Here is a 112,350-nt window from a genome sequence, read left to right on the forward strand (position 1 = left end):
GGTCGAGAAGTTGAAGACCGAAGCCAAGGTTCTGTGAGGGAGTTTCCAAAGTGACCATTCTTGTAATTGCAGAACACGACAACGCATCTGTCAAAACGGCGACGTTGAACACCATCGCGGCTGCCCAGAAGATCGGCGGCGATATCCATGTGCTGATCGCGGGTTCGAACGCGCAAGCAGCAGCCGATGAGGCCGCGAAGATTGCGGGCGTAGCGAAGGTATTGCTTGCCGATGCACCGCAACTCGCCGATGGCCTGGCCGAGGTTATCGACACCACGGTGGTTCAGATCGCGAAGAACTACTCGCATATCCTGGCTCCGGCGACCCCATACGGCAAGAATATTGCCCCGCGTATTGCCGCTCACCTGGATGTGGCGCAGATCAGCGACATCACCGCAGTGGACAGCCCCGATACGTTCGAGCGTCCGATCTACGCGGGCAATGCCATCGCCACGGTTCAATCGAGCGATGCGATCAAGGTCATCACGGTTCGCACCACGGGTTTCGATCCGGTTGCGGCAGAAGGCGGCAGTGCGTCGGTGGAGAAGATCGAAGCCTCGGCGGATACGGGTATCTCGAAGTTCGTGAGCCGCGAGCTGACGAAGCTGGACCGGCCGGAACTGACGTCGGCGCAGATCATCGTGTCGGGCGGACGGGGCTTGGGCAGCGGCGAGAACTACACGAAAGTGCTCGAACCGCTGGCCGACAAGCTCGGTGCGGCGCTGGGCGCCTCGCGCGCAGCCGTGGATGCCGGGTTCGTTCCCAATGACTATCAGGTCGGTCAGACCGGCAAGATCGTGGCGCCTAACCTGTATGTTGCCGTCGGTATCTCGGGTGCAATCCAGCATCTGGCCGGGATGAAGGATTCGAAAGTGATCGTCGCGATCAACAAGGACGCCGAAGCGCCAATCTTTGGCGTAGCGGACTATGGCCTCGTGGGTGATCTGTTCACGGTGGTGCCGGAACTCGTGAAAGAACTTGGCTGATCGTTCCTGAAGCCATCGGCTGGAAAGAAAGCAAGACCGCAAAAAGGGGCGACATACGTGCGCCCCTTTTCACATCTGTTGGGGGAGACAAGACATGAGCTATAGAGCGCCCGTCAAGGACATGCTGTTCGTGATGAAGGAACTAGCCGACATAGAAAGCATCGCAGCGCTGCCAGGTTTGGAGGAAGCCAGTCTCGACACCGCGCAGGCCGTGCTTGAAGAGGCCGCGCGCTTTAACAACGAAGTGGTTGCACCGTTGAACGTCGAAGGCGACAAGAACCCAAGCTTCTGGAAGAACGGCGAGGTCACGACTACGCCCGGTTTTAAAGAGGCTTTCCGTCAGTTCGGCGAGGGCGGCTGGCAAGGCGTGCTGCATCCGGTCGAGTATGAAGGCCAGGGCTTGCCCAAGCTGATCGCGACTCCCTGCATCGAGATGCTGAACGCGGCGAACCTGTCGTTCGCGTTGTGTCCGTTGCTCACCGATGGCGCTATCGAAGCCTTGCTGACTGCGGGGACCGAGGAGCAGAAGCAACTCTACGTGCCCAAGCTGATTTCAGGCGAATGGACCGGCACGATGAACCTCACCGAGCCGCAAGCCGGTTCGGATCTCGCGCTGGTCCGCACCCGCGCCGAGCCGCAGGGCGACGGCACGTTCAAGCTCTTCGGCACGAAGATTTTCATTACCTATGGCGAGCACGATATGGCGAAGAACATCGTCCATCTCGTGCTGGCTCGTACGCCCAATGCGCCCGACGGCGTGAAGGGCATCTCCTTGTTCCTGGTGCCGAAATTCATCACCGATGAAAACGGCATGCTTGGCGCTCGCAACGACGTGCATTGCGTATCGATTGAGCACAAGCTCGGGATCAAGGCGAGTCCGACCGCCGTGCTGCAATTCGGCGATCACGGTGGCGCCGTCGGCCAGTTGATCGGCGAGGAAAACCGCGGGCTGGAGTACATGTTCATCATGATGAACGCAGCGCGTTTTGCGGTCGGGATGCAGGGCGTGGCGGTGTCGGAGCGGGCGTATCAGAAGGCCGTCGCGTTCGCGAAGGATCGTGTGCAAAGCCGGCCTGTCGATGGCTCCGCCAAACAGCCGGTGTCGATCATTCATCACCCCGACGTGCGGCGCATGCTCTCGACCATGCGCGCATTGACCGAAGCGTCACGCGCGTTGGCTTATGTGGCGGCGGCGCATTGTGATTTTGCACATCATCATCCCGATGAGGCCACCCGGGCCCGCCATCAGACGATCTACGAGTTCCTCGTGCCGATCGTGAAGGGCTGGAGCACGGAGCTTTCCATCGATGTCGCGAGCCTCGGCGTGCAGGTTCATGGCGGCATGGGATTCATCGAAGAAACGGGCGCGGCGCAGTATTACCGCGATGCGCGCATTCTCACCATCTACGAAGGCACGACAGCGATCCAGGCTAACGACCTGATTGGACGCAAGACCGTGCGTGACGGCGGTGCGACGGCGCAGGCGATTTTTGCACAGGTGGATCAGACCATCGCGCAGCTAGCCGGGCGTGACGGACACGCGTTCAAGTCGATGCAGCGGCATTTGAGCGCGGGAAACCTGGCGTTGGCACGGGTGGTCGAGTTCGTGGTGGCCAAGGTGAAAAGCGATCCGAACGCGGTCTTCGCCGGTAGCGTGCCGTATCTGAAGCTGGCCGGCATTGTGTTGGGCGGATGGCAAATGGCGCGCGCGCTGCTGGTGGCGTCGGACAAGCGTGGCGAGGACGAGGCGTTTTATGGCGCCAAGATCGCGACGGCCCAGTTTTTCGCGGAGCATATTTTGTCGCAAGCGCCGGGGATCGAAGCGTCCATCGTCAGCGGCAACGGGCAGGAAGGGTATCTCGCGCTGAGCGAGGAGCAGTTCTGATTTGATAAGCGCGGCGGTGTCCGTGGCATGAAAAAGGCCGTCCCGGGCTTTCGTCCGGTGCGGCCGAGTGGGCTTCATCAAAAAATCGTGTGCGTAAATGCAAAAACCCGCTGGCTTTCGCGATGCGGATCTACTTACTTCGAGAAACCTTGAATGCTTTTTGGCGTGAGTTCGCCAAGGCGGCCAGACATGGGCCGCGACTTTTCTCTGCTCCCATTGTCGGTGCCACTAAAGAAAATACCCCAAAGGTCGGATCGATATCCAACTTTTGGGGTGCAGTTTGTCTGCTTCTCGCCGGGGCGGCATTTCTTTCAGGCGTCCGCTTTTGACTACACCTGAAAATCCAACTCAAGCACGTGCATACGACGGCCGCGTGCTCGTATGCGTTTCGCCCAGATACCGGTGTACCGACAAATCGTCGGACTGGATCGCCGGCTGTTTGCCCGACATCAGGTCGGCCAGCATCTGGCCCGATCCGCACGACATGGTCCAACCCAGCGTGCCGTGGCCCGTGTTAAGGAACAGGTTCGGCACCGGCGTGCGGCCAACGATAGGCGTGCCGTCCGGTGTCATGGGGCGCAAGCCGGTCCAGAACGATGCCTTCGCGGTGTCTCCGCCACCAGGGAACAGGTCGTTCACGCACATTTCCAGCGTTTCGCGACGCGCCGGGCTCAGCGATTTGTCGAAGCCTACGATCTCCGCCATCCCGCCAACACGAATCCGGTCGTCGAAACGGGTGATCGCGATCTTGTACGTTTCGTCGAGCACGGTGGAAACCGGCGCGGCGCTTTCGTTCACGATGGGTGCCGTGATCGAATAACCCTTAAGCGGGTACACGGGGATATCCACAAGACCGCCGAGCAATTTCGTGGAATATGAACCCAGCGCGACAACGTATGAATCGCCGCGGACCAATTCACCCCCGCATTGCACGCCGGCTATCCGGCCAGCGCTCATCGCGAGCGCATCGATTGGCGTGTTGTAGCGGAACTTCACGCCGAGCTGTTCGGCCATTGCCGCGAGGCGGGTGGTGAATTTCTGGCAATCGCCGGTTTCGTCGTTCGGGAGGCGCAAACCGCCGGTCAGCTTGTGAGACACGGCGGCAAGCGCCGGTTCCGCACTGTGCAACTCGGCCGGCGTGAGCAATTCGAACGGCACGTTCGCGTCGCGCAATACGGCGATGTCCTTCGCGGCGCCATCGAGTTGCTGCTGGGTCCGGAAGACCTGCAGCGTGCCACCGGTGCGGCCTTCGTAGTTAATGCCCGTGTCCGCGCGCAGCGCCTGCAGGCAATCGCGGCTGTATTCGGCCAGGCGGACCATGCGGCCCTTGTTGACCGAATAACGCGCCTGCGTGCAGTTCTGCAGCATCTGCCACATCCACTTCAATTGAAACGACGTTCCGTCCAGACGGATGGCGAGCGGCGCGTGTTTCTCGAACATCCATTTGATGGCCTTGAGCGGAACGCCAGGCGCAGCCCACGGCGACGCGTAACCGGGCGAGATCTGTCCCGCGTTTGCGAAACTTGTCTCCAGCGCCGGTCCTGCCTCACGATCGATCACGGTCACTTCGTGCCCCGCCCGTGCCAGATAGTAGGCGCTCGCAACGCCGACAACACCGCTTCCCAGAATTACGACTCGCATGTCTTGCTCCGTGCAAAGTGACATTCCGCCGGTCATTCGCTTCGTTTTCGACTGAAGCCATGTGAGTAGCGGGTTACATAGTGGTATCGACTATAGTATTGATACGTAGGCAGTTTTTGTTATTGTATTTATTCATGTTTTAGTGGAAAACAATGAGAACACAACGAAATTCAGTACGAGAACTCGATAAGATCGATCACCGTATCCTGAAGATCCTTCAACAGGACGGCCGTATCGCGATGAAAGACCTGGCCGAGCAGGTCGGGCTCTCGGTGACGCCCTGCATTGAGCGCGTCAAACGCATGGAGCGCGACCAGGTGATCGAGGGGTACTACGCGCGGGTGAATCCGCATCAATTGGGAGCGTCGCTGCTGGTGTTTGTCGAGATCACCCTCGATCACAAAAGCGGCAATATGTTCGAGCAGTTCAGGCGCGAAGTGCAGCGAATTCCGGAGGTTCTCGAATGTCATCTCGTTTCCGGCGATTTCGACTACCTGATCAAGGCCCGTATTGGCCAAATGGCCGACTACCGCAAGCTGCTCGGCGACATCCTGCTGCAACTGCCGGGCGCGGTGCAGTCGAAAAGCTATGTGGTGATGGAGGAAATCAAGGAAACGCTGACCATCGCCGTCGATGCCTGAAATGAGCTTGCGGTCGAGGTAATTTACTGTATATTTATACAGTGATTTGCTGACTTTACTGCTGCCTTCATTCCCTGCCATGGCTTCTCGCGACCACGAATATCCTGTTGCTCCACCCGCCCCGCTCAAGGGCCGAGGAGCGGTCACGAACATGCAGGGGCGCTACGAGAAGGACGAACGCGAGCGTGTGGACGACGGCTGGACGCACATCAGTGAGGAGGGGGAAGCGGATGAGGCGCCGGCGTTGCGCACGCAGGTGTTCGAGGAGCGTGCGAAGAGCATCCTGACGCGCAATTCGTCACCGGATATCCCGTTCGGGGTATCGCTTAACCCGTACCGTGGCTGCGAGCATGGTTGTATCTATTGCTTCGCGCGGCCAACGCATAGTTACTTGGGGTTATCGCCGGGACTGGATTTCGAAAGCCGGATCTACGCCAAGATCAATGCTGGCGAATTGCTTGAGCGTGAGTTGGACAAACCGTCGTATCAGCCGGAGCCAATCGCGCTGGGCGTGATTACGGACGCGTACCAGCCAGTCGAGCGAAATCTGCGTATCACGCGGCGGGTGATCGAGATCCTGAGCGAACGCGGGCATCCGTTCGCGGCAATCACGAAGTCGTCGCTGATCGAGCGGGATATCGACCTGCTCGCACCCATGGCGCAGAAGGGCCAGGTCATGGCTGCCATCACCATCACCACGCTGGATGCGGATATCGCCCGCACGCTTGAACCGCGCGCCGCCACGCCTTCAAGAAGGCTGCGCACTATCCGGGCGCTGACCGAGGCGGGTATCCCGGTCGGCGTCAGCGTCGCACCCATGATTCCGTTCGTCACGGAGCCGGACATGGAGCGAGTGCTGGAAGCATGCGCGCAAGCGGGCGCAACGAGTGCGAGTTATATCGTTCTGCGCTTGCCGTGGGAGGTGGCGCCGCTGTTCAAGGGCTGGCTCGCGGCACATTTCCCTGATCGTGCGGAGCGTGTGATGCGCCGCGTGCGCGATATGCGCGGTGGCAAGGACTACGACTCGGACTTCTCGAAGCGGATGAAAGGCGAAGGTTTATGGGCCGACATGCTCAAGCAGCGCTTTCATCAGGCAACGAAGCGGCTTGGCCTGAATCAACGGCAGCGCGGAATTCTGGATATGTCTGAATTTCGGCACGTCGAGCGGCCGAAGAGTAGAAGTCCGCGCGCAGTCGTGGACGGTGCGCAGATGAAGTTGTTTTGAAGTTACGGCGGCCTCGACTCCCGGGCAGAGTCGCGGCCGCCTTGACAACGTTATTGCGACAACTCTTTAGCCGCTTGAACCTGACCTTCGAAGTAAGTCTGGAAGGTGACTGCAAGGCCTGCCATCAGCAGGAACGCACCAAAGAGCAAAGCAAAGATCACGACGAAAATGACCGCCCAGCCGGATTCACTATGTTGGCCGGTTTGCGGATTGAACTGAGCGTCCCACTTTTCGTCGGGGCGCAAGCCATAGACGATCGCCGACAAGAACGCTGCCAGCAACGAAATGGCGCCCGGCACGACCATGATCCAGCCGAGCATTGACGCTCGATCGGTTGCAGCAAGCAGCATGTAACCGGCCACGCCCAGCAGGATGCCAACAATGTGCGCCCAGCCGAATTTGTCGCGCAAACCATACAGATAGAAGCGATGCGCGCCAATGCTGCCGAAAAAGAAGGCAAGCGCGGCGGTGAGCGTTTTCGAGCGGAAACGCCCGTTTGACGTCGGGTTCGATGGGGGCATTGCAGCGGACGGCGGGTTGTTCATCGGGAAACGAAAAGGAAAGTGCAGTGAGCGGTGGGGGTGGATTGGCGCAAAAGGCAATACTTTCGCGCCGACGCGGCATTCTACGCCCGCGGAAGTCGGGCGCTCACGCGGCTAATCGGCTCAGTATTCGGTGTGACTCCGGTGTGAATCGGTGACGGCAAAGTCGCGGATGGACGCATCTAATCCGGTGGGTTGCTCCGGGGTAGTCGTCGCCAACGAGAAGCGAGTCGTGTTCCGCGATCGCGAACCATCGCCAGAGAGCGCTTTGGCGGTGAGAGTCATGAGGGAGTCCAGGTCTGTCGCCCCAAAATGACAGATTGTGCCGCTTCGCGAAGTCTTGAAAAACCCGCTGCACGCCGCGTCAGGGCGAGCGATGGCCGGTCGAATCGCTCGCCGCAGGCCCGGTTCCATCTTGATTAATCGACGCAAGTGTTTGTTAAGGCTCCGTTTTGCCGCTATAATCGCGTGTTTTGGTAGTTCCGAACCCCGGTTTTCAAGGATTTCAGCATGGTTATCATCCGCTTGGCTCGTGGCGGCTCCAAGAAGCGCCCGTTTTACAATATCGTCGCAACTGATTCGCGTAGCCGCCGTGATGGCCGCTTCATCGAACGCGTGGGTTTCTACAATCCGGTCGCGACCAAAGGCGAATCGCTGCGTATCGCCCAGGACCGCCTGACGTACTGGCAAGACAACGGCGCGCAGTTGTCGCCGACGGTTGCACGTCTGGTCAAGCAATCGCAACAAGCTCAGCCGGCTGCTTAAGTGCGGTTGCTGCAGTCGATCATCGTTCGGGTACTGGTGATCCGATCGAATATCGCTGCCGAGGTTCGCGGGAGATTGGCTCATGTCGACGCGTGATTCTGCTTCAGACTCAGGTTTGACAGCCGCACGTGGCGAAAAGCCTGAGCAGAACGAAGCCACGTTTGGCGCGTTTGTCCGTAAGCCGGCAGCGCGTCGCGTGGCTATCGACGCTTCAGATAGCGCAGGATCGATCGAGTCCGTAGAAAGTTTGCCTGACGACGCCATTGAAGTGGGTGCGATCGTCGACGCTTACGGACTGAAGGGCTGGGTCAAGATTGCGCCGCACGCGCATGCGGGTCATGGCGGCGACGCAATGCTCGCGGCAAAGCGGTGGTGGCTGGTCAAGGGAAACGAGCGCAGGGCGGTTCGGTGCCTGCAGTCGAAAGTGCATAGCGACACGGTCGTCGCGCACTTTGCCGGTTGTGATGACCGCGACACGGCATATGCGTTGCGCGGTCACAGCATCCATGTGTTGCGCAGCGACTTCCCGAAGCTGACTGGCGATGACGAATTCTATTGGGTCGATCTGATCGGCCTCGAGGTCGTGAATGACGCGGACGTGGCTTTGGGCCAGGTCGCGGGCATGATCGACAACGGCGCGCATTCCATCATGCGCGTGGAATTTCCGACAACTGCCAAGGACGGTTCGCCCGCCACTGGCGAGCGGCTGATTCCGTTTGTCGGTGTATATGTCAAAACAGTGGATCAGGCGGCGCGCAGGATTGTCGTCGACTGGGATGCTGACTATTGATTCATGGATCACTGCAAGGAGAGAGCGATGCAGTTTGACGTCGTGACGCTCTTTCCCGAGATGTTTCGCGCGCTGACCGATTGGGGTATTACCAGCCGGGCAGTGAAGCAGGAACGGTTTGGTCTGCGCACGTGGAATCCTCGCGATTTCACCACGGACAATTACCGGACTATCGATGATCGCCCGTACGGCGGTGGCCCCGGCATGGTCATGCTGGCGCGGCCGCTGGAAGATGCGATTTCGGCCGCGAAAGCGGCGCAGTCGGAGCAGGGCATCAGCGGATCGCGTGTGGTGATGATGTCGCCGCAGGGCAAGACGCTGAATCATGAGCGGGTGATGCAGTTTGCTCAGGAACCCGGTCTCGTGGTGCTGTGCGGCCGTTATGAAGCCATCGACCAACGGTTGATCGATCGTGTGGTCGACGAAGAAGTGAGCCTCGGCGACTTTGTGTTGTCGGGCGGCGAATTGCCCGCCATGGCGCTCATGGACGCAGTGGTGCGCCAGTTGCCCGGCGTGCTGAACGACTCGCAGTCGGCTGTGCAGGACAGTTTCGTCGATGTGCTGCTCGATTGCCCGCACTACACCCGCCCAGAAGAATACGGCGGTGTGCGGGTTCCGGATGTGCTGCTGGGCGGCCATCATAAGGAAATCGAGGCGTGGCGCCGGCGTGAAGCGCTCAAGAATACGCAGGAAAAGCGGCCCGATCTGATCGAAAAGGCGCGCAGGAATAAAATGTTGAGCCGTGCCGACGAGGCATGGCTTGCAAGTCTCGCCAAGGAACGATCGAAAGCGCAGTAGGCTTTGGAAGGCAACTACAAGGCGAGACGAAAGGGCGGTGCCAGGCTTGTGAGTTCAAGCGGGCGCCAGATGTGAACCCATCCTCTACCGGGGCCACTAATATGGCAAACAACTCCGGCAAGATGGCTCCAGGAGTCAGTAATGAATCTGATTGAACAACTTGAGAAAGAAGAAATCGCGCGCGCACTCGGCGAGAAGTCGATTCCCGAATTCGCCCCCGGCGATACGGTGATCGTCAGCGTCAACGTGGTCGAAGGTACGCGCAAGCGTGTCCAGGCTTACGAAGGCGTCGTGATCTCCAAGCGCAACCGTGGTTTGAACTCGAATTTCATCGTCCGCAAGATTTCGTCGGGCGAAGGCGTCGAGCGTACGTTCCAGACCTACTCGCCGCTGCTCGCGAGCATTGTCGTGAAGCGTCGTGGTGACGTGCGTCGTGCGAAGCTGTACTACCTGCGCGATCGTTCGGGCAAGTCGGCTCGGATCAAGGAAAAGCTCGTGTCGAAAGACCGCGCTGCTGCCAAGGCGTAATAAACTACGCCGAAGCTGCACCTTGCTGCATTGGAAAAAAGCACCTTCACAGGTGCTTTTTTCTTTGGTGTGGTCAAATCGTGTTTGGCGCTTCACTCGAGCCCTATTCGCGGTTTTTAACCACGGCCTTTTTTAGAAGCAGAACCACCCAAGAACTAAAGTCCCTCGTGTCTCAACCCAAGCTGTCGACTCCCCGGATCCTCGTGCCTGAGATCTTGCCGATCGAATCGACCGGCTCAGATCTGCCGCCTGTGCGCGGCGAGGTCCTGACGCCGGCCGGACTGCGCGCGAGGTTCAAGCAGACGCTCGACTGGACGCCGGACGCGCGCGACGACAGGATCAAGGCGCTGGGCGGCGATCCAAGGGTGGCATCGGTGCTGATCGCCCTGGTGTTGCGGGAGACGGGCCTGACCGTGTTGCTCACGCAGCGCGCGGATCATCTTTCGAATCATGCGGGGCAGATCAGCTTTCCGGGCGGACGCCGCGAGCCGGAAGACCAGGACGCTACCGCAACTGCGCTTCGTGAAGCGCAAGAGGAAGTCGCCTTGGAGGCGAAGCATGTGGAAGTACTGGGTGAGCTGCCTGACTATCTGACGGGCACGGGTTTCCGTGTGACGCCGGTCGTGGCGCTGGTACACCCCCCGTTCGAACTCCATGCCGATACCCTCGAAGTTGCCGATATCTTCGAAGTCCCGCTCGCGTTTCTCATGAACCCGGCCAATCACCAGGTCCGCGTGTTTCGTTGGGAAGGAGGCGAGCGTCGTTTTTTTGCGATGCCTTTTTCACCTGCCGAGAATGTGGCTCCCTATTTCATCTGGGGCGCAACGGCGGGTATGTTACGCAATTTCTATCGTTTCCTCGCGGCTTGACGCCTAATGTGCCAGGACCCGGCTAGTCGTGCAGCCGATGTGTCCCTCTGGTGCGGACGGCGCTGTGCTATCTTTACAAGAAATTCGTAAAACTCGAATGTCTCGGCGCATCGCATGACTTTTTTCTCCGTATTGCTGGCTCTCATCATTGAGCAGTTGCGCGCGCTCTCGCCGCAGAATCCCATTTCGGCGTTGCTTCAGTACCATGCGGAATCCGCGGCTCATGGCTTCGATGCCGGCAAGCAGCGGCACGGCGTGCTCGCCTGGCTAGTGGTCGTAGTGCCATGGACGTTAGCCGTCGGGCTCATCTATTACGTGCTGTATCGGATCAACTTCGCGCTGGCGTTCCTGTGGAACGTCGTGATCGTGTATTTCACGTTGGGCTTCCGGCAGTTCAGCCACTATTTCACCGATATCCATCTCGCGCTGAACAACGATGACGTGCCGCGGGCTCGCGAGATCCTCAACGAGTGGACCGGCATTGATACGCTGGACATGCCTGTCAGCGAGATTGTCCGGCACACCTTGGTTCATGCGGTCGTGGCCTCGCATCGGCACGTGTTCGGCGTGTTCTTCTGGTTCTTGATACCGATCGGACCGGCCGGCGCGGTGTTTTATCGCATTGCCGAGTATCTGGCGAGGTCGTGGGTCCAGCCCACCGATGAACGCACACCGGCGTTTTCCACCTTCGCGCAGCGGGCGTTCTTTTTCATCGACTGGGTGCCGGCGCGGCTGACTTCGCTGGGCTTCGCCATTGTCGGGAATTTCGAGGACGCTATTTATGCGTGGCGTAATCACGCCCGGCAATGGCCCGATGCCAACGAAGGGGTCTTGCTCGCGGCCGGGAGCGGGGCGCTGGGGGCTCGGTTGGCGGGACCGTTAGCGGAGCCGCTGAGCGTCGAGGCTTTGGCGGTTGGCGATGCCAGTCCGCTGCCCGTTGGCGATGACTGCACGCCCAGGACGCTTCAGTCCGCCGTGGGCCTCGTCTGGCGTGCCGTGATTCTCTGGATGCTGTTGTTGCTCATGCTGAGCATTGCGGTGTGGCTGGCCTGAACGCATTGCTGTCGGGTCTCAAACGAATCCTGCAGTCCTACTCGTCGTTCAACGGATCTCTCTCGGTTCCACATTGCCAGCACACGGTGAACTGCGCTTCCAGCGCTTCACCGCATTGCTGGCAGCGCCATCCCCGTGCATTGGTGGTCGGGCCGTTTCTTGCGCGGTCCAGGATCCCTGCCGCCAAGGCTTCGTCGCGGTCATCCAGGATCCATATCTCGGGTGCGCATTGTTCCGCCGGAATCTCTCCCATCGCGCCGCTCAAATAGCGGTTGTGCAGCTCGCACGCGATCCCCGCCGTCACCAGCACATTCACCCAGTGATGCGCCGTAATCAGATTCGGAGCCCGCGTCAGTTTCTTCATTCCGTCGCAATCTGTTGTAGATGCTGCTGCCCGTGCTTAGCGAGTCATGGAGATCATCGAACAATCTGGCTGGCTTCATGTACCAGTTGCGCATACAACTGGTGGCGCGCCGGCCTGATCTTGCCTTCGGCCATGGCTTCGAGGATCGCGCAGCCCGGTTCATGCAGATGCCGGCAGTTGTAGAAGCGGCACTTGCCGAGGAATGGCCGGAAGTCCGCGAACGAACGCTCCAGTTGTCCCTCGGATAAGTGATGCAACCCAAACTCCTGGAACCCCGGTGAATCGATCAGTGATCCTCCTCCGGGCAGCGGATAGAGCCGCGTGAACGTGGTCGTGTGCCGGCCACTGTTCAATGCCTTGGATATCTCCCGCGTCGCGACTTCGGCGTTCGGCACGAGGATGTTCACCAGCGTCGATTTACCCATGCCCGATTGCCCAAGCAACAAGGTGGCGCGGTCGGCCAATCGCGCATCGAGTTCTTCATGCACGCGTTCGGGTGCCGCCTTCGCCGATAACTCCACCACGGTGTACCCAAGCTCCCGATACAGCGCCAGCCGCTTGCGGGCGACCGCGAGCGGCCCTTCCATATCGATCTTGTTGAGCACGATCAATGGCTCGAGACCATGTGCCTCGGCGGCAATCAGCGCGCGTCCGAGCAAGTCCTCGCTGAAATGCGGCTCCGTGCCGAGCACGATCATCAACTGGTCGAGATTGGCGGCGAAGAGTTTCGACTTGAACTGGTCCGACCGATAAAGCAGGTTGCGCCGCTCGCCAATCTCGACGATCACCCCTTGATCCGCCGATGACTGCTCGTAGCTCACCCGGTCGCCGACCGCTATCTCGCTGCGTTTTCCACGCGGGAAGCATTGGAGCATCGCACTGCCGTCGGCGGGAGCGACCAGATAATGCCGCCCGTGTGCGGCAATGACCTTTCCTTCGATGCGCGCGTTCGTCGCTTTCTTCGCGTCGCGCGGCCTCATGCGGCGTACTGCATCAAGCGCTCGATGCGCTGCGATGCAGGCGGATGCGATGCATAAAACGCGGAGTAGAGCGGATCGGGCGTGAGGGTGGACGCATTGTCCTCGTAGAGCTTCACGAGCGCGTTGACGAGGTCGCGCGGATCGGTCTGGCTTGCGGCGAACGCATCGGCTTCGAATTCATGCTTGCGCGAACTCAGGCTGCCCAGCGGCGTCACGAAGAACATGAAGACCGGCAATGCCAGCATGAACAGCACGAGCGCCAGGCCGTTGTTGTTGCCCAGCAGCGAAGGCCGCACGCCCAGCCCTTCGTAGAACCATACGCATTGCGTCAGCCAGCCGAGCAGCGCCAGCATCACGAGGCTGAGCACGAACGTGACGATCAGGCGCTTGATCACGTGGCGCCGCTTGAAGTGGCCGAGCTCGTGTGCGAGCACCGCTTCAATCTCATTGCCGGAAAGCCGGGCGAGCAGGGTATCGAAGAAAACGATTCGCTTTGCTGCGCCGAAACCCGTGAAATACGCGTTGCCGTGCGCTGAACGGCGGCTGCCGTCCATGACGAACAAACCCTTCGCGGCGAACCCTGTACGCGACATCAGGTTCTCGATACGCGCCCGCAATGCTTCATCTTTCAGCGGCTCGAACTTGTTGAACAGCGGCGCGATAAACGTGGGGTACAGGATCAGCACGAGCATCTGGAAGGCGACCAGCAGCACCCACGCCCACAGCCACCACAACGCGCCGGCCTGGTTCATCAGCCACAGGGTTACGAACAGAACCGGCAAGCCGATTGCCGCGCCCAGCACGATGCCTTTCACCAGATCGAGGAAAAAGAGTTTTTTCGTCATCCGGTTGAAGCCGAATTTCTCTTCGATCACAAAGTGCCGGATGTAGTCGAACGGCAGGTCCACCACGCCGGTGATCGTCACCACGATGGCAACCAAGGCCATTTGCCCCACATAACCGCGGCCGAGCCAGCCGGAGACGGCGAGCTCGATCTGCTGGATGCCGCCAAGCAGCGTCAGCGCGACCAGCAGCGCTGCGCTGATCACGACCTCGACCATGGTCAGGCGGGTGCGCTCGACCGTGTAATCGGCGGCGCGCTGGTGAGCGGCTAGCGGAATGGTCTGCAGGAACTGCACCGGCACATCCTTGCGATGCGCGGCGACGTGCCGGATCTGGCGCGACGCCAGCCACAGCTTGGTGCCGACCATGCCGATCAGCGCTACGACGAACACGACCGAGAAGGCGAGATTGAAATTGGACATCAGCGGGAATCCGATTGAATTATGCGAGAATTATAGGTTCTTGGCCGTCGCTGCGCGCGGTCTGTGTTGGTTATCCAAAACCGCGCCTGGCAAGGCGTCAAACCCCTCTCAGGTTGCCCTCATATGGCCGATCCCGTGCTCGATTCCGCTCCTTCCCCAAGCTCCACCGACCTCGTGCGCAGCGACATGAACCTCGTGTGGCTCGACATGGAGATGACGGGTCTCGAACCCGATACCGACCGCATTATCGAAATTGCGGTGGTGGTGACGAATTCGACGCTCGACAAACTGGTGGAAGGGCCGGTTCTGGCGATTCACCAGGACGAAACGGCGCTGGGCAAGATGGATGAGTGGAACCGCAACACACACGGACGCTCGGGACTGACAGAGCGCGTGCGGGCGTCGACGGTGGATGAGGCGGAAGCCACGCGGCAAATCCGCGAATTCCTGGGCCAGTATGTTCCGCCAGGCAAGTCGCCCATGTGCGGCAATTCCATCTGTCAGGACCGGCGTTTCATGGCCCGGTGGATGCCCGAACTGGAAACGTTTTTCCACTATCGCAACCTCGACGTCAGCACGCTCAAGGAATTGTGCCGTCGCTGGCAGCCGGCCATCTACAAGGGTTTTCAGAAGCGCGCGATGCACACGGCGCTCGCCGATATCCACGAATCCATCGACGAACTCAAGTACTACCGCGAGCATTTCCTGATCCCGCCGGCAGCGGGTAATGCGGCGCCGGACACCCCGGCCAAGTCGGTTTAAGCGCGTAGCCGGTCAGGGTTTTGGCGGCCGGATCGCGTTTTTCGGCCTGAACGCGGCTACCACCTCGGACCGCGTTTCGATGTACGGACCGCCGATCAGGTCAATGCAATAAGGCACCGCGGCAAAAATGCCCGGCACGCGGGATTTGCCGTCCGCGTCGCGTAGTCCTTCCAGCGTTTCGCGGATCGATTTCGGCTGTCCGGGTAAATTCACGATCAGCGCCGCGTGATCCGGCGTCTCCCGAATCACAGCCACCTGCCGCGACAAAATGGCTGTTGGCACGAAATTCAGGCTGATCTGGCGCATCTGTTCACCGAAACCGGGCATGGGCTTCGTGGCGATGGCGAGCGTGGCTTCGGGGGTCACGTCGCGGCGCGATGGACCCGTGCCGCCTGTGGTCAGGATCAGGTCGCAGCCGGTTTCATCCACGAGTTCGATCAGCGTGGCCGAGATGGTTGCCGCGTCGTCCTGGATCAGCCGGGTTTCCGCGCGCCAGGGCGAAGTCAGCGCGCCGCTGAGCCACTCCTGCAGCGACGGAATGCCCTTGTCCTCGTACACGCCCTGCGAAGCCCGGTCGCTGATCGACACCAGGCCGATCACCAATTCGTCGGGATGATTACGGTTTGTAGCCATCGTCGTCGTCTCGTTCCGGGAATTCGACACCGTCTTCTTCGGCTTCGTCCAGACTCTCGCCTTCCTCGTCTTCCACGCCCGCCGCGGTCTTGATCCATTGGAACAGCTCGCGGAAATAGCGCGGCGGTTTGGCCTGTTCGCGCTCCTTGCGGGCGTTGCGGATCAGCGTGCGGCCTTCCTGCGGGTCGACACCCGGATGCTGGCGGATGAACTCGGTGAGGGCGGCGTCGTCGGCGAGGAGCTTTTCGCGGGTGCGTTCGATCCAGTGCAGCTTGGCCGTTTCCGCCCGGTTCACGCCGCGATACGTATCCAGCGCGGTACGCAGCGCCGCCGTTTCCTCGTCGGTCAGCGAGCGCATGACACGCCCGACATACTGCAGTTGCCGGCGTTTGCCTTCGTGGTCGGTAATGCGGCGGGCGTCGCGGACGGCGTCGTCGAGCTTTTCCGGCATGGGCATGCGCTTGAGCGCGTCTTTTGGCAGTTCGATCAGCGTGACGCCCAGTACTTGCAGCGCGAGCATGTCTCGCTTGAGCTGGGATTTGCTGGGGCGGTCGTAGCCGTGCTCGCTGCCGTCCTGTTCGGAGGCTTCGGCCGGGTTTATCGGTTGCGTGCGGGTTTTACGGTTCATCCCGGTATTGTAACTTGGCAGCGGGTGGCAGTTTCAGCGGCGGTTTCAGCATGAGTGGCCGGCATGCAGCGATGCGCGGAACATCCCCATCGAAACCAAACCCCCGCTGGACTTGCTATGATCGTGCGATGGTCGGAAATCGGTCACACAGCCGCACTCAAGCGCACAGCGGACGGCGAACCCGCCCCGTCAGCACGACCGGAAACGTGAACACGCTCGACACATCGAGCACCCACAGGCAGACATAAAATGGCAGCAGACATGGACGTCAGGCAACGCTTTTTCCCGCACACCCAGGACGAGCTGAAGGAAATCGCGTCCGACATCCTGCGGCACGCAAAGGAACTCGGCGCGACGGACTCCGCCACCGAGATCTCCGAAGGCGATGGCCTCTCGGTCAGCGTGCGGCGCGGCGAAGTCGAAACCATCGAGCACAATCGCGACAAGATGGTCGGCGTGACGGTGTTTATCGGCAAGAAGCGCGGTAATGCCAGCACCTCGGACTTCACGCGCGCAGCGCTGAAAGACACGGTCGCCGCAGCGTACAACATCGCGCGTTTCACGGCCGAAGACAGCGCCGCAGGCCTTGCCGAGGAAGAACTGCTGGAAAAAGCGCCGCAAGATCTCGATCTCTATCACCCATGGGATATCGACGCTGAAGAAGCCGCCGATCTCGCCCGCCGTGCGGAAGACGCGGCCTTCGCCGTCGATAAACGCGTCCAGAACTCCGAAGGCGCGAGCGTCTCGGCGCAGCACTCGCAGTTCGTGCTGGCCACGTCGCGCGGGTTCATGGGCGGTTATCCGTTCTCGCGCCATTACGTGGCGTGTGCGCCTATCGCGGGTTCCGGCCGCGACATGCAGCGCGACGACTGGTACACATCGAAGCGCAACGCCGCCGATCTCGCCGAGCCGGAAGCAATCGGCCGGTACGCGGCGCATCGCGCGCTCGCGCGCATGGGCGCACGCGGGCTGGACACACGCAAATGCCGCGTGATGTTTGAAGCGCCGCTGGCAGCCGGCATCCTGGGCGCATTCGTGCAGGCGGTCAGCGGCGGTGCGCTGTATAGAAAGACCACGTTCCTCGTCGACAGCCTCGGCAAACCGGTGTTCGCACCGCACATCCAGGTGCTGGAGGACCCCCACGTGAAGGGCGGCATGGGCAGCGCGCCTTTCGACGAAGAGGGGGTGCGCACGCAACGCCGCAACGTTGTGGAAGACGGCGTGGTGCAGGGCTATTTCCTGTCGACGTATTCGGCTCGCAAGCTCGGCATGAAGACGACGGGCAATGCCGGCGGTTCGCATAACCTGTCGCTGCGCAGCTCGCTAACAAAACCGGGCGACGACTTCGAGGAAATGCTCAGGAAGCTGGGCACGGGCCTGCTGCTGACGGAATTGATGGGGCAGGGCGTGAACTACGTGACGGGCGACTATTCGCGTGGCGCATCCGGTTTCTGGGTGGAGAACGGCAAGATTCAGTATCCGGTTGAAGAGATCACGGTTGCCAGCACGCTGCAGGAGATGTTCCGGCACATCGAGGCCATCGGCGCGGATACGGTCGTGCGCGGCAACAAGGAAATTGGCTCTGTGCTGATCGAGAAAATGACGATCGCGGGGCAGTAAGCGAGTTTGCGCAAGAGAAAAGCCCGGAACGGTGTTGACCGTTCCGGGCTTTTTCAATGGAAAACCGCGATGAGCGATCGACTAAGCTGACAGCCCATCGAGCGCACGGAATCCGAAGCTAAGCCGTGCGCCGCTCATACACCACAAACGAATAGTCGAAATCGTTTGGCGCCGCCGCGTGATGCGTCTCCCGTGAGACCTCCTTCCAGACGGCTGTATCGGGTGCATCAATGGAGATATCGCCGGGAAAATCGGCGTCGATCTCGGTCAGGATCAGCTTGTGCGCCAGCGGCCATCCTTCGCGAAACAACTGCGCGCCACCGATCAGGAATACTTCGCCGGCGTTGTCGCGCGCGGCAAGTTCCAGCGCATCGGCAAGCCGCGTCACCGTATCGCAACCGTCGAAGCGTCGCCCGGCGTCGCGCGAGACCACTATATTGCGCCGTCCCGGCAACACCCGTCCGATGGACTCGTGCGTCTTGCGACCCATCACGATAGGCGCGCCCATTGTCGTGCGTTTGAAGAACGCGAGGTCTTCAGGCAAGCGCCAGGGTAATTCGTTGTTGCGCCCGATCACGCCGTTACGCGCGCGGGCGACGATCAGGGTCAGCGTCGTCATGGTGTGGATGTCCGTGTCCGGCTTCGAGATAAATCAAGCCGCCGATTCTACCCGACGCCCGCTGCCCGACCCTCGCCGCGTACGTGCCCGCGCTTTCTCATCCCGCGTCCGCGCCGCTTACCATCGCCGCGCCGCGCAACCCATGCGCGACCATCAGCCTGTACAGCGTCACCCGCGAAATCCCCAATTCCGCCGCCGCCTCGCTGAGCTTGTGCCGGTGCCGCAGCAACGACAGTTCGATCGCGCGCTTCTCGGCGGCGTCGCGGGCAGCCGCCAGCGTGGTCGACTCGATGCCGGTGCAGTGGCCGAGCCCGAGGTCGTCCGCGGTGATCAGCTTGTTCTCCGCCATCACGATCGCGCGCCGCACACGGTTGATCATCTCGCGCACGTTGCCGGTCCAGGCGTAGCTGTACATGGCTTCTATCGCCGACGGTGCAAAGCCGATGATCTTGCGCCTGCCGTCGCTCCTGAACTTGTGCAGCACGTGCAGCGCGAGAATTTCGATGTCCTTGCCGCGCGCCCGCAGCGGCGGTTCGTCCACACGCAGCACGCACAGCCGATGAAACAGATCGGTACGAAACCGGCCATCGGCCATGGCGGCTTCCAGATCGATGTGGGTCGCGGAAATGATGCGCACATCGACGGCAACGGGGTCGTGGCCGCCCAGCCGGTCGATCTTGCGTTCCTGCAGGAAACGCAGCAAATGCACCTGGCTGTCGAGCGGCAGGTCGCCGATTTCATCGAGGAACAGGGTGCCGCCATCGGCTTCCTCCACCCGGCCGATCTTGCGCTGGTTCGCGCCCGTGAACGCGCCGCGCTCATAGCCGAACAGCTCCGACTGAATCAGGTGATTGCCGATCGCGCCGCAATTGATCGCAACGAACGGGCCTTTGCGGCGCGGCGAGCGCTCGTGGATAGCCACGGCCGTCAATTCCTTGCCGGTCCCGGATTCGCCGGTGATGAACACGTTGGCGTCGGTGTTCGCGACCTTGCGGATGGTGCGAAAGAGCTGCTGCATGGCCTCGCAGGTGCCGACCATCTGCTCGTCACCGAATACGGTCGGGGTATCGGCCAGGTCGATGTCGCCGAGGCTCACCATGCCGTAAGCGTGATCGACAAGGTAAGCGATGGTCGCGTTCGCGAATGAGCCCTTCACGAAGTCGAAGCAGAAGTGTCGGATCAAGTGGCAGACGACCGGGTCCGCGAGGTGGTTGTCGTCGGTGAGGGCGATCCAGCCGGCGCGCTGATGACGCAGCGCGGGCTCGAGCGCGGCCAGTTCGCGCGCAGAAAAGCTGGCCATGTCAACAATACCGGCGAGCGGTGTATCGGTTTTCAGCACGCTGGCCTGGGTGGCGAGCGTACCCGCCGATACCTTCCAGCCGGCGCTCTTCAAATATGAGACCAGGGTCTCGTTCGGCGCCTGGGTGAGGTAGAGCAGATTACGCACAGCAGGCACCGCAGGGGGCGTCGGGATAATTGGAGGACTCGGGAGAACCGGCGCGATGGAGACACCCGTGGGCAAGATCCCCATGGGCGCCATTGAGGCCAGCGTGTTTTGACCCGATACAGGCGCGGAGACGGGGGCGGATTCGAGCACGAGCGACCTCCTTTTGCAACGTGCGCAAACGGTGTCCTCGCGGGCACGCGGGTGCGATGCGCTGTCGATCCTATACGGCCGTCGAGCGGGACGCTGCGTAAAACCCGTAGACGCGTTCCTCGCGTGATTGCGCGGCATGCTCGCGTGCCGCGTAGTGACGCGGTCTCGATACTCGCTGAGCAATACGGTCAGTGTCCTACTGTCCGGCGTGTCGTTCAAATCCTGTTATTTCGGTTGTTGCGTAGCTGCATCGAGTATCTTGCGATCGTTCTCAAGACGACCTCTTTTGCAATAACTTGCAAATCTCCTGTTCCTGTTCCTGTTACTGCGCCCGCTGCGTGCCCGTGCTCGCAACGTCGCCCGGTGAGGAGCGCGTGGCGCTATCGGCGGGGACGGGCGCCGGCACCGGCGGCGCGATCTCATCCCAAAGTGTGACACTGGCCGCGTGCGTGGGGAGGGGCGAGGTTTCCCTCGTCGCCGTCACTTTTTCGACCGAAGCGCCGCCCTGGACTGCAAGCGGCGCCGAGGCAATGGGTTGAATCGATGCCGGTGATCCTCGCTCCATTACAGGATCAACAATAATGCTCCCGTTCGGTGCCGCTTCGCCAGCGTCGGAGCTGCCAATATTTCTTTCCCTGAAAATGGCTGGCGGATTTGTCCGGGTAGCAAATGTTTCATATCCGGACACTACGGGCCGGGACGTGGGCTGGATCAGCCGGTCTTCGTTTGCGCTATTTTGTGCGCAAACGTTGGCGGCTGAGCTGCCCAGTACAAACCACGCGGCACTAATGACAGCAACCTTAATGCTTGCTGCAGTATTTTCCCGAATCACGACACGGCCGGTACTTTCCATGGCGGTCTCCCTGATTGTTTGTCATTTAGCGAAACATATGCCATGGCACGCATTGCGTTGCTGCTATTGGGCGCGCGGCAAGCTAACTGAAAAACTGAATCAGAAAGAAGAAAAAATTGTTTCATTGCTGAAACGATAGGCGGTTAACGGCCATTTTTATCAGAAATTGCGTAAATGTTATTGTCTTATTTAAACTATTTGCAAACTGCTTATTAAAACGCGGCTTCGTTGTTGAAACGCACAGTGGCCATGCTTCAGGAGGGGTTCGAGGACATTGTTGCGGATATTTGTTTTCGAAGTATTCGCTTTATAGTAGTCTCTCAAAAACAGCATCTGAAACAAAACAGGTTCGCATAGAACCGCGCGACAGTACTCGTCGCTTCCGGGGTTTCACCGTTTGCAGTTTCCCGAATGACCGTTCGCTTGGGGCACGCGAGTCTTCGACGTCTGCAGCGTGGTTGAGGGCAATAACCGGCGCGACCTTTTCAACGACCGTTGACGAAAGGATCAGAACAATGGAAGTCGCTCGGCGGCAACTAATCTACGTGACTCGTGACCCGAGCGCCCCTTTGTGCGCTCGGTTCGAGGAGAGGGGCTGGCACATAGAGGTGGTATCGAACGCGAAGGACGCCCGTCGGTGGCTTCGCAATGATCTGGCAACGGGTGGCTTGCTGGATCTGTCGAGCAGCTTTGAAGCACACGAACTCGCGGCGCTCGAAGCGTCGCTTACGCTGACCAATGTTGGCTGGGTCGCTGCAACCGTCACGGGCCAGCTCGAAGACGCAGCCGTGCGCCGGCTGATTCGCGACTACTGTTTCGACTACGTCACCTTACCCACATCGAATGATCGTGTTGTAGATGCAGTCGGCCATGCGTATGGAATGGTGGCGCTGCACGAGAACGCATCGAACGATGCGCGCGATGGCCGCGCCGAAGGCGAGATGGTCGGTTCGTGCGACGCCATGCTCGCGTTGTTCCGCTCCATCCGCAAGGTCGCCATGACCGACGCACCTGTGTTTATCTCGGGTGAATCGGGCACGGGTAAAGAACTCACCGCGGTCGCCATTCACGAGCGTTCGGCGCGGCGTGACCAGCCGTTCGTCGCTATCAATTGCGGTGCGATTCCCGCGCACCTGTTGCAATCGGAACTGTTCGGTTATGAGCGCGGTGCGTTTACCGGCGCGAATCAACGCAAGATCGGCCGGGTGGAGGCAGCTAACGGCGGCACCCTGTTCCTCGATGAAATCGGCGACCTGCCGCTCGAAAGCCAGGCAAGCCTGCTGCGTTTCCTGCAGGAACGCAAGGTTGAGAGGCTTGGCGGACACGGGTCAACGCCGGTGGACGTGCGCATCATTTCGGCCACCCACGTGGATATGCAGACGGCCATGATCGAAGGGCGGTTCCGTGCCGACCTGTATCACCGTCTGTGCGTGCTGCAAATCGATGAACCGCCGCTGCGGGCACGTGGCAAAGACATCGAATTGCTCGCCAAGCACATGCTCGACCGCTTCAAGAAAGACGCTAGCCGGCGTCTGCGCGGTTTCGCGCCCGATGCGATTGCCGCTATCCACAACTATGGCTGGCCGGGCAATGTGCGCGAGCTGATCAATCGGGTGCGCCGCGCTATCGTGATGTCGGAAGGGCGGCAGATCAGTGCGCGTGACCTGGAACTCGGCGAGTATGTCGAGGTTGCTCCTGTGTCGCTCGCGCAGGCGCGGGAGGCTGCTGAACGGCAGGCTATCGAACTCGCTTTGCTGCGCCATCGCGGACGGCTGGGCGACGCCGCGCAGGAACTCGGCATTTCGCGGGTCACGCTGTACCGCCTGCTGAGCGCGCACGGCATGCGCCACATTGAGGTCGATGCACCGACGGAGCACGTGACGCGCGGCTAAACCAGCCGTGCGCCGTGTTGTCGTGCTCGAGCGTGCATCCTCCGGAGAGCGGAGGTTGCCGCGCGCCTGATTCTCCGTGCCCGGCGTTCGTCAGAACGGCCGCGGATCGTACGCACGTATTCTGCTTAAAACTGCCTCCCGACACTCGCCCGCCTGCGCTTGGTAAAATCCGGGTTTGGTTTTTATCGGCGACGGCGGGTTTCGCTTGGTCAGCGCGGTCTACACGGCAACAGCACCGGCCGCTGCGGGCGCAGGAAATGACTGGCCCGAGCGCCGGTGAATCTTCTGCCAAAATAGCGATACGCCACCTCCTTACGAACGACCCTTCCCATGATCCAGTACCAAGAACTGCTCAAAGACATTCTCGAACGCGGCGCCCGCAAGATGGACCGGACTGGCACGGGGACCATCAGCACGTTTGGCCGTCAATTGCGTTTCGATCTGACAGAGGGTTTTCCGATCGTGACGACCAAGCGCATCCACATGAAGAGTGTGGTGTATGAGCTGCTGTGGTTCCTGAACGGCGATACAAACATCAAGTACCTGAACGACAACGGCGTGACCATCTGGGACGAATGGGCCGATGAAAACGGCAACCTTGGCCCGGTGTACGGACATCAATGGCGCTTCTGGCCAAAGAACGACGGCACGACGGTCGATCAGGTGAGCGCGCTCGTGCATCAGATCAAGACGCGGCCTAACTCACGGCGGTTGATGCTGACTGCCTTGAACGTTGCCGATTTCCCGGACGAGTCCATGTCGCCGGCCGACAATGCGCGTGCCGGCAAGATGGCGCTTGCGCCGTGCCATTGCCTCGCGCAGTTCTATGTGAACGAAGGCAAACTGAGCTGCCTGCTGTATTGCCGCAGTCAGGATGTGTTCCTGGGCACACCGTTCAATATTGCGAGTTACGCGTTGTTCACGCACATGCTCGCTCAGCAATGCGATCTGGAGGTGGGGGAGTTAGTCTGGACCGGCGGAGATTGCCATATTTACCTGAACCATCTTGAGCAAGTGGACCTGCAATTGAGCCGTGAGCCCCACCCCTTGCCTAAGCTTAAGTTGGCGAGAAAACCCGAGTCCATCTTTGATTACCAATACGATGATTTCGTGATCGAAGGGTATCAATACCATCCGGGCATCAAGGCGCCGATCGCGGTATAGGCGCGTTGACTTCCGTTTATTGGATCGGGGCTTGTATCGGAGTGCCGATCATTTAATCTCGTGGCCTTTGCAAGCCGCGAGGTCACTCGCTGGCGAGAACGGTTTCAAAGTGACGCTGCCCGGACGGGGTCACGCGCAGGATCCGGCGTTTGGACGTGGTCTCTATCCATCCGTGCTCCGTGCAGGCATCAAGAAATGCCGCGCCCAGCGCGCCCCCAAGATGTGGCCGACGTTCGCTCCAGTCGATGCACGTACATGCAAAGCGCCGGCGCCGCGCTTTCTGCGCCTTAAGATCGATGCCGAGGCGCGCGAATTCATCGAGTCCTCTTGATGTTGCGTCCAGCGTGGCAGGACCGGGCCGTTGTGTTTGCGACGGTGCACCCGGTATGACTTCCAGCCACTTCGATGTCAACATGCGATCGAACAGCCGTACCGCAAGTTCTCCCGCCAGATGGTCGTAGCAGGTCCGGGCGTAACGCATCTCGAGCGGTACGGCAGAAGCGCGCCGAGGCGCTTCCTGGTGTGCCTCGGCCTGCTCCCTCAGCGGAGCGCTGGCTTGTGCGAGATTTGCGAGCGCTTCGATCGCCATCGCGATATCGGCTGTTGCGATGCGGTAATACCGATGCCGTCCGCTGACCTCGAGCTTGAGCAACCCGCTTTCTACAAGCCGGGCGAAATGCCCGCTCGCCGCCGACGGCGAGATACCCGCGATCATGGTGAGTTCGCCGGCGGGCCGGGCGGTGCCGTCCATCAGGGACCACAGCATGGCGGCGCGGCCGGGGTCGGCGAGCAGCGCGCCGATGCGCGACAGGCCGGGAAACGGGCGGGCGTCGTCGTGGTTGAGCGTCATGCATGCCTCCTTGGTCGACTCTTCCTGGTTGACTCTACTTTAGCCGGTTGGTGCACGCGATGTTTCATTGAAACGTGAAGTATCTGCGCAGCGCGGACCTGCGTAATGCGAGTGCGGGAAGCCGCGCGCTAGAATGGTGATTCGCGTAAAAAGATAGTCGTATCAAGGATTCTCATGTTGAAACTCATGGTGTTGACCCTGCTTGTGGCGGTGTGTGCGGGTTGCGCGGGAGCGTCGGGGCCATCGTCGTCTGCCGGGTCGAGCGGCATCACGATGTACGGCGTGATCGATGAAGGCGTGTCCGTGCGCAAGTAGGCCTGCGGGCGGCTTTTGTGCCTTTTTGTGCTCGTATAATTCGGCAACTCTAATCGCGGGGTTCGCCCCACTTCGTCATGACAACTTCAGCCGCACCGAGCGCCGCACCGGCTCCCCAATCCCTCAATACCGCTGGCGCCGTCAAGCCGGAGCGCTCCGAAACCACCTTCCGTTTTCTCGCCGAGCCGACTTCCGTCAATTTCGGTGGCAAGGTCCATGGCGGGGCATTGATGAAGTGGATCGACGAAACCGCGTATGCGTGCGCGGCCGTGTGGTCCGGCCGGTATTGCGTGACCGTGAGCGTCGGCAACATCCGCTTTCGGCGGCCGATCATGGTGGGTTATCTGGTGGAATTACGCGCGCGCGTGGTGGCGACAGGGCGCACGAGTATGCACTTGCATATATCGGTGCATGCGGGCGATCCGAAAAGCGGAGAGTTGCAGCAGACGACGGATTGCCTGATGGTGTTTGTCGCCGTCGATGAACAGGGGAAACCGGTGCCGGTGCCGTCGTTCGAGCCCGTGACGGATGAGCAGAAGCGGCTCGCGAAATACGCGATCGATGTAAAGGACGCGCTTGACGCTATTGTCGAATTGAAGCCGGAAGAAGTGGCGGCAGGAAAGGTTTAAGCAAGACAACCGGTGCAATGGGGGCCGAATGAGTCTCTTGCACCGGTGAGTGGCAAAGTTAGAACGATTTAGCCGCACGCCCAGAGACCTGCCGATGTTGTTTCTGCCGTACGCGCAGTTCGTTTAAAAAACAAAACAAACAAATCAGATGTTTCTCATTCGTGAATAAGTGCGTTGTTGGCATAGTGCGCGCGTCGCACAGAGGCCGTCCGGTTGACCGAACCAGAACGCACAAACATGAATTGGGGAAACAACATGAGTTGGACCGCTGGTTATAACAATTCGGTCGCCTACACAACGGGCTTTTATCAGGAACAGAGTCCGACCTACCTGAACGCCTGCCTCGTCATGCAACGGGTAGCGCCGCCATCGATTGAAAAATTCACTTACTGCGAGCTGGGTTTCGGCCAGGGCCTGACCTCGCTGATTCTTGCCGCAACGCATCCTCAAGGCGATTTCTACGCCTGCGATTTCAATCCGGTGCACGTGCTGGCTGCGGCGTCCATACGCGACGAAGCGAAGCTGTCAAACCTCACCTTGCCGGAAAACAGCTTCGGCGAGTTGGCGCAAGGCAAGGTCGAGCTGCCCATGTTCGACTACATCACGATGCACGGCATCATCTCGTGGATATCGGATGAAACTCGAGCGCAGATCGTGCAGTTCCTCAAACGTTACCTGAAGCCGGGCGGCGTGGTCCAGGTGAGCTACAACGCCATGCCCGGTCTCGCGCAGGTGCTGCCGCTGCGGCGGAGCAGGCGTGGCTACGCTTGATCTATTGATGATGGCGGCCCTGCAAGAGAAGACGGACCGGACGAAGGCGCTGAGCAAGAACATGGATGAGCTGACAGCGCGCGTCACGCGCTCGCTCGCTGCAACGGGTCTGCAACTGCGGGTGGGCGGAGTCGAAGTGGCGCCGGGCGACATGGCAAAGCGCGTGGGTCATCTGTTTGAGGACTCGGGCAAAAAGCTCATTGCGCATTCCATCGAACTCGGTTTCTGGACCCCGCAGAAAACGGCCTCGCAATAAACGGTTGCAGCGGTTGACGGTTTTTTCGCCTCATCAACCGCTGCGCTCACACAACCGGGCTTACTTCTTCCCGACCATGTCCTCGGGCTTCACCCACTCGTCGAATTCGGCTTCGGTCACAAACCCAAGCGCCAGCGCGGACGCCTTCAGCGTCGTGCCTTCCTTGTGGGCTTTCTTCGCGATCTTCGCGGCCTTGTCGTAGCCGATATGCGGATTGAGCGCCGTCACGAGCATCAGCGACTCATTCAGCAAACTGTCGATACGTGACTCGTTCGCCTCGATCCCGACCGCGCAGTTATCGTTGAAACTCTGCGCGCCGTCGGCCAGCAGACGAACCGATTGCAGCACGTTGTGCGCGATCATCGGGCGGAACACATTGAGCTCGAAATTGCCGCTCGCCCCACCAATATTCACGGCCACGTCATTGCCGAAGACCTGGCAGCAGAGCATGGTGACGGCTTCGGACTGAGTCGGGTTGACCTTGCCCGGCATGATCGAGCTGCCCGGTTCGTTCTCGGGGATCGACAACTCTCCCAGCCCGCAACGCGGTCCGCTCGAGAGCCAGCGGATGTCGTTGGCGATCTTCATCAAGCTCGCCGCGATGGTCTTCAGCGCGCCATGCGCGAACACGAGCGCGTCGGCGGCGGCCATGACTTCGAATTTGTTCGGCGCGGTTTCGAACGGCAAGCCGGTGAGCTTGCCGATCACGCCCGCGACCTTCACCGCGAACTCGGGATGCGCGTTCAACCCCGTGCCAACCGCCGTGCCCCCCAACGCCAGCTGATAGAGATGCGGCAAGGTCGATTCAACGTGCCGGATGCCCTGGTCCAGTTGCGCGACATAACCCGAAAACTCTTGTCCGAGTGTAAGCGGCGTTGCGTCCTGCAAATGCGTGCGGCCGATTTTCACGATGGAATCGAACGCCTTCGATTTTTTATCCAGCGTATCGCGCAAGGTCTTGAGCGACGGCACGAGATGTTTTGTGATCGCGACTGCTGCGGCAATGTGCATCGCGGTCGGAAACACGTCGTTCGACGATTGCCCGCGATTCACGTCGTCGTTCGGATGCACCTTGCGCTCTTCCCCGCGCACGCCGCCCATCAACTCGCTTGCCCGGTTCGCAATCACCTCGTTGAGGTTCATGTTGGTCTGCGTGCCGGAACCCGTTTGCCATACGGCGAGCGGAAATTCATCAGGATGTTTGCCCGCTAGGATCTCGTCGGCGGCAGCGATGATCGCCTGCGCTTTATCGGCGGCGAGCACCTTCAGTTCAGCATTCACTTCCGCCGATGCCCGCTTCACGATCGCGAGCGCATCGATCAGTTCCGGCGATTGTTTCTCGCTCGAAATCTTGAAGTTCTGCAAGGAACGCTGCGTCTGCGCACCCCAGAGTTTTGCGTTCGGCACGGCGATTTCGCCGAAAGTGTCCTTCTCGAGTCTTACGTCGTCCGTCATGGCTTCATGCTCCTTCGGCTTGCTTCAGTTTCAGGGTTGAATCGGGGTTTGCTATGGACCGCGCAATCGCAATCTGAGTCCGGCTTGCCTGCACGTTCAAAAGGTCGAAATATCGATCATTCAAAGCTGCGAGTCGACGGGCAGCAGCATGAACAAACCCGTCAGCACATTGCGGTAAAGGCCCGCTTGCGGGTCGAAGTTGTAGGTACGCACCTGGCCGTCGTCATCGGTGGTCCAGATGAGCGGCGACATCGGCGAGCCGGTGTTCTTCAACCCCGCGAGCACCGCGGGCGAAGCGAGTTCCACCCGATACGCCCTCGTCGGCGCCGTGCCGGCATCGAACAATCGTGCTGCTTCGCCGGCGATCTGCTTGTTGTAGATCACCAGCGCGAGTTCCGTGTTGAGCGACGCCGAGCGCGGGTCCAGGTTCATCGACCCAATCACGAGGATACTGCGATCGATCATATAAGCCTTGGCATGCAGGCTTACGCGCGATTGCGAGCCAAACAGCCCGGTGCGCGGCCGGCCCTCGCCCTCGGCCTGCACGGGTTTGAACTCATATAACTCTACGCCGGCTTTGAGCATAGGCACGCGATACGGCGCGTAACCGGCCTGCACCGCGACGGCGTCGGTGGCCGCCAGCGAATTGGTCAGAACTTTTACCTTCACGCCGCGCCCCGTGATGGCGGCGAGCGCCTTCACACCCTCGTCGTGCGGTACGAAATAGGGCGAAATGATCAGGACTTCGCTGCTCGCCTGATTCGCCAGCTCGATCAGGCGCTGCATGGGCGGGCTTTTGTAGTCCTTGTCGGGATGCTCGATCTTCACTGGCGAATCGGCAACGAACTCCGTGCGCGTCCAGGTCAGGCCCAGGCCGTCCTGCGCTATCTGCTGCGCAATCGGCGTGGCGTTGAGCGGCTTCGCGTTCAGGGGATCAGCCTGATCCTTCCAGTGCTGGCGCAGGTCGTTGCGGGTCTTGTCGAGATCGGCGGGATCGAATTTTTGCTTGTTCAGCGCGCGCAGCGGATACGCGATCGAGCTGTTCCAGTAGTCGTCGAAACTCGCCGATATCTCTTGCGTCACCGGGCCCGCCACGAATACGTCGAGATCGCGGAACTGCAGGGTCGCGCTCGCGCTGAAGTATTCATCGCCGAGGTTACGGCCGCCCACGATCGCGATCTGGTTGTCCGCGATCATCGCCTTGTTGTGCATCCGGCGCGTGAAATGATCGACCTTCGTGAACAGGTTGCGCGTGCGTTCGCCGAAACTCCGGGTCGCACTGCCGAACGGATTGAACACGCGGATATCGATGTTGTCATGCGAATTCAGTGCGGCCATGATCTGGTCGATGTCCTTGAAATTCAGGTCATCGACGAGCATGCGCACCTTGACCCCGCGATCCGCCGCGTAAAGCGCCGCGCCGAGCAGCAGCCTGCCCGTGTTGTCCTCGTTCGCGATGTAGTACTGCATGTCGAGCGTCTTGGTCGCCGCGCGGGCGAGCGCGATGCGGGCCTGCAGCGCCTCGGTGCCGGTGGGAAGCAGGCGCACGCCGGACTCGTCCGGATGCACGGCTTCCTTCGGCAGGAGGGCGGTGCGCAAGGGGGTGTTCGCGTCGGCGGCGAGCGCATGGGTGACGGGGTGGTCGAACGCGCTGGCGGGCGGGCGCGTGGCGCAGGCGGAGAGTGCCAGCGCCGTGAGCGCGGCGGCGGCGAGCGCCAGGCCGCGGGATAGCAGTGGCGTGCGCCGGGCACGCGACAGGGTCATCGGGTGAGGTGAAACCTGTCCGGCTCGCGTGCGCTCTGTGCGCCTGCCGGGGTGCGGGCCTTGTGCGGCTTGGGATATGGATGACTGCGATACCTGCCTGCTGCTTTCCGACACGTCCATTCCTCTTGTTTGCACGAGCGATTTTTCTGAACTGCTTGCAGCTGTTGCGCACGCGGTGGCCACGTGCAGCGCCGGATCTCGCGCGAGCACAGCAAGGATCATGCGCCGTTATTTTAGGGGAAATCGGCTACGGGCACGGCGGACGGGGCGATTTGCGAAAAAGTGGGGCGGGAGGCGGGGTGGTTGCCCGGGTCTTTTCCTGGCGCCGGTATCGCGCCGTTCAATGCCCGGTTTGCCGCCGCGAGGCAGCGCGTGATTGGCCATGCTGGCCGCGCGCAGACGAAAAAAAGCCCGCTTCGAGGAAGCGGGCCTAATACCCCTGTTACTGGATGAATCTCAAGGAGACGGTTTGATCATATCTTCGTGCCGCTCCGGTTCCAACCAACAATGCCTGCTTAACTTATGCGGCGGCAACTGAAGTAATCGTAACTACCGTAGCCGCTGCTTCAAGCCGTATGCCGGGGCGCCTGTCCGGATTCACCCGGTTTAGGCGCGCCGTGCGTGACCAAACGGCGGCTCATGCGATCGAAGCGAAGGGTCATCAGCATCGCGACGCTCGCGAGTCCCGCAGCCAGGCCCCACCACAAACCTTTCGTGCCGCCGTTGAAGTGAAACGCGAGCATGTAGCCGGTTGGAAAGCCGATGCCCCAGTAACCGAACGCTGCCGCGAGCATGGGCACGCGCGTGTCCTTCAGCCCGCGCAGCACGCCCGACGCGACCGTCTGCATGCCGTCGACGATCTGGAACACGGCCGCCACGCCGAGCAGCGACGCAGCCAGTGCAACGGTCTGGGCGTTCTTCGGATCGTTGAGATGGAGATACAGTCCGACGATCGCGTGTGGCGCCAGCACCAGCACGCAACCTGACAGCGCCATGAACGCCACGCCCAGCGCGATCGCCACGAACCCGGCGTGGCGTGCCGCCAGCGGCTGTCCTGCGCCAATCCAGTAGCCCACGCGCACGTTTGCCGCCTGGCCAATGGCCAGCGGCACCATGAACGCCACCGAGGCCACGTTCAGTGCGATCTGGTGCGCGGCAAGCTGCGCTTCGCCGAGCGTGCCGACGGTCATGCCGGTGGCCAGGAACAGCGTGGATTCCACACCATAGGTGATCGCGACCGGCCAGCCGATACCGAACAATTCGCCCATGAGCGGCAGGCGTGGCCGCGCTGCAACGACAAAATGCCGGTAACGGGGCCGCAAATGCAGGAACGCGATGAGCACCAGCGCCGTTAGCCAGACGGTGATCGTGGTCGCGACCGCCGAGCCGTGAAAACCGAGCTCAGGCAGGCCATAGGCGCCGTGGATCAGGCCGTAGTTGAGAAATGCGTTCACGAACACGCCGCCAATCGATACCCACAGCAGCCGCTTCGCCGCGCCAATGGCCGGAAGGAACGCGCGCATCATGCCGATCCCGATCAGGCTGCCCGGCGCACCCCAACGCAGGATCGCGCAGTATTCGCCCACGTTCCTGGCGAGCATGGCGGGTTCGTGGAACGTGAGCAGGATCGGTTCGGCGAAGCTCAGCAGCGTGAAGGCGGGGATCGCGAGCAGCAGCGAGAGCACCAGCCCGGTCCAGTAGATGTTCGGCACGAGATGGTCGTTGTTCGCGCCGCGCGCGTGCGACACCGATACGCTCACCGACGTCAGCACGCCTTGCAGCAGCACCACGACCACGAAGAACAGGTTCGCGCCCAGGCCGCCGGCCGCGAGGGAGTCGGGGCCGAGCGAGCCGAGCAGGATGGTGTCGGTGACGCCCATCGCCATTTGCGACAGTTGCGAGATGGCGAGGGGCGCGGCGAGCCTGGCGGTATCGACGGCATGACGGGAAAGGCTTGGCGGCGCGTTCGCGCGGATCATTCTGGATGGCATGACGGATTATCTGGATGCTTTGCTGCACGGCAAAAACCGTGCAAAAACGGCAACGGGCGATGCAGCAAACCGTTACCGGTCCTGCATCGCCCGTTCGTTCCGGCCGCACTTCAGCTGTCTGGCGTGAAGCTCCGCTTTGAATTTCGGCTTTGAATGTCAGCGATGAAACCCGGCTTCGAATTTCAGCTTGGAATCCCGGTTTTGAAACGCGCGAGCTTGAAAAGCTGGCTTCAACCGTCAACAAGCTGAAAGCGGCGAAAGGGAACGAAAGCCGTCTAGCTTATTGCTTGATTGCATTTATGTCGATCACGACGCGGTATTTAACGTTATCCGGATCTGGCTTGCGCCGATCATTTCGGCTTGTGCACCTTGATCGTGGTGTCTTCGATGACCACCGTCCGGCCCGCGCGGATCTTGCAGGTCTTGCGCAACTCGATCTTGCCGTCGACCTTCACTTCGCCCTCGGCGACGCGTGCTTTTGCCGAGCCGCCGCTATCGGCCAGGCCCATCAGCTTGAGCAGGTTGTGCAGTTCGACGTAGTCGCCCGTGAGCGTGAATTCGAGTCGCGGCATATGAGCGGTCTTCGCAGGGTTGGGGCGGAAAGGGCGCCCATGATAAACCAGCCGGGCATGCAAAGTGCGTCTACAGCTCGGACTCCCGGATATCCGCGTGTGCGGCTGTTTGCAATATGTCAGGAAATGAAACCGTCGGTAACAATGACGTGTTTCGGCGAACTCCAGCGCCTGGCATCGGGTCAGTCTTGGTGACCGGCGCATTTTTACGCGGTTTTCTACGCGTTCATGCCGGTCACCAGAAGTGTAGACGGGTATTTGCGGCGTGCTGTGCTCAAGAGCGGTGTTTCAGGACACAACACACATCGCTTGGCGTCGCGGTCGGTTTCGATGGTTGCCATCGTCGCAATCGGCCTCCCGGAATAAAAACTGCCAGAGAGGAAATGAACATGTCGCAAGTCAAGAAAATGCTGTTGGGTACCGCTTTTGTCGCCATGGGTTTGTCTGCATCCGCGTTCGCGCAGACTGCGCAGCCAGCCGGCGCCGACGCGACCGGCCAGATGTCCGCACCGGCCGCGCAAACCGCACCGGCGCCGCAGAATATCGTGGCTCCCGCACCGACCGATCCGCTGGTCGTGAAGCGCAATGCCAACGCGCAGGCCAGTGCTGAATACAAGGCGTCGAAGAAGGCCTCGAAGCAGGAGTTGAAGGCGACCAGCAAGGAAGCGAAGGCGCAATACAAGGAGCAGGTGCGCAACGCAAAGATCAACAAGAAGGCCGACAACCAGACCGCCAACGACGAACTGAAGTCCGCCGAGCCGGATGGTCCGAAGGACACAGGCCTGCAGCACTAAGTCTCAGGCTCCCAGGTTCGATGACGCTTGGATGAATAAAAGGCGGCCGCCTGTACGCGGCCGCTGGTAAGGAGGATTTAATGACTACGACCACGAAACGCCTGCTTGCAGCGTTGCTCGCGGGCACGTTCGCGACGGCCGCGACCGTTTCGGTTGCGCAGACGCAGACCACAGCCGAACCCACTCACGCTGAAAAGAAAGCGGCGAAGAAGCAGGCTGAAGCGGACAAGGATGCGAATGTCGCGCAGGCCAAGGCCGACAAGAAGAAGACGGAATCGCAGTCGAAGGCAAATGAAGCCGCCGCCGACGCAAACCTGAAAAACGCGAAGAAAGCGGACTGATTCGCGGCAAATACGGCTGCAGGAAAAACCGATGGTCCGGCGCGCGCAAGCGCGCCGGACCATTTATTTTATGGGGCCAAAAGCCTGCTGCATCAGTTGCTTGCGTGGAAGAGTTGTATGGATATACAGTGTGCGTCACCCGATTTTAAAGCCCACGCGCCGTGCTCACGCTCAACTCCGCCACCGACGACGATCTCGCGCCCAAGCCGGCGCCGGAAGACATCGCGTCGTACCTGACCAAACTGAACGACGCGCAGCGTGAGGCGGTCGAGTACGGCACTCAAGCGTCGAACGCGAGCGACCCGGCCGGTGCGTTGCTGGTGATCGCCGGGGCGGGATCGGGCAAGACCAATACGCTGGCGCATCGCGTGGCGCATTTGCTGGTGAAGGGCGCGGATCCGCACAGGATCCTGTTGCTCACGTTTTCGCGGCGCGCAGCCAGCGAGATGACCCGGCGGGTGACGCGTATCGCCGTGAACGCCTTAGGTAAGCGCAGCGTGATCGCGCAAGGGCTCACGTGGTCAGGGACGTTCCATAGCGTAGGCGCACGCTTGTTGCGCGATTACGCGGATCTCGTGGGGTTATCGCCGTCGTTCACGATCAACGACCGCGAGGATTCCGCCGATCTCATGAACCTCGTGCGCCACGAGCTGGGGTTATCGGCGAAGGAAAAGCGTTTTCCGGCCAAGTCCACGTGCTTTGCCATCTATTCGCGCGTGGTCAACACCGGCGTGTCGCTTGCCACCGTGCTCGACCAGGCGTTTCCGTGGTGCCGCGAATGGGAAGACGACCTGCGCCGGCTGTTCGCGGCGTACGTCAATGCGAAGCAGCAGCAAAGCGTGCTCGACTATGACGACTTGCTGCTCTACTGGTCGCATCTTGCCGCCGAGCCGTCCATTGCCGCGGATCTGTCGAGCCGGTTCGACCACGTGCTTGTGGATGAATACCAGGACACGAACAAGTTGCAGGCGTCCATCCTGCTTTCGATGAAACCCGATGGCCGCGGCCTGACGGTAGTCGGCGACGACGCCCAGTCCATCTATTCGTTTCGCGGCGCGACGATGCGCAATATCCTCGATTTTCCGAGCCACTTCAATCCGCCCGCGAAATGCGTGACGCTCGAGCGCAATTACCGCTCGACGCAGCCTATTCTGGCGGCATCGAATGCGGTGATCGGTCTTGCCGCCGAGCGTTATACGAAGAACTTGTGGACCGACAAGGCATCGGCGCAACGGCCGCGCTTGGTCTCGGTTGCAGACGAAGCCGAGCAGGCGCGTTATATCGTCGAGCAGGTGCTGGAGGCGCGGGAAGGCGGCATGACGCTCAAGCAGCAGGCGGTGCTGTTTCGCGCCGCGCACCATAGTGCTGCGCTCGAAATCGAACTCACGCGGCGCAACATTCCATTCGTGAAGTTCGGCGGGCTGAAATTTCTCGACTCCGTTCATGTCAAGGACGTGCTGGCGGTATTGCGCTGGGGCGAGAATCCGCGTGATCGCGTGGCTGGTTTTCGTGTCATGCAGTTGCTGCCGGGCGTTGGGCCGGCAATCGCCGGGCGGGTGCTCGATCAGGTGGCGGAGCGCGGCGGCACGCCGGCCGCATTGGCGACCGGGTTGGCTGCATTCGCCGCGCCGTTGCGCGCGAGCGAAGACTGGCCGGCGCTGGTCGCGCTGATGTCGACAGTGTGTTCACGCGAAAGCGGCTGGCCTGCTGAATTCGAGATGATCCGGCGCTGGTATGAACCGCATCTGGAGCGTAATCACGAAGACGCGTCCATCCGCCATGGCGATGTGCTGCAGATGGAAAGCATTGCATCCACGTATCCCACGCGCGAGCGTTTTCTCACCGAGCTGACGCTCGATCCGCCTGATGCCACCAGCGACGAATCGGGTGTGCCGCTTATCGACGAGGATTATCTGATTCTCTCGACCATCCATTCGGCCAAGGGCCAGGAGTGGAAGAACGTGTTCGTGATGAATGGCGTGGATGGCTGTATTCCGTCGGATATGGGCACGGGCAGCGACGCGGAAATTGATGAAGAGCGGCGGCTCTTGTATGTCGCCATGACACGTGCCAAAGAGGACTTGCACATTGTCACGCCGCAGCGTTTTTACGTGCACAACCAGACGCATATGGGTGACCGGCACGTCTGGGCGGCGCGCACGCGTTTCATTCCGGCACACCTGATGCCGCAGTTCGAAGCGTGTGCGTGGCCGGCGGTGCCTGAGCCCGCCGCGCCGACGGCGGCGGGGCTGGCCGCGGCGGCGAAGGCAAGAGTCGATATCGCAGCGCGGCTCAAGAAGATGTGGGAGTGAAGGGTATTGCTTTTGAGCTCCGTACGACTTCAGTACGGGCTCAATTCAACGTTCCGCGCGCGAAGGTTTGGGCGGTTTGCGCTCCGGCGTAAAGATCGCACGCAGCCAGTTGCCGAAACGGGTAAATCCGTCGTACGGCTCTTCAATAAAAATCTCCGGCTTGAGCATGCGAAGTTGCTCGAGCACCTGCTGCGCTTCCTGCTTCGAAATCGAACCATGAAACATGCCGAGGCGCAGCAGACAGCGCAATTCACCTAGCTTCTCACGCGACGTCGATCCCACGCTGTGTTCAGTCGCGATCTTGGTTTCGTACACGCGTTGACGTAGTGAATCGGCGAGACGCCATGCGGGCGTCTGCATTTTCATCTCCAGTTCCTGGATGTCCGATGCTGCCGCCTTGATCTGGGACGCGAGCGTTTCGATCTGCTCCGGGTCGCCGTTTGCTTCGGTCACGATCGCGGTGGCCCATGCGCGCGAGGCCTTGATGAGATCTTCCGGTTTCCAGTCCGAACGCACCGCGAAGCCGAAGCCGTGTTCCGCGGCTTGACGCATCATCATTTCGACGACGTCCGGAAACTCCTTGTCGAGTGCACGTTTCGCCCATGCGTACTGGCCGTTTTGCAGCATTCGCTGGACGGCCTGTTCGGTGAGCGGCGTGGGGTTGTCGAGGAGTTTTGCCCGCAGGAAATCCTCGAATGTAGGCGTGACGAATTGCGGGTCGAACTTGAGCGACAGACGAATCAACGTCTCGAAGTCACGGCGTAGCGCCGCTATCGTCTCTTCTTTGAATGAAAGGGTGATCTGACCCATGATGGTTCCCGGTTCCCGATCCCGCTCGCCGGTTTGAACCGGCGCGGGAAGACAGTCGGCGTCGCCATGAGGGCGACGGCCGTTCGTCTGTATATCGGCGCAGGCAGGGTAAACTTTAGGTCAGCTTTCAATTATTCAGACGAAGGCCGGCCAACCGGCACTTTCGTCTTATTTGACCGGAATGGTCGTGCCCGCGGGCATGGGCACGGCTGTCACGCTGTTCTTCGCGCTGCCGGTGGTAATCCGGTCGCTGTATGTCAGGTAGACCAGCGTATTGCGCTTGGCGTCGACAATACGCACCACGTGCAACGTCTTGAAGATAAACGACATACGTTCCGAGAACACATCGGATTTCTGCTTGAGCGGTGCATCGATCTTGATCGGCGCGACCTGCCGGCAAGCGATGGATGCCTCTGACGGGTCTTCGGCTATTCCGAGCGTTCCTTTAACTCCGCCGGTGCGTGCACGAGAGACGTAACACGTGACGCCCGTGACCGCCGGGTCATCGTACGCTTCGACTGTGACACGATCCGAGCCGGTAAAACGGAAATTCGTGTTGACGCTGGCTATCTCCTCGGCATGCAGGGCGGGCGCAGCAAGCAACGCAACGAACGACGTCAGGGACGTCAAGGCGAAGACAGCGCGTTTCATCGGAATCCTTCGGGGAATGAGGAATTGAAAAAGGCGTCGTATTGTAACGACGCCTTCGTTCCATCCACATGAAACCGTGTGCGGCGCGCTTTCGCCGTCCGCGCCTGTTGATAGGCTCAATAACGTGCTCAGTGAAAGATCAGATACAGGATCACCAACACGATCACCGGCACACCGAGCAACCAACCGAGTAGATAAGGCATTGTCTTCCTCCATTCGATATCTGATTTGATGAATCCAGTATCGATGAGAGGCCGGGCCGCCGATACCCGCGCGCGTCCTATTCGATTGTAGGCGGGTTCCTATCGGCGCCGTGGCGGGCGGCACCTTTTTACCTCACGCGCATGGCGTAGCGCGTGATTTGCCGATATCGCTCGTTCGGGCGCAACACCACATCTTCCGCGTCTTCCATGTTGATCTGGTTTGGAAAGCCGCCCGCTTCGAGGCAGAGCGCGCCGTGCTTGTGATAGGTCACGCCGCGTTTGCCCGGCACGCCTTCCAGGTTGTTGCTGGTGTAGAACACCAGCCCGCGCTCGGTGGTCGAGACAATCAGTTCGCGTCCGCTGCCCGGATGATAAACAGCCGCGACACGCCGCATTTCCGGCAGTTCAGTGACCGGCGCTGCGGTGCTCAACACATAACAATGGTCGATACCGCCGCCCGCCAGCGTCACTTGCTCGTTATCGCGGGTGTCCAGTCGCGGTCCGAGAAGCGCGGCCGTACGGAAGTCGAACGGCGTATTGACGACGTCTTCCAGCGTGGTCGGGATCGTGTATTGATCGATGGCAAAAAAATGATCGGCGGCGAGTTCGATCTCGTGATCGTGAATAGTCGTCGAATCTACGCCCGACAAATTGAAGTACGCGTGGTTCGTGAGATTGAGCGGCGTGGGCGCGTCCGTGAAGGCATCGTAGGTGATCGTCAGTTCGCCGGCGGCGCTGAACGTGTACGTCACCTGGACGGTGAGTGCGCCGGGAAAACCGCTATCGCCGGCGGGCGATTCCAGCGTGAAAACCAACGCGTCCCCGGTATGCCGCGCTTGCCACAGCTGGTAGCTGAAACCGTGGAAACCGCCGTGCAGCGAGTTCGGCGGTTGATTGGCTTCCAGCGTGTACTCGACGCCGTCCAGTGAAAAGCGCGCGCCCGCAATGCGGTTCGCCCAGCGTCCGACAATCGCGCCCATGTAGGCGGGGCCGGTGGTATACGCGGCAGGGGAGTCGTGGCCGAGCAGGATATCCGCGAGATGGCCGTCGCGATCCGGCGCGAACCATGAGACGAGGGCCGCGCCCAGATTCGTCACCGATACCCGCAAGCCGTTGTCGTGGCTGAGCGTGTGAAGATCGACGGGCGTACCGTCAGCAAGATCGCCCCAGTGGGCGCTGGAAATATTCATGGCGTGGTCTCCGGACTCTGGTTTTTTGCAGGGTGACGGGATGCTTCCGGCTTGGGCAGGCGGTCGCGATAAAGCTTGCTCACGTAGTCCAGATGCGCACCTGCGGCCTCGCGGGCGCGTGCTGGATTGCGGGCGAGAATGGCATCGAAGATCGCTTGATGTTGTGCGAGCAAGTTCGCTTCGACCTGATCGTCGTAATCGACCAGCCGATGCGACGTCAGCATCGATTCGCGCACGAGTTCCTGCAGGCCGTGCATCACGTGGGCGAGAGCGAGGTTGTGGGTGGCGTCGGCAATGGCGAGATGAAACGCCGCGTCGTGTTCCGCTATGCGGGTGCGTTTTGGCTCGGCGGCGGCAGTTTTCAACGCATGGAATGCTTCGGTGATGCGGGCCAGATCGGTTGCGGTTGCACGTTCAGCCGCGTAGGCCGTTGCGAGGGACTCGAGGCCGTGGCGAAGTTCGAGGACGTCGGCGCTGGCTGTGGGGTGCTCGCTCAGCAACGCGGCGAGCGGCGCGGATACGAGCGGGGCGGTGACATCCGACACGACGAAACCGCTGCGCGCGGCAGCCTGGATAAATCCATCCGATTCCAGCCGGATTAGCGCTTCACGCAGCGATGGGCGCGAGACGTTGAGCTGTTCCGCCAGGTCGCGTTCGGCGGGGAGCCGCTGCCCGGGGAGCAACGCGCCGCTCGTGATCAGCGCCCGGATCTGGTCGGAGACGACATCGGCGATGCGTGTTCGGGTGTAGGAATGGACGGGCTTAAATGGCATGGAGAGATCGTTCGCGCTCGGGTTCGGCAGTTTGACATGAAACGCCGCAAACTTTAAAGTCTTGGTCAGACCAAGCTTACCAAGTGGCAAACTGTTTGTCTTTCAGGCTCCTCAACAGGCTCCCCACCGCCCTATCCAATGAAAGTCGCCCTGTTCGTTCCCTGTTTCATCGACGCGTTCTATCCCGAAGTTGGCATCGCGACACTCGAATTGCTCGAGCGCCTTGGCGTGGAAGTGGATTACCCCGAGGAACAAACCTGCTGCGGCCAGCCGATGGCGAACAGCGGCGCGCAAAAAGAAGCCGCCGGCGCCGAGCGCGTGTTCGCCCGTAATTTCGCCGATTACGACTACGTGGTCGGTCCATCGGCAAGTTGTATCCATCATGTGCGCGAGCATCTGACGGCCATCGAGCAGACCCCATCGGTTCGCAAGGTCCGAACGAGCGCCTATGAACTGGTCGAATTTCTCCACGATGTCCTCAAAGTGCGCGAATTCCCGTGGGCCGAATTCCCGCATCGCGTTGGGTTGCACAATAGCTGCAGCGCCATCCGGCATCTGAAGGAAGTGTCTGCATCGGAGATCAATGGGGCGCCGTTTTCCAAACCCCGTGCCTTGCTCGAAGGCGTCAAGGGCATCGAATTCGTCACACCTGCACGCCCCGACGAATGCTGCGGCTTCGGCGGCACGTTTTCAGTGACCGAAGAAGCGGTATCGGTGAGGATGGGGCAGGACAAGGTCCGCGATCATCTCGGCGCGGGCGCGCAATATATCGTCTCAGGCGATATGTCGTGCCTGATGCATCAGCAGGGCTGCGCAGAACGTCTGAAACTCGATGCCCGTTTTATCCACATTGCCCAGATCCTGAACGGAGCACGCGCATGAGCGACGTCGCGAAGGGGAAAAGCAAGCGGCTCGATCACGCGAAGGCGGCAGGCGTGTTTATCGCGAAGGAAGATCACCTCGCTTTCCACGACAAACGCCTCTGGGACCTGCGCAGCAAGCGCGACGCGCAGGCGCACGGCATGCCCGAATGGGAGACGCTGCGCGAGCTGGCGTCGGGGATCAAGGAGCACACGCTTTCGAATCTCGCGGATTACCTCGATCAGTTCATCACCCAGGCCGAGTCGCACGGCGTGATCGTGCATTACGCGTCGACGGCCGAAGAGCACAACGAGATCGTCTACAAGCTGATGTCCGAGCGCGGCCTGACCACGCTCGTCAAAAGCAAATCCATGCTCACCGATGAATGCAAGATGCGCGAGTACATCGAGCCGCGCGGCATCACGGTGATGGAAACGGATCTCGGCGAACGCATCCAGCAACTCGATAACCAGGATCCGAGCCACATGGTCGTGCCCGCCGTGCATAAACTGCGCGCGGATGTGGCCGAGTTGTTCGGCCGCACGATCGGCACCGATCCGCAAAACAGCGACATCCACTATCTCGCCGAAAGCCAGCGCATGAACACGCGCCCGTATTTCGTGCGCGAAAAAACTGCCGGCATGACGGGCTGCAACTTCGCGGTCGCGGAGACGGGAACGGTCGTGGTGTGCACGAACGAGGGCAACGCGGATCTGTCCGCGAATGTGCCGCCGCTGCACATTGCATCGATTGGGATCGAGAAGCTGATTCCCAGGATTTCCGATCTCGGTGTGTTCATCCGCATGCTGTCGCGCAGTGCGCTCGGCTCACCGATCACGCAATACACGTCGCATTTCCGCGCGCCGCGACCCGGCTCGGAAATGCACTACATCCTCGTCGATCACGGTCGTTCCGAACGCCTCGCGATGGAGGACTTCTGGTACTCGCTCAAATGCATCCGCTGCGGCGCGTGCATGAATACGTGCCCGGTGTATCGGCGCAGCGGGGGGTTGTCGTATGGCTTTACTTACTCCGGGCCGATCGGCGCAATCATCAATCCCACTTACGATATGAAGCGTTTCAGCAGCCTGCCGTTTGCATCGACGCTTAATGGCAGTTGCACGAATGTCTGCCCGACGAAGGTCAATATCCACGAGCAGATCTACAAGTGGCGCGAAGTGATTGCGGCGAATCATGAAGTGCCGTTCGTGAAGCAGGAAGTGCTGAAGATGGCTGGGCGCCTGCTTGCCAGTCCGACGCTGTATCGAGGCACGGTTGCGTCGCTCGGCGGCGCGCTCAAGCGGCTGCCGAACTTCGTGCTCTACAACCCCCTGAACATCTGGGGACGGCAGCGCGACCTGCCTGAAACGCCCGCGGAAACCTTTCACGAGTGGTACAGGAAAAATCGCAAGGCGGCCAACAAATGACGACGACCACGCGTGAAGGTTTTCTCGCGAAGATCCGCGCCGCGCAACCGGCTGGACGGCCGCGTCCCGACGTGCCGCTCTTCGATACCCCGCCCGGTGAGCGCCTCGAACGCTTTCGCACCGCCTTGGCCGCGATGGGAGGGACAATCGTCGAAGGTGAATCGCTCGATACGGTGCGGGCGCTGCTCAGCGAGCGTTTCGGCCCGGGTGCGATAGTCGCGTCGGCCGTGCCGGGTATAGAGGGGAACCGTGCGCTTGCCGCCGATATGTCGCCAGCGCTGCTTCAGGATGTCGATGCAGGCGTGGTGCGCGCGCGCTTTGGCGTGGCGGAAACCGGATCGGTCTGGTTCAGCGAGGACGAATACATCGTCAATTCGATCGGCTATCTGGTGCAGCATCTGGTCGTGCTGCTCGACCCCGCGCAAATTGTGGATGGACTGCAGGATGTGTATCGACGCGATGACTTCAAGGCCGCGCGTTATGCCGTGCTGGTGACGGGGCCATCGGCGACGGCGGATATTGAAGGGGTGCTGATTCGCGGCGCGCAAGGTGTGCGGTCGCTGACGGTGGTGTTGCTGGCGGCTTAGGTCAAGCGGGTTTTTATGTTTAGTGCCAAGTGCAAGAAAGCCGTTCCAGCTCGCGTTGGAACGGCTTTTTACCTAGTGCGGGACTTACTGAGCGCCGAGCTTCTTGATCAGCACATCGAGTTGCGCCATTTCGTCTTCGGTCAGATCGGTCAGCGGTGCGCGCACAGGACCGGCGCTGCGGCCAATCAGCTTCGCACCCGCCTTCACGATACTCACCGCATAACCCGCTCGGCGGTTGCGAATAGCCAGGTACGGCATGAAGAACTCGTCGAGCAGACGGCCAGTGGTCGCGTGATCCTGCGATGCCACCGCACGATAAAACTCCATCGCGGTCTTCGGAATGAAGTTGAACACCGCCGACGAATACACCGGCACGCCCAGCGCCTTGTACGCTTCGGCATAAACCTCGGCTGTCGGCAAACCGCCGAGGTACGAAAACCGGTCGCCCAGACGGCGACGGATCGTCACCATGTTTTCAATCTCGCCCACGCCGTCCTTGAAACCGATCAGGTTCGGGCAGGTATCGGCTAGCCGTTCAAGCATGTCGGCGTTGAGCTTCGAATTGGCGCGGTTATACACGATCACGCCAATGTTCTTCACCGCCTTGCACACCTGTTCGACGTGCGCGGCAATACCCTCCTGGCTGGCTTCGGTGAGGTAGTGCGGCATGAGCAGGATACCGTTCGCACCAAGCCGTTCGGCCTCTTGTGCATAAGCGATCGCAACCCGCGTCGCGCCGCCCGCACCGGCGAGAATCGGCACCTTGCCCTTGCAGGTTTCCGTCGCCGTGCGAATCACGTCTGAATATTCGCTATGCGTCAGCGAGAAAAATTCACCCGTGCCACCGGCTGCGAACAACGCTGTCGCGCCATAGGGCGCAAGCCACTCGAGACGTTCGGCGTAGGTGTCGGCGCGAAAGTCGCCTTGTTCGTCGAAGTCGGTCAGCGGAAAGGACAGCAGCCCTTCGGAAACGATTTGCTTGAGCTCTTGAGGTGTCGTCATGGTCGGTCGTGAATTGGTTTTGGGTGAGTCGCTAAATCAGTCGTTGCATCAGCCGTTGAAGAAATCAGCGCACCAGACACGGGCGCTTGTTGTCGAAGGTCCAGTTCGGAATCAGGTATTGCATTGCGATGGCGTCATCGCGGGCGCCGAGACCGTGTTCCTGATACAGCGCGTGGGCTTTCTCGAGCTCGTTCATATCGATATCCACGCCCAGTCCCGGCCGCGCCGGCACCTTCACCTTGCCGCCCACGATCTGCAACGGTTCGCGCGTGAGACGCTGGCCGTCCTGCCAGATCCAGTGGGTGTCGATAGCGGTGATCTTGCCGGGGGCCGCCGCCGCGACGTGCGTGAACATGGCGAGCGAAATGTCGAAGTGATTGTTCGAGTGCGAACCCCACGTCAGGCCCCACTCGTTGCACATTTGCGCGACGCGCACCGAGCCTTGCATCGTCCAGAAATGCGGATCGGCGAGGGGAATATCCACCGATTGCAACTGGATCGCGTGGCCCATCTGGCGCCAGTCGGTTGCGATCATGTTGGTCGCAGTCGGCAAACCCGTGGCGCGGCGGAATTCAGCCATCACCTCGCGGCCGGAATAACCGTTTTCGGCACCGCACGGGTCCTCGGCGTAAGCGAGCACATGATGCTGGTCGCGGCACAGGCGCACGGCTTCGGACAGCGACCATGCGCCGTTCGGATCGAGCGTCACGCGGGCCTTGGGGAACCGTTCGGCGAGCGCCGTGACCGCTTCTATTTCCGCGTCGCCCGACAGTACGCCGCCCTTGAGCTTGAAGTCGTTGAAACCGTAGCGCGCGTGCGCCGCTTCCGCCAGCCGCACGACGGCTTCCGGCGTCATCGCTTCTTCGTTGCGCACGCGGGTCCAGTCGTCGGTCGCGTCCGCCCCGGCGGAATAGGGCAGGTCGGTCTTGTTTCTATCGCCGACATAAAACAGGTAGCCGAGCATTTCCACTTCATCGCGTTGCTGGCCTTCGCCCAGCAGCGCAGCAACGGGTACGCCCAGATGCTGGCCGAGCAAGTCGAGCAATGCGGCTTCGAGACCCGTCACGGCATGGATGGTCGTGCGCAGGTCGAAGGTTTGCGTGCCGCGTCCGCCTGCATCGCGATCCGCGAATTGCTTGCGCGTGGTGTTGAGCACGGCGTGCAGATTGCCGATCGACTGGCCGACGACGAGTGGTCGTGCGTCATCGATCGTCTTGCGGATGCTCTCGCCGCCCGGTACCTCACCCACGCCTGTGTGCCCCGCGCTGTCACGCAGGATCACGACGTTGCGAGTGAAGAACGGGCCGTGTGCGCCGCTCAGGTTCAGCAACATGCTGTCGCGCCCGGCAACCGGAATCACGCGCAGTTCGGTGACGGTGGGCGTGGCGTTTGAAGCGGTTGAGTTCGTGGACATGGACGTGGTCAGTGTGCGTTGATCGGGGCGGTGCGCATGGAGTGAGTAGGGCTCGCTTGAACGACGTGGGTCGTATCCGGTCCGGCAGCGTGTTCGGGTTGGCCGATCAACCGGCCCTTCGCGAAAAATCCGATAGCGGCCGCTGTGGCCGGCGCGATCCATCACCGGTTATATCGCAATTTTCGATCTGTGATATGTTGTCTGATGACATTTTACGAGTTGTGCAGGTGACGTCAACATGGGTGTTAACCCGAAACTGCGCCATGATAAAGATGATTCGGTCTATTCTTACAACGTTTTACGTCGAAAGGAATATGAATTAAAGTACGACGTCAGACAAGATGATTGGTATCACGGAAGTCGCCGAGGGATGGGTGCGAGACCTGCCAATGTTGCTGCAGGTGTCCAGCGGTGCGATCGATGAGTCGCGCGTGCTTTTCGTGCGGCTCATGCCAGCCGGGCTGGCGACAATCGAGCGCTTTCAGCCCGTTGCTTCGCTCGACTGATTCGCGCGCCGCAACCGTTCCCGGCTATTCGATAAATGCATGCGCATGGCGGCGCGCGCGCTTTCGGCGTCGCGTCGTGTGATGGCTTCGAGAATGCTCTCGTGTTCGAGATTGACGAGCGAGACGTACGCTTTCGGGTCAGCCTTCGCGATCCCTGCTGAATCGATGCGGTTGCGCGGGATCAGCGCAGTGCCCATCTGCGTCAGGATATCGACGAAATAGCGGTTTCCAGTCGCCCGCGCGAGCGCGATGTGAAACTGGAGATCGGCCGCGACGCTGTCGCTGCCGTTGCGGCTGGTGGCTTCTATTGCGTCGAGCGCCGCGCGCATGCGCACGAGATCTTCCGGCTGGGCACGTTGCGCTGCCAGCCCGGCGCATTCGGTTTCCAGGCTGATGCGCAGCTCGAGTACGGACAGCACATCGCGCAGCGTGGTGGCCGGCACCATGTCGATACCGAGTTTCTCGCGGCGCGGTTCCAGCACGAAACTGCCGATTCCATGACGTGTTTCGATGACCTCGTTGGCCTGCAGGCGAGAAATGCCTTCGCGCACGACGGTGCGGCTCACGCCGAGCGTCAGCATGAGTTTCGCTTCGGTGGGCAGTTTGTCGCCCGGCTTCAACGCAGCGGACTCGATCTGTTCGATCACGTAGTCGAACACGCTCTCCGCCAGATTGCGGGCGCGTCGGGGTGTGACGACGGATGTGAGGGGTTCAGCCATCAGAAACGCTCCTTGGGTCAGCCGTTTGGCGATGCCGTAGTTTGAAGAGGGGCTGGATCAATAGATTATACCGTTGTCTGACGACTCTCAATTTTAAAGATTGGAGGGCAGGTGGATGGTGGTTGAATCTGTCTGCGAGGGTGGGAGTTGAAGAGGATCGTGAGTTGATCTTGCAGGGCCATGTTCAATTGTCCTGATTGATCGATGATGAGGGCAGCGATAGTCGCATTCGCGACCTCAAATCCTTGCGTTCAATTGCGGTCCGGAAATGCAAAAAGCCCAATCTTTCGATTGGGCTTTTTGGTCTGAAACTTTTTTGGCTCCTCGACCTGGGCTCGAACCAGGGACCTACGGATTAACAGTCCGGCGCTCTACCAACTGAGCTATCGAGGAACATCTGCAGCAGAGAAACGAAATTATATGGAGGGGAATCTAGCCTGTCAACACCCTGCGTTCATCTCGATTCAAAAAGTCACAAACGAGCGGGGCATTACAAAGAATGCGATGACATGCGACCCCTTGGGCCTTACCGCACCAGCAGTTCAAGCTTCTCTTTCACATCCTTGAAATCGTCGGCTTCGGGCAGCGGCGCCTTGGTCTTGGTGATACTCGGCCAGCCGCGCGACAGTTCGGCGTTCAGCTCAATGAAGTGCTGTTGATCACCAGGAACATCTTCTTCAGCATAGATTGCATTGACCGGGCATTCGGCCACACAAACCGCGCAGTCGATGCACTCGTCGGGATCGATCGAGAGGAAATTGGGACCTTCGCGGAAGCAATCCACCGGGCACACGTCCACGCAATCGGTATAGCGGCACTTGATGCAGCTTTCGGTCACAACGTGAGTCATTCAGGCTCCTGCATACGAAATTCGTGGGGCGGCGGCGAGGGCGACATGAGCGTCGGATTCGACCAATGGGACCTGGTGTCTCTTACCGAGCGTCTTTATCCGGGGCTGTACAGCCGGACTGTGCACGATCTGCGCGCCAAAACCGATATTGTAGCGTACCGGTATATTTGAGCGCGACCCCCATCCCTAAGGCCTTATATCGTTTAGTGATTTGTTTATGGACTTCGGCAGGGCCGCAGTGCGGCGTGTTTCGGCCAAGGCGGGGCGGCGCTCCGGGCGGACACTTCGGGTAACATGCACTGGAGGCCGCCGGGGGTAACGCATCCAGTGCGTTGGGGCGTGCCGGGTCCGTTTGCGGTTCTTCCCGCGCGCTTGTCCGCGGCTTTACCCGTTTTCCTAGCTGTTCGTCTGGAACCATGATTATCCATTCGCTGCTCGATACCGATCTCTACAAGTTCACGATGATGCAGGTCGTGCTGCATCACTTCCCGGCGGCACACGCGGAATACAAGTTCCGTTGCCGTACGCCGGACGTCGATCTCGTGCCGTATATAGATGAAATACGCGACGAAGTGCGCCAGCTCTGCCATTTGCGCTTCAAGGAGGACGAGCTCGAATACCTTCGCCGGATGCGCTTCATCAAGAGCGATTTCATTGACTTCCTCGCGCTATTTCAACTCAACGAAAAGGCCATCACGATCAAGCCGTCCGCCAAGCAGAATGGCGAGATCGACATTGATATCATTGGCCCCTGGCTGCATACCATCCTCTTCGAAATCCCAATCCTCGCCATTGTCAACGAGGTCTATTTCCGCAACACGCAGCGCGACCCAACCTTCGATGTTGGCCGCGACCGCCTGCGCGACAAGATCCAGTTGCTCGGCGGCCGACCCGAAGTCTCCGACTGCAAGATTGCTGACTACGGCACCCGCCGGCGTTTCTCCAAGCAGTGGCATGAGGAGGTCATCCTCAAGCTGAAGGAAGGCCTGGACGAGCAATTCACGGGCACGAGCAACGTCTACTACGCCATGAAGCACGGCTTGCGTCCGCTCGGCACCATGGCGCATGAGTACCTGCAGGCTTGCCAGGCGCTCGGCCCCCGGCTGCGCGATTCGCAGGTCTTTGGCTTCGAGATGTGGGCGAAGGAGTACCGCGGCGACCTGGGTATTGCGCTCTCCGACGTCTATGGCATGAAGGCGTTCCTGAACGACTTCGACATGTACTTCTGCAAACTCTTCGACGGCGCCCGCCACGACTCCGGTGACCCCTTCGACTGGGGCGAGCGCCTGATCCGTCACTACGAACAGAACCGTTGCGATCCGCGTACCAAGGTGCTCGTGTTCTCCGATGCACTTGACATTCCGAAGGTCCTGCGCCTCTACGAACGTTTCCGCGGCCGCTGTCAGCTTGCTTTTGGCGTGGGCACCAACCTGACCAACGATCTTGGCTATCAACCGCTGCAGATCGTGATCAAGATGGTTCGCTGCAACGGCCAGCCTGTTGCCAAACTCTCCGATTCCCCCGGCAAGAACATGTGCGACGACCAGGCTTACCTTGCCTACCTGCGCCAGGTATTCGACATCGCCAAACCCGTGGAAGCACAGTAACCCGCGCAGGCATTTTTGAGGGGCGGTGCTGTCCGCGTTAGCCGTTCGGTCAGGGTTATTCGAGCGAGAGCGCTCGTTATAATCAAGTCCTTGATCGACGCACAGGCCAACGAGGACAGCATCATGAATACATCGGCCGCACGCCCAAACTCGAGAGAGCGGGGCTTAAGGCTGCATGCTCCGGCCGCAGCCGCAACCGGCGCAGCTCCCGCATGAGCACATCCGCGACTATGCGACGTTCATGGCAAGGCCTGGCGCTTCTCCTATTGCCGTTGACCGCGTCTGCGGCATCGCTTGATGGCGCCACGCTGTCTCCGCTGTGGGCACTTCCGTTCGCCGGGATCCTGCTGTCCATCGCGATTGTTCCGCTGATTGCGCCGCATGCCTGGCATGCTCACTTCGGCAAGATATCGGCGGCCTGGGCGCTTGTGTTCCTGATCCCTTTTGCACTCGGCTTTGGTACGCAGGCTGCGTTCGCCACCTTCGCGCACGCCATGCTGGAAGAGTATGTGCCGTTCATCATCCTGCTCACGGCGCTGTTCACCGTCGCGGGCGGAATTTGCCTGCATGGCGACTTGCATGGGTCCCCGCGCCTGAATACGGGACTGCTCGCACTCGGCACGGTGCTCGCCAGCATCATGGGGACAACGGGCGCAGCCATGCTGCTGATTCGCCCATTGCTGCGGGCCAATGAACATTGCAGGCACGTTGTGCATCGCGTGGTGTTCTTCATTTTCCTTGTGGCCAATGCCGGCGGTTCGCTCTCGCCGCTTGGGGATCCGCCGCTGTTCCTCGGCTTCCTGAATGGCGTGAGCTTTTTCTGGACCACGGTGCATCTCGCCGCGCCAACGCTCTTTATCTGCGTGGTTTTGCTGGCACTCTTCTACGTCCTCGACCGCTATTACTTCGCCAAGGAAGAGGCGGTGCATCGGAGTGAGGTGAAAACGCCGTTGCGTGTCGAAGGCAAGATCAATTTCGTTTTGCTCGCGGCGGTGGTCGCGCTCGTGCTGATGAGCGGCTTGTGGAAACCGGGCATTGAGTTCGATGTATTCGGTACGCACGTTGGCTTGCAGAATGTCGTGCGCGACGCGCTGCTTGTCGTGGTGACGCTCTTGTCGCTGATCCTCACGCCGAAAAGCGCGCGCGCGGGCAACGCGTTCAACTGGGCGCCTATTGAAGAAGTCGCGAAGTTGTTCGCCGCCATCTTCATTACCATTGCGCCCGTGATCATGATCCTGCGCGCGGGAGCTGACGGCGCATTTGCCGGCATCGTGCACATGGTGACGGATTCAAGCGGCAAGCCTATCGACATTGCGTACTTCTGGGCGACGGGACTGCTGTCGTCGTTCCTCGACAACGCACCGACTTATCTCGTGTTTTTCAACCTTGCCGGCGGCGATGCCCCCACGTTGATGACGACTGGCGCCAGCACGCTCGCCGCCATCTCGGCGGGTGCCGTGTTCATGGGTGCCAACAGCTATATCGGCAACGCGCCCAACTTCATGGTCAAGGCGATTGCCGAATCGCGCGGCATTGTCATGCCCGGATTCTTTGCGTACGTCGGTTGGTCGACAGTCATTTTGCTGCCCTTGTTCGTACTTACTGGATGGTTGTTCTTTTAGGAGAAGTCGATGAAAAAAGTGCTGGTTGCCCGTCCCATCTTCCCGGACGTGATTGAACGCCTCCGGCAGTATTTTGAAGTCGATGCCAATCCGGGCGCACCGCTCGCCGCCGACGAATTCGCGCGCCGCATGGCCGATCGCGACGGTGCGTTGCTGGCCGGCGATCCCGTCACGGCGAAGGTACTTGAAGGTGCGCCGAATCTGAAGGTGGTGTCGAACATGGCGGTTGGCTACAACAACTTCGACATGCAGGCGTTGAACGCGCACGGCGTGCTCGGCACCAACACGCCGGACGTATTGAACGAAAGTACGGCGGACTTCGGCTGGGCGCTGATGATGGCGGCCGCACGCCGAATTGCTGAATCCGAACACTTCCTGCGCGCGGGCAAATGGGGTACATGGTCCTACGACGCGTTCCTCGGTACCGACGTGTACGGTGCCACGCTCGGCGTGCTTGGCATGGGGCGCATCGGTCAGGCGCTTGCCCGGCGTGCGCGCGGATTCAACATGCGCGTGATCTATCACAACCGTTCGCGCGTTGCGCCCGAGATCGAGGCGGAACTGAATGCCGAGTATGTGTCGAAGGCGGACTTGCTCAAGCGTGCAGACCACCTCGTGCTGGTGCTTCCGTATACCGCCGAGAATCGCCACACCATCGGCGCGGCTGAACTGGCAAGCATGCAACCTACGGCTACGCTGACCAACATCGCACGAGGTGGAATTGTCGACGACGCGGCATTGATCCAGGCCTTGCGCAACAAGACCATTGCAGCGGCGGGGCTTGATGTGTTCGAAGGCGAGCCGAATTTCAATCGCGACTTTCTCACCGTGCCGAACGTGGTGCTGACGCCGCATATTGCGAGCGCGACCGAATCCACGCGCCGTGCCATGGCCAATCTCGCAGCCGACAACCTGATCGCCGCGCTGGGCGAAGGTCCGCGCGCAGGCAATCCGCCGAACCCGATCAATCCGGAAGTCCTGAAGAAATGACTATGTTGTTGCTGTTGAGCGTGGGTGTCGCTGTCCTCGCGATCGCGCTGGTGATCGCGTTGATACTGTTGTTGCGGCCGAAGCGCGAGACAGATGTCGAGGAGCAGTTCGAGGCGCTGGCCGATCGGATCATCGACATGGGCGAAGCGCACGCGCGGGCCCAGGAGCGGCTCGAACGCAACGTGCGTGGCGAAGTGACAGAAACCTCGCGCGCATCGCGTACCGAGGCGGGCACTGCGTTCGCTCAGTTCCAGCAGACACTCGCGACGCAACTCGCGAGCATGGCGAATGTCCAGAACACACAGCTTGAAGCGTTCTCCCGCCAACTGGTCACGTTGACGGAAAGTAACGTGCAGCAGAGCCAGCACGCACGCGACGAACAAAGCCAGGCGTTGAAGCGTTTCGGCGATGCACTCACGCTGCAGCTCGCGCAGATGTCAGAGTCGAATGACCGCCGTCTGAGCGAAGTACGCGCAACGCTCGAAGCGCGGCTGAAGGATATCGAAGCGAACAACGCGGCGAAGCTCGAAGAAATGCGCCGTACCGTCGATGAAAAGCTGCACGCGACGCTGGAGCAACGGCTTGGCGAATCATTCAAGCTGGTTTCGGACAGGCTGGAGCAGGTGCATCGCGGATTGGGCGAGATGCAGACCCTGGCGGCGGGCGTGGGGGACTTGAAGAAGGTGCTGACCAACGTCAAGACGCGTGGGACGTGGGGCGAAGTTCAGCTTGAATCGCTGCTGGAGCAGTTGCTCACGCCTGAGCAGTACGCGAAGAACGTCGCCACCATCCCGAAGAGCAACGACCGCGTGGAGTTTGCGATCAAGCTGCCCGGCCGTCACGACGCGCCCGGCCAGAGCGGGGCGAATGCGGTGGCTACGCCGGTATGGCTGCCTATCGACGCCAAGTTTCCGCGCGAGGACTACGAGCGGTTGATCGATGCACAGGATCGTGCTGACGTTGTCGCGGTCGAGGAAGCGTCACGGGCGCTGGAGGGCCGCATTCGTGCGGAGGCGAAGGCTATCGCACAGAAGTACGTTGCGCCTCCGCATACCACGGACTTCGCGCTGTTGTTCCTGCCCACAGAAGGCCTGTACGCGGAAATCCTGCGTCGTCCGGGGCTAACGGATTTCCTGCAGCGGGAATACCGGGTGAGCGTGACGGGTCCGACCACGTTGACGGCGCTGCTGAACAGCCTGCAGATGGGGTTCAGGACCTTGGCCATCGAGCAGCGCTCCAGTGAAGTCTGGCAAGTGCTCGGCGCGGTGAAAACGGAGTTCAGGAAGTTTGGCGAGGTGCTGTCGAAGACGCGGTCGCAGCTTGAAGCTGTGACGCGTTCCATTGAATCGGCGGAAACGCGTACGCGCCAGATGAGCAAGAAACTGCGCGCCGTGGAGGCGTTACCGGGCGAGCAGGTGGCCAACCTGCTCGGGGACGAACGCGAAGAACCTGCAGAACGCGACGAGCCCGGCGCAGATTTGCCTTAGTCTGCAGCAGCAGGCGAGGCCAGCGTAGCCAGTGCGTCGCCGGTAATGCGCACGATGCGCCAGTCGGGCAACACGGTTGCCCCCATCTTCTCGTAGAAGCCGATGGCATTCTGATTCCAGTCGAGCACGGTCCACTCGAAGCGGCCGCACTGGCGTTCCACCGCCAGCGCTGCAAGCGCACGCAGCATCTTCGTACCGAGTCCGCTGCCGCGAGTGGCCGGCTTCACGTACAGGTCTTCGAGAAACAAGCCGCGCTTGCCGAGGAAGGTCGAGTAATTCTGGAAGAACAGCGCATAGCCCACTATGTGCCCATCCTCTTCGGCCACCAGGGCCTCGGCGGACGGCCGCGCACCGAACAGCGCGTCATGCACGCCGGCTTCGGTGGCTATGAACATGTGCATGAGCTTTTCAAACTCGGCCAGCTCAATCATCAAGGCAAAGATAGCGCCGGCATCGGCGGGTGCTGCGGGTCGGATTTGCGTGCTCATCATGCCTCTTCCGGTGCGTCGGACAAGACGATCTCAATGCCGCCGAACCGCGACGCCACCCAGTTGTATGCGTGGCATGCAATCCACAGCAAGATGAAGCCGAGGATTGCGTTGAGCAGCAGCGCGCTTGTCACGGTGCTCAGTTCGACCGAGCCGTATCGGAAGAAAGCGACTAGTACGCCCAGCAGCACAATGGGCACGCTGAAGGTGAGGTACACGAGAATCAGCGCTTTGGCGGTTTGTCCCGGCGCGATGAACGAAATCTGTTTTTTCATGAAGGAAAAGCCCCGTCAGTCATAGTGCAATGCATTCGAACCATCCGTTTCAGCCGCTCACATGATGTCGGCGCGACGGTTCAGGTTCTTGAGGTTCAGGTTCTTGAAGCAGGTTGTCGAAGAGCCTTTGAAACTAGATCAGGCCGTCGAATGGCAGGATATCCACGCTGTCTCCCGCATCGATATTTCCTGCGTCGTGCTTCAGGACAATGAAGCAATTAGCTTCGCTCATTGAACTCAGCACCCCCGAGCCTTGCGGCCCGGTTGTCACCACATGCCAGTGCCCCGCGGTATCGCGGTGTGCAATGCCGCGTTGAAACTCCGTGCGCCCGGCGCGTTTGCCGATTGGCTGCGTACTTCTCGCCGATATCAACGGCAGCGCATGCGGCGTCGCACCCGACATGGCGAGCAGCGCCTCGCGCACGATGAAATAAAACGTCGCCATCACGGCGACCGGATTGCCCGGCAAGCCAAAGAACAAGGCCGACTCGCCTTCCCCCGGACGCTTGCCCGACCACAGGCGGCCAAACGCGAGCGGCCTGCCGGGACGCATCGCGATCTTCCAGAACGCCACGTCGCCGAGCGCGTTCATCAGGTCACGCGTGAAATCAGCGTCGCCTACCGACACACCGCCCGAACTGATCACCACATCGGCATCTTGCGTAGCCTGTCGCAACGCTCGTTCAAGCGATGCGCGATCGTCGCGCACAATGCCCAGATCCACCGGTTCCACGTTCATCCGGCGCAGCATCGCGAAAAGGGTATAGCGGTTGCTATCGTAGATGCAACCCGGCGCGAGTGCTTCGCCAACCGAACGCAATTCGTCGCCTGTTGAAAAAAACGCAACCCGCAAGTGCCGTTGCACCGCCACCTGGTCAATGCCCAGCGACGCCAGCAAGCCAAGATCCGACGCCCGCACGATACGGCCCTTGCTTAACGCTGCCTGGCCCTGCGCAAGGTCTTCGCCCGCCAACCGCCGGTTCGCGCCACGCACAATGTTCGCGGCGATGAACGTGACGGTGTCTCCGGTGCGCTGCACGAGTTCCTGCGGCACGACGGTGTCGCACCCCGGCGGAATGAGCGCGCCGGTCATGATGCGCACGCATTGCGCGGCGAGCGGACGGCCTTCGAACGGCTGTCCGGCGAGCGCGGTACCCACAAGCGTCAAGCGCAGCGGCGCATCGTCTGGTGGGCTCGCTCCATCGGCTCCATTCGCACCATTCGACAATACCGCGCCGTCGAACGCATAACCGTCCATCGCGGAGTTGTCGTGAGAGGGGACGTTGATGGGCGAAATGACATCTTCAGCCAGCACGCGGTCAAGCGCGTCGAACAGACGCACGCGTTCCACCTCGGCGCGACCGCGCGGCAACGCCCACTGGCGCACGATCTCCTGTGCCGCGCTGACAGGCAGCGCGTTCGGATCGTACTCGGCGACGCAGCTCGAAAAATGCCTGGGTGTGTTCATTGATGGGTGGATCGGAGCGGAGTCGCGACGCAAAGTCCGCGGGCGGACCGGTGAAAAAGGCAGGCGTGTCCAGGATGCTGGCGCAACTGCTGCATAGCGCGGGGCTGACCAAGCCGAGGGCTCACCGCAAACCTGAGCATGGAACGAAACGAACCTGTGTTCAGTTGCGTTCGAGATCGGCTAGCTGCTGCAAATCGTTGACATTGTAAAACGCACGCTCGTTGGCGAAGGTCACTTCTACCGCCTTGTGGCGCGCGTACCACGCGCGTACCTTACGCTCGCCGGCGCGGATGAATGTGTCGAGATCGTCCGCCAGCGAGGTGCGCAGCAACGCGAAAACCGGATGCACGTGGCGCTCGCCGGCGGCATTGACCACTGCGGCCGTGGCGATGTCCGCGTGTCCTGCGCTCAAGCCATCGAATAGCCGTTCTGCCAGGTGAGGATCGACGAACGGCGCGTCGCAGGGCACGAACAGCACGAATTCAGTTTGCGCCGCGCGCAACGCAGCCGATATTCCGGCAAGCGGGCCTGGAAAATCGGGAAACGCGTCGACAATGACCTTTGCCTGGAACGGCATGCCAAGTTGCGCATAGATCTCGAGGCTGCGATTCGCGCTGATCAGCATTGCGCCGCATTGCGGCTTGAGCGCCCGCAGCGCATGGAGCGCAAGCGGTTCGAGGTTGAGCGGCTGCAGGCCTTTATCGACACCGCCCATGCGCGATCCGCGCCCCCCCGCCAGCACAGCGCCGGTAATGTCGGGCTTCGGAAAACGACTGCCACCCGGGCGAGTCACCTCGGCCATGTCAGCCACCGATATAGGACATTTCGACGCGCGGCGCGTCCGGGTCAGTGGGGGGCAACGCGTTGCTGCCGCGAAGTTGCGAGTAGCGGTCGGTGCGCGCTTCCCAGATCCCGGCAATAGCCGTAGCTATCGTGGCGTCGCTCGCACCGCTGCGGATGAGCGCGCGCAAGTCGTGGCCCGACGTGGCGAACAGGCACAAGTACAACTTGCCTTCGGTAGACAGGCGGGCGCGGGTGCAGGAGCTGCAGAATGCGCGCGTCACGCTTGAAATGACACCGATCTCGCCGCTGCCATCCTCATAACCCCAGCGCTGTGCGGTCTCGGCGTCGTTGTGGGCTTCCAGCGGCCGCAGCGGAAAATGCTCGGCAATGCGGACGACCACGTCCGCCGACGGCAGCACTTCGCTCATGTTCCAGCCGTTCGACGCACCCACGTCCATATATTCGATAAAGCGCAGCACCGCGCCGCTGCCTTTGAAATGGCGCGCCATTGGCACGATTTCGGCGTCGTTCGTGCCGCGCTTGACCACCATGTTGACTTTCAACGGCGTCAGGCCGGCGGCGTGCGCGGCCTCGATGCCTTCGAGCACGTCGGCCACGGCGAAATCGGCGTCGTTCATGCGGCGAAATAACGCATCGTCGAGTGCATCCAGACTCACCGTCACCCGCGACAACCCCGCGTCTTTCAGCGAGCGCGCCTTGCGGGCGAGGATCGACCCGTTGGTGGTGAGCGTGATGTCGAGCGGGCGGCCTTCCGGCGTGCGCAGCAGCGCCAGCCGCTCGATCAGGAATTCGATGTTCTTGCGCAGCAGCGGTTCGCCGCCGGTCAGGCGGATTTTCTCAACGCCGTGTTCGACGAACAACCGCGCCAGCCGCTCGATTTCTTCGAACGACAGCAGGGCGCTGTGAGGCAGGAATGCGTAGTTTTTATCGAAGACTTCGCGCGGCATGCAGTACACGCAGCGGAAATTGCAACGATCGGTCACCGATATGCGCAGATCGCGCAGCTCACGCGACAGCCGGTCCGTGAGCAGTCCGTGCGGTGTCCTTGCGATGCCGGCAAAATCCGGGATCGCGGTGACATTGGTGACGGGAATGATGCGCCGGGACATGATCGTTTTATTTCTCGCGCAGCGGCGGTGGGGCGGCTGCTATGAAGGTCTAACAACTCATTTTAGCGGAAGGGCGGATTTAAGGCGGCCTGCTGCCCTGTTTTCGCGGTCATTTCTCCACGGCGCAATAAAAAAGCGCCACGGACCGGAGTCACGTGGCGCTTTCCGAAACATCAGACGCGTTTAATGCGCGTCCTTACCCGTTTCGACTTGCTGCATCGGCGCGGTGTCAAGCGGCGGCAGGCGCTTGCGTTCGCGTACGACACGCTTCGGTGCTTCCGCCTGCGCGGCAGCTTCGCGGGCTGCGCGCAGCTTGTCGGCGTCGGTGTTCACCCAAACGAGGCCCGCCGTATCCAGCATCGGCTTGAGCACTTCTTCCTTCAGGGTGACCACGGCGAGCGGGGCAACCGGAACTGCCGGAGCCACTGGGACGGCCGGAGCAACCGCTACGGGAGCGGCTGCAGCGGGAGCCACGGTTTCCACCGGTTCAAACGTCTTCACCGGCTCGGGTTCGACCGGCGCAACTACCTCTGCCACGACAGGCGCGGGTGATGCGATCGACGCTACCGTCTCCGGTGCCGGCGTCGCGGCGACCGGCGCCGTTTCCACCGGTTCAGCGACTTGAACTTCCGGCTGAACGTGAGCAATGACGGGCTCGGGTTCTGCTGCCTTCGGGGTATCGGCGAAAGGACTTTCGACCTTTTCTTCCGCTACCTTCGGCGTCGGTCCGAACGGGTTTTCGATCGGCCGTGAAACTGGCTTTTCGAAGATATCCGTTGCAGGCGCTTCAGCTTCAGCAACCGTCGCGCTGGTTTCCTGAGCGGCATGAACTTCCTGCGCTGCATGCGACACGACAAAACCTTCAGCCTCGGCGTGTCTCGCTTCCACCGGTGCTGCTTCCACCGGTGCCACTTGCGCGACACGAACCGGCTCGGGCAACTCCGTCACGCTGATCGCGGCGGCTGAAACCGGCTCGACCGTGACTGCGTGCGCGGGGGCGTACTCGGGTGCCGGCGCTGCCGGCGCCGTTTCAAGCGGCTTGGCTGCAACGGGTGCGAAATCACGGCTGTCATCGGTTTCATTCGACGAATCCGTGTCGAACACACCGGCTTGAGCCCGTTCGCTGTCAGCACTGCTTTCGTTTTCAGCGGTATCGGCGGCCTGATTGGCCGTCACGCCTTCTTCTTCACGATCACGGCGTCCGCCACGACGACCGCGACGGCGACGACGACGCTCTTCGCCTTCACGCGCTGCGCTGGCCTGATCGGCCTGCAAGGCTTCAGCACTGCCGTTCTGCTGCGATTCCGCGCCTGACAGGGTGTTTTCCGTGAACTCCGACACCACCGTTTCGCCTTGCGTCAACGCTTCGACGGCGGCTTCCGGCTGTGGCTTGCGGCGTTCGCCCCGTTCCGGACGTTCCCCACGTTCACGGCGTTCACCGCGATCGGCGGCTTCAGCACGTTCCGGCGCGCGTTCACCCCGGTTCTCACGCGGTTCGCGTGGCTCGCGCACTTCACGCGGCTCGCGTGGTTCACGGCCTTCGCGTGCCTCACGTGGTTCGCGGCCTTCGCGTGCTTCACGCGGCTCGCGGCCTTCACGACCACCACGCGGTTCACGCGGCTCGCGGGTTTCACGTGCTTCGCGCGGTTCACGCGTTTCCTTCGGTTCCCGTTCCTCGCGGCGCGGGTTTTGACGACCACCTGCCGTGCCCGGTGCGCTTGGCGTAGCGCCGTTAGCGGCAGCAGCGCTATCGCGCGAAGCCGCACCACCACGACGATTCCGGTTCCGGTCACCACCTTGGCCCGAACGCTCCGGCCGTTCGCCACGTGCCGGACGTACCGGTGCGGGCGCTGCGACCGGCGCGGGAGCCGGCTTCACTTCGGGTTGCACGCCAAACAGATTCTTCAGCCAGCCGATAAACCCACCCGTCGACGCCGCCACCACCGGCGCAGGCGCTGCAACCGGAGCGGCCACCTTCACCGGCGCGCTAGGCGCAGGCGATGTCGGCGTGATGCCCTTGACCATCGCTTCCTGCTTCGGCTTGATTTCTTCGGTGCGCTTGCTGTAACCCGTTTCGGATTCCAGCTCGTGCGCCGCTTCCTCGGCCATCTTCCAGGATGCACGCGGCTCATCCAGACGCGTGTCGTCGTGACGCAGGCGTTCCAGCTTGTAATGCGGCGTTTCGAGATGCTTGTTCGGGATCAACACGACGTTGACCTTGAAACGCGACTCGATCTTGTTGATTTCCGAACGCTTTTCGTTCAGCAGGAAGGCGGTGACTTCCACCGGCACCTGGCAATGAATTGCCGCGGTGTTTTCCTTCATCGCTTCTTCCTGAATGATCCGCAGCACTTGGAGCGCGGACGATTCGGTATCGCGAATGTGGCCTGTGCCGTTACAACGCGGGCACGTCACATGGCTGCCTTCGGAGAGGGCCGGACGCAGCCGCTGACGCGACAGTTCCATCAAACCGAAGCGCGAAATCTTGCCCATTTGTACGCGCGCACGGTCGTGCTTGAGCGCGTCTTTCAGGCGCTGCTCGACTTCGCGCTGGCTCTTGGCCGACTCCATGTCGATGAAGTCGATCACGATCAAACCGCCCAGGTCGCGCAGGCGCAACTGGCGCGCGACTTCGTCGGCGGCTTCGAGATTCGTGCGGGTCGCCGTTTCCTCGATATCCGCGCCCTTGGTCGAGCGGGCCGAGTTCACGTCGATAGCCACCAGCGCTTCCGTGTGGTCGATCACGATCGCGCCGCCCGAGGGCAACGGCACCGTGCGCGAATACGCGGTTTCAATCTGGTGTTCGATCTGGAAACGGGAGAAGAGGGGAACGTCGTCGTGATAGCGCTTAACTTTGCTCAAGTTATCCGGCATCACGATGTCCATGAAGGCGCTGGCCTGGTCATGGATTTCGGTGGTATCGATGAGAATTTCGCCGATATCCGGCTGGAAGTAATCGCGGATTGCGCGGATCACCAGGCTGGATTCGAGATAAATCAGCATCGGCTTGCCCGCCACGCCGCTTTGCGATGCCGCTTCCACCGCGCGCCACAATTGCATCAGGTAATTCAGGTCCCACTGCAGTTCTTCAGCCGAGCGGCCAATCCCTGCCGTACGCGCGATGATGCTCATGCCTTCCGGCAAATCGAGCTGGGCCATCGTTTCGCGCAATTCCTGGCGCTCGTCGCCTTCGATCCGGCGCGATACACCACCGCCACGCGGGTTGTTCGGCATCAGGACGAGGTAACGTCCGGCGAGCGAGATAAACGTGGTCAGGGCTGCGCCCTTGTTGCCGCGCTCTTCCTTTTCGACCTGAACGATCAGTTCCTGGCCTTCGCGCAGCGCGTCCTGGATGCGCGCGGAGCGCATGTCGACGCCGTCCTTGAAATACTGGCGCGCGACTTCCTTGAACGGCAGAAAACCGTGGCGATCCTCGCCGTAGTTCACGAAGCAGGCTTCGAGCGAGGGCTCGATGCGGGTAACAACTCCCTTGTAGATATTGCCTTTGCGCTGTTCGCGCCCGGCGGTTTCGATGTCGATATCGATGAGTTTTTGCCCATCGACGATGGCGACGCGCAATTCTTCTTGCTGCGTCGCGTTAAACAGCATGCGTTTCATTGGACGGCTCCAGAGCGGCTCTACCGGCCCCCATCGAGCGAATTCGCGCGGTTGTCAGTCGCGTGAAGCAGGAGGGCGGGCGCGCCGCGCTTTTTTGTGTGTGTTGTCACAAAGCACGCTTGCGCAGGAGTTCTGGCGGGGAGAATTGCCTGGGACGGGTCTGACCACCGGCCAGCGACGAAACGCGTCGCGACGGGCAGCAAGCCTTGGGGCACATGCGAACAGACTTCGACACACCGTAAAGCAACGGCTGGCGGCTTAAGCGACACAGCACTGCGGCTCGACGTCCTTCAACTGCTTGAAGAGCCGGCAGCGCAGCCAGCAGCAGCCGGATGCGCCCTGACACAGTGTCAAACGGGTGGAGGGTCTTCGCGCATAACCCGCGCGTCAAGCAAACCGACCGACGTTTTCCAAACCTGCAGCAGGTTGCCGTTGCGGTTTGCCGGGTGCTCAAAGCGCCCGATAACCGCGTTGGGTGTCTCGTCTTGTTGCGTCCTCTGCCACGCTTCGCCCGTTTCAGCGCAGCTTGCAGCAAAGGCCGTTTTCTTCGCAACGGCCAAGCGACGAAGTTCCGTTCACCCTAACCTGATACCCGCTCGATATCCTTTCGATACCTGCCTGATACCCGGGTCACATCCGGAAGAAGCCGGGTTTAAGTCCGGACCTCATCGTCTCTCGCCGATAAAATTCTTGATCGCCAAAAATCCGTTACCGTGTCGACGATCGACTCGACCGAACGCGCCTGTGGGCACCGTCCCTGCCGTGCGATATCGTCGTGCGTGCAACTTGTTACTCCGTTTTCCGGGTGAGCAACTGGCCCTGGGCGCAAGTAAAATAACGGTTTATCGCTTGCACCTGTACAGTCTGACAACATCCGGCCAGCTTAGTGGCTTTTTCCAGACTGTCCGCAAATTATATTCAGAATGAATGAGTTAGGCAAAACATCCCATAAAAAGGTCGCAAGCGAACAGGTCTCCATGATCGAGATCGACGAAAATGCGGCAGGTCAGCGTATCGACAATTTTTTACTTCGCGTCTGTAAAGGCGTACCGAAAAGTCATATTTACCGGATTTTGCGTAGCGGTGAAGTGCGCGTAAACAAGGGCCGTATCGACGCCGCTTACAGGCTGGAAATGGGCGATCTCGTTCGCGTCCCGCCTATTCGTATTGCGCAACTGGACGAAACGCCGGTTTCATCAAATGCGCCCGCAGCCGAATTCCCCATACTATTTGAAGACGATCATCTGATCGTGATCGATAAACCCGCGGGCGTCGCCGTTCATGGCGGCAGTGGTGTGGCGTTCGGCGTCATCGAACAATTGCGCAACGCGCGCCCGCAGGCGAAATTCCTCGAATTGGTGCATCGGCTGGATCGCGAGACGTCAGGCGTGCTGATGCTCGCGAAAAAACGCTCGGCGCTGATCAACGTGCATGAGCAGATGCGCGAGAACCTTATCGATAAACGCTACCAGGCCGTCGGTTACGGCGACTGGCTGGCGGGTTGGGGGCGCAGGCGGATCGTGAAGGAGCCGCTGCACAAGTATCTGACGCCCGAGGGCGAGCGCCGCGTGCGGGTGCAGGACGACGGCCTCGCGTCGCATACTGTGTTCAACCTGATCGAGCGTTTCAGTGAATACGCGTGGGTCGAGGCGGAACTGAAGACGGGGCGTACGCATCAGATTCGTGTGCACATGGCGCATATCGGCCTGCCGATCGCCGGTGACACGAAATACGGCGACTTTGCGTTAAACAAGAATCTGGTGCGCACTGACGCCAACCCGTCGCTCAAACGTATGTTCCTGCACGCTTTCCGGCTGAAACTCGTGCATCCGGCGACCGGCGAGACGCTTCAGGTCGAAGCGCCACTGCCGGCCGAATGCCGGCGCTTCATCGAACAACTCAAACAAAATTCTAGAGAGACCCAATAAATGGCCCGTCAGCAATTCGACCTGATTGTCTTCGACTGGGACGGCACCTTGATGGATTCCACGGCACACATTACGCGCAGCATTCAGGCGGCGTGCCGCGACCTGAGCTTGCCCGTTCCCGCCGACGAAGCGGCAAGCTACGTGATCGGCCTGGGGCTGCGCGACGCGTTGCAGATTGCCGCGCCCACGCTCGATCCCGTCGATTACCCGAAGCTTGCCGAGCGGTATCGCTTTCATTATTTGATCAAGGGCGAGCAAACCGAGCTCTTCGACGGCGTGCGCGGCATGTTGCAGAACCTGCGCGACGAAGGCTACCTGCTGGCGGTCGCCACAGGCAAAAGCCGCGTGGGCCTGAACCGCGCGCTCGACCAGTCGCGCCTGACAAGTCTCTTCGACGGCACGCGCTGTGCCGACGAAACGTTCTCCAAGCCGCATCCGGCCATGCTGCACGAACTCACGCGCGAACTCGGGCAGGACGTGAGCCGCACCGTGATGATCGGTGACACCACGCACGACCTGCAGATGGCGAAGAATGCCGGCGCGGCGGCGGTCGGCGTGACGTACGGCGCGCATCCGGCGAAGTCGCTGCAAGCGCTGGAGCCGCTGTTCGTGGCCGACAACGTCACGTCGCTGGGAGACTGGCTGCGGGAGCATGCATGACAGGAACGCCGCTTGATAGGCCACTTGAGCCGGTGCGAATCTGCGCGTCGGAAGAGCTGGTCGACGGCGGCGACGGCGTTCGTCACAAAGCTGTCGACAAAGGCGGTGAAGCTACGGTGTTTTTCGTCCGCTACGACGGCAAACCCTTTGGCTATCTCAACCGCTGCGCGCACGTGCCCATGGAGATGGACTGGTCCGAAGGCAAGTTCTTCGAGAGCTCCGGCCTATACTTGATGTGCGCGACTCACGGCGCTATTTACGAGCCGGACACGGGAAAATGCGTTGGTGGTCCATGTCGCGGCGCGCGTTTGCGGCGGGTGGCAGCGGAAGATCGCGATACACCCGAAGGCCGCGCCGTCTTCTGGCTTCCCGACGAAGATCTTCGTCCGGCTTGACCGTTCTCGCGGCTTGAAACATACCCGCTCTTCTTTTTCAATCAGTCAACCAGGCGACGCATGTCCGATCAAATTCCCACCGATTCCGCGGATAAGGCGCGTCCGAAATCCATCGGGGACGCCGGCGACAACTGGGAGCGCGCCGCGCTCGAACGTATCGCGCTCGCGGCCATCAACGAACAGCGCGCCGCGCGCCGCTGGCGGATATTTTTCCGCTTTGTGTTCCTGGCGATCCTGGCGATCGCGGTCTGGAGCGCGTTCGATTTCACAAGCGACAAAGTCGCAAAAACAGCGCGCCATACGGCGCTGGTAGAACTGGAAGGCGAAATTTCCTCGAATGGCGACGCCAGCGCGGACAACGTGAACACGGCGCTCGACAGCGCGTTTGAAGACGACGGCACGGCTGCGGTGATCCTTCGCTGCAACAGCCCGGGCGGCAGTCCGGTGCAGGCGGGCATCATCAACCGCGAGATCACGCGTTTGCGGGCGAAATATCCGTCAAAGCCGTTGTATGTGGTGGTCGGCGACATGTGCGCGTCGGGCGGTTATTACGCCGCGGCGGCCGCCGACAAGATCTACGTCGACAAGGCGAGCATTGTCGGGTCAATTGGCGTGCTGATGGATGGTTTCGGCTTTACGGGCCTGATGGACAAGCTTGGCGTGCAACGCCGGCTGCATACGTCGGGCGCAAACAAGGGCGCGTTCGATCCGTTCTCGCCCGAGACGCCGGCCATGGATGCTCACGCGCAGGAGATGCTTGACCAGATTCACCAGCAATTCATCGATGCCGTCAAACAGGGCCGGGGCAATCGGCTGAAAGACACGCCCGACGTGTTCTCGGGCATGTTCTGGACGGGTCAGAAGAGTGTGGAACTGGGTCTCGCCGATGGTTTTGGCGACGCCGATTACGTCGCGCGCGAGATCGTCAAGCAGCCGGATATTGTCGATTACACGCAGAAAGAGAGCATTGGCGAGCGCGTGGCGCGCAAGTTTGGCGCGGCGGTCGGCAATGCATCAATGCATGCGCTGATGATGGGCGGGAAGATGCAGTTGAAGTGAACTTTGCCGCTTTTATCAGATGATAAACCGCTCGTCCTGGGTATTCAGGCGAGCGGTTTTTTTTGCGCCCTCGGGCTGGCTGAGCGCCTTACGCCCCTAACAACAGGAAAATCGCCGGCCGTTTATGCAACTCCGGCGCGGCTTTCTTTTTCCAGTCCGCCACCGTTCGCGTGACAATCGTCTCGGCCGGTAATGTCAGGTCAACCGCGACGCACACCAGCGTGGACGGCGCGCAGGTCGCGAGCAACGTGTCCAGCAGCGCGCGATTCCTGTACGGCGTCTCGATAAAGATCTGTGTCTGGTTCGCCTTGCGCGACAACGCTTCCAGCTCGCGCAGGCGTTTGCCCCGCTCGGTGGCATCGACGGGAAGATAGCCGTTGAACGCAAAGCTTTGCCCGTTCATGCCCGAGGCCATCAATGCCAGCAAAATCGAACTGGGACCGACGAACGGCACGACTTTCACGCCTCGCTCATGCGCGCGGCGCACGAGCAGGGCGCCCGGATCTGCGACTGCCGGGCATCCCGCTTCCGAGACGAGACCTGCGTCGGTGCCTTCCAGAATCGGTTTGAGCAGCTTCTCGACCTCGCCCGGCGGCGTGTTGACGTTGAGTTCGCGGATCTCGATTTCCTGGATCGGCCGTTCCGTTCCGACCTTCTTCAGGAAGGCGCGCGTGGTTTTAGCGTTCTCGCCAATGTAGTACTGCAGCGCCGCGGCGCGAGCACGCACGGGTTCGGGCAGGACGTCGGCGAGCGCGGCGCTGTCGCCGTCGCCAAGCGTATTCGGGATGAGATACAGGACGCCGCTCATGCTGCCTCCTCCACCAACGGGAACCCGGCCGTGCGTAACATCCGTGACAACGCAATCAGCGGCAAGCCAACCAGCGCGGTGGGATCGTCGGAGTGAATTGCATCGACAAGCGTGATGCCCAAGCCCTCCGATTTCGCGCTACCCGCCACGTCGTAAGGCGTTTCGGCGAGCAAATACGCTTCGATTTCCGCATTTGTCAGCTCGCGAAATTGCACGCGGGTGACAATATCGGCGGATTGGATCGCGTCCGTACGGCTGTCGAAGAGACAAAGCGCGCTGTGGAATTCGACGCTTTTGCCACGCATCGACTGAAGCTGGGCGCGAGCATTGTCATGCGTGCCGGGCTTGCCGATCTGACGGCCGTCGCAGGTCGCGACCTGATCCGAACCGATCACAAGCACACCGGAAGCTTCGGTCACACGGGCCGCGGCCGCACGTGCCTTGGCGATCGACAGCCGGACGGCCGTGGCTTCCGGCGTTTCACCATCGAGCGGCGTTTCGTCTATATCGGGCGTGATCACATCGAAGGGAATGCGCAGGCGTTCGAGCAACTCCCGCCGGTAACGCGAACTCGAGGCAAGGATGAGGCGCGGCATATTTGAGGCGTCGGGCATGAAAAGGATTGGCTATCAACAAATGGGGTGAATGACAGGAATCGGGCCGGGTCCGGACTGAACCGGCGCTGCCGCACACCGGAGCATAAGTGTTTGACTCGAAAAGACAAAGCCGCTATGATTTTGGGCTTTTCATCGGTATGCGGAGACCTTTGTCCTCAAGGGCCTCCCGTCAAGGGCCGGTGAAGAAACCGGTAGGTGCCCGCAACGCAAGCGATGGCTGGAAGTGTACCGAGATGTCGCGCATCAGCGTGTGCAGGCGGATCTGGAGACCAGATGCGGTTGCTTGAGCCAAGGTTGCATGAGCCGGAAAAGTGGCTCGCCGACATAGCGGCTCGGACGGGTGCTTGATTCGAGAAGTGGCCGAACGGAAAGATCGGGATAAACCACACCAGCCGGACGGGTCCGGTGCGGTGCATACTGCGGTTTTACCCCCGGTCGTCCTCCGTGGATTTGCTATCCAGCCGTCACGGCAACGACCACTGCAGGAGCGCACATGACACAGAATCCTGGCAAACCTGCATGTCCCGCCGACTTGCGCGCACTCGACCTGTTCGAATTCGCCCAAAGCCGTCGGCAGGCAGCAGGTGGTGTACGAGTCTCGCAATTGCCGCGTATGCAGAACGAAGTGCCGGCCGACGCCCCGGACCGCGACACGGTGTTTTCGTGGCAGGCCGAGGGCTCCATGCAGCCCGAGTTGCAGGACGACGGCACTGAAGCGCCGCAGCCTTATTTGCGGCTCGCAGTGCACGGATCGGTCTGGATCGAATGCCAGCGTTGTCTTTCGCCGTATTCGCAGCACCTGGATGTCGATGCAACGTATCGCATTGTCGAGACAGAAGAAGAAGCGGACGAGTTTCCGCTAGACAACGATGAAGTGGAAGTGATCGTTGGCTCACGCCAGTTCGATCTCGTCGACTTGATCGAAGAGGAATTGTTGTTGTCCTTGCCGCTCGTGCCGAAGCACGATGTGTGTCCCGAAGTGCACGAGAGCCTGGTAACGGGTCTCGACGGCGCCGAGGGCGAGCTGGACGATGGTGGTCTGAATGGCGATGCAGGCACGCAGCAGGATGGCGGCACAGGCAGACCCAATCCGTTCGCCGCGCTCGGTAAGCTCAAGCAGGGCGGTTCCGACGACAACAAGCATTAAGCAGCATTACGCGGGCAGTGAAGCGCACGTACTATGCATTAAACGCTCGCATTAAAGAGTATTGATGTCCGGCATCAGGCCGGGTGTCGAATCATCAGGCGGCGCGACGCGTCCGGAAAGACTCACTGGCCTCAGGTCAGGGTCTCCGGCGTGTCGAGCTGTGTTAGAATTCGCAAAATTTTTCTGGAGTCATCATGGCAGTTCAGCAAAACAAGAAATCGCCGTCCAAGCGCGGCATGCATCGTTCGCACGATTTCCTCACTGCAGCGCCGCTCGCAGTTGAGCCGAGCACGGGTGAAGTGCATCTGCGTCACCACGTGAGCCCGAACGGCTACTATCGTGGCAAGAAAGTCATCAAGACGAAGAACGACTAAGCGTACGACGCTTGTTGCGTCTGGCGTCACCGTCTTGACTCGTGGTCTGAGTCGCGGTTGCTCGCGCTTGACATCTTCCCGGTACGACAAGAAGGCGGCATTTCACTGCCGCTTTTTTGTGCCTGAAATTCGTCGCACTCCATGACCGTAAAGATCACTATCGACTGCATGGGAGGCGACCACGGCCCGGCCGTGACCGTTCCCGCCGCGGTCAGTTTTGTGCGTTCGCATCCTGATGCGCATCTGTTGCTCGTCGGCATCGAGCCGGCCATCCGCGCGCAACTGAAGAAGTGCAAAGCCACCGGCGAAACCCGGCTGACGGTCGTCCCGGCCACCGAAGTGGTCGAGATGGACGATCCGGTAGAGGTTGCGCTGCGCCGGAAAAAAGATTCGTCCATGCGGGTGGCGCTCAACCTTGTCAAGGACGGCCAGGCACAGACGTGCATCTCGGCAGGCAACACCGGCGCATTGATGGCCGTGTCCCGCTACGTGCTCAAGACGCTGCCGGGCATCGAGCGCCCGGCTATCGCATTCGCGATGCCAAGCCAGAAGGGCTTCACCACCGTGCTTGACCTGGGCGCGAACGTGGACTGCGAGCCGCAACACTTGCTGCAATTCGCCGAAATGGGCCATGCGCTTGTCGCCGCCATCGGGGATAAGGAGCGGCCGACCATCGGTCTGCTCAACATTGGCGAAGAAGTCATCAAGGGCAACGACATCATCAAACGCGCCGGCGAATTACTGCGCGCAAGCACGCTCAATTTCTACGGCAACGTGGAAGGCAACGACATCTATAAAGGCACGACCGACGTGGTCGTGTGCGATGGTTTTGTTGGCAATGTGGCGCTGAAGACCTCGGAAGGTCTGGCGCAGATGCTGACCGACATGATTCGCGAGGAATTCAGCCGGTCACTCCTCACCAAGCTGATGGCAATCGTCGCATTGCCCGTTCTCAAACGCTTCAAACGCCGGGTTGACCCCGCTCAGTACAACGGTGCCGCGCTGCTCGGCTTGCGCGGGCTGGTCATCAAGAGCCACGGATCGGCACAAGCGTACGGGTTTGAGTGGGCTATCAAACGCGGGTATGATGCGGTCAAAAATGGCGTGCTTGAACGCCTCGTGCGCGCCATGGAAGAAAACGCTGCTCCCGTGCAACAAGCAGCGCTCGACGCTTCCGCTGACACTGCTGGCACCGCGGTTCCGAATCAGACCGACCCTGCTGCGGCCGACCCCGTCGCCCCAGGCGATAATACGGTCGCTGACCGCCCGCTCGTGCAGCCGGGCGAACCGGGCGCCGCGCTATCCTCGAAGGCATAATGGCTCAATCGAATCTCTATTCCCGCGTGATCGGAACGGGCAGTTACCTGCCGGCGGACCGCGTCTCGAACCAGGAACTGGCCGAGCGTCTGGCAAAACAAGGTGTTGAAACGAGCGATGAGTGGATCGTCGCCCGCACCGGTATTCATGCACGCCACTTCGCCGCACCCGATCAAACGACCAGCGAACTTGCCTTGCAGGCGTCGCGTCATGCGATCGAGGCTGCGGGCATTGATCCGCAATCGATCGATCTGATCATTGTCGCCACGTCCACGCCTGACTTCGTTTTCCCCAGCACCGCTTGCCTGTTGCAAAACAAGCTCGGCATCAAGAACGGCGGCGCAGCGTTCGACATCCAGGCTGTCTGCTCGGGATTTGCTTACGCGGTCGCAATGGCAGACAGCCTTATCCGCGGCGGCGCCAATCGCACGGCGTTGGTCGTTGGTGCTGAAACCTTCTCGCGCATTCTCGATTTCAACGACCGCACCACCTGCGTGCTGTTCGGCGACGGCGCGGGCGCCGTGATCCTGCAAGCCTCCGATGAACCCGGCGTACTGTCGAGCGCGCTTCACGCCGACGGCAGACACGCGAACATCCTTTGCACGCCGGGCAATGTGAACAAGGGCGTGATCGAAGGCAGCGCGTTCCTGCACATGGATGGTCAGGCCGTGTTCAAGCTGGCGGTGAAGGTGCTGGAGAAAGTGGCTGTCGAGGCGCTCGAGAAAGCGCAACTGACCGCCGGCGACATCGACTGGCTCATTCCGCATCAGGCCAATATCCGCATCATGGAAAGCACCGCGCGCAAGTTGCATTTGCCGCTGGAGCGCATGGTTGTGACCGTTGGCGAGCATGGCAATACGTCGGCAGCATCCATTCCTCTCGCATTCGACGTCGCCGTGCGCGATGGCCGCATCAAGCGCGGCCAGCATGTGCTGATAGAAGGGGTGGGCGGCGGCTTCACGTGGGGCGCGTCGGTTATCCGCTATTAAGCGGGTATTAGCCGATTCAGCTGCGTCATCACGCCACGCCAGTCATTCGACAATTCAATCGAGTAAGAACCTCATGAAATTCGCGTTCGTTTTTCCGGGACAAGGATCCCAGTCGGTCGGCATGCTCAATGCATTTGCCGACCACGCCGTGGTGCGCGAAACCGTGCAGCAGGCCTCCGATGCACTCGGCCAGGATCTGGGCAAGCTGATCGCTGAAGGTCCGGTTGAAGAGCTGGGTCTGACCGCGAACACGCAACCCGTGATGCTGACGGCTGCCTATGCGATTTATCGTATGTGGGAACAGGAAACCGGGCTGAAACCGGCGATTGTCGCGGGTCATAGCTTGGGCGAATACACGGCGCTGGTCGTTGCTGGGGCGTTGCCGTTTTCGGCTGCCGTGCCGCTTGTGCGCTTTCGCGCGCAGGCCATGCAGAGCGCCGTGCCCGTGGGCGAGGGTGGAATGGCCGCCATCCTCGGTCTCGATGACGACGCCGTGCGGGCCGTCTGCGCCGAAGCATCGGCGGTGGGGATTGTGGAAGCGGTGAACTTCAATGCGCCGTCCCAAGTGGTGATCGCCGGTGCGAAAGCGGGCGTTGAAAAAGCCTGCGAAATCGCCAAGGCCAAGGGCGCGAAACGCGCATTGCCGCTGCCGGTATCCGCGCCGTTCCATTCGTCGTTGCTGAAGCCGGCGTCGGACCAGTTGCGCGAGTACCTGGCTGGCGTGAGTATTAGCGTGCCGCAGATTCCGCTGATCAATAACATCGATGTCGCGAGCGTCGCTGAACCCGCTGCCATCAAGGACGCGCTCGTGCGTCAAGCCGCCGGTCCGGTGCGCTGGGTCGAAACCGTGCAGAAGATCGCGCAGGAAGGAGTCACGCATGTGATCGAATGCGGTCCGGGCAAGGTGTTGAACGGGTTGACGAAGCGCATCGACGGTACGTTGATCGGGGCGTCGATCTTCGATCCGGCTTCGCTCGAAGAAACGCGCAAACTGCTCGCCGGCTGAATTCGTGAGCTACACGGTCAAAGCAGTTGAGCGACAGACAAGGAAAAAACAAAAGATGATTCTGGACAAGCACATAGTGGTCGTGACGGGTGCGTCGCGAGGGATCGGCCGGTCCATCGCGGTCGAACTCGCACGTCAGGGCGCGACCGTGATTGGCACGGCGACCAGCGAAAGCGGCGCGGAGGGCATTACCGAAGCGTTGAAAGAATTTGGCGGACAAAGCCGTGGCGCGGTGCTGAACGTCACCGACGCGGCCGCGAGCGAAGCGTTTATCGACGGCGTGGTCAAGGAGTTCGGCGGCCTCAACGTGCTGGTGAACAACGCCGGGATCACGAAAGACCAGCTGGCGATGCGCATGAAGGACGACGAATTCGACGCCGTCATTGACACCAACCTGCGTGCCGTTTTCCGTCTTTCGCGCGCCGTGCTGCGCCCGATGATGAAAGCGCGCGGCGGCCGGATCATCAACATCACGTCGGTGGTGGCGTCGTCGGGCAACCCGGGACAGGCTAACTACGCGGCCGCGAAGGCCGGCGTGGCGGGCATGACGCGGGCGCTGGCGCGTGAAATCGGCAGCCGTGGGATCACGGTGAACTGCATTGCGCCGGGTTTTATCGATACCGACATGACCAAGGTCCTGCCGGAAGCGCAGCGCGCGGCGCTCACAGCACAGATACCACTCGGCCGACTGGGCAGCCCGGAAGATATCGCGCATGCTGTGGCTTTCCTTGCTTCGCCGCACGCCGGTTATATAACGGGCACGACGCTGCATGTGAACGGCGGCATGTACATGTGACAGGCATTTCGTTAATATCCGCGCCTTGGGGCGCGGGGTGCGCAAAGTGCTGATTTAAAGCGCGGTGCGCAAGGCGCGAGATTTGCTGTCAGAAGTGGTAAGCGGGAAAGGGCGCTGGAACGGGCGTGACGGGCATCAAAGGCATGTCACGCGCTAAACAAAGCTGATTCCGTGCGTGGGTATTTACGGGTACAAACCTGATAAAATGCGCGCACTCGTGTTTTTGAACTACATTTCCCTCGGAGGGCTGCATGGACAATATCGAACAGCGCGTGAAGAAGATCGTCGCCGAACAACTGGGCGTCGCCGAAGCCGAAATCAAGAACGAAGCTTCGTTCGTCAACGATCTGGGCGCTGACTCGCTCGACACTGTCGAACTCGTGATGGCTCTCGAAGACGAATTCGGCATGGAAATCCCTGACGAAGAAGCCGAGAAGATCACGACGGTTCAGCAGGCGATCGACTACGCTCGCGCCAACGTCAAGGCCTAAGGCCCGCGCGCCAAGCTGCTTCTACACTATTCGGGGTTGACGCTCTGTCGCGATTCGAACCGATTTAACAGCCACAGGGCTCACAGGGCAATTTCCTGTGAATCTTGTGGCTTTTGCTTTTTGTCATTTATGGATAAGGGGTTACCGTGAGCCGTCGTCGTGTTGTTGTTACAGGCCTTGGGCTGATTTCGCCTGTCGGCAATACCGTTGCCGACGGCTGGGCCAATCTGGTCGCTGGCAAGTCGGGCATCGCCGAGATCACGAAGTTCGATGCCACGAACTTCTCCACGCGCTTTGCCGGTGAAGTCAAAGGCTTCAATGTCGAAGACTATATGCCGGCCAAGGAAGCGCGCCACATGGATACCTTTATCCATTACGGGATTGCCGCCGGTGTGCAAGCCATGCAGGACAGCGGGCTGGAAATCACCGAGGAAAACTCGGAACGCGTCGGCGTGGTGGTCGGCTCGGGGATCGGCGGCTTGCCGATGATCGAAGTCACGCAAACGGAATTGCTGAATCGCGGCCCGCGCCGGATTTCGCCGTTCTTCGTGCCGGCGTCGATCATCAACATGATCTCCGGCCATCTCTCCATCCGCTTCGGTTTGAAAGGGCCCAACCTCGCCATCGTGACCGCGTGCACGACCGGGCTGCATTGCATCGGCGAAGGCTCGCGATTGATCGAATACGGCGATGCCGACGTGATGATCTGCGGCGGCGCCGAGGCCACCGTGTCGCCTTTGGGTATTGGCGGCTTCGCGGCTGCGCGCGCGTTGTCCCAGCGCAACGATGATCCGGCTACCGCCAGCCGTCCGTGGGACAAGGATCGCGACGGGTTTGTGCTGGGCGAAGGCGCTGGCGTGATGGTGCTCGAAGAGTATGAACATGCGAAAGCGCGTGGCGCGAAGATCTATGCCGAAGTCAGCGGCTACGGCATGAGCGGCGACGCCTATCACATGACCGCCCCGCCGGAAGATGGCGACGGCGCACGCCGCAGCATGCGCAACGCGTTGAAAAACGCGTCGGTGAATGCGGACGAAGTGCACTACCTGAACGCTCACGGCACATCCACGCCGCTGGGTGATTTGGCCGAGACCATCGGCATCAAGAACACCTTCGGCGACCACGCGAAGAAGATCGTGGTCAATTCCACCAAGTCGATGACGGGCCACCTGCTCGGCGGCGCCGGCGGGCTGGAATCGGTCTTCACGGTGCTGGCGCTGCACCACCAGATCTCGCCGCCCACCATCAACATCTTCAACCAGGACCCGGAATGCGACCTGGACTACTGCGCAAACGAAGCGCGGCAAATGAAGATCGACGTGGCGCTGAAGAACTCGTTCGGTTTTGGCGGCACGAACGGCACGCTCGTTTTCAAGCGGCATTGAGCGGCGCGCGCCTGATCGTGGCGGGAACGGGCGAATGACAAACGTGCACGTTCTGTCGCTGCACACGTCAGCGGCGCCGTCCGCTGATTTCCCGCGGCGGCATACGATCCGTCCCTCACCCTTGCTGTGGGGCGCTACCGCAGCATTCGTGGCGGTAGCGGCCGGGTCGGTATTCCAGTGCGCGGCGGCCTATGCCGGGCCATTCAGCGCATGCATGGCGGCTTTGACCGTGACCGCGGTGCTGGTCGCTTCGGCCCGGGGCGGGGAGCGTCGCCGGCCCGTTGCATTCGAGATCGGACAACACGGGGTGACCACATGGGATCGCGCGGGGAACGCGCAATACCGGCGTATTGCAGGCTGCGCCCAGTGGAGCGATCGCTTGCTTGCCCTTATCCTCGTGCCGGCGAAAGGCCGCCCGGTACCCTTTCTGGTGGCCGCCGACGCGCTCGCCAATGCCTCCGCGTTCCGCGAACTGGCCGTGCGCGCGCGGCGTTGCGCCCAGGAACATCTGTAACCCGTGTAACCGCCGGTCAGCATCCCGCGTGTTCCAGCGGCGTAACGCTACAATAGCCCTCCGCGTAGCACCCCCAAAGTTAACGGATTTCCCAGGTGAGCGAAAAAGAAATCGATCAGGTACTGGTCGAACGCGTGCAAAAAGGCGACAAAGCAGCGTTCGAGCTACTGGTCGCCAAATATCAGCGCAAAATCATCCGGCTTATCTCGCGTCTCGTGCGGGATCCGGCCGAGGTCGAGGACGTCGCGCAGGATGCCTTTATCAAGGCTTATCGCGCGTTGCCGCAATTTCGCGGAGAATCGGCGTTTTATACTTGGCTTTACCGGATTGCGGTGAACACCGCGAAGAATTACCTTGCCACTCAGAGCCGGCGTGCTCCAACTTCTACCGAAGCTGATGCAGAAGAAGCGGAAACTTTCTCCGATGCAGACCAACTAAGGGATATCAACACGCCTGAGTCGATGTTGATGAGCAAGCAGATCGCACAGACGGTCAATGCTGCGATGGCGGTTTTACCGGAAGAGCTGCGCACCGCCATTACTCTTCGTGAGATTGAAGGTCTGAGCTACGAGGAAATAGCCGAAATGATGGGTTGCCCTATTGGAACCGTCAGATCAAGAATTTTTCGTGCTCGCGAAGCCATTGCGGCAAAATTGCGTCCGTTGCTGGACACTCCCGAAGGCAAGCGCTGGTAACAGCGAGGGTGCGCGGGGCAGGGACGCGGTATCTGAGTCAGGTAGTGTCACTACGGGGTGCAGTCAAGATGGGGAGCATCATGGGGTCGGTTTCGGTGCAATCGCAAGCTAGCTCGCGAAGCGAGCGTCTGTCCGCTTTTGTCGACGGTGAATCGTTCGACGGTTCGGGCGACATCAGTCAGTTTCTTTCAGGGTTTACGCAGAAGGATCGCGCCGCGTGGTCGGATTACCACTTGATCGGGGACGCCCTGCGTTCCGACGATCTCGCGGCCAGTCCTGCAGCCAGCAGCGCGTTCATGAACGCGTTCTCGGCGCGTTTTGAGGCTGAAGCGCACGTATTTGCGCCCGCGGCCATTCCGGCGGTTTCCACCGAGCGCCTGCGTTCGCGCCTGTTCCGCCGCCGTGTGGTGCCGGCGTTTGCCGTCGCGGCTGCTGCTGCCACGCTGACGTGGATCGTCGTGCCGCAATTGCAGGGTGTGGACGGTCGCAACGGCGTGCAGGTGGCCAGCCTCTCGTCGGATCATGTGCAGCGTGTGGCCATGGCTTCCATGCCTGCCGTCAGCACGCGCTCGCCGGTTGTCGAAGCGAATATCATTCGCGACGCCAGCCTGGACCAGTATCTCGAAGCGCATCAGCAATTCTCCCAACAGCCCGTCATGCCGGGCTCGATGCCTTTGATTCGCACTGCGGCTACCAGCCAAGGCCAATAACTGATGCAACGTGTGCGGTTGAAGAAAACGACTCATTGGGGGCGGTTGCCGGCGTTGATGTTCTGTGCAGCCGCGTTGTTATCCGTAGCATCGAGTGCTTTTGCGCAGGGCGACGATTCCGCCGCCACGCGCAAGTCCGCTGCGGAACTGCTCAACCGGATTCACGACGCCGCACAGCAGCAGAACTACGAGGGCACCTTCGTCTACCAGCGTGGGACAACGGTGCAATCGTCGCGGATTACGCACTCGGCGGCGCGCAGCGACGGTGAGTTCGAGTCGCTGGAAAGCCTGGACGGCAAGCCTCGCAAGATGCTTCGCCACGACGACGACATGTACACGTTCGTGCCCGAACGGCATTTGGTAGTCGTCGAAAAACGTCAGAACAAGGATTCGTTCCCGTCGCTGCTGACTACCAGCAGCGACCAGGTCCTGACGGTCTATGAGCCCAAAATGCTTGGCGCGGACCGCGTTGCGGGGATCGACAGCCAGGTGATCGAACTCGATCCGAAAGACGCATGGCGCTTTGCGTACAAGCTTTGGGCCGACTCGAAAACCGGCCTCCTGCTGCGTGCTCAGACGCTTGGGCCCGACGGTCAGGTGCTCGAGCAGCTTTCATTTTCGCAAGTTCAGATTGGCGGGTCCGTCGACCGGGCTGCCATTGCGAACGGGATCAAGAGCTTGGCCGGATGGACGATCGTGCGTCCGCCCGTTCAGCCTGTCGATATGGAAGCGCAGGGCTGGAAAATCACGCCTGCCATTCCGGGATTCCGAGAGATTCGTGAGTTGCGCCGGCCGATGGCGTCGAGTGAAGAGGGGCAGCCGCCTATTCCCGTCGATCAGGCTGTTTTCTCTGACGGACTTGCGGCAATCTCGATTTTTGTCGAGCCCGTGGAAAAAAATTCCCGCAAGGAAGGCGCGGGTAATAGCGGCGCGACACACGTGCTGGTCAAGCGTCGCGGGGATTTCTGGATTACCTTGCTGGGCGAAGTGCCCCAGGCCACGTTGCAGCAATTTGCTTCTGCCATAGAATACAAGCCTTCCAAGTAATTCCTCGGCCCACCACGATATGAGCAATCTCTCGCTGCGCACCTATTTCGCGGCCGCGGCGCTTGCCGCATGCCTGCCGCTCGCGACCTACGCGGCTACAGCAACAGCAGCGGCACCCGCGTCGACGCCGGCTCCGGCCGTTGCACCGGTTGCGCCCGCGGTGCCCGGAGTGAACCTGCCTGACTTCACCACGCTCGTCGATAAAGTGGGTCCCTCGGTCGTCAATATCCGTACGACAACCCGCGTCAGCAGCAGTAATGATCTGCGTGGCTTGCCCCCCGGTATGGACGAGGGAGACATGTCGGAGTTCTTCCGCCGTTTCTTCGGTATTCCAATGCCCGGCACGCCTGGTTCACCGCGCGGCGGTGGTGGCAGCGGTGGCGGGAGTGGCGGCGGGAGCGGCGGCGGTGACCAAGGTGGCGACAACGGCGGCAGCCAGGGTAATCGCAGCGCTCCGCAGGACAACAGCCCTGACAGTCCGGACAATTCGGAGCAGAGCAGCGGTGTGGGATCGGGTTTCATCATGTCGGCCGATGGTTACGTGATGACCAATGCCCACGTGGTCGACGACGCGGACACCATCTACGTCACGCTCACGGACAAACGCGAATTCAAGGCGAAGCTGATTGGTGTCGATGAGCGCACGGACGTGGCGGTCGTCAAGATCCAGGCGACCAGCTTGCCGGCCATTACCGTCGGCGATTCGAACAAGGTGCGGGTCGGCGAATGGGTGCTGGCAATCGGTTCGCCGTTCGGGCTGGACAACACGGTGACGGCGGGTATTGTCAGCGCGAAGGGTCGTGACACCGGTGACTATCTGCCTTTCATCCAGACTGATGTCGCGGTGAATCCGGGCAATTCGGGTGGTCCGCTGATCAACATGGCGGGCGAGGTGATTGGTATCAACTCGCAGATCTACAGCCGTACGGGCGGCTTCATGGGGATTTCGTTCGCGATTCCTATCGATGAAGCCATGCGCGTTGCCGATCAATTGAAGACAACGGGCAAGGTCACGCGCGGCCGCATTGCGGTGGCGATCGGCGAGGTCACGAAGGAAGTGGCGGACTCGCTTGGGCTTCCGAAGGCGCAAGGTGCGCTGGTGAGCAGCGTGGAAGCAGGTGGTCCGGCCGACAAGGCCGGTATCCAGCCGGGCGACATCATCCTGAAGTACAACGGCCACGACGTTGCCACGGCGACAGATCTGCCGCGCATGGTCGGCGACACGAAGCCGGGCACGAAGGCGACGATCACCGTGTGGCGCAAGGGCGAGTCGCGCGATTTGCCGATCACCATCGCCGAAATGCAACCGGACAAGGTCGCGAAGACCGAGGCCAAGAAGACGCCGCCGCCGAAGGCGAGCGCAAGCAATACGCTCGGCATTGCGGTGAGCGACATTCCGGCTGACCAGAAGAAGGCGCTGAAACTCACCAACGGCGTGATGGTGGACGCCGTGGAAGGTCCGGCGGCGCGTGCCGGCTTCCAGAAGGGCGACATCATCTTGCGCATTGGCGATACGGACATCACGAGCGCGAAGCAATTCGACGCGGTCGCGCAAAACGTCGATCCGAGCAAGATGGTCGCGGTGCTGGTGCGTCGTGGGGACAACACGCAGTTTGTGCCGTTGCGCCCGCGTGCGCCGGTGCAGAAATAAGCACAATGAGCGCGTTCAAGCTTTACGGGCGCGCGTGGTGCCATTTGTGTGAAGACTTGCGCGCCGGGCTTGAGCCAATTGCGGCTGAGTTCGGCGTGCCGATCGAGTGGATCGATATCGACACCGATCCCGCGCTCGAAGCGCTATACGACGAACTCGTGCCCGTTCTGGTGCTGGATGGCGTGGAGTTATGCCATTACCGGCTGGATGAAACGCGTGTGCGCAGCGCGCTCTCAAGCGTGCTTCCAGGCACGCCCGGCACGCGCTTAAGTCCCTGATCAATCGGACCTTTCCCGTAAAATCCGCCGTCAGCCCGTCTTTTCAGCTAAAATAGAAAGGTTTTTCACCCCCATTTTCAAGGCGTGCTCCGCGTTTGTCTGGGCGCGCCTTTTTGCTTGATCGGCACTGAATGAATCATATTCGTAACTTCTCGATCATTGCGCACATCGACCACGGCAAGTCGACGCTCGCCGATCGCATCATCCAGTTGTGCGGCGGCTTGTCCGACCGCGAGATGGACGCGCAGGTGCTCGACTCCATGGATCTCGAGCGCGAACGCGGCATCACCATCAAGGCGCAAACCGCAGCACTGAGCTACAAGGCCCTGGACGGACAGGTCTACAACCTGAATCTGATCGACACCCCGGGCCACGTCGACTTCTCGTACGAAGTCAGCCGCTCGCTGTCCGCCTGCGAAGGCGCGTTGCTCGTGGTCGACGCAAGCCAAGGCGTGGAAGCGCAAACCGTCGCCAATTGCTACATGGCAATTGAACTGGGCGTGGAAGTCGTGCCGGTGCTGAACAAGATCGATTTGCCGGCGGCTGACCCCGAGAACGCGATTTCGGAAATCGAAGATGTGATCGGCATCGATGCAACCGATGCTGCGCGTTGCAGCGCCAAGACGGGCCTCGGCGTGACCGACGTGCTCGAGGCGCTGATCGCCAAGGTGCCGCCCCCGAAGGGCGATCCGGACGCACCGCTGCAGGCACTGATCATCGATTCATGGTTCGACAACTATGTCGGCGTGGTCATGCTCGTGCGTATCAAGAACGGCACGCTGCGCCCGAAGGACAAGATCAAGATGATGGCGTCCGGTGCGGTTTATCCGGTCGAACATCTTGGTGTGTTCGCGCCGAAATCCACCAATCTCGCGTCGTTGTCGGCCGGGCAGGTGGGCTTCATTATCGCGGGCATCAAGGAATTGCAGGCGGCGAAAGTCGGCGACACGGTCACCACCGTCGCGCGCCCGTCCGAAGTGCCGTTGCCAGGTTTCAAGGAAGTGAAGCCGCAGGTGTTTGCGGGTTTGTATCCGGTCGAAGCAAACCAGTACGACGCACTGCGTGAATCGCTGGAAAAGTTGAAGCTCAACGACTCGTCGCTGCAATACGAGCCGGAAGTGTCGCAAGCACTCGGTTTCGGCTTCCGCTGCGGCTTTCTTGGTCTCCTGCACATGGAGATCGTGCAGGAGCGCCTCGAGCGCGAGTTCGACATGGATCTCATCACCACGGCGCCAACCGTGGTCTACGAAGTCCTGAAGCGCGACGGCGAGCTGATCCAGGTCGAGAACCCGGCCAAGATGCCGGAGCCTTCGTTCATTGAAGAAGTGCGCGAGCCGATCGTGACCGTGAACCTGTACATGCCGCAGGAGTATGTGGGCGCGGTGATCACGCTTTGCACGAACAAGCGCGGTTCGCAGATCAACATGCTGTATCACGGCCGTCAGGTCCAGCTCACCTACGAAATCCCGATGGCGGAAATCGTGCTGGATTTCTTCGACCGGCTGAAGTCCACGTCACGCGGTTATGCCTCCATGGACTACGAGTTCAAGGAGTATCGCGCGTCCGATGTGGTGAAGGTCGACATGCTGATCAATGGCGACAAGGTCGACGCGTTGTCGGTAATCGTTCACCGGTCGCAAAGCCAGCATCGCGGACGCGAAGTGGCGTCGAAGATGCGCGAACTGATTCCGCGGCAAATGTACGACGTGGCAATCCAGGCGACCATTGGCGCCAACATTATCGCGCGTGAGAACATTAAAGCATTGCGTAAGAACGTTCTGGCAAAGTGCTACGGCGGCGATATCTCGCGAAAGAAAAAGCTTCTGGAAAAGCAGAAGGCCGGCAAGAAGCGCATGAAACAAGTCGGTTCGGTCGAGATTCCGCAAGAAGCTTTCCTCGCGATTCTTCGCGTCGAAGATTAATAAAACAACCGGAAACGATTGATGAATTTTGCGTTGATTCTTTTGGTGCTCGTCATCGTGACGGGGATTGCGTGGGTGTTCGACAAACTGGTGTTCGAGAAGCAGCGGCGCCGGGCAGCAGATGCAGCGGTAGCGGAATTCGATCAGCAGCAGGCACGCCTTGAGCCCCGTTTCGCCGACGAACACGCGCCAGAAACGCGCGCTCGCCTGCGCGATGAAAAGCTCCGCCAGCCGTGGTACCTGGAGTATTCGGCAAGCTTCTTTCCGGTGATCCTGGTGGTGTTCGTGGTGCGCTCGTTCGTGGTCGAACCATTCAAGATCCCGTCAGGGTCCATGGTTCCCACATTGCTGGTGGGCGACTTCATCCTCGTCAATAAATTCGAATATGGCCTGCGTCTGCCGATCAGCAATACCAAGCTGACCAGCGGCACACCGCTCAAGCGCGGTGATGTAGTGGTGTTCCGTTATCCGAAAGACGAGTCGGTGGATTACATCAAGCGCGTGATCGGCCTTCCCGGCGACACCGTTGCGTATCAGGACAAAAAGCTGACCATCAACGGCAAGCCGGTTCCGGAAACGCCGCTGCCTGATTATTTCGATGACGAACGCATTGGTTATGCGAAGCAATTCGAAGAAGATCTCGATGGCCGCAAGAACGCGATCCTGAATAACGCGCAAGTGCCACCTTTCGTGATTGGCGCCGACGACTTCCCGTTCCGCGACAACTGCAACTACAACGCTCAAGGCGTCATCTGCAAAGTGCCGCCGGGCAACTATTTCATGATGGGCGACAATCGCGATAACAGTGCAGACAGCCGTTATTGGGGTTTCGTGCCTGACGCGAATATTGTTGGCCGCGCATTCTTTATCTGGATGAACTTCAGCAGTTTGAAACGCATTGGCGTGTTTCATTGATGCGGGTTTTTGAGCAGTCTCCAAGGTAGTAATTTCGTTCGACCACTACGCCGCGTCATCGCGGCGTAGTTGTTATTGCAAGTCACCTTTGATCCGCCTAGAAACAGCACGAAGAATCGCGGCTAACGTGCGCTTGCCGTGCCATTTTCCTTGCGGTTTTCCGGCCTTTCAGCCGGATTCGCCCCTCCGGGCGCCCGCGTTATACTCTGCCCATGCCCTCAACCCCGTTGGAAAGCCGGCTCCAGTACGAATTTCGCAATGCGGAATTGCTGCGCCAGGCGATGACCCACCGCAGTCACAGTGCCACGCACAATGAACGACTCGAATTTCTCGGAGATTCCGTTCTAAATTGCGTGGTGGCTGCGCTTTTGTTCCAACGATTCGCAAAACTCGACGAAGGCGACCTTTCTCGCGTCCGCGCAAATCTCGTCAAGCAGCAGTCGCTTTATGAGATCGCACAGGCGCTGAACGTCTCCGAGGCATTGCGGCTGGGTGAGGGCGAATTGCGCAGCGGTGGCTTCCGGCGCCCCTCCATACTGGCTGATACGCTCGAAGCCATCTTCGGCGCGGTCTTTCTCGACGGCGGGTTTGACGCTGCGCATCAGGTCATCAAGCGGCTCTACACGCCGATCCTCGACCACATCGATCCACGCACTATCGGTAAAGACGCGAAGACGCTGCTGCAGGAGTATCTGCAGGGCCACAAGATCGCACTGCCGACCTATACGGTCGTGGCCACGCACGGCGCGGCGCATAACCAGCAATTTGAAGTCGAATGCACGGTGCCGAAGCTCGAGGTGAAGGTCTCGGGTTCCGGTGCGAGCCGGCGCGCGGCTGAACAGGCTGCGGCAAAGAAGGCGCTCGATGAGCTGGCCTCTGCCGCGCCGGCCATGACGGCGAAGCCGAAGCGCAAGGGCGCACGTGCGGCCAAGCAAGCGGAACCGGAAATCGTGCCGGGCGTGACGGGTGTGCAGGCGGCGCTCGATCTGCGCGCACCGGACCGTCGTGAACGTGCACGTGCCAATAGCGCCAGCAATAGCGCCGGGCATGGCAGCAACACGCATAACGATCCCGAGCGTCCGGCCACCGCGCCATTCGCGGTGATTCGCGCATCGCATGTGGAACCGTCGGCGGGTGCATTCGCCGGCGCGGAGAAAACGGAGCGGGCGACGATTCATCGGGCGGAGAAGACGGAGAAGGCCGAGAAAGCGGCGGCCGAGGCGCCGGCGGCTCGAAGCGAAAACGCGGACAAGCCATCGCTCGCACACGCTGAATCCCCGGTGGATAACGCTGTGCATAACCCGGTGGAAAAAAGCGCGGCGAAGGCAGATAGTACGGGTGAGAAGGCGGTCGCGAAACAAGCCGACAAGCAGATCGACAAGCAGGCCGATAAACAGGCTGACAAGCAAGCCGAGAAGCCGACTGCGAAAAGTGCCGAAACGTCCGCTGTCGAGAAGCCTGCAGTCTCCGCGCGGCAGCGAGAAGACGTGCCCACCGCGCATTCTGCAACGGCCCCGAAGGGTCCAGAGAGCGTTGAAGCCAAGGTCGAAGCGCACCTGGAAGAAAGCGTCGATGCAACCGTCGTACGCGCTGCCGATACTGGCCATTGACACAGGCTCTAAAGCTCACAGCTGAAGCTCGCACGCTCCCGAACACCAGCATGATCCCGGCGCTACGCGTCCTCCACGAATTCACCGAATCCGCAGCCGCACACATTATGAACGCTCCCACTCCCCCTGGTTTCCGCTGCGGCATGGTCGCGATCGTCGGTCGGCCGAACGTCGGCAAATCGACCTTGATGAACGCGCTTGTCGGGCAGAAAGTCAGCATCACGTCGCGCAAGGCGCAGACCACGCGTCACCGTATCACCGGCATTCACACGCTTGACGACGCGCAGTACATTTTCGTCGATACCCCGGGTTTCCAGACCAAGCACAGCGGCGCGCTGAACCGCTCGCTGAACCGCGCGGTGACGTCCACGCTGACGGCCGTCGACGCCATTCTGTTCGTGATCGAAGCGGGCCGTTTCGGCCCCGACGACCAGAAGGTGCTTGACCTGATTCCGAATGACACGCCGTGCTTGCTGATCGCGAACAAGCTCGACCACGTGAGCGATAAGGAAACGCTCTTCCCGTTCATGCAGAAAATGAGCGCGCTGCACGACTTCAAGGAAATCGTGCCGATGACGGCGAAGCATCCCGACGACATCACGCGTCTGATGACGGTGGTTAAGCCGTATCTGCCGGAAGGTTCGCCCATCTACGGTGAAGACGATCTCACCGACCGCAGCGAGCGTTTTCTCGCCGCTGAAATCCTGCGCGAGAAAGTGTTCCGCTGGACCGGCGACGAGTTGCCGTACACGAGCACGGTGCTGATCGATAAATGGGAAACCGAAGGCCGCCTGCGCCGTATTTTCGCGACGATCCTGGTCGAACGCGATACCCACAAGGCAATGATCATCGGCCAGAAGGGGGCGAAGCTGAAGCAGATCAGCACTGAAGCGCGCCTCGACATGGAAAAGCTCTTCGATGGCCCCGTGTATCTCGAGACCTTCATCAAGGTGAAGAGCGGCTGGGCGGACAACGAAGCGGGACTGCGCGCCTATGGGTACGAATGACGCGTGGATGACCCAGTCCTCCGACGCAGACTCCGATCCGCTTGCCGACGATAACTTCAGCACCGGCGAGCCTTCAGCGCCTGCGCCTAAAAGGCGCCGGACGGCGTCTGCGTCAGCGAAATCGACCGCGCCCAAAGAGTCCAAAGAACCTAAAGCTCCAAAACCGCCGCGCGCCGCGCCGCGTTCGGATTTCCGTATCGCCGAGCAGCCGTCGTTCGTGCTGCACAGCTATCCGTACCGTGAGACCAGCCTGGTGCTCGACGTGTTTTCACGCGATCACGGCCGCGTCGCCCTGGTCGCCAAGGGCGCCAAGCGCCCGCATTCAGCGCTGCGCGGCGTGCTGCAGACTTTCCAGCCGCTGGGGTTGTCGTGGACGGGGAAGGGCGAGGTCCGCACCTTGACGCAGGCGGAATGGGTGGGCGGCATGTTGCCCCTCGTGGGCGACGCATTGCTGTGCGGCTTCTACGTCAACGAATTGCTCGTGAAGTTCTGTGCTCGCGAAGACGCGCATCCCGTGCTGTTCAATCATTACGTGCTGACGTTGTCGCGTCTCGCGCATGGCGAGCCGGCCCTGCATGCGCTGCGTTCCTTCGAACGCGTGCTGCTGCGTGAAACCGGTTACGCCATGGCGTTGCATAAAACCATCACGCGCCAGCCGGTTCTCGCCGATCAGAAATACGTCTTCGATCCCGAACGCGGTGTGCGTGACGCATCGGATGATGTACCGTCGCAATGGCCGGTGATCGCCGGCCAGACCCTTCTCGACATGGAGAAGGACGAATACAGCCGCCCGCAGACGGCTGCGCAAAGCAAGACGCTGATGCGCTTTCTGCTGAACGTGTATCTTGGCGGCACGCCGCTCGCCACTCGTCAAATCCTGATCGACCTGCAAAATCTATGAGCTTCTTCCTCTCGTCACCCGCTAATGTGATCGATCTGGGCGTCAACATTGATCACGTCGCCACGCTGCGCAACGCGCGCGGCACGCAGTACCCCGACCCGATCCGCGCCGCGCTGCAAGCCGAGGAAGCGGGCGCCGACGCCATCACATTGCATTTGCGGGAAGATCGCCGGCATATTGTCGATGCCGATGTCCACACGCTGCGCCCGCTATTGAAAACACGGATGAACCTGGAATGCGCGGTGACGCAGGAAATGCTCGATATCGCGTGCGGCGTGCGTCCGCATGACGTGTGTCTTGTGCCCGAAAAGCGCCAGGAACTGACGACTGAAGGCGGGTTGGATGTTGCCGGGCAGTTCCAGGCCGTGAAGGCCGCGTGCGAGCAATTGGCTCAGGCGGGAGCGCGGGTGTCGCTGTTCATCGACGCAGATGAAATGCAGATCCGCGCGGCGCATGAAGCCGGCGCGCCGGTGATCGAATTGCATACCGGGTGTTATGCCGAAGCCCACGACGAAGCCACCCGGCAAAAGGAGTACGAGCGCGTGGCGCGCAGCGTCGCTTTCGGCAATTCCCTGGGCTTGAAAGTGAATGCCGGACATGGCCTGCACTACACCAACGTCCAGCCGATCGCGGCGCTGGAAGGCATCGTGGAATTGAATATTGGCCATGCGATCGTTGCGCACGCCATCTTCGCCGGCTGGGACAATGCGGTGCGCGAGATGAAGGCGATCATGGTGGCGTCGCGGCTTGCCGCCACCGCATCGCGATAAACGATCACCGGTAAACGCTCATAACCCAACTCAGGCCCATCGATGGCGATCTACGGAATAGGTACGGATCTCGTTCAGGTAAGCCGTGTGGCGGGCGTGATGGAGCGCACGAAAGGGCGCTTCGCCGAGAAGGTGCTCGGGGCCGACGAGCTGCGCATTTACCACGCGCGCAACGCGCGCTCCGAAGTCCGCGGTCTCGCGTTTCTCGCGACGCGATTCTCCGCGAAAGAAGCGTTTTCGAAAGCCATCGGACTTGGGATGCACTGGCCGATGACCTGGCGTGCGCTGCAAACGCTCAACGAGCCGAGCGGCAAGCCGAAGATTGTCGCGTCGGGAGAACTCGCCGACTGGATGGCGGTGCGAGGCATTACCGCACAGGTCACGATCACCGATGAGCGCGACTACGCGGTGTCGTTTGTGATCGCGGAAACAAGCGCTAGCCCGGCACCACCCACAGCAACAAAAACCCCCTGACTTAGTCGTTCTCAATAAATCGCTCTCAATTTGAACTCGTTAAAACGTATTCCCGGACCGGTCATGCTCGACGTGGCCGGTACCACCCTCTCCGACGCCGACATTCGCCGTATCGACCATCCGATGACCGGCGGCATCATCCTCTTCGCACGGCACTTCCAGGATCGCGCACAACTCGCCGCGCTGACCGAGGCGATTCGCGAGGTGCGTGACGACATCCTGATAGCCGTCGATCACGAAGGCGGCCGCGTGCAGCGTTTCCGTACCGATGGCTTCACCGTTTTGCCCGCGCCGGGCAAGCTCGGCGAGCTGTGGGACCGCGACGTGTTGCTGGCGACGAAAACCGCGACCGCGTTCGGTTATGTGCTCGCGGCAGAACTGCGGGCATGTGGCGTCGATATGAGTTTTACGCCCGTGCTCGACCTCGATTACGGGCACTCGAAAGTGATCGGCGATCGTGCGTTGCACAGCGATCCGCGCGTGGTGACCCTGCTTGCCAAGAGCCTGAACCACGGTCTTGCACTCGCCGGCATGGCCAATTGCGGCAAGCATTTTCCGGGGCACGGGTTTGCATCGGCGGATTCGCATGTGGCCATGCCGGTGGACGATCGCTCGCTCGAGGACATCCTCGCCGCCGATACCAAACCGTACGACTGGCTGGGCATGTCCCTGGCGTCGGTGATCCCGGCGCACGTGATTTATCCGCAGGTCGATGAAAAGCCCGCGGGCTTTTCGCGAGTCTGGCTGCAGGAGATCCTGCGCGGCAAGCTGGGTTTCAACGGTGCGATTTTCAGCGACGACTTGTCGATGGAAGCCGCCCGCGCCGGCGGAACGCTGACGCAAGCTGCCACGGCGGCCCTCACGGCAGGTTGCGACATGGTGCTGATCTGCAATCAGCCGGACGAAGCGGAGAAGGTCCTGGAGCGGCTTACGTTCGTGCAGACGAAGGCATCGCAGGCCCGCTTGCGGCGGATGCGGCCACGAGGCCGCGCGTGGAGCTGGGGCAAGCTGATGGAGCAGCTGGAGTATCAGCAGGCGCGGGCGCTGGTGAAAAGCGCGCTGGGCTGAAGCGGTTTACAGCGCTTTCTATCGCCGATAGTGCGGATGGCGCAGGCGAGCGCAGCCGTAAAAAAAAGCCGCTGGTTCGAAAAACGAAGGAACCAGCGGCTTGTTTCAATCAACGTCTCATCATTCCATCTTCATGCGCTGGAGCTTGTTGTAAAGCGTCTTGGGACTGATCCCGAGCAGCGTCGCCGCGCGGTGCCGCGTGCCGCCCACGGCCTCCAGCGTCGCGCGGATCAGCATGTCTTCCACATCGGCGAGCGCCGTGCCCACCGTCACCTGCACGCTGCTGCCGTTCAGTCCGCGTCCGCCCGCGCCGGCGTGCTCATCGGCGCGCAGGGTTTCGATCACATCGCCGGATGCGTGATACGCGCGGCGCACCCGCTCGCGCAATTCGCGCACATTGCCGGGCCATTCTGTCGCCACGCATTCGCGAATGAAATCCGGGCTCACGCGTTTGGGCGCGCCGCTCGTGATGCCGCTTACGTGGTTCTCACGGTTCAGTTCGTCGACGAAATACTCGGCGAGCAACGCAATGTCGTCGCCCCGGTCGCGCAAGGGCGGCAACGCTATCGACGATGCATTCAGGCGCAGGAACAGATCTTCGCGCAACTTGCCCTCGGCGACGGCGTCTTTCACCGGCGTGCGCGTCGCCGCGAGCAGGCGGAAGTCCGTCACGATCTTGTTGCTGCCGCCCACGCGCATGAAGGTCTGCGAATCGAGCGCGCGCAGCAGCGCTTCTTGCTGCGGGATCGGCAATGCGTCGATCTGATCGAGGAACAGCGTCCCGCCGCCGGCTTGCTCGAGCAAGCCGGGCTCGCGGTTTTCCGCGCCAGCAAATGCGCCGCGCTCGTGGCCGAACATCAGGCTTTCCATCGACCGATTGCTAGTTTCGTTGGCCGCAGCGCAATCGAATGAAACGAACGGACCTTTGCGACGCCGGCTCATCTCATGCAGCGTGCGCGCCGCGACTTTCTTGCCCGTGCCGCTTTCGCCGCAGATCAACACGGCTGCCTCGGTGGGCGCGGTGTGTTCGATCAGGTCGTACACATGCTGGATCGCGCCGCTGCGGCCGAGCAACCCGCCGAAATGCCCCAGTTCGCGAAGCGTGGTGCGCAACGCCCGGACTTCTTCGGTCAGTTCGTACGGGCGCGGAATACGGGCGAGCAAGCTGCGCAAGCGCGGAATGTTGACCGGCTTCAGCAGGTAATCCCAGATCCCTTGCCGCAAGCCTTCGATAGCGCTTTCCACGGTCGCGTTACCCGTCATCACAATCACAGGCAGCGCACCGCCAGGCGGTTGCGCCGGCAGGTTGTGCAGCAGGTCGAGACCACTGCCGTCAGGCAGGTTCAGGTCGACCAGCACGACGTCCGGGATGAAGCGCGTAAGCGCTGAGCGCGCTTCGGCGAGCGTCGTCGCGGTATCGACGGAAAAACCGTCGGCCGTGAGGATGGCGGAGAGGCCGGAAAGGCTGTTGGGATCGTCTTCGACAATCAAAGCGTGTGGCATGGCGGACACAACGTATAAATGGTCTGAAATGCGTTCCGTGCCGGTCGCCTCTAACGGCGAAATCCAGCGGCGGACGCCTCGATGCCGGGCAACGTCGGCATGGGCCATGGGCGGGATGACGTCATGGTGTCAGTGTCCGCTCCAGCTTCCAGCCCTTGCCCGACGCTGCGGGGTCTTCGTCCTGCGCTTCCTGCAGTTTTCCTGAAGCAGGCGGTTCTCTCCAGGCACGACGTGTGCCCGACGCGGTCGTTCAGCGTGCTATTGCGGCTTCACCTGCAGTTCGTTCTTGACCGACTGCACGCCTTCTACGCCGCGTGCGACCGACACCGCCTTTTGAATCTGTTCCTGCGAGTTCACAAAACCTGACAACAACACTTCACTCCGATACGTCGTCACACTGACCGCCAGCGACTTCAGACCCGGATCTTCCAGCAATGCTGCTTTCACCTTGGCGGTCAGCGCGGAGTCGGTGGTGTATTCGCCAGCCGATTCATGCGCGGGTGTCGACGAACATCCGGCAGTGATCGCTACCACCGGTACGGCACATGAAACAGCAAGAACAAGACGGGCGAGAGCGGTTTTCGTGATAGGCATGGTCGTGTGTTGTTGTTGGAAAATTCGACGCCGTCACAGCGCGGCCACAACTACCACAGCAGGTTTCATGCCATCGGCGTGTTTAAGAAAAATCAAGGTCTTAGCACTCAACATCGCATTCCATGCAAGGGAGCACCCGGAAATTTCGGGAAACGGTCCGGTAAAGTTTGCCTGAATTGGCAATAATGTTCAGCAAAAAGAAAAAGCGCCCCGAAGGGCGCTTCTTTTCTTACCTTGAGCACGCGAGCCGGCGTTGCAGCCGGCGAGCCGAAGCCTTAAGCGCGGCTACGATACTCATTGGTACGCGTATCGATTTCGATCTTGTCGCCAATACCGCAGAACAACGGTACCTGCAGTTCGAAACCCGTCGCGAGCTTGGCGGTCTTCAGGACCTTGCCCGACGACGTGTCACCCTTCACAGCCGGTTCCGTATAGATGATTTCACGAACCAGCGTGGTCGGCAGTTCCACCGAGATGGCTTTCTCGTTGTAAAACACCACTTCGCACGGCATGCCGTCTGCGAGGTAGTGCAGGGCGTCGCCCATCATGTCGGCTTCGACTTCGAACTGGTTGTAGTCGGCGTCCATGAATACATACATGGGGTCGGCGAAGTACGAGTACGTCACTTCCTTGCGGTCGAGCTGGACAACGTCGAACTTGTCGTCCGCCTTGTACACCGATTCCATGTTGCCGGTGGACAGCAGGTTACGGAACTTCATCTTCACGACCGCGGAATTGCGGCCGGATTTGTTGTACTCGGCCTTCAGCACGACCATGGCATCGCTGCCGATCATCACGACGTTGCCGACGCGGAGTTCTTGTGCGGTCTTCATATTAAAAAACTGTCCTGTACGAAAATGTGAGCCTGATCGCTGCAGTGTGGACGGCTGGCTCGTGGCCAGGGATCCGATCGATCCCCAACCCGGGCGATGGCCCGTTTGTGCTCGCTTGAGGCCGCTTCACTGGTTATTCTGACCAATTTGGCTATTCAATTTGACTATCCCCACCGTGCTTATTCCACTGTGCGCACTGTGGAATTCGTCCGGAGCAGATGGCGCCCCGAACTGCAAGCCGTTGGATAACCGCTTATTTTAACTGAGTTTTCACGAATTCCGCCAGATTTCCAGCCAGATCTCCAACGTCTGCCAGTTCCTCTGCCCAACCGGCGGCACGCCGTTCCAGCAGCGCGCGGTTTTGCCAGAGATCTTCCCAGTCAGGGGTGCCCGCGCCGTTCCACGCATGCCAGAAGCGTTCGAGCGAGGCCCGCGCCCCGGCAGGCAGGCCGTTCGCGTAGTGCGCGAGTGCGGCATCGAGTTTCGGCAGATGGGCGTCGTCGCCTTGGCGGTAGATATGCCAGACGAATGGCTTTCGCGCCCATTGCGCCCGCACGAACGAATCCTCGCCGCGCACGAAATTCAGATCCGCGGCCCAGAGCAGCGAATCGAAGAGCGGCTGCTCGACAAAACCCAGCGCGTACGCCTCCAGTGACCCGGTTTTCGCTTTCGTTCCGGCAAGGAAGTCCGGCAGGCCGAAAAACCGTGCCACCGCCCCGGAAATGCGTCCCTCCGGCACAAGCAGCGCGATCGGCGTGGCGGAGTCGCGCCATTGTTCGAGCAGCGTGTCGATGGCCGGATTCTCGTACGCGAACATCGAAATGACCGTTGTGCCGGGGGGCGGCGCAGCGATGCCAACACGTGTGTGCCACCAGCCATCGCGATCAAACGCCTCACGCCCGGCATCAAGCGCGCGCTCTTTCAGCACACCGCCGGTGCCCGGCCCCAAGCCGGGGAAAAAGAACGTCTTGTTGAGCGCGTAGCGCGGATGCGGCGAGGGCCGCAGATGAAAATCCGCGACCCAGTCCTCCGCGCTCAGATACTCGAGATTCAGCCAGACGGGCTTCTGCTCGCGGCGGGCCATTGCGCTCACGTAGACCGCCGGCAATTCGCAGCCGAACGCCTCGATCACGACATCGGCGATCTGTAGCGTGTCGCCCGCATGCGACGGCGCGTGCCAGTGCTCGATCACGACACCCGCCGCGCTCTGGCGGTCGAGCGCAGGATCGACGGCGGGGCAGAGTGCATGAAAGGCCTTGAGATCATCGACGACCAGCCGCACCTGCCAGTCATTTTCGCTGGCCAGTTGGCGCGCGAGCCGCCAGCAGACGCCGATGTCGCCGAAATTGTCGATGACCGCGCAGAAGATGTCGCACGCGATGTTGCCTGCCGGAGCGCCCGTGTCGAGGCCAGCGTGGCCGGAAGCGCCCGGCAATTGTTCCGATGAAGACGGCATGGGCAATAGAGCGGCGATGAACCGCTAATGAATGGTGGACAACGGATTGAACTAAACTGGCGTTTTCAAGGATAACGATTCGCGCTGAGCGCTGAGTTACGGTTGCGTTACGACGATGCATGGGCGAGAGTGCTTCGGCCGCGCCCTGCTGGTTTCCCCGCGTCATCCTGTGCTGCCGAGAACCAATAAAATCATTTCGCAAATCATTTCGCTGTTTCCAAGCTGCGCGCTCCCCGCCATCATCCCTGCATGACAGACTCCGACGTTTTCGACCCCAAAAAAAGCCTGGCTCAGTTGCCGCACTTGCCGGGCGTGTACCGCTATTACGACGAGCATGGCAACGTGCTGTACGTCGGCAAGGCGCGCGACCTGAGAAAACGCGTGTCGAGCTATTTTACGAAGACACTGCTTTCTCCGCGCATCGCGATGATGGTCACGCGCATTCGCAAAATTGAAACCACGGTCACGCGGTCCGAAGCCGAAGCGCTGCTACTCGAGAATAATCTGATCAAGGCGCTCGCGCCGCGCTACAACATCCTGTTTCGCGACGACAAGTCGTATCCGTATCTGAAGCTCACCGGCCACAAATTTCCGCGCATGGCGTATTACCGCGGCGGCGTGGACAAGAAGAACCAGTACTTCGGCCCGTTCCCGAGCGCGTGGGCCGTGCGCGAGAGCATCCAGATCCTGCAGCGCGTTTTCCAGTTGCGCACCTGCGAGGATTCCGTCTTCAACAATCGCACGCGGCCTTGCCTGCTGCATCAGATCGGACGCTGCACCGGGCCGTGTGTCGGGCTGATCAACGAGGAAGATTACGCACGTGATGTGTCGAACGCATCACGGTTCCTGCTCGGACGCCAGGGCGAAGTGATGAAGGAGCTCGAGCAGAAGATGCACGCGTTCGCCGCCGATCTCAAGTTCGAGCAGGCCGCGGCCGTGCGTAACCAGATGAGCTCGCTGTCCACGGTGCTGCATCAGCAGGCTATCGAGGTAGGCGGCGATAACGACGTCGATATCCTCGCGGTCGCGGCGCTTGGCGGCAAGGTGTGCGTGAATCTCGCGATGGTGCGCGGTGGCCGGCATCTCGGCGACAAAGCCTATTTTCCGACGCACGTGGAAGCGGCGCTGGCAATAGAAGACGCAATGCCGGAAGAGCTTGCCGGCGATGACTTCGTGGACGGCGTGGCGAATATCGTCATTGAAGAAGTCGATGCGCAGGCCGACGAAATCGCGCTGCCCGCCGGCACGCTCGCGGCGCGCGAGCAGGCGTTCGAAGCCCACGCCACTACCGATGAAATGCAGGAAGAGATTGCTGAAACCGGCGCCGCGCCGCTGGACGACGCGACGGAATCGGAACGTCAGGGCGCGCTCGAAGCCGAGGTGCTGGAGGCGTTCATCGCCCAGCATTACATCGGCAATCGTGTGCCGCCGGTGCTGGTGGTGAGCCACGCACCGGCGAACCGCGAGCTCGTCGACTTGCTGATCGAACAGGCGGGGCACAAGGTCGTGGTGCTGCGCCAGCCGCAGGGACAAAAGCGCGCGTGGCTCTCAATGGCCGAATCGAATGCGAAGCTCGCGCTCGCGCGCCTGTTGTCCGAGCAGGGCTCGCAGCAGGCCCGCACGCGTTCTCTCGCGGATACGCTGAGCCTCGAAATGGACGACCTCGCGCAATTGCGGATCGAATGTTTCGACATCAGCCACACGATGGGCGAGGCAACGCAGGCATCGTGCGTGGTGTATCACCATCACAAGATGCAGTCGGCCGAATACCGGCGCTACAACATCACCGGCATCACCCCCGGTGACGATTACGCCGCCATGCGCCAGGTCCTCACGCGCCGCTACGAGAAGATGCTGGCGCAGGCCGCCGCGCGAGCCGCCGATGAACCGCCGCAGGAAGCGGTGGAGTTGGAGGCCGAAGCGAAAGTTGAACCTGGGCTCGTGGGTCCCGCCGAAGCCGATGTCGCCGAACCGGTTCCATCGGGCGGCCGTTTGCCGAATATCGTGTTGATCGATGGCGGTAAGGGCCAGGTCGAGATCGCGCGGCAAGTGTTCGCTGAACTAGGACTCGACCAGGGCATGCTGGTCGGCGTGGCAAAGGGGGAAGGGCGCAAGGTGGGACTCGAGACCCTGATTTTCGCCGATAGCCGCACACCGCTCGAACTCGGCAAAGAGAGCGCGGCGCTGATGCTTGTCGCGCAGATCCGCGACGAGGCGCACCGCTTTGCGATTACCGGCATGCGCGCGAAACGCGCGAAGACGCGGCAGACATCGCGGCTCGAGGAACTGGAGGGCATTGGTGCAAAACGGCGTCAGCGGCTGTTGTCGCGTTTCGGCGGGTTGCGCGGGGTGCAGGCGGCGAGCGTGGAGGATCTGGCGAGTGTCGAGGGCATTTCACAGGCGCTGGCCGAGCAGATCTACCGGCAATTGCATTGAGCGCAACGTCCGGCCGTCCGGCCCGTCGGCTTGTGACATATAGGGCGACGCGGCACAATGGCACCTCTCTATAAGAGTCACGCCCATGCCGTTTAATTTTCCGATTTTCCTGACGTGGCTGCGAATTGTGCTGATTCCGCTCGTCGTGGGCGTCTTCTATTTGCCGGACATGATGATGAGCCCGGACCATCGCAACCTGCTTGCAATGGTCATTTTCGTGCTGGCCGCGCTGACCGACTGGTTCGACGGCTATCTCGCGCGCAAGCTCAATCAGACATCGGCATTCGGCGCGTTTCTCGATCCTGTCGCGGACAAGCTCATGGTCACCGCCGCACTGCTTGTGCTCGTGCAACTGATGCGGCTGAACGCGGTGATTGCGTTGATTATCGTGGGACGTGAAATCACAATTTCGGCGTTACGGGAATGGATGGCGCAGATAGGGGCATCGAAGAGCGTGGCGGTGAATTCGCTCGGCAAGTTCAAGACTGTCTGCCAGATGGTCGCCATCCCCATGCTGCTGTTCTATGGACCGCTGAGGATTGCGGGGACGGTGGTGATCGATACGCGGGTGTGGGGGCTCTGGCTGATCTACGTGGCGGCGTTCCTCACGGTCTGGTCCATGCTCTATTACATGAAACTCGCATGGCCGCAGATTCGCGAGCGGGGCGGCATGCTTTGATTCAGCTTGGAGGGCGCTTAAAAGTGATGGGGCACATACAAAGCTCTTGACACTAAAGTTGGGCTTCTCCATAATCTCGTTTCTGTCGGGTGAACGCAGAACAACGCGAAGCCTGATGAAGTACAAAAGCAGTAAATTGGCAGAAGAAGTCGGCAAGATGCGGGAGTAGCTCAGCTGGTAGAGCGCAACCTTGCCAAGGTTGAGGTCGCGAGTTCGAGCCTCGTCTCCCGCTCCAGATTAAAGAGGTCATCGGCAATGGTAAGCCGGTGGCTGGCAGCAAAGTGCAGGACCATGCGGGAGTAGCTCAGCTGGTAGAGCGCAACCTTGCCAAGGTTGAGGTCGCGAGTTCGAGCCTCGTCTCCCGCTCCAAAAAAAGGGGAAGCCAAGCTTCCCTTTTTGTTTGGTGGACCAGCTCAACAGGTTGATTTGGGTTGGATTTGCCAGACACGGATTACCTGCCGTACGTAGTCCCGGTAGTCCCCGCTTCTGGCGCGATAGCAAAGCGGTTATGCAGCGGCCTGCAAAGCCGTTTAGGCCGGTTCGACTCCGGCTCGCGCCTCCAGAGATTCAAAGAAAAAGCCCTGACAAGTCAGGGCTTTTTCTTTGTCTGCGTCATATCGAAAACCACTTGCACGCAGTCATCTTCTCAGCGCCCGCGCACCGCGTCAGCGAGCGTTCTCCACGGGCTGTTGGCTCGCTTGCGCGCGGTCCAGCGATGATTAGGCAGTGCGACAGCAAGCCAGGGCTCGCTATGCCCCACGAAGCGCCGGACGTGGAAGCGATGCGGTGCCTCAAAGAGATCAAGATACGCGCGTCGATAATGCTCGACCATTGCGGCTTCCTGATAGTAGGTCTCCATCCACTGCCGCGACGCCGCACCCAGCTCTGCGCGTAACGCCCGATCCCACAGCAGTTCACGAAGCGGACCTTCGGCTTCCTCCAGCCGTACATCGATCCACGGCAATTCAAGTGCGCCCGTCATGGCCCTGAGTTGCGACTGAACGCGATTGTCCAGATGGCCCAACGTTGGCTTCCCTTGCGATAACGCCTCCAACCCGCTCAAGTGATAATTCCCGGTCACGCATTCGTCGATGGCAATCGCTGCCTGCTGCTTGGCCCGCAAACACGCGTCATGCGGTGTATCGACAATCAATTGAAGCTTGCATAAGCCCTTGCGTTCCAGTTTGCGCAGCAGCTTGAGGGTCTGCGGAACGCCCTTGGTTTCCCAGCGAGTTCTCCACGCGGATGACCGGCCGCTGGGTGAAAACGTGATGATCGGTATGCCGTCCGCATCCGCATTGGTGGCGCTATTCGGCGCGGGCAAGTAGCGGGGATCGTTCAGCGGGACCACATTGGGGACCACCCTGGCGAACGGGTAGTAGCGCTCGGGACCCTGTGCAATAACGAGTTGCGGCACGTCCTCACTTACGATCCGCTCGATCAACCCGGCGTCGCCCTTGGCCCAGAGATCCGGCGCCGAATGGTATTGCCTGATTATTTTCTTGTCACCGAATCGCTGATGGAAATTCGGACCAAATGTTTCATCGAGGGAGAAGAACTGATGGACGTGGATGACGTCGGCATCGGCAATGACGTCGAGGGCCTGCTGCTGCTGCGTTTTCCAGTCGATATCGACAGCAAAGGTTCTATTGCGGTACGCACTGCTATTGAAAACGATATGCCGCGCTTGAACATCCGTGAGCCGATTAAGCGCGGAGACAATGTTGCCGGGACTGCCCGCAACCGGCGTATTGGAGATATGAACGACCTTCATCACGCGTTACCGCGCCGGTCACGCCTATACGGCTGGCGTGGCAGGCTATTCCTGTTCAACAGATGCATGAGCCAGTGCGTGCCAGTCATCCCTTTCAATAATGTCACTCCCAAGCGCGCTTTGCGCCGAGAGGTTCACCACCCGTATGCCTCGACGGCTTAGCAGCGGGGCGGCATGCCGAAACGACGGTTCGATGAAGGAATTAAAATCTCCATCAAGCGCGCTTGGCTGCATGTTCTCTTTCGTTTCATAGAAACGCGGCGTTTGCGCCGCGTTCAGCAAATCGAGTCCATGCATGAAAATAGTATTGAACCCGAGCGAGGCGAGTACCTGCAAACCTGTGTAAGCCACGGTACGGCCATCGAATATGCCGCGCCTGATATTGAAGCTGAAACCCAGGGCGGGTTCTTCGTCAAATAGCGCGAGATCCGCGCTTGGGTGCGTGGAAAGGAGTTCGTGCTTGAGTAATGCGCGCTGACAAGCGGGATACTGAATATCTTCAATCAGAAACACCCGGCAGCGAAACTGGGATAAGGGGAAGTATTGCGCGATATACCACAAGACCAATGGAGTCGCGAATAGCGTCAGCTTTTGCTGAACCACGCGTGCTACCAGGTCGGGGCGCTTTCGGACAAACCCGGCATCCACAATGCAATAATATTCGAACCGGACCGGATGTTTATCTTGTAAAGCGATGGCGCCATTGACTCCCATGACGTTATGGAGATCGAGTGCACCATAATCGATATCATTGACAGAAGGGCCCGTGGCAATCAAATGGCATTCACCTTTCTGCGATGCAACCAGGTTGGCCTGATTTTCGATCAGTGAATCATGGCCCGCAATAGACATGCCATTGAGAAACCCGCGAGAATCCCGCTTAATAGACACGCCGTGCCACAAACGTTCGTTATGCCGAAACGCACCGGAGTGGGACCAACGATAAACAAGCTTGAAGAACGTGCTCGACAGACGTTGTGCGGGCTTGGGCCATGCATATTCGTGAACTACCGACATTTCGCTTGCAACCGATTGCCTTGGCCTTATCTGGTCTACCGAAATCATAGAGCGCACCACTCCAGAAATGCGACGGAAAAATGAAACGCCCGACTGGGTGACGGTTAGTCTAATTAAACAGTAACTATCCTGCGTTACAGTCAGTCCCACAACAGTTACACCTTGTTACCAGAATATTAAAATTCGTTTAATTATTAAGGGAACGATTGCCCACGACTACTCATGATGGTGATCTATCGGCGTAAGTGGGAAGTAGGCGATCTGGTGTATATTGTTAATGAATTCGTAATATAAATGTCGGTAAGAATCAGAGCTTTAACAGGGCACTGTTAGAATATTTCTCTTTTGCCTGTACGGCGGCACGTACGCGTTGCAGGCCAGCCCGGAGAAGCCATGACCAGTGCAAGTGGTACCGCCGGATACGGCACGCGCGCAACGGATTTGGCTGCTTTGTACGAGAGCATTTCCTTCGAAGATGTCCATCGCGACGTGCTTCATCTGTTCCCGAATCAACCTGGTCATGTCCTGGATATCGGCGCAGGTTCCGGACGCGATGCCGCAGCGCTGGCGCTTCGCGGGCATCAGGTTGTCGCGGTCGAGCCCACAGCGGAATTGCGTGCCGAAGGTCAAAAGCTTCACCCGTTGCCAACGTTGCAATGGATTGACGATCAATTACCCGAATTGCTGGTGGTACGCGAACTGGGAGCGCGCTTTGACGTGATCCTTTTGACCGCCGTGTGGATGCATCTTGACGCGGCCGAGCGTGAGACGGCAATGCATGCGATCGCCTCGTTGCTGGAGCTGGGCGGTATCGTAATCATGTCGCTCAGACACGGCCCCATTCCGGATGGCCGGCGCATGTTCGACGTGTCTGCCGACGAAACCGTGGCGCTCGGCGAGCAAACCGGCTTGAGCAAACTTCATTGCAGCGAGCGTGAAGACATGCTCGACCGGGTCGATGTGAGCTGGAGTTTCATCGCATTGAAGCGGTAAGCGCGCAGGTCACGAATGCAGAGAGCTGCCAGACATGGAGCGCGCGCCCAAATGGCTAAAGCGGCTCGCTGGTCAAGGCTGCCATTGATCGCCCTGGACCACCACCGGAGACCGCCGTGATTTTCCTTTGCACGCAATGAGCCACGGCTTCCACACGCCGGTTTTCGTCGAAGCGCTCCGACAGCCAGTCGACCAGCGCTCTCAGCCGCGATGACATCTGCCTTCCGGCCAGATACACCAGCGACACCGGCGACGGCACCGGCCGCCACGCCGGCAGCACTTCACGCAGTTGCCCCGAGCGCAGATAAGGCTCCGCTGCTAACCGGCTCGGCTGCAGCAGCCCAACTCCTTCAATACCCGCCAGCAGGCAACCATGCTCGTCGTCGATCTGCAGAAATCCGTCGAGCTTTACTTTCGCAAGTTTCCCGGCCGCGTGGAAATCGAATCCCATGCAGTATCCGTTCGAACTCGCAGCGCACTTGATGCCGACATGGCGCGACAGATCGTCGGGCGTACGCGGCACGCCACGTTGCTTGAGATAAGCGGGACTCGCGCACGTGACCCGCTCGATGTCGCCAAGCCTTCGCGCGATCAAGCCGGAGTTTGGCAGGTTGCCGAGTTGAATACTGCAATCCACGCCGTCGCTGATGAGGTCCACCGTCCGGCTGCTGACGCCCACGGTCAGCTCAATGTGCGGATGGCGCGCGTGAAAATCCACAATCGACGGCAGCACGACCGCATGTGCAATTGCCCCCGGCATCTCGATACGCAACCGTCCGCGGAGGCTTTCAGAGCGGTTGGATAACGCTGACTCGGCTTCGTCGATATCGGCCAGGATCCGCACGCAGCGGTCGTGGTACTGCATGCCCTCGGCGGTGAGCGTCAGCCTGCGTGTCGTGCGCAGAAGCAGCGGCACGCCGAGCAAGGCTTCGAGATGCTGCACGATCGTCGTCGTGCGTGCCCGCGCAATCCCGAGAGATTCGGACGCGCGCGTGAAGCTGTTCATATCGACGATGCGCACGAAGGTCCGCATTGCCTCAATGCGATCAATCATCTCGACACCTCCGTCCTGCGTGCGTTCACAGCACGGCTGCAGGTGGGCGGGAGAGACGCGGCGCATGCAGCCGTTCCGTTAGCGCTGGCGCTTGAACGCTCGATCCATGCCCGAACGCCGGATTGCTCTTTTTTCATGTCATGAACAGCGGCACGAGGCCACTAATATGCAAGAAGTTACTTGGATATTAAGGCTGCCGCAAGAAATTTGCAAACTAAAGCTTGGATAATCGAGCAGACCAAAACCACGGACGCTTTCAGGCGCCGGCGCCAATGCACACGTGCTCTGTTTGCCTCGCGCGGCATAATTGCAGGCTGAACCCTGCCGGTGTCTTCATTTCCCGCGATGCACGGCGTCGAAGAATCCAAACGAGCAAGATCCTATGACCGAGCCATTTTCCGAATTCGACTGGCGCTGGAAGCCATTTGAGGACCTCAGCGCACTCGAGCTCTACACCATGCTGGCCGCGCGAAGCGAAGTATTCGTGGTGGAGCAGCATTGCGTGTACGGGGATGTCGATAGAAAGGATATGGATGCGTGGCATTTGCTCGTGTACCCACATTCAGCCGATGCACGGCCGGCGCTCGCCGCTTATTTACGGGTCTTGCTGCCGAACGCTGCAGAAGGAAGGGAGGACGCGGAAGAAGCCGATATCCGTATTGGCCGTGTGCTGACCACAGCCCGTTTCCGTGGCATTGGGTTAGGTCAGGCGATGCTCGAACGCACGCTGGATTTGATCCACGAACAATGGCCCGGCCAGCCGATACGCCTGCATGCGCAAGCGCGATTGCAGGGTTTTTACGCCAGCTTCGGCTTCGAGCCCATCTCCGATGTTCACGTGGAAGACGACATTGCGCACATCTGGATGCGCCGCGCATAGACGAACAGCGGACCAACCGCGGACGAACTTCGAAAGGTTAGGGATGTCAGGGAGCAATATCACGAAGGGGTCGAGTCGATCACGCGGCGCAGATCGTGCGTGATCGTATCGATGGAATCGCTCTCGGTGGCGAGCAGGCGCGCGTGGCCGTGGGTATCGAAGATATAGACGGCCGAGCTATGCGTCACGTCGTACGCGCCGGAGGGATCGCGTTTCTCCATCTGGTAAGCCACACGGTAGCGCTTTGCAATGCTCTCGATTGCCCCGTCCGTGCCGGTCAGCCCAACGGCGTGCTGCGCGTCGAACGCGCGCACGTAGTCATGCAGCGCTGCCGCGGTATCGCGGGCTGGATCGACGGTGATGAACACAATGCGCGTGTTTTTCGCGTCGGGCCCAAGTTGCTGCATGACTTGCATCAGCCGTGCCATGGTTTCCGGACACACGTCCGGGCAGTGCGTATAGCCGAAATAAACCAGCGTGGTCTGGCCCAGGAACGACTGGCCGGTGACGGGTTTGCCGGTATCGTCGGTAAGTTTGAAGTCCAGGTCTGGCAGGTGGCCGCTGACATCGGTCAGCTTCCAGGGTGTCGTGTCAGCGCGCGAGCACGCAGCAAGGCCCGCGCTCAGGAACAGGGCAGCGAGCAGTGCGGCGAACCAGCCCTTGGATTGAAAACTGAACCAGGAAGACATTTTGCAACTCGGATGAGGGTGGGTGCATCAAGGCGGCAACGCGGACGGGGTCATCAAGCAGGGACCCTTGAAGCCATCCGGGTGCCGACTCTATCTCAGAATAGAAGCTTACGCCGGGCGTACACCCGCGCCGGCACGTGGCCGAGGCGTTATGCCGCAGCCGCGCCAGCAAGGCTGAAAGCTTATCGATGCAGGTTCGAAAGCTGCTTGAACCATGTTTGATGTGCGGACGCGGCGTCCGGTGCTGGCTCGCAGCATGAGCGTGCAACGAAGCGTCCAGCGCCGCTTTCCCAGACAGGGTTACAAAGCGCGGTAACATGCGCACACTTTTCCGGTCCTTTTCCGGCTGAAAGGCAGATATTGATGCAAAACCTCCCAGACAATTTTCCGCTTGCCACCACCGCTTTTTTCTTCGATTTCGACGGCACGCTCGTCGAACTTGCACCCACGCCGGACGGCATCATCGTGCCGCCGGTGGTGCCGGCCATCCTGAGCGCATTGCGCCGCGCGACCAATGGCGCGGTGGCGATCGTGTCGGGACGCGGGATCGAGAGCATCGACTCGTTTCTTTCCATGCCCGATTTGCCCGTGGCGGGTTTGCACGGCGCCGAGCGACGCGACTCGAACGCGGATGTCCAGCGCGTTGGTTTCAACGACGAGCGCCTGCTGCGCATGGAACACGTGCTCGAAGGCGCGGTGACGGCCAATCCGGGCATGCTGCTGGAAATCAAGGGCGCGGCGCTTGCGCTGCATTACCGCAATGCGCCGGAGCGCGGCCTGGCGGCACGTGAGGTGACCGAGAAACTCGTCGCCCAATACGCCGACGCCTATGTGCTGCAGCCCGGCAAGATGGTCTACGAAATCAAGCCGAAGGACGTCGATAAAGGCCGTGCGGTGCGTGCCTTCCTCAATGAGCCGCCGTTTGCGGGTCGCCGCCCGGTGTTTATCGGCGACGATCTGACGGACGAGAAAGGCTTCGCGGTGGTGAACGAGCGCAACGGGGTCTCGATCAAGGTCGGGGCCGGCGACACGCTCGCGCATTCGCGGGTGGAGTCGGTTGGCGCGCTGCTTGACTGGCTGCAGCGTATTGCGGGTATTGAAGGTTCCAAAGGGACGCGTTCGTGAGCAGGCTGATCATTGTTTCGAACCGGGTCGCGCCAATTTCCGAAGGCGGCCCGGCGGCCGGCGGTCTGGCAGTCGGGGTCTACGACGCGCTCAAGGAAACCGGCGGCATGTGGTTCGGCTGGAGCGGCGACGTGGTGACGGAGCCGCCCGAAGGCATCACCCTGGAGGAGCGCGGCCGGGTGACATTCGCGACCATTGGCCTCGCGCAGCGCGATTACGACCAGTATTACCGCGGCTTCTCGAACGCCACGTTGTGGCCGGCGTTTCACTATCGGCCGGATCTGATCCAGTTCGACCGCGATGAATTCGATGGTTATTGCCGCGTGAACCGTTGGCTCGCGAAGCAACTGGCGCCGCTGCTGAAAGCCGACGATGTCATCTGGGTCCACGACTATCACCTGATCCCGTTTGCCCAGGCGCTGCGCGATGAGGGCGTGACCAACCGCATCGGCTTTTTCCTGCACATTCCGTTTCCGGCGGCGCAGGTTCTGCTCAGCGTGCCGCGTCATCGCGTGCTGGTCGAGGCGCTGTGTTCCTTCGACCTGCTCGGTTTCCAGACGGCGCCCGATCTGCGCGCGTTTTGCGATTACATCGAGACGGAAGCGAATGGCTCGGTCGTGCGTATTCCCGGCCGGCCGAACGTGGTGAGCGCTTTCGGCAAGACCCTGCGGGCGGCGGCTTACCCGATCGGCGTTTATCCCGACGAGATTGCGTCGCTCGCCAAAGACGGTGAAAGCGGACGCGAAGTGCAGACCGTCAAGACGACGCTGCGCGATCGCAAGCTGATCATGAGCGTCGACCGGCTTGATTATTCGAAGGGGCTGGTCGAGCGCTTTCGTGCGTTCGAAAAGCTGCTGGAACATCAGCCGGCGCAGCGCAACAACGTCTCCTTCGTGCAGATCGCGCCGCCCACACGCGCCGATATGGACACCTATCGCGACATCCGGTTGCAGCTCGAGGCGGAATCGGGGCGCATCAACGGGCGGTACGCGGAGCTCGACTGGACGCCGATCCGCTATATCCATCGGCAATATGAGCGGCCTGTGCTGGCCGCGTTGTTTCGCGCGTCGCATGTGGGGTTCGTCACGCCGTTGCGCGACGGCATGAACCTGGTCGCCAAGGAATATGTGGCGGCACAGGATCCCGATGATCCCGGCGTGCTCGTCCTGTCCCAATTCGCGGGCGCGGCGCAGGAATTGAACGGCGCGCTGATCGTGAATCCGCTCGATATCGACGGCATGGCGGACGCGCTGGCCACAGCCCTCGCCATGCCGCTGAACGAGCGGCAGGTCCGGTACGCGGACATGTTCGCCCAGCTTCGCGAGAACAACGTGTCCGTCTGGCGCGACAATTTCATGCGTGATCTGCAGGCGTAAAAAAGCCGCTTCGGTCTGATGAATCCGAAACGGCTTTTTATCGCGAACTGCTCGGGTCTTGCCGACCCAGGCTCAGGTCGACTCAGCCCTAGCCGCAAGTTGTTGCGAGGGCATGGTCGCTGGCGGCAACTTGCCGTGCTGCTTGGACAGCAGTTCCCGATATAACCCCGGCCGGTTGCGCAACTGGTCCGGCGAACCGTCGTCGATCACCTTGCCGGCGCTCATCACGATAATCCGGTCGAAGCCTTGCAGCGTCGACAACCGGTGCGCAATTGCAATCACCGTGCGGCCGACCATCAGCCGGTCGAGCGCTTGCTGGATCGCTTCTTCCGACGAACTGTCGAGTGCCGACGTGGCTTCGTCTAGCAGCAGGATTGGCGCGTTTTTCAGGATCGCGCGGGCGATGGCAATGCGCTGGCGCTGTCCGCCCGACAGCTTCACGCCACGGTCGCCCACGATGGTGTCGAACCCTTCCGGCATGGCTTCGATGAAGTCCGAGCAGCGCGCCTCGCGGGCGGCGGCGAGCACTTCTTCTCGCGACGCGTCCGGCCGGCCGTACGCAATGTTTTCGTACACGGTGCGGTGGAACAGCGAAATGTCCTGCGGCACGAGCGCAATGGACATCCGCAGGCTGTCCTGCGTGATCAGCGAGATATCCTGCCCGTCGACCTTGATGGCGCCGCCCTGCGCTTCATAGAAGCGTTGCAGCAGCGCAAGCACGGTCGATTTCCCCGCACCCGACTTGCCGATCAGGCCAACACGCTGACCCGGCTCGATGTGCAGGTTGAATTTATCGAGGATCGGCCGGCGGCGCGGATACGCGAACGTGACTTCCTCGAAATCCACCCGGCCGCCTTGCTGCACAAGCTCCGTTGCGTCGGACCGGTCGGGCATGCCGTGCGGTTCCAGCAGTGTCTGCACGGCTTCCGCCAGACGCGCGACGTGCTGCGTCACATCCACGAGGGCAACAGCCAGATCGCGCGTGCCGTGGAGAATGGTGAAGCCGAGTGAGCTGACCAGCACGATATCGCCGGACGTGGCTCGCCCCTTCGACCACAGCCACAACGCCCAGCCGAGCAGCCCAGCCGAGAGAATCGCGGTCACGACCGCGTGGAACAGCCGCAGTTTCTCGAGATACAGCAAGCTTTGCTGACGCGCGACCATTTCGGCCTTGACCGTCGAGCCGAAGCGCTTTTGCTCGCGAAACGTCATACCGAATGCCCGCACCAGCGCCATGTTGCCGATCACGTCGACCAGCTCGCCGTCCACAGAGGCGGCTTTCGTGGCAAACGTGTGGTGCCGCGCCGAACCGCGACCGGCCAGCCGGTACAGCACGAACGCGAGAATGGCTGAAGCCAGCATCAGGCAGCAGGCCATGAGTGGATTCACCGCAACGATCATCACGATCGCACCGATCACCGCGATGCACGGCGGCAACACGTTCCACGCCATGGTGTTTTCGGCGGTATAGATTGCATTCGATGTCGCCGTGATCCGGCTGGCGAGCATGCCGGGCTGTTTCTCGGAGAAGTAGGTGGGGGAATGGCCGCTGAGGTAGGAGAACAGGTCGCGCCGCAAGTCGCCCGTCACGACGACGAACGTATGCGCGCCGACCCAGCCGCCGACCCGCCACAGCATGTTGTCGGCGGCGATCAGGCCCACTAGGATCATGAAGGCGGCCCAGAGCGGGCCGGGATGGCCGCGGCCCTGGCCGAGCACGTCGATCAGGTGTTTGATCGCGTACTGCGAGGCGAGCGCGCAGCCGACAGCGGACAGCACGCTGACCAGGACGATGGTGTGCGCGACCGGATGCCGGCGGATGTAACGAAACAGGAACGCCAGCGGGCGGCTTGCATAGCTCGCTAGCTTCGCGTTGTGCACGTTACGCTGAGAGACAGTGAGTTGGTCCAATGGTCTTTTTTGTTGAGTAGAGCGGTTGAGCGCGATGCTTCGCCGTGGCCGCATGCGGCGTGTCTGACCAGAGCGAGGCGACAAGCGTGCAGCACCGATTGCTGAATTGTAGCGAGTGTAGCGAGCCAAATCGTCTCGCATAATGCTTTCCGTGGTGCATATCCATCAGCCAAGGCTGATTTTCGGCAAAAGTGCGTCGCCCGAACCGGACAATCAATGCCCGCTGACGACGCGTCCTGCACCTTTCACGGTCCGCACACGGTTCGCACTGTGCTGTCGGCGGTACCTCGACGTGAACGAGTTGGAACTGAGAACTATGCCCTTGGCAGGTGAAAGCACGTCGCGGTCCCGCTACCTGCACAGCGCCGCTAATGGCAAATCCGGTAGCCATCGGGTCCGTCATGGCTTGGCCGGATCTGTTGGGTGTCGCAGCGCTTTGGCGGCTCGCGCCCGGCTGCGACCGGTTCGGATTCATGTCGACCAGCGTAGAACAGCCTTGATAAACAAGGGTTTGCAAAGTGTATCGACGGTGTAACAACGTAAATAAGTTGAAATGTCAGGTAGGAAACCGTGTAAAAACCGGGATACTTCATCCGGGTTTCCCCTTAGTCTTTTTGACAGGTTGTTGTAGGTTCCGGTCAACGGCTCCGTCGGTTGTGCGTTTATGGCTGGGTGCGCTGCATTTACGAGATGGAATCGATCTTGCTCTGCCTGATCACGCTCCGAAACAGGCGCCCGACACCCGAAGCACCAGCAGCACCCAAGCAAACAGCGAAGCATCGCGATTTTTTCTCGTGCTATCGGCCATTACGCTGGAGACACCAGCACCGTGCCGAACCCGGGTGGGCGATTCGCTTGATTTAACGACCGATGCCAAGCGCATCAATTTTGCCTGACATATTTAGGAGTTTCCGACATGCGAATCGCTCAAATCGCGCCTCTTCACGAAGCCGTCCCCCCCAAGTTCTACGGTGGCACGGAGCGCGTGGTGTCCTATCTGACCGAAGCGCTGGTTGAGGCCGGTCATGACGTCACGTTGTTCGCGAGCGGTGATTCGCAAACGTCGGCGAAGCTCGAAGCCTTCTGGCCGCAAGCGCTGCGCCTCGACCCGACCATCCGCGACACGATGGCGCCGCACATGCTGTTGCTGGAAGAAGTGCGCCGCCGCGCTGACGAATTCGATGTGTTGCATTTTCACATCGACTACTACCCGTTCTCGCTGTTCTCGCGCCAGCCGGTGCCGTTCCTGACGACCATGCATGGCCGTCTCGACCTGCCGGAACTGCAGCCCATCTTCAGCACGTTCAATGATGCGCCGGTCGTCTCGATCTCCGACAACCAGCGTCAGCCGTTGCCGCAAGCCAACTGGCTCTCGACCGTGTATCACGGCCTGCCGGAAAACCTCCTCAAGCCGATCCCGAACGTGGAACCGGGCTACCTCGCGTTCCTCGGCCGCATTTCGCCGGAAAAGCGGGTTGACCGGGCGATCCGGATTGCCGGCGCAGCGGGCATGAAGATCAAGATCGCGGCGAAGATCGATAACGCCGACCGCGCGTACTACGAAGAGAAGATCAAGCCGTTGTTCGCGCTGCCGCATGTTGAGTACATCGGTGAGATCAACGAGCAGCAGAAGACCGAATTCCTCGGCAACGCGCACGCGCTGCTGTTCCCGATCGACTGGCCGGAGCCGTTTGGCCTGGTGATGATCGAAGCCATGGCTTGCGGTACGCCTGTGATCGCGTTTAATCGTGGATCGGTGCCGGAAGTGATCGAAAACGGCGTGTCGGGTTTTGTCGTGGAAGACGAGTTGAGCGCAATCGCCGCGGTGAAGCGCCTCGACACGCTGCCGCGCGCCAAGGTGCGCCAGGCATTCGAAACGCGTTTCTCGTCGAAGGTCATGGCTGCCCGCTATGTTCATACGTACGAAGAACTGCTGCGCGCGAAGCGCCGCACCGTTCTGCGCGAAGTCAACGCGAGCTGATTTTCAGGTTCGATGAGGCTCTTTTGAGCGCCGCCTGATCGGGCGCTCGATAAAAGCTAAAACAACGCCCCGTGCGCCGTCAGGCGCACGGGGCGTTGTTGTTTTGACACACTGCAGGGGCAAGCTTCACGCGTTATCGAAGGGTTGAGCATGCCGGGCCGATGCCGTTTTCGACATTCTCCCTATAATGTGCGGGCCTCGTGAAATGCGGTGCAGCATCGGAACGGACGTATGGACGGGTGTGGAAGTCTCTTGAAAATCGCATCGCGCGACGGGAGGAACTTACCGCGCGAACAAGGACAGTCGTGAACAGGAGCGAAGTTTTGGCGAGAACGAAGCAGAGTAGCGCGAGCCCGGCACCCGGTGCTGGCACTGTGTTCGCGCTGCGGGCGATCGGACTCGTGCTGGCCGCGCGCTGGTTGTTCTCGATGTCGCAGATGGGCTATCTCTCTTCGCTGCGCGCGATGACTTCGTCGCCGTGGGCCTGCGTCACCCTCGTGCTTTTGTTTCTGCTCCTGTTCCTTCCCGGTGCCCGGGCGCGCGCGGAACGGCCGCTGCATCCGCTGCCGCAGTGGCTCCGGCAAGCCTTGCGGCTGCTCGCGCTGCTGAGCTTCCTGTTCGCGGTGTGGTCGGTCGGGTTCTTTACGTGGGCCGCCGGCTGGAAAGACGCCGTGCATGCACTGGCCGAAACCAATGGTTGGCTGCTCGTCGCACCCGCGCTTTATGCCGTAGTGCTGTGGATTTGCCGGCCGCGCGCATTGTGGCGCACGAATATTGCCGCGCGCCGGTTTGCAATCGGGCGTTATGCCATTTCCATCGATACCACCACGCGCACGGCCGTCGTCTGGGCCGAAAGCCGTAAACTCGGCCAGTACGATCCGAGGGAGTTATCGGTGAAATGGCCTGAGGGGATGGCTTCCGGGATTGGGGTTGCCGGCTCGGAAAGCAGCGCTACCGCGGTCGCCGTTGTGCCGAAGAAGCGCGGTTTGTTCGGCCGTGAGGCGCGTCCCATGATGGAATTGCTATGGGATTCGCCCGCCGCCGCCGGACACAATCGCAAAACTGTCTTCCGCGCCGCGCTGGCAAGCGAGGGCGATCGCAAGACGGCACGAGCGCTAGACGCGTCGTTGCGGCAGAGCGCGAGCATCGGGGCTTGAACCCCCGCGGGTACTAAGCCAGTCGGGGTCAGCGTCAGGCGGCGTATGGCATGACACAACGCATTCTTTTGATGAGCAATTCGCGCAAGGTGTTGTTCGTGCCATTCGCGGCCGTCACGTTCAGCTTCGATAACTACGAAGACCGGGTCAAGCCGGCGTTCGACCGCCTTGGCTATCCGCTGGAATCGATTCATCGCAGCGATAACCCGCTCGTGGCGATAGGGCAGGCTGAAGCTATAGCGATTGGAGGCGGCAACACGTTCGCGTTGCTCAAGCGATTCTACGATGCGGGCATTGTCGATGCGATCCGCGCGAAGGTGATGGCGGGTACGCCCTTACGTGGAATGGAGGGGGGAAGTAATGTCGCATGCCCGACGATCTGTACCACTAATGATATATCGGTTGTTCAACCGCCCACGCTTCGTGGGCTTGGGCTGGTTGCGTTTCAGGTCAATTCGCATTTCATCAGCGGTAAGCCTGTCGGGCATAACGGCGAAAGCCGTGAGGAGCGCCTTGCGGAGTTTCTCGCGATCAATGCGCCGGAGCAGGTGCTTGCGTTGCCTGAGGGGTCGGCTTTGTATTTGCATGGTACGCATGGCATCGTGCTCGGCGAGCGTCATGGTTTGCACGTTCTCGGCGAGGGGCGAGTGGAGACGTTGCGTGAAAACGAGGCATTCCCGCTTGCGCGTCTCAAAGGTACGGCTGATACGAGCGACCGGCCTGCGTTTAGAGATTGAAACGCAAAGTCTTCTCCCCGAAGTCACCACGCCTGGATGACGGAGTGTGGAAATGAGACGTGCTCAGGCGCTCGCATGGAGGTCTCGAATCAAGTGAGCTGAATGGGGGCGCATATGCCACGACATCTATCAGGCGAACTTGACTCTCAGTGCATTGCTGCGTAGCGCCACTGTCTATACATGTCGCTACGGCGTCCGAATCCAAGAAGGACTTTACTCTCCGTGCGTCATGGACGTTGTCAGGTTGAGCGTCCAAAACTAACGCTACGAGGTTTCAGTCATCGCACCGATTACCCTCAAATCGTGGAGTGGCCTGAGAGCGCTGCCGTCGGAGTGGCTTCTGCCGCCCTAAGGAAAGAGGATCGCGCCGTAGTCGCGAGCGCCGTGCAGGACATGAATCACGTCGATCCGCTCGGCGGGTTGGCCGACTACGCGATAGAAAATCTGGTAGCTGCCATGAACCCGGTGGCGCACGCCGCGATCCTCGTAGCGCGGCACGATTGGGAAGGCGAGCGCTATGTCCCCAAGGCCCAGGCACTTGTCTCTCAGTTCCCGCACGAAGCTCATGGCGCGGCGCGGATTGTCTCGGGCGATGTAATCGCCGATGGCCTCAAGCTCGGCCTCAGCGGCGGGCAAAATGCGAACTTTCACGGCTTGTCGTTCACCATCGCCCGGTATTTTGCTTCGAGCCGGTCGAATACTTCCTCGGCGGGCTTGCCCCGGCCTGCATCAGAATCGGCGATGCCACGCCCGATCACAGCATCCAGTGCGACAAGCTGCATCTCGCGGTCCTGAATCAGTCTCACGCCTTCACGCAAGACTTCGCTTTTCGAGCCATAGCGGCCCGTCTCGACGAGCTTCGCGATGTACCCTTCAAGTTGCTGTCCAAGGTCTGCGCTAATCATGGCCGTGCCCTCAAATTGTTCATTTTCATGTTATTTCATTTATCAACTATTATCAAATGCGGTGCAAGCCCTTGCCGATGTGGCCTGAGGTCACTTGGTTGTAGTTGAAGTCGATCTAACTTGGCGGCCCTTATCGCTTCCCAGTGCCGTGATGAGGTTGCGTGTGTAGTCACTGCGTCGTTTCGCGACGGCCAGCCTCTCAGATCCATCGCGGCACGGGTATATGACAATGTTCCTTATCGCCCATGGATGAACGTGACGATATAGATCAGGATCGACGAGTCGATAAGCTGAAGCATTAGCTTGAGTAGACACCTCGCGCCTTCAAGTCGTTTAGCGGTGAAATCGATAAACATTATTGCAGGCACAATCCGCGATTTTTGGCACAAAAAAAATCCCCGAGACTTTCGTCTGAGGGCCTTTAATCTTGCGGGTCACGCGAATCTGGTGGGTGGTACAGGGATTGAACCTGTGACCCCTGCCGTGTGAAGGTCCAGCTTCGGGCAGGACCGACGCAAGTGTAGCGCAAGATGGGCGCAAACTGTCCTGTTGTTGAGGCGAGGAGGGCCGTTTCGGGCGTATTTTGGGAGGACTGACAGAATCGGTGCAATGCGATAAAATGCATGAAATTTCAATGAGAAATTAGGCATGTCGACCGCTGTCCCATCCACTGCTGAGTCCCTCCGAGGGGCCGCCGCGCATCTCGCAGGCGAATTGAGGCCCGGTCGCGTCTATCGACGGGAAGATCTCGCGCGCCTGTCGACCGCGGTGGATAGGCATCTTCGTGAGCTGGTGAGCGCAGGGAAACTTAAGAAGCTTGCCCAGGGGCTTTATCACGCACCGAAGCAGTCCAGCTTTGGCCCGCTGCCGCCGTCCGATGAGGAAGTGGTCGAGAGTTTTCTGCGTGATAAGGACTTTCTGATGTTTTCGCCTTCGACCTATAACGCCGTAGGCCTTGGCACCACTCAGCTCTATAACAGCACGCTGGTTTACAACCATAAGCGTCATGGCGTTTTCCGGCTCGGTAATCGTGAGTTCGATTTCCGCGTGAAACCGCGTTTTCCGAAGAAACTGACCCCAGAATTTCTCTATGTTGATTTGCTGAACAATCTTGAGGAGTTGGCCGAGGATCGGAATGAAGTCTTACGCCAGGCGCGTGGCAAACTGTCTTCCTTCGACTCAGCTCGACTCCTGCGTGCGGCTGACAGCTTTGGCAATGTGGCGACGCGCAAGCGTCTGAGGGAGTGGGGAAGTGCCTGATTTTCTGCACGATCGGAAGGACTTCGATCAGTTGCTTGCGATCGTGGCTGACGAGCGAGCAATTGCTCCCATGCTGGTCGAGAAGGACTACTGGATCATGCATTGCCTGTGGGGTTTGCAGGCGCAGGGCTTTCAATTCGAGCTGAAAGGCGGGACGTCTCTGTCAAAGGGCTTTGGCGTCATTCATCGCTTCTCTGAAGACATTGATATCCGCATCGAACCGCCTGGCGATATGGATGTGAAGACGGGACGCAATCAAGACAAACCGGCGCATGTTGATTCGCGACGCGCTTTTTACGATGGGCTGGCGGCACGAATCAGCATGCCAGGCATTGGTAGTGTCGAGCGTGACCGGCAGTTTGATGATGAGAAGATGCGTAGCGCCGGCATTCGTTTGATCTACAAGTCGCGCGTACCGGCATTGGCGGGCGTCAAAGACGGCATCTTGTTGGAGCTGGGGTTTGACGATACAGCGCCTAATCGAGCGGTCACCATTTCGTCATGGGCTCTTGATGTGGCCCGAGATCGCGGTGTTGATGTGTTCGACAACCGTGCGGTGGACGTACCTTGTTATGCGCCGACACATACCTTCGTCGAGAAACTTCAGACGATTTCCACCAAATACCGCCGTTTGGGTGAGGCAGAGGCATTTCCCGGCAATTTCCTTCGGCACTACTACGACGTGTACTGTCTTCTCGGCTTGGAGGAGGTGCAGGCGTTCATGCGGGGGCCTGCTTATCAGGAGCGTAAGGCTCAGCGCTTTCGGTGCGGCGATGAGTTGGTGATCGCCCGAAATCCAGCCTTTATCCTGGCTGACGCTGCTCAGCGTGAGCGCTTCGCGCAGG

The 112,350-nt window shown here is 60.5% G+C and carries 110 protein-coding genes and 4 tRNA genes (1 of these 114 only partly in view); 71 read left to right on the forward strand and 43 right to left on the reverse strand.

What is annotated here, in order from left to right; all coding sequences use genetic code 11:
• Positions 1 to 50: 50 nt before the first annotated feature.
• The gene (locus ABH944_RS27810) at positions 51 to 986 is read left to right on the forward strand and encodes an electron transfer flavoprotein subunit alpha/FixB family protein (RefSeq protein WP_404610646.1); all 936 of its coding nucleotides are present in this window, start codon (positions 51 to 53) and stop codon (positions 984 to 986) included.
• 94 nt (positions 987 to 1,080) lie between these two features.
• Positions 1,081 to 2,871 (forward strand): acyl-CoA dehydrogenase, encoded by a 1,791-nt coding sequence (locus tag ABH944_RS27815; RefSeq protein WP_404610645.1) that lies wholly within the window; start codon positions 1,081 to 1,083, stop codon positions 2,869 to 2,871.
• Between the two features lie 348 nt (positions 2,872 to 3,219).
• Here the strand turns inward: ABH944_RS27815 and ABH944_RS27820 are convergent, their stop codons facing one another.
• A complete protein-coding gene (locus ABH944_RS27820; RefSeq protein WP_404610644.1) occupies positions 3,220 to 4,512 on the reverse strand; it encodes a D-amino acid dehydrogenase in 1,293 nt (430 codons plus the stop codon).
• 152 nt (positions 4,513 to 4,664) lie between these two features.
• Between ABH944_RS27820 and ABH944_RS27825 the strand changes: the two genes are divergently transcribed.
• Both ABH944_RS27825 and ABH944_RS27830 read left to right on the forward strand, forming a co-directional pair.
• On the forward strand, positions 4,665 to 5,153 hold the full coding sequence (locus ABH944_RS27825; protein WP_062091237.1) for an Lrp/AsnC ligand binding domain-containing protein: 489 nt from the start codon (positions 4,665 to 4,667) through the stop codon (positions 5,151 to 5,153).
• A gap of 79 nt (positions 5,154 to 5,232) precedes the next feature.
• Entirely contained in the window at positions 5,233 to 6,378 is a 1,146-nt protein-coding gene (locus tag ABH944_RS27830; protein WP_404610643.1) for a PA0069 family radical SAM protein, read from the forward strand.
• 50 nt (positions 6,379 to 6,428) lie between these two features.
• On the opposite strand, the gene ABH944_RS27835 is transcribed toward ABH944_RS27830, so the two are convergent.
• Positions 6,429 to 6,923 (reverse strand): NINE protein, encoded by a 495-nt coding sequence (locus ABH944_RS27835; protein ID WP_404610642.1) that lies wholly within the window; start codon positions 6,921 to 6,923, stop codon positions 6,429 to 6,431.
• Positions 6,924 to 7,430: 507 nt separating this feature from the next.
• Between ABH944_RS27835 and rpsP the strand changes: the two genes are divergently transcribed.
• From rpsP to ABH944_RS27865, 6 genes are all read left to right on the forward strand, one after another.
• Positions 7,431 to 7,685, forward strand: a complete 255-nt coding sequence (rpsP, locus tag ABH944_RS27840) for a 30S ribosomal protein S16 (protein ID WP_031361027.1) — start codon at positions 7,431 to 7,433, stop codon at positions 7,683 to 7,685.
• Between the two features lie 82 nt (positions 7,686 to 7,767).
• The gene (gene rimM, locus ABH944_RS27845; protein ID WP_404610641.1) at positions 7,768 to 8,475 is read left to right on the forward strand and encodes a ribosome maturation factor RimM; all 708 of its coding nucleotides are present in this window, start codon (positions 7,768 to 7,770) and stop codon (positions 8,473 to 8,475) included.
• A gap of 3 nt (positions 8,476 to 8,478) precedes the next feature.
• Positions 8,479 to 9,273 carry a tRNA (guanosine(37)-N1)-methyltransferase TrmD gene (trmD, locus tag ABH944_RS27850; protein WP_197500382.1) on the forward strand — a complete coding sequence of 265 codons (795 nt, stop codon included), beginning with the start codon at positions 8,479 to 8,481 and terminating at the stop codon, positions 9,271 to 9,273.
• 141 nt (positions 9,274 to 9,414) lie between these two features.
• Entirely contained in the window at positions 9,415 to 9,801 is a 387-nt protein-coding gene (rplS, locus tag ABH944_RS27855; RefSeq protein WP_062091242.1) for a 50S ribosomal protein L19, read from the forward strand.
• 182 nt (positions 9,802 to 9,983) lie between these two features.
• Positions 9,984 to 10,670, forward strand: a complete 687-nt coding sequence (locus ABH944_RS27860) for a CoA pyrophosphatase (RefSeq protein ID WP_404610653.1) — start codon at positions 9,984 to 9,986, stop codon at positions 10,668 to 10,670.
• A gap of 114 nt (positions 10,671 to 10,784) precedes the next feature.
• On the forward strand, positions 10,785 to 11,723 hold the full coding sequence (locus tag ABH944_RS27865; RefSeq protein ID WP_097264464.1) for a CobD/CbiB family protein: 939 nt from the start codon (positions 10,785 to 10,787) through the stop codon (positions 11,721 to 11,723).
• 37 nt (positions 11,724 to 11,760) lie between these two features.
• On the opposite strand, the gene ABH944_RS27870 is transcribed toward ABH944_RS27865, so the two are convergent.
• Genes ABH944_RS27870 through ABH944_RS27880 form a run of 3 tightly spaced genes read right to left on the reverse strand, consistent with a single transcriptional unit; the run spans position 11,761 to position 14,332 of the window.
• The gene (locus ABH944_RS27870) at positions 11,761 to 12,087 is read right to left on the reverse strand and encodes a putative signal transducing protein (protein WP_097264462.1); all 327 of its coding nucleotides are present in this window, start codon (positions 12,085 to 12,087) and stop codon (positions 11,761 to 11,763) included.
• Positions 12,088 to 12,140: 53 nt separating this feature from the next.
• A complete protein-coding gene (gene rsgA, locus ABH944_RS27875) occupies positions 12,141 to 13,067 on the reverse strand; it encodes a ribosome small subunit-dependent GTPase A (RefSeq protein ID WP_062089399.1) in 927 nt (308 codons plus the stop codon).
• Complete coding sequence (locus ABH944_RS27880; protein ID WP_404610640.1) at positions 13,064 to 14,332, reverse strand: M48 family metallopeptidase; 1,269 nt, start codon at positions 14,330 to 14,332, stop codon at positions 13,064 to 13,066. The genes rsgA and ABH944_RS27880 overlap by 4 nt, the downstream gene beginning before the upstream one ends.
• Positions 14,333 to 14,455: 123 nt before the next feature.
• Between ABH944_RS27880 and orn the strand changes: the two genes are divergently transcribed.
• A complete protein-coding gene (gene orn / locus ABH944_RS27885) occupies positions 14,456 to 15,094 on the forward strand; it encodes an oligoribonuclease (protein ID WP_404610639.1) in 639 nt (212 codons plus the stop codon).
• Positions 15,095 to 15,106: 12 nt separating this feature from the next.
• Here orn and mog read toward each other — a convergent pair whose 3' ends face one another.
• Together mog and yjgA are read right to left on the reverse strand one after the other, a co-directional pair.
• Positions 15,107 to 15,727 (reverse strand): molybdopterin adenylyltransferase, encoded by a 621-nt coding sequence (gene mog, locus ABH944_RS27890; RefSeq protein ID WP_404610638.1) that lies wholly within the window; start codon positions 15,725 to 15,727, stop codon positions 15,107 to 15,109.
• Positions 15,711 to 16,355 (reverse strand): ribosome biogenesis factor YjgA, encoded by a 645-nt coding sequence (gene yjgA / locus ABH944_RS27895; RefSeq protein WP_404610637.1) that lies wholly within the window; start codon positions 16,353 to 16,355, stop codon positions 15,711 to 15,713. Before yjgA ends, mog begins: the two co-directional genes overlap by 17 nt.
• 249 nt (positions 16,356 to 16,604) lie before the next feature.
• Between yjgA and pmbA the strand changes: the two genes are divergently transcribed.
• Complete coding sequence (gene pmbA / locus ABH944_RS27900; RefSeq protein WP_404610636.1) at positions 16,605 to 17,975, forward strand: metalloprotease PmbA; 1,371 nt, start codon at positions 16,605 to 16,607, stop codon at positions 17,973 to 17,975.
• 118 nt (positions 17,976 to 18,093) lie between these two features.
• Here pmbA and ABH944_RS27905 read toward each other — a convergent pair whose 3' ends face one another.
• The 3 genes from ABH944_RS27905 to ABH944_RS27915 form a co-directional block, all read right to left on the reverse strand.
• On the reverse strand, positions 18,094 to 18,594 hold the full coding sequence (locus ABH944_RS27905; protein WP_404610635.1) for a dihydrofolate reductase: 501 nt from the start codon (positions 18,592 to 18,594) through the stop codon (positions 18,094 to 18,096).
• Between the two features lie 97 nt (positions 18,595 to 18,691).
• Positions 18,692 to 20,329, reverse strand: a complete 1,638-nt coding sequence (locus ABH944_RS27910) for a sigma-54 dependent transcriptional regulator (protein WP_472975137.1) — start codon at positions 20,327 to 20,329, stop codon at positions 18,692 to 18,694.
• Positions 20,330 to 20,513: 184 nt separating this feature from the next.
• Positions 20,514 to 20,756, reverse strand: coding sequence for a hypothetical protein (locus ABH944_RS27915; RefSeq protein WP_404610634.1), 243 nt, complete (start codon positions 20,754 to 20,756; stop codon positions 20,514 to 20,516).
• A gap of 16 nt (positions 20,757 to 20,772) precedes the next feature.
• Between ABH944_RS27915 and ABH944_RS27920 the strand changes: the two genes are divergently transcribed.
• The 3 genes from ABH944_RS27920 (at position 20,773) to ABH944_RS27930 (ending at position 24,100) form a co-directional block, all read left to right on the forward strand.
• Positions 20,773 to 21,183, forward strand: a complete 411-nt coding sequence (locus tag ABH944_RS27920) for a hypothetical protein (RefSeq protein WP_404610633.1) — start codon at positions 20,773 to 20,775, stop codon at positions 21,181 to 21,183.
• Positions 21,184 to 21,559: 376 nt separating this feature from the next.
• Entirely contained in the window at positions 21,560 to 22,936 is a 1,377-nt protein-coding gene (locus tag ABH944_RS27925) for a sigma-54 dependent transcriptional regulator (RefSeq protein WP_047844820.1), read from the forward strand.
• Between the two features lie 330 nt (positions 22,937 to 23,266).
• Positions 23,267 to 24,100, forward strand: coding sequence for a thymidylate synthase (locus tag ABH944_RS27930; RefSeq protein ID WP_404610632.1), 834 nt, complete (start codon positions 23,267 to 23,269; stop codon positions 24,098 to 24,100).
• Positions 24,101 to 24,182: 82 nt separating this feature from the next.
• Here the strand turns inward: ABH944_RS27930 and ABH944_RS27935 are convergent, their stop codons facing one another.
• Positions 24,183 to 24,950 carry an ArsR/SmtB family transcription factor gene (locus ABH944_RS27935; protein ID WP_404610631.1) on the reverse strand — a complete coding sequence of 256 codons (768 nt, stop codon included), beginning with the start codon at positions 24,948 to 24,950 and terminating at the stop codon, positions 24,183 to 24,185.
• Between the two features lie 174 nt (positions 24,951 to 25,124).
• On the opposite strand from ABH944_RS27935, the gene ABH944_RS27940 reads away from it, so the two are divergent.
• The 4 genes from ABH944_RS27940 to ABH944_RS27955 all read left to right on the forward strand — a co-directional run bounded on the left by ABH944_RS27940 (position 25,125) and on the right by ABH944_RS27955 (position 26,921).
• The gene (locus ABH944_RS27940) at positions 25,125 to 25,265 is read left to right on the forward strand and encodes a hypothetical protein (RefSeq protein WP_404610630.1); all 141 of its coding nucleotides are present in this window, start codon (positions 25,125 to 25,127) and stop codon (positions 25,263 to 25,265) included.
• 77 nt (positions 25,266 to 25,342) lie between these two features.
• Entirely contained in the window at positions 25,343 to 25,894 is a 552-nt protein-coding gene (locus tag ABH944_RS27945; protein WP_404610629.1) for an acyl-CoA thioesterase, read from the forward strand.
• A 255-nt stretch (positions 25,895 to 26,149) separates the two neighbouring features.
• The gene (locus tag ABH944_RS27950; RefSeq protein WP_404610628.1) at positions 26,150 to 26,665 is read left to right on the forward strand and encodes a class I SAM-dependent methyltransferase; all 516 of its coding nucleotides are present in this window, start codon (positions 26,150 to 26,152) and stop codon (positions 26,663 to 26,665) included.
• Complete coding sequence (locus ABH944_RS27955; protein ID WP_404610627.1) at positions 26,652 to 26,921, forward strand: hypothetical protein; 270 nt, start codon at positions 26,652 to 26,654, stop codon at positions 26,919 to 26,921. Before ABH944_RS27950 ends, ABH944_RS27955 begins: the two co-directional genes overlap by 14 nt.
• A gap of 60 nt (positions 26,922 to 26,981) precedes the next feature.
• On the opposite strand, the gene fumC is transcribed toward ABH944_RS27955, so the two are convergent.
• From fumC to ABH944_RS27975, 4 genes are all read right to left on the reverse strand, one after another.
• A complete protein-coding gene (gene fumC, locus ABH944_RS27960; protein WP_404610626.1) occupies positions 26,982 to 28,376 on the reverse strand; it encodes a class II fumarate hydratase in 1,395 nt (464 codons plus the stop codon).
• Positions 28,377 to 28,496: 120 nt separating this feature from the next.
• Complete coding sequence (locus ABH944_RS27965) at positions 28,497 to 30,140, reverse strand: phospholipase D family protein (RefSeq protein ID WP_404610625.1); 1,644 nt, start codon at positions 30,138 to 30,140, stop codon at positions 28,497 to 28,499.
• Between the two features lie 566 nt (positions 30,141 to 30,706).
• A complete protein-coding gene (locus ABH944_RS27970) occupies positions 30,707 to 32,131 on the reverse strand; it encodes an MATE family efflux transporter (protein WP_404610624.1) in 1,425 nt (474 codons plus the stop codon).
• A gap of 350 nt (positions 32,132 to 32,481) precedes the next feature.
• Complete coding sequence (locus tag ABH944_RS27975) at positions 32,482 to 32,703, reverse strand: RNA-binding S4 domain-containing protein (RefSeq protein WP_404610623.1); 222 nt, start codon at positions 32,701 to 32,703, stop codon at positions 32,482 to 32,484.
• Between the two features lie 389 nt (positions 32,704 to 33,092).
• Here ABH944_RS27975 and ABH944_RS27980 point away from each other — a divergent pair, with 389 nt between their 5' ends.
• From ABH944_RS27980 to ABH944_RS27990, 3 genes are all read left to right on the forward strand, one after another.
• Positions 33,093 to 33,497: a hypothetical protein gene (locus ABH944_RS27980; protein WP_404610622.1), complete on the forward strand. Its 405-nt coding sequence runs from the start codon at positions 33,093 to 33,095 to the stop codon at positions 33,495 to 33,497.
• An 80-nt stretch (positions 33,498 to 33,577) separates the two neighbouring features.
• Positions 33,578 to 33,838: a hypothetical protein gene (locus tag ABH944_RS27985; RefSeq protein ID WP_404610621.1), complete on the forward strand. Its 261-nt coding sequence runs from the start codon at positions 33,578 to 33,580 to the stop codon at positions 33,836 to 33,838.
• A gap of 221 nt (positions 33,839 to 34,059) precedes the next feature.
• The gene (locus tag ABH944_RS27990) at positions 34,060 to 36,150 is read left to right on the forward strand and encodes an ATP-dependent helicase (protein ID WP_404610651.1); all 2,091 of its coding nucleotides are present in this window, start codon (positions 34,060 to 34,062) and stop codon (positions 36,148 to 36,150) included.
• A 45-nt stretch (positions 36,151 to 36,195) separates the two neighbouring features.
• On the opposite strand, the gene ABH944_RS27995 is transcribed toward ABH944_RS27990, so the two are convergent.
• From ABH944_RS27995 to ABH944_RS28010, 4 genes are all read right to left on the reverse strand, one after another.
• Complete coding sequence (locus ABH944_RS27995) at positions 36,196 to 36,960, reverse strand: DUF4088 family protein (protein WP_404610620.1); 765 nt, start codon at positions 36,958 to 36,960, stop codon at positions 36,196 to 36,198.
• A gap of 168 nt (positions 36,961 to 37,128) precedes the next feature.
• A complete protein-coding gene (locus ABH944_RS28000) occupies positions 37,129 to 37,611 on the reverse strand; it encodes a CreA family protein (RefSeq protein ID WP_404610619.1) in 483 nt (160 codons plus the stop codon).
• Positions 37,612 to 37,942: 331 nt separating this feature from the next.
• The gene (locus ABH944_RS28005) at positions 37,943 to 39,004 is read right to left on the reverse strand and encodes an aldose epimerase family protein (protein WP_404610618.1); all 1,062 of its coding nucleotides are present in this window, start codon (positions 39,002 to 39,004) and stop codon (positions 37,943 to 37,945) included.
• Positions 39,001 to 39,777 (reverse strand): FadR/GntR family transcriptional regulator, encoded by a 777-nt coding sequence (locus tag ABH944_RS28010; RefSeq protein WP_404610617.1) that lies wholly within the window; start codon positions 39,775 to 39,777, stop codon positions 39,001 to 39,003. The genes ABH944_RS28005 and ABH944_RS28010 overlap by 4 nt, the downstream gene beginning before the upstream one ends.
• A 138-nt stretch (positions 39,778 to 39,915) precedes the next feature.
• On the opposite strand from ABH944_RS28010, the gene ABH944_RS28015 reads away from it, so the two are divergent.
• The 3 genes from ABH944_RS28015 to ABH944_RS28025 are packed head-to-tail and all read left to right on the forward strand — an operon-like array spanning position 39,916 to position 42,652.
• Positions 39,916 to 40,659 (forward strand): (Fe-S)-binding protein, encoded by a 744-nt coding sequence (locus ABH944_RS28015; RefSeq protein WP_404610616.1) that lies wholly within the window; start codon positions 39,916 to 39,918, stop codon positions 40,657 to 40,659.
• On the forward strand, positions 40,656 to 42,065 hold the full coding sequence (locus tag ABH944_RS28020) for a lactate utilization protein B (protein ID WP_404610615.1): 1,410 nt from the start codon (positions 40,656 to 40,658) through the stop codon (positions 42,063 to 42,065). Before ABH944_RS28015 ends, ABH944_RS28020 begins: the two co-directional genes overlap by 4 nt.
• Entirely contained in the window at positions 42,062 to 42,652 is a 591-nt protein-coding gene (locus ABH944_RS28025) for a LutC/YkgG family protein (RefSeq protein WP_404610613.1), read from the forward strand. The genes ABH944_RS28020 and ABH944_RS28025 overlap by 4 nt, the downstream gene beginning before the upstream one ends.
• 84 nt (positions 42,653 to 42,736) lie before the next feature.
• Here the strand turns inward: ABH944_RS28025 and kdgD are convergent, their stop codons facing one another.
• Both kdgD and gudD read right to left on the reverse strand, forming a co-directional pair.
• Complete coding sequence (gene kdgD / locus ABH944_RS28030; RefSeq protein ID WP_404610612.1) at positions 42,737 to 43,654, reverse strand: 5-dehydro-4-deoxyglucarate dehydratase; 918 nt, start codon at positions 43,652 to 43,654, stop codon at positions 42,737 to 42,739.
• A 64-nt stretch (positions 43,655 to 43,718) separates the two neighbouring features.
• Positions 43,719 to 45,068 (reverse strand): glucarate dehydratase, encoded by a 1,350-nt coding sequence (gene gudD, locus ABH944_RS28035; RefSeq protein WP_404610611.1) that lies wholly within the window; start codon positions 45,066 to 45,068, stop codon positions 43,719 to 43,721.
• Positions 45,069 to 45,409: 341 nt separating this feature from the next.
• Between gudD and ABH944_RS28040 the strand changes: the two genes are divergently transcribed.
• Positions 45,410 to 45,574: a hypothetical protein gene (locus ABH944_RS28040; protein WP_404610610.1), complete on the forward strand. Its 165-nt coding sequence runs from the start codon at positions 45,410 to 45,412 to the stop codon at positions 45,572 to 45,574.
• Here the strand turns inward: ABH944_RS28040 and ABH944_RS28045 are convergent.
• The 3 genes from ABH944_RS28045 to fdxA all read right to left on the reverse strand — a co-directional run bounded on the left by ABH944_RS28045 (position 45,550) and on the right by fdxA (position 47,143).
• Entirely contained in the window at positions 45,550 to 46,293 is a 744-nt protein-coding gene (locus ABH944_RS28045) for a FadR/GntR family transcriptional regulator (protein WP_062089374.1), read from the reverse strand. The genes ABH944_RS28040 and ABH944_RS28045 overlap by 25 nt on opposite strands.
• A 317-nt stretch (positions 46,294 to 46,610) precedes the next feature.
• Positions 46,611 to 46,686: transfer RNA gene (locus ABH944_RS28050), tRNA-Asn, on the reverse strand.
• Between the two features lie 133 nt (positions 46,687 to 46,819).
• Positions 46,820 to 47,143, reverse strand: a complete 324-nt coding sequence (fdxA, locus tag ABH944_RS28055; RefSeq protein WP_062089371.1) for a ferredoxin FdxA — start codon at positions 47,141 to 47,143, stop codon at positions 46,820 to 46,822.
• Positions 47,144 to 47,188: 45 nt separating this feature from the next.
• Here fdxA and ABH944_RS28060 point away from each other — a divergent pair, with 45 nt between their 5' ends.
• From ABH944_RS28060 to ABH944_RS28080, 5 genes are all read left to right on the forward strand, one after another.
• Positions 47,189 to 47,314: a hypothetical protein gene (locus tag ABH944_RS28060; RefSeq protein ID WP_404610609.1), complete on the forward strand. Its 126-nt coding sequence runs from the start codon at positions 47,189 to 47,191 to the stop codon at positions 47,312 to 47,314.
• A 245-nt stretch (positions 47,315 to 47,559) separates the two neighbouring features.
• Positions 47,560 to 48,750 carry a nicotinate phosphoribosyltransferase gene (gene pncB, locus ABH944_RS28065; protein WP_404610608.1) on the forward strand — a complete coding sequence of 397 codons (1,191 nt, stop codon included), beginning with the start codon at positions 47,560 to 47,562 and terminating at the stop codon, positions 48,748 to 48,750.
• Between the two features lie 212 nt (positions 48,751 to 48,962).
• Complete coding sequence (locus ABH944_RS28070) at positions 48,963 to 50,372, forward strand: sodium:proton antiporter (protein WP_404610607.1); 1,410 nt, start codon at positions 48,963 to 48,965, stop codon at positions 50,370 to 50,372.
• Between the two features lie 9 nt (positions 50,373 to 50,381).
• Positions 50,382 to 51,362, forward strand: a complete 981-nt coding sequence (locus ABH944_RS28075) for a 2-hydroxyacid dehydrogenase (protein ID WP_404610606.1) — start codon at positions 50,382 to 50,384, stop codon at positions 51,360 to 51,362.
• Positions 51,363 to 51,364: 2 nt separating this feature from the next.
• On the forward strand, positions 51,365 to 52,849 hold the full coding sequence (locus ABH944_RS28080; RefSeq protein WP_404610650.1) for a DNA recombination protein RmuC: 1,485 nt from the start codon (positions 51,365 to 51,367) through the stop codon (positions 52,847 to 52,849).
• Here the strand turns inward: ABH944_RS28080 and ABH944_RS28085 are convergent.
• The 6 genes from ABH944_RS28085 to ABH944_RS28110 all read right to left on the reverse strand — a co-directional run bounded on the left by ABH944_RS28085 (position 52,846) and on the right by ABH944_RS28110 (position 60,611).
• Complete coding sequence (locus ABH944_RS28085) at positions 52,846 to 53,340, reverse strand: GNAT family N-acetyltransferase (RefSeq protein WP_404610605.1); 495 nt, start codon at positions 53,338 to 53,340, stop codon at positions 52,846 to 52,848. The genes ABH944_RS28080 and ABH944_RS28085 overlap by 4 nt on opposite strands.
• Positions 53,337 to 53,612, reverse strand: coding sequence for a hypothetical protein (locus ABH944_RS28090; RefSeq protein ID WP_031363462.1), 276 nt, complete (start codon positions 53,610 to 53,612; stop codon positions 53,337 to 53,339). Before ABH944_RS28090 ends, ABH944_RS28085 begins: the two co-directional genes overlap by 4 nt.
• Positions 53,613 to 53,745: 133 nt before the next feature.
• On the reverse strand, positions 53,746 to 55,080 hold the full coding sequence (gene moeA, locus ABH944_RS28095) for a molybdopterin molybdotransferase MoeA (RefSeq protein ID WP_404610604.1): 1,335 nt from the start codon (positions 55,078 to 55,080) through the stop codon (positions 53,746 to 53,748).
• A 160-nt stretch (positions 55,081 to 55,240) separates the two neighbouring features.
• The gene (gene mobA, locus ABH944_RS28100) at positions 55,241 to 55,882 is read right to left on the reverse strand and encodes a molybdenum cofactor guanylyltransferase MobA (RefSeq protein WP_404610603.1); all 642 of its coding nucleotides are present in this window, start codon (positions 55,880 to 55,882) and stop codon (positions 55,241 to 55,243) included.
• Position 55,883: 1 nt separating this feature from the next.
• Entirely contained in the window at positions 55,884 to 56,993 is a 1,110-nt protein-coding gene (moaA, locus tag ABH944_RS28105; RefSeq protein WP_404610602.1) for a GTP 3',8-cyclase MoaA, read from the reverse strand.
• 183 nt (positions 56,994 to 57,176) lie between these two features.
• Positions 57,177 to 60,611 (reverse strand): Rne/Rng family ribonuclease, encoded by a 3,435-nt coding sequence (locus tag ABH944_RS28110; protein WP_404610601.1) that lies wholly within the window; start codon positions 60,609 to 60,611, stop codon positions 57,177 to 57,179.
• Positions 60,612 to 61,534: 923 nt separating this feature from the next.
• Here ABH944_RS28110 and ABH944_RS28115 point away from each other — a divergent pair.
• Genes ABH944_RS28115 through ABH944_RS28130 form a run of 4 tightly spaced genes read left to right on the forward strand, consistent with a single transcriptional unit; the run spans position 61,535 to position 64,653 of the window.
• Entirely contained in the window at positions 61,535 to 62,539 is a 1,005-nt protein-coding gene (locus tag ABH944_RS28115) for an RluA family pseudouridine synthase (protein ID WP_404610600.1), read from the forward strand.
• Entirely contained in the window at positions 62,540 to 63,199 is a 660-nt protein-coding gene (locus ABH944_RS28120) for an HAD-IIIA family hydrolase (RefSeq protein ID WP_404610599.1), read from the forward strand.
• Positions 63,196 to 63,594 (forward strand): Rieske (2Fe-2S) protein, encoded by a 399-nt coding sequence (locus tag ABH944_RS28125; RefSeq protein WP_404610598.1) that lies wholly within the window; start codon positions 63,196 to 63,198, stop codon positions 63,592 to 63,594. The genes ABH944_RS28120 and ABH944_RS28125 overlap by 4 nt, the downstream gene beginning before the upstream one ends.
• 60 nt (positions 63,595 to 63,654) lie before the next feature.
• A complete protein-coding gene (locus ABH944_RS28130; protein ID WP_404610597.1) occupies positions 63,655 to 64,653 on the forward strand; it encodes a S49 family peptidase in 999 nt (332 codons plus the stop codon).
• Between the two features lie 88 nt (positions 64,654 to 64,741).
• Here ABH944_RS28130 and ABH944_RS28135 read toward each other — a convergent pair whose 3' ends face one another.
• Together ABH944_RS28135 and ABH944_RS28140 are read right to left on the reverse strand one after the other, a co-directional pair.
• Positions 64,742 to 65,461: an SAM-dependent methyltransferase gene (locus tag ABH944_RS28135; RefSeq protein WP_062089357.1), complete on the reverse strand. Its 720-nt coding sequence runs from the start codon at positions 65,459 to 65,461 to the stop codon at positions 64,742 to 64,744.
• The gene (locus ABH944_RS28140) at positions 65,458 to 66,075 is read right to left on the reverse strand and encodes a Maf-like protein (protein ID WP_404610596.1); all 618 of its coding nucleotides are present in this window, start codon (positions 66,073 to 66,075) and stop codon (positions 65,458 to 65,460) included. The genes ABH944_RS28135 and ABH944_RS28140 overlap by 4 nt, the downstream gene beginning before the upstream one ends.
• A 496-nt stretch (positions 66,076 to 66,571) precedes the next feature.
• Between ABH944_RS28140 and ABH944_RS28145 the strand changes: the two genes are divergently transcribed.
• The 22 genes from ABH944_RS28145 to nagZ all read left to right on the forward strand — a co-directional run bounded on the left by ABH944_RS28145 (position 66,572) and on the right by nagZ (position 87,145).
• Positions 66,572 to 67,225: a DUF177 domain-containing protein gene (locus ABH944_RS28145; protein WP_404610595.1), complete on the forward strand. Its 654-nt coding sequence runs from the start codon at positions 66,572 to 66,574 to the stop codon at positions 67,223 to 67,225.
• A 194-nt stretch (positions 67,226 to 67,419) separates the two neighbouring features.
• Positions 67,420 to 67,599 carry a 50S ribosomal protein L32 gene (gene rpmF, locus ABH944_RS28150; protein ID WP_047844776.1) on the forward strand — a complete coding sequence of 60 codons (180 nt, stop codon included), beginning with the start codon at positions 67,420 to 67,422 and terminating at the stop codon, positions 67,597 to 67,599.
• A gap of 141 nt (positions 67,600 to 67,740) precedes the next feature.
• Positions 67,741 to 68,916 (forward strand): phosphate acyltransferase PlsX, encoded by a 1,176-nt coding sequence (gene plsX / locus ABH944_RS28155; RefSeq protein ID WP_404610593.1) that lies wholly within the window; start codon positions 67,741 to 67,743, stop codon positions 68,914 to 68,916.
• Positions 68,916 to 69,905, forward strand: a complete 990-nt coding sequence (locus tag ABH944_RS28160) for a beta-ketoacyl-ACP synthase III (protein WP_404610592.1) — start codon at positions 68,916 to 68,918, stop codon at positions 69,903 to 69,905. Before plsX ends, ABH944_RS28160 begins: the two co-directional genes overlap by 1 nt.
• A 73-nt stretch (positions 69,906 to 69,978) precedes the next feature.
• A complete protein-coding gene (fabD, locus tag ABH944_RS28165; RefSeq protein WP_404610590.1) occupies positions 69,979 to 70,911 on the forward strand; it encodes an ACP S-malonyltransferase in 933 nt (310 codons plus the stop codon).
• A 55-nt stretch (positions 70,912 to 70,966) separates the two neighbouring features.
• Positions 70,967 to 71,707: a 3-oxoacyl-ACP reductase FabG gene (fabG, locus tag ABH944_RS28170; RefSeq protein WP_404610589.1), complete on the forward strand. Its 741-nt coding sequence runs from the start codon at positions 70,967 to 70,969 to the stop codon at positions 71,705 to 71,707.
• Between the two features lie 251 nt (positions 71,708 to 71,958).
• Positions 71,959 to 72,198, forward strand: coding sequence for an acyl carrier protein (gene acpP / locus ABH944_RS28175; RefSeq protein WP_004197638.1), 240 nt, complete (start codon positions 71,959 to 71,961; stop codon positions 72,196 to 72,198).
• 146 nt (positions 72,199 to 72,344) lie between these two features.
• Entirely contained in the window at positions 72,345 to 73,583 is a 1,239-nt protein-coding gene (gene fabF, locus ABH944_RS28180) for a beta-ketoacyl-ACP synthase II (RefSeq protein ID WP_404610588.1), read from the forward strand.
• A 34-nt stretch (positions 73,584 to 73,617) separates the two neighbouring features.
• Entirely contained in the window at positions 73,618 to 74,097 is a 480-nt protein-coding gene (locus ABH944_RS28185) for a hypothetical protein (RefSeq protein ID WP_404610587.1), read from the forward strand.
• Positions 74,098 to 74,192: 95 nt separating this feature from the next.
• Complete coding sequence (gene rpoE, locus ABH944_RS28190; RefSeq protein ID WP_047844769.1) at positions 74,193 to 74,792, forward strand: RNA polymerase sigma factor RpoE; 600 nt, start codon at positions 74,193 to 74,195, stop codon at positions 74,790 to 74,792.
• Positions 74,793 to 74,872: 80 nt separating this feature from the next.
• A complete protein-coding gene (locus ABH944_RS28195) occupies positions 74,873 to 75,502 on the forward strand; it encodes a sigma-E factor negative regulatory protein (protein ID WP_404610586.1) in 630 nt (209 codons plus the stop codon).
• A gap of 3 nt (positions 75,503 to 75,505) precedes the next feature.
• Positions 75,506 to 76,549 carry a MucB/RseB C-terminal domain-containing protein gene (locus ABH944_RS28200; protein ID WP_404610585.1) on the forward strand — a complete coding sequence of 348 codons (1,044 nt, stop codon included), beginning with the start codon at positions 75,506 to 75,508 and terminating at the stop codon, positions 76,547 to 76,549.
• A gap of 19 nt (positions 76,550 to 76,568) precedes the next feature.
• Positions 76,569 to 78,200 carry a DegQ family serine endoprotease gene (locus ABH944_RS28205; RefSeq protein WP_404610584.1) on the forward strand — a complete coding sequence of 544 codons (1,632 nt, stop codon included), beginning with the start codon at positions 76,569 to 76,571 and terminating at the stop codon, positions 78,198 to 78,200.
• A gap of 5 nt (positions 78,201 to 78,205) precedes the next feature.
• Positions 78,206 to 78,478, forward strand: a complete 273-nt coding sequence (locus ABH944_RS28210) for a glutaredoxin family protein (RefSeq protein WP_404610583.1) — start codon at positions 78,206 to 78,208, stop codon at positions 78,476 to 78,478.
• Positions 78,479 to 78,609: 131 nt separating this feature from the next.
• Positions 78,610 to 80,400: a translation elongation factor 4 gene (lepA, locus tag ABH944_RS28215; RefSeq protein ID WP_404610582.1), complete on the forward strand. Its 1,791-nt coding sequence runs from the start codon at positions 78,610 to 78,612 to the stop codon at positions 80,398 to 80,400.
• A gap of 21 nt (positions 80,401 to 80,421) precedes the next feature.
• Complete coding sequence (gene lepB / locus ABH944_RS28220; RefSeq protein WP_404610581.1) at positions 80,422 to 81,315, forward strand: signal peptidase I; 894 nt, start codon at positions 80,422 to 80,424, stop codon at positions 81,313 to 81,315.
• A 212-nt stretch (positions 81,316 to 81,527) separates the two neighbouring features.
• On the forward strand, positions 81,528 to 82,925 hold the full coding sequence (gene rnc / locus ABH944_RS28225) for a ribonuclease III (RefSeq protein ID WP_404610580.1): 1,398 nt from the start codon (positions 81,528 to 81,530) through the stop codon (positions 82,923 to 82,925).
• A 107-nt stretch (positions 82,926 to 83,032) separates the two neighbouring features.
• Complete coding sequence (gene era / locus ABH944_RS28230) at positions 83,033 to 83,932, forward strand: GTPase Era (RefSeq protein WP_404610579.1); 900 nt, start codon at positions 83,033 to 83,035, stop codon at positions 83,930 to 83,932.
• Positions 83,919 to 84,833 (forward strand): DNA repair protein RecO, encoded by a 915-nt coding sequence (recO, locus tag ABH944_RS28235; RefSeq protein ID WP_404610578.1) that lies wholly within the window; start codon positions 83,919 to 83,921, stop codon positions 84,831 to 84,833. Before era ends, recO begins: the two co-directional genes overlap by 14 nt.
• Entirely contained in the window at positions 84,830 to 85,603 is a 774-nt protein-coding gene (gene pdxJ / locus ABH944_RS28240) for a pyridoxine 5'-phosphate synthase (RefSeq protein WP_404610577.1), read from the forward strand. The genes recO and pdxJ overlap by 4 nt, the downstream gene beginning before the upstream one ends.
• 42 nt (positions 85,604 to 85,645) lie before the next feature.
• Positions 85,646 to 86,077 (forward strand): holo-ACP synthase, encoded by a 432-nt coding sequence (gene acpS / locus ABH944_RS28245; protein WP_404610576.1) that lies wholly within the window; start codon positions 85,646 to 85,648, stop codon positions 86,075 to 86,077.
• 63 nt (positions 86,078 to 86,140) lie between these two features.
• Complete coding sequence (gene nagZ / locus ABH944_RS28250; protein WP_404610575.1) at positions 86,141 to 87,145, forward strand: beta-N-acetylhexosaminidase; 1,005 nt, start codon at positions 86,141 to 86,143, stop codon at positions 87,143 to 87,145.
• 120 nt (positions 87,146 to 87,265) lie between these two features.
• On the opposite strand, the gene ABH944_RS28255 is transcribed toward nagZ, so the two are convergent.
• The 4 genes from ABH944_RS28255 to earP all read right to left on the reverse strand — a co-directional run bounded on the left by ABH944_RS28255 (position 87,266) and on the right by earP (position 91,531).
• Positions 87,266 to 88,648: a sigma-54-dependent transcriptional regulator gene (locus ABH944_RS28255; protein WP_404610574.1), complete on the reverse strand. Its 1,383-nt coding sequence runs from the start codon at positions 88,646 to 88,648 to the stop codon at positions 87,266 to 87,268.
• Between the two features lie 258 nt (positions 88,649 to 88,906).
• Positions 88,907 to 89,242 (reverse strand): BON domain-containing protein, encoded by a 336-nt coding sequence (locus ABH944_RS28260; protein ID WP_404610572.1) that lies wholly within the window; start codon positions 89,240 to 89,242, stop codon positions 88,907 to 88,909.
• A 275-nt stretch (positions 89,243 to 89,517) separates the two neighbouring features.
• Positions 89,518 to 90,075 (reverse strand): elongation factor P, encoded by a 558-nt coding sequence (gene efp, locus ABH944_RS28265; RefSeq protein WP_062089336.1) that lies wholly within the window; start codon positions 90,073 to 90,075, stop codon positions 89,518 to 89,520.
• 253 nt (positions 90,076 to 90,328) lie between these two features.
• The gene (gene earP, locus ABH944_RS28270; protein ID WP_404610571.1) at positions 90,329 to 91,531 is read right to left on the reverse strand and encodes an elongation factor P maturation arginine rhamnosyltransferase EarP; all 1,203 of its coding nucleotides are present in this window, start codon (positions 91,529 to 91,531) and stop codon (positions 90,329 to 90,331) included.
• A 249-nt stretch (positions 91,532 to 91,780) separates the two neighbouring features.
• On the opposite strand from earP, the gene uvrC reads away from it, so the two are divergent.
• From uvrC to ABH944_RS28295, 5 genes are all read left to right on the forward strand, one after another.
• Positions 91,781 to 93,967 (forward strand): excinuclease ABC subunit UvrC, encoded by a 2,187-nt coding sequence (gene uvrC / locus ABH944_RS28275; protein WP_404610570.1) that lies wholly within the window; start codon positions 91,781 to 91,783, stop codon positions 93,965 to 93,967.
• A gap of 85 nt (positions 93,968 to 94,052) precedes the next feature.
• Positions 94,053 to 94,646, forward strand: coding sequence for a CDP-diacylglycerol--glycerol-3-phosphate 3-phosphatidyltransferase (gene pgsA / locus ABH944_RS28280; RefSeq protein WP_120309646.1), 594 nt, complete (start codon positions 94,053 to 94,055; stop codon positions 94,644 to 94,646).
• 159 nt (positions 94,647 to 94,805) lie between these two features.
• Positions 94,806 to 94,881: transfer RNA gene (locus ABH944_RS28285), tRNA-Gly, on the forward strand.
• A 58-nt stretch (positions 94,882 to 94,939) separates the two neighbouring features.
• A tRNA-Gly gene (locus ABH944_RS28290) sits at positions 94,940 to 95,015 on the forward strand.
• Positions 95,016 to 95,134: 119 nt separating this feature from the next.
• A tRNA-Cys gene (locus tag ABH944_RS28295) sits at positions 95,135 to 95,208 on the forward strand.
• A gap of 84 nt (positions 95,209 to 95,292) precedes the next feature.
• On the opposite strand, the gene ABH944_RS28300 is transcribed toward ABH944_RS28295, so the two are convergent.
• Positions 95,293 to 96,420: a glycosyltransferase family protein gene (locus ABH944_RS28300; protein WP_404610569.1), complete on the reverse strand. Its 1,128-nt coding sequence runs from the start codon at positions 96,418 to 96,420 to the stop codon at positions 95,293 to 95,295.
• 45 nt (positions 96,421 to 96,465) lie between these two features.
• A complete protein-coding gene (locus tag ABH944_RS28305; protein ID WP_404610568.1) occupies positions 96,466 to 97,485 on the reverse strand; it encodes a hypothetical protein in 1,020 nt (339 codons plus the stop codon).
• A gap of 345 nt (positions 97,486 to 97,830) precedes the next feature.
• Here ABH944_RS28305 and ABH944_RS28310 point away from each other — a divergent pair, with 345 nt between their 5' ends.
• The gene (locus ABH944_RS28310; RefSeq protein ID WP_404610567.1) at positions 97,831 to 98,430 is read left to right on the forward strand and encodes a class I SAM-dependent methyltransferase; all 600 of its coding nucleotides are present in this window, start codon (positions 97,831 to 97,833) and stop codon (positions 98,428 to 98,430) included.
• Between the two features lie 55 nt (positions 98,431 to 98,485).
• Here the strand turns inward: ABH944_RS28310 and ABH944_RS28315 are convergent, their stop codons facing one another.
• Positions 98,486 to 99,484, reverse strand: coding sequence for a LysR family transcriptional regulator (locus ABH944_RS28315; RefSeq protein ID WP_404610566.1), 999 nt, complete (start codon positions 99,482 to 99,484; stop codon positions 98,486 to 98,488).
• A 382-nt stretch (positions 99,485 to 99,866) separates the two neighbouring features.
• On the opposite strand from ABH944_RS28315, the gene ABH944_RS28320 reads away from it, so the two are divergent.
• Positions 99,867 to 100,364 carry a GNAT family N-acetyltransferase gene (locus ABH944_RS28320; protein WP_404610565.1) on the forward strand — a complete coding sequence of 166 codons (498 nt, stop codon included), beginning with the start codon at positions 99,867 to 99,869 and terminating at the stop codon, positions 100,362 to 100,364.
• A gap of 59 nt (positions 100,365 to 100,423) precedes the next feature.
• On the opposite strand, the gene ABH944_RS28325 is transcribed toward ABH944_RS28320, so the two are convergent.
• Complete coding sequence (locus ABH944_RS28325; protein WP_404610564.1) at positions 100,424 to 101,053, reverse strand: SCO family protein; 630 nt, start codon at positions 101,051 to 101,053, stop codon at positions 100,424 to 100,426.
• Positions 101,054 to 101,416: 363 nt separating this feature from the next.
• Here ABH944_RS28325 and otsB point away from each other — a divergent pair, with 363 nt between their 5' ends.
• Entirely contained in the window at positions 101,417 to 102,178 is a 762-nt protein-coding gene (gene otsB, locus ABH944_RS28330; protein WP_404610563.1) for a trehalose-phosphatase, read from the forward strand.
• Positions 102,175 to 103,554: an alpha,alpha-trehalose-phosphate synthase (UDP-forming) gene (gene otsA, locus ABH944_RS28335; RefSeq protein ID WP_404610562.1), complete on the forward strand. Its 1,380-nt coding sequence runs from the start codon at positions 102,175 to 102,177 to the stop codon at positions 103,552 to 103,554. The genes otsB and otsA overlap by 4 nt, the downstream gene beginning before the upstream one ends.
• A 72-nt stretch (positions 103,555 to 103,626) precedes the next feature.
• On the opposite strand, the gene ABH944_RS28340 is transcribed toward otsA, so the two are convergent.
• On the reverse strand, positions 103,627 to 105,519 hold the full coding sequence (locus tag ABH944_RS28340) for an ABC transporter ATP-binding protein (RefSeq protein ID WP_404610561.1): 1,893 nt from the start codon (positions 105,517 to 105,519) through the stop codon (positions 103,627 to 103,629).
• 862 nt (positions 105,520 to 106,381) lie between these two features.
• Between ABH944_RS28340 and ABH944_RS28345 the strand changes: the two genes are divergently transcribed.
• The 3 genes from ABH944_RS28345 to pepE all read left to right on the forward strand — a co-directional run bounded on the left by ABH944_RS28345 (position 106,382) and on the right by pepE (position 109,340).
• The gene (locus ABH944_RS28345) at positions 106,382 to 107,446 is read left to right on the forward strand and encodes a glycosyltransferase family 4 protein (RefSeq protein ID WP_404610560.1); all 1,065 of its coding nucleotides are present in this window, start codon (positions 106,382 to 106,384) and stop codon (positions 107,444 to 107,446) included.
• A 323-nt stretch (positions 107,447 to 107,769) separates the two neighbouring features.
• Complete coding sequence (locus tag ABH944_RS28350) at positions 107,770 to 108,603, forward strand: hypothetical protein (RefSeq protein WP_404610559.1); 834 nt, start codon at positions 107,770 to 107,772, stop codon at positions 108,601 to 108,603.
• Between the two features lie 50 nt (positions 108,604 to 108,653).
• Positions 108,654 to 109,340 (forward strand): dipeptidase PepE, encoded by a 687-nt coding sequence (gene pepE / locus ABH944_RS28355; RefSeq protein ID WP_404610558.1) that lies wholly within the window; start codon positions 108,654 to 108,656, stop codon positions 109,338 to 109,340.
• A gap of 348 nt (positions 109,341 to 109,688) precedes the next feature.
• Here pepE and ABH944_RS28360 read toward each other — a convergent pair whose 3' ends face one another.
• Both ABH944_RS28360 and ABH944_RS28365 read right to left on the reverse strand, forming a co-directional pair.
• Positions 109,689 to 109,991 carry a type II toxin-antitoxin system RelE/ParE family toxin gene (locus ABH944_RS28360; RefSeq protein WP_404610557.1) on the reverse strand — a complete coding sequence of 101 codons (303 nt, stop codon included), beginning with the start codon at positions 109,989 to 109,991 and terminating at the stop codon, positions 109,689 to 109,691.
• Positions 109,988 to 110,245: a type II toxin-antitoxin system ParD family antitoxin gene (locus ABH944_RS28365; RefSeq protein ID WP_404610556.1), complete on the reverse strand. Its 258-nt coding sequence runs from the start codon at positions 110,243 to 110,245 to the stop codon at positions 109,988 to 109,990. Before ABH944_RS28365 ends, ABH944_RS28360 begins: the two co-directional genes overlap by 4 nt.
• Positions 110,246 to 110,893: 648 nt before the next feature.
• Between ABH944_RS28365 and ABH944_RS28370 the strand changes: the two genes are divergently transcribed.
• Together ABH944_RS28370 and ABH944_RS28375 are read left to right on the forward strand one after the other, a co-directional pair.
• Positions 110,894 to 111,505 carry a hypothetical protein gene (locus ABH944_RS28370; RefSeq protein WP_404610555.1) on the forward strand — a complete coding sequence of 204 codons (612 nt, stop codon included), beginning with the start codon at positions 110,894 to 110,896 and terminating at the stop codon, positions 111,503 to 111,505.
• Positions 111,498 to 112,350, forward strand: partial view of a nucleotidyl transferase AbiEii/AbiGii toxin family protein gene (locus ABH944_RS28375; RefSeq protein WP_404610554.1) — the 5' portion only. Its footprint extends 92 nt past the window's final position; 853 of the gene's 945 nt are visible here — the first part of the coding sequence; its start codon is at positions 111,498 to 111,500; the stop codon falls past the right edge of the window. The genes ABH944_RS28370 and ABH944_RS28375 overlap by 8 nt, the downstream gene beginning before the upstream one ends.

Origin of the sequence: Caballeronia udeis (assembly GCF_044909315.1) — a bacterium.
Taxonomy (GTDB): domain Bacteria; phylum Pseudomonadota; class Gammaproteobacteria; order Burkholderiales; family Burkholderiaceae; genus Caballeronia; species Caballeronia udeis_A.

Bases quoted from the DNA above. Each gene is read 5' to 3' on its own strand.
- ABH944_RS27815 (WP_404610645.1), top strand. From the start codon at position 1,081: ATGAGCTATAGAGCGCCCGTCAAGGACATGCTGTTCGTGATGAAGGAA.
- ABH944_RS27820 (WP_404610644.1), bottom strand. From the start codon at position 4,512: ATGCGAGTCGTAATTCTGGGAAGCGGTGTTGTCGGCGTTGCGAGCGCC.
- ABH944_RS27825 (WP_062091237.1), top strand. From the start codon at position 4,665: ATGAGAACACAACGAAATTCAGTACGAGAACTCGATAAGATCGATCAC.
- ABH944_RS27830 (WP_404610643.1), top strand. From the start codon at position 5,233: ATGGCTTCTCGCGACCACGAATATCCTGTTGCTCCACCCGCCCCGCTC.
- ABH944_RS27835 (WP_404610642.1), bottom strand. From the start codon at position 6,923: ATGAACAACCCGCCGTCCGCTGCAATGCCCCCATCGAACCCGACGTCA.
- rpsP (WP_031361027.1), top strand. From the start codon at position 7,431: ATGGTTATCATCCGCTTGGCTCGTGGCGGCTCCAAGAAGCGCCCGTTT.
- rimM (WP_404610641.1), top strand. From the start codon at position 7,768: ATGTCGACGCGTGATTCTGCTTCAGACTCAGGTTTGACAGCCGCACGT.
- trmD (WP_197500382.1), top strand. From the start codon at position 8,479: ATGGATCACTGCAAGGAGAGAGCGATGCAGTTTGACGTCGTGACGCTC.
- rplS (WP_062091242.1), top strand. From the start codon at position 9,415: ATGAATCTGATTGAACAACTTGAGAAAGAAGAAATCGCGCGCGCACTC.
- ABH944_RS27865 (WP_097264464.1), top strand. From the start codon at position 10,785: ATGACTTTTTTCTCCGTATTGCTGGCTCTCATCATTGAGCAGTTGCGC.
- ABH944_RS27870 (WP_097264462.1), bottom strand. From the start codon at position 12,087: ATGAAGAAACTGACGCGGGCTCCGAATCTGATTACGGCGCATCACTGG.
- rsgA (WP_062089399.1), bottom strand. From the start codon at position 13,067: ATGAGGCCGCGCGACGCGAAGAAAGCGACGAACGCGCGCATCGAAGGA.
- ABH944_RS27880 (WP_404610640.1), bottom strand. From the start codon at position 14,332: ATGTCCAATTTCAATCTCGCCTTCTCGGTCGTGTTCGTCGTAGCGCTG.
- orn (WP_404610639.1), top strand. From the start codon at position 14,456: ATGGCCGATCCCGTGCTCGATTCCGCTCCTTCCCCAAGCTCCACCGAC.
- mog (WP_404610638.1), bottom strand. From the start codon at position 15,727: ATGGCTACAAACCGTAATCATCCCGACGAATTGGTGATCGGCCTGGTG.
- yjgA (WP_404610637.1), bottom strand. From the start codon at position 16,355: ATGAACCGTAAAACCCGCACGCAACCGATAAACCCGGCCGAAGCCTCC.
- pmbA (WP_404610636.1), top strand. From the start codon at position 16,605: ATGGCAGCAGACATGGACGTCAGGCAACGCTTTTTCCCGCACACCCAG.
- ABH944_RS27905 (WP_404610635.1), bottom strand. From the start codon at position 18,594: ATGACGACGCTGACCCTGATCGTCGCCCGCGCGCGTAACGGCGTGATC.
- ABH944_RS27910 (WP_472975137.1), bottom strand. From the start codon at position 20,329: ATGCCGCGCAATCACGCGAGGAACGCGTCTACGGGTTTTACGCAGCGT.
- ABH944_RS27915 (WP_404610634.1), bottom strand. From the start codon at position 20,756: ATGGAGCGAGGATCACCGGCATCGATTCAACCCATTGCCTCGGCGCCG.
- ABH944_RS27920 (WP_404610633.1), top strand. From the start codon at position 20,773: ATGCTCCCGTTCGGTGCCGCTTCGCCAGCGTCGGAGCTGCCAATATTT.
- ABH944_RS27925 (WP_047844820.1), top strand. From the start codon at position 21,560: ATGGAAGTCGCTCGGCGGCAACTAATCTACGTGACTCGTGACCCGAGC.
- ABH944_RS27930 (WP_404610632.1), top strand. From the start codon at position 23,267: ATGATCCAGTACCAAGAACTGCTCAAAGACATTCTCGAACGCGGCGCC.
- ABH944_RS27935 (WP_404610631.1), bottom strand. From the start codon at position 24,950: ATGACGCTCAACCACGACGACGCCCGCCCGTTTCCCGGCCTGTCGCGC.
- ABH944_RS27940 (WP_404610630.1), top strand. From the start codon at position 25,125: ATGTTGAAACTCATGGTGTTGACCCTGCTTGTGGCGGTGTGTGCGGGT.
- ABH944_RS27945 (WP_404610629.1), top strand. From the start codon at position 25,343: ATGACAACTTCAGCCGCACCGAGCGCCGCACCGGCTCCCCAATCCCTC.
- ABH944_RS27950 (WP_404610628.1), top strand. From the start codon at position 26,150: ATGAGTTGGACCGCTGGTTATAACAATTCGGTCGCCTACACAACGGGC.
- fumC (WP_404610626.1), bottom strand. From the start codon at position 28,376: ATGACGGACGACGTAAGACTCGAGAAGGACACTTTCGGCGAAATCGCC.
- ABH944_RS27965 (WP_404610625.1), bottom strand. From the start codon at position 30,140: ATGACCCTGTCGCGTGCCCGGCGCACGCCACTGCTATCCCGCGGCCTG.
- ABH944_RS27970 (WP_404610624.1), bottom strand. From the start codon at position 32,131: ATGCCATCCAGAATGATCCGCGCGAACGCGCCGCCAAGCCTTTCCCGT.
- ABH944_RS27975 (WP_404610623.1), bottom strand. From the start codon at position 32,703: ATGCCGCGACTCGAATTCACGCTCACGGGCGACTACGTCGAACTGCAC.
- ABH944_RS27980 (WP_404610622.1), top strand. From the start codon at position 33,093: ATGTCGCAAGTCAAGAAAATGCTGTTGGGTACCGCTTTTGTCGCCATG.
- ABH944_RS27985 (WP_404610621.1), top strand. From the start codon at position 33,578: ATGACTACGACCACGAAACGCCTGCTTGCAGCGTTGCTCGCGGGCACG.
- ABH944_RS27995 (WP_404610620.1), bottom strand. From the start codon at position 36,960: ATGGGTCAGATCACCCTTTCATTCAAAGAAGAGACGATAGCGGCGCTA.
- ABH944_RS28000 (WP_404610619.1), bottom strand. From the start codon at position 37,611: ATGAAACGCGCTGTCTTCGCCTTGACGTCCCTGACGTCGTTCGTTGCG.
- ABH944_RS28005 (WP_404610618.1), bottom strand. From the start codon at position 39,004: ATGAATATTTCCAGCGCCCACTGGGGCGATCTTGCTGACGGTACGCCC.
- ABH944_RS28010 (WP_404610617.1), bottom strand. From the start codon at position 39,777: ATGCCATTTAAGCCCGTCCATTCCTACACCCGAACACGCATCGCCGAT.
- ABH944_RS28015 (WP_404610616.1), top strand. From the start codon at position 39,916: ATGAAAGTCGCCCTGTTCGTTCCCTGTTTCATCGACGCGTTCTATCCC.
- ABH944_RS28020 (WP_404610615.1), top strand. From the start codon at position 40,656: ATGAGCGACGTCGCGAAGGGGAAAAGCAAGCGGCTCGATCACGCGAAG.
- ABH944_RS28025 (WP_404610613.1), top strand. From the start codon at position 42,062: ATGACGACGACCACGCGTGAAGGTTTTCTCGCGAAGATCCGCGCCGCG.
- kdgD (WP_404610612.1), bottom strand. From the start codon at position 43,654: ATGACGACACCTCAAGAGCTCAAGCAAATCGTTTCCGAAGGGCTGCTG.
- gudD (WP_404610611.1), bottom strand. From the start codon at position 45,068: ATGTCCACGAACTCAACCGCTTCAAACGCCACGCCCACCGTCACCGAA.
- ABH944_RS28040 (WP_404610610.1), top strand. From the start codon at position 45,410: ATGATTGGTATCACGGAAGTCGCCGAGGGATGGGTGCGAGACCTGCCA.
- ABH944_RS28045 (WP_062089374.1), bottom strand. From the start codon at position 46,293: ATGGCTGAACCCCTCACATCCGTCGTCACACCCCGACGCGCCCGCAAT.
- fdxA (WP_062089371.1), bottom strand. From the start codon at position 47,143: ATGACTCACGTTGTGACCGAAAGCTGCATCAAGTGCCGCTATACCGAT.
- ABH944_RS28060 (WP_404610609.1), top strand. From the start codon at position 47,189: ATGAGCGTCGGATTCGACCAATGGGACCTGGTGTCTCTTACCGAGCGT.
- pncB (WP_404610608.1), top strand. From the start codon at position 47,560: ATGATTATCCATTCGCTGCTCGATACCGATCTCTACAAGTTCACGATG.
- ABH944_RS28070 (WP_404610607.1), top strand. From the start codon at position 48,963: ATGAGCACATCCGCGACTATGCGACGTTCATGGCAAGGCCTGGCGCTT.
- ABH944_RS28075 (WP_404610606.1), top strand. From the start codon at position 50,382: ATGAAAAAAGTGCTGGTTGCCCGTCCCATCTTCCCGGACGTGATTGAA.
- ABH944_RS28080 (WP_404610650.1), top strand. From the start codon at position 51,365: ATGTTGTTGCTGTTGAGCGTGGGTGTCGCTGTCCTCGCGATCGCGCTG.
- ABH944_RS28085 (WP_404610605.1), bottom strand. From the start codon at position 53,340: ATGATGAGCACGCAAATCCGACCCGCAGCACCCGCCGATGCCGGCGCT.
- ABH944_RS28090 (WP_031363462.1), bottom strand. From the start codon at position 53,612: ATGAAAAAACAGATTTCGTTCATCGCGCCGGGACAAACCGCCAAAGCG.
- moeA (WP_404610604.1), bottom strand. From the start codon at position 55,080: ATGAACACACCCAGGCATTTTTCGAGCTGCGTCGCCGAGTACGATCCG.
- mobA (WP_404610603.1), bottom strand. From the start codon at position 55,882: ATGGCCGAGGTGACTCGCCCGGGTGGCAGTCGTTTTCCGAAGCCCGAC.
- moaA (WP_404610602.1), bottom strand. From the start codon at position 56,993: ATGTCCCGGCGCATCATTCCCGTCACCAATGTCACCGCGATCCCGGAT.
- ABH944_RS28110 (WP_404610601.1), bottom strand. From the start codon at position 60,611: ATGAAACGCATGCTGTTTAACGCGACGCAGCAAGAAGAATTGCGCGTC.
- ABH944_RS28115 (WP_404610600.1), top strand. From the start codon at position 61,535: ATGAATGAGTTAGGCAAAACATCCCATAAAAAGGTCGCAAGCGAACAG.
- ABH944_RS28120 (WP_404610599.1), top strand. From the start codon at position 62,540: ATGGCCCGTCAGCAATTCGACCTGATTGTCTTCGACTGGGACGGCACC.
- ABH944_RS28125 (WP_404610598.1), top strand. From the start codon at position 63,196: ATGACAGGAACGCCGCTTGATAGGCCACTTGAGCCGGTGCGAATCTGC.
- ABH944_RS28130 (WP_404610597.1), top strand. From the start codon at position 63,655: ATGTCCGATCAAATTCCCACCGATTCCGCGGATAAGGCGCGTCCGAAA.
- ABH944_RS28135 (WP_062089357.1), bottom strand. From the start codon at position 65,461: ATGAGCGGCGTCCTGTATCTCATCCCGAATACGCTTGGCGACGGCGAC.
- ABH944_RS28140 (WP_404610596.1), bottom strand. From the start codon at position 66,075: ATGCCCGACGCCTCAAATATGCCGCGCCTCATCCTTGCCTCGAGTTCG.
- ABH944_RS28145 (WP_404610595.1), top strand. From the start codon at position 66,572: ATGACACAGAATCCTGGCAAACCTGCATGTCCCGCCGACTTGCGCGCA.
- rpmF (WP_047844776.1), top strand. From the start codon at position 67,420: ATGGCAGTTCAGCAAAACAAGAAATCGCCGTCCAAGCGCGGCATGCAT.
- plsX (WP_404610593.1), top strand. From the start codon at position 67,741: ATGACCGTAAAGATCACTATCGACTGCATGGGAGGCGACCACGGCCCG.
- ABH944_RS28160 (WP_404610592.1), top strand. From the start codon at position 68,916: ATGGCTCAATCGAATCTCTATTCCCGCGTGATCGGAACGGGCAGTTAC.
- fabD (WP_404610590.1), top strand. From the start codon at position 69,979: ATGAAATTCGCGTTCGTTTTTCCGGGACAAGGATCCCAGTCGGTCGGC.
- fabG (WP_404610589.1), top strand. From the start codon at position 70,967: ATGATTCTGGACAAGCACATAGTGGTCGTGACGGGTGCGTCGCGAGGG.
- acpP (WP_004197638.1), top strand. From the start codon at position 71,959: ATGGACAATATCGAACAGCGCGTGAAGAAGATCGTCGCCGAACAACTG.
- ABH944_RS28185 (WP_404610587.1), top strand. From the start codon at position 73,618: ATGACAAACGTGCACGTTCTGTCGCTGCACACGTCAGCGGCGCCGTCC.
- ABH944_RS28195 (WP_404610586.1), top strand. From the start codon at position 74,873: ATGGGGTCGGTTTCGGTGCAATCGCAAGCTAGCTCGCGAAGCGAGCGT.
- ABH944_RS28200 (WP_404610585.1), top strand. From the start codon at position 75,506: ATGCAACGTGTGCGGTTGAAGAAAACGACTCATTGGGGGCGGTTGCCG.
- ABH944_RS28205 (WP_404610584.1), top strand. From the start codon at position 76,569: ATGAGCAATCTCTCGCTGCGCACCTATTTCGCGGCCGCGGCGCTTGCC.
- ABH944_RS28210 (WP_404610583.1), top strand. From the start codon at position 78,206: ATGAGCGCGTTCAAGCTTTACGGGCGCGCGTGGTGCCATTTGTGTGAA.
- lepA (WP_404610582.1), top strand. From the start codon at position 78,610: ATGAATCATATTCGTAACTTCTCGATCATTGCGCACATCGACCACGGC.
- lepB (WP_404610581.1), top strand. From the start codon at position 80,422: ATGAATTTTGCGTTGATTCTTTTGGTGCTCGTCATCGTGACGGGGATT.
- rnc (WP_404610580.1), top strand. From the start codon at position 81,528: ATGCCCTCAACCCCGTTGGAAAGCCGGCTCCAGTACGAATTTCGCAAT.
- era (WP_404610579.1), top strand. From the start codon at position 83,033: ATGAACGCTCCCACTCCCCCTGGTTTCCGCTGCGGCATGGTCGCGATC.
- recO (WP_404610578.1), top strand. From the start codon at position 83,919: ATGGGTACGAATGACGCGTGGATGACCCAGTCCTCCGACGCAGACTCC.
- pdxJ (WP_404610577.1), top strand. From the start codon at position 84,830: ATGAGCTTCTTCCTCTCGTCACCCGCTAATGTGATCGATCTGGGCGTC.
- acpS (WP_404610576.1), top strand. From the start codon at position 85,646: ATGGCGATCTACGGAATAGGTACGGATCTCGTTCAGGTAAGCCGTGTG.
- nagZ (WP_404610575.1), top strand. From the start codon at position 86,141: ATGCTCGACGTGGCCGGTACCACCCTCTCCGACGCCGACATTCGCCGT.
- ABH944_RS28255 (WP_404610574.1), bottom strand. From the start codon at position 88,648: ATGCCACACGCTTTGATTGTCGAAGACGATCCCAACAGCCTTTCCGGC.
- ABH944_RS28260 (WP_404610572.1), bottom strand. From the start codon at position 89,242: ATGCCTATCACGAAAACCGCTCTCGCCCGTCTTGTTCTTGCTGTTTCA.
- efp (WP_062089336.1), bottom strand. From the start codon at position 90,075: ATGAAGACCGCACAAGAACTCCGCGTCGGCAACGTCGTGATGATCGGC.
- earP (WP_404610571.1), bottom strand. From the start codon at position 91,531: ATGCCGTCTTCATCGGAACAATTGCCGGGCGCTTCCGGCCACGCTGGC.
- uvrC (WP_404610570.1), top strand. From the start codon at position 91,781: ATGACAGACTCCGACGTTTTCGACCCCAAAAAAAGCCTGGCTCAGTTG.
- pgsA (WP_120309646.1), top strand. From the start codon at position 94,053: ATGCCGTTTAATTTTCCGATTTTCCTGACGTGGCTGCGAATTGTGCTG.
- ABH944_RS28300 (WP_404610569.1), bottom strand. From the start codon at position 96,420: ATGAAGGTCGTTCATATCTCCAATACGCCGGTTGCGGGCAGTCCCGGC.
- ABH944_RS28305 (WP_404610568.1), bottom strand. From the start codon at position 97,485: ATGATTTCGGTAGACCAGATAAGGCCAAGGCAATCGGTTGCAAGCGAA.
- ABH944_RS28310 (WP_404610567.1), top strand. From the start codon at position 97,831: ATGACCAGTGCAAGTGGTACCGCCGGATACGGCACGCGCGCAACGGAT.
- ABH944_RS28315 (WP_404610566.1), bottom strand. From the start codon at position 99,484: ATGATTGATCGCATTGAGGCAATGCGGACCTTCGTGCGCATCGTCGAT.
- ABH944_RS28320 (WP_404610565.1), top strand. From the start codon at position 99,867: ATGACCGAGCCATTTTCCGAATTCGACTGGCGCTGGAAGCCATTTGAG.
- ABH944_RS28325 (WP_404610564.1), bottom strand. From the start codon at position 101,053: ATGTCTTCCTGGTTCAGTTTTCAATCCAAGGGCTGGTTCGCCGCACTG.
- otsB (WP_404610563.1), top strand. From the start codon at position 101,417: ATGCAAAACCTCCCAGACAATTTTCCGCTTGCCACCACCGCTTTTTTC.
- ABH944_RS28340 (WP_404610561.1), bottom strand. From the start codon at position 105,519: ATGCGGCCACGGCGAAGCATCGCGCTCAACCGCTCTACTCAACAAAAA.
- ABH944_RS28345 (WP_404610560.1), top strand. From the start codon at position 106,382: ATGCGAATCGCTCAAATCGCGCCTCTTCACGAAGCCGTCCCCCCCAAG.
- pepE (WP_404610558.1), top strand. From the start codon at position 108,654: ATGACACAACGCATTCTTTTGATGAGCAATTCGCGCAAGGTGTTGTTC.
- ABH944_RS28365 (WP_404610556.1), bottom strand. From the start codon at position 110,245: ATGATTAGCGCAGACCTTGGACAGCAACTTGAAGGGTACATCGCGAAG.
- ABH944_RS28370 (WP_404610555.1), top strand. From the start codon at position 110,894: ATGTCGACCGCTGTCCCATCCACTGCTGAGTCCCTCCGAGGGGCCGCC.